This is a genomic window from Nocardia sp. NPDC004711 (assembly GCF_053601595.1).
Genome location: NZ_JBSGCB010000032.1, coordinates 1 through 111,228 on the forward strand (window position 1 = coordinate 1; position 111,228 = coordinate 111,228).

A 111,228-nucleotide genomic window follows, 5' to 3' on the forward strand; every position below is an offset into this window, starting at 1 on the left:
CACCACGATCAACTCGAACCCGACGCCGAACATCACATCGGCAACACCAACGACGACTCAGCCCCCGAAATCGTCATCCCCAATGACGCTCAACAACCCCACGCTCGACACACCGAACCCAGCAACGCCCAGCTGCCCGAATACGCCGCATCCGCCGGCACGGAAGACTGATGTCCTCCGGCTCGGCATCGAACCGACCAACTGGGATCTGCTGATATCCGCTGACAGTTGGCCAGTCCGCACGCGGTCACGCGTATGAGCAACCCGATCCGGACGAACCCACAATGCCCCGAGTTGCACCCCCTCAACCTCGCTCAAAGTGTTTGGCGAGCTGGCCACTACTGCCACCGGTGTGGCTACTGCTTCTGGCCCTACGAGCCCGCACCCGGCGTCCCTGTACGACATGCTGTCTCGCTGACTCAGTTTCGGGGAATCATCTGGAACGCAGGCGGCTTCGCGAATGCGTGAGAATCTCTCGCTCGCGTTCGCTGGATAGACAAACAACGGACGCGACCAACAACCGAGCAAGCCCGCCCCCACTTGGACGGCGCAGCCTTTGCAGCCCAGGCTTATTCACAGGTCGCGCTTGTGGGATATGACCACTGAGGAAGCCCGAGAACCCTGCCAGGCGTTCGTGCGGGCCGGACAGGCCCTCTCCTGGCAGTCCGATGCTCCACCTGGAATCGCGAACTCGCCCCTAGCGCGAGAAGAAGCCACATCAACACTTTTCGGCATACTGCCGGCACAACGAACCGCCGAGTCGCTTCCATGAAGCCATGAGAGCGAGTTCGACCGGCCTGATCCGATACCTCAGCTGCACGTCTACCGAGTGCTCAACCCGACACGGCGCCAACGATCTGTACCGAGCCTTCTCGAGACGGAATGGGTCGATGTGACCTCGCAAGCCTGCCAACCGAGGTCGCCACATGACCTCTGATACACCTGCCGCACACGCCGAGCTGTCGCGCATGAACTCTTTCGGGGATGATCCAAACCACCACGCAGATACCGGGATCGAGCGGTTCTTTCACTCCGATCACAGCGCGGGCGTACTTGCCCCGATACCCTTCGCGTTCCCCCGAACACCGTCACCGAGCCCCATCGGCAGGGTCCACTGGTCGGTCGCAACAGTCAACGACCACGGCCGCTTGTCCGACAGGTCTGCGCTCAAAGCCGTGAAATGGGTCCCCGGCCAGTACATTTCGATAGACGTGATCGACGGTGTCGCCATCGTGGAGCGGGTCGTCCACAGCCGCTGGACCATCCGCTCGACCGGCTACCTTGGCCTGCCGGCGTCCGTCAGGACCCGATGCAGTCTGATGCCGGACGATCGAGTTCTGATGGCGGCGGTCACAGACTCCGAGATGATCCTGGTGTATTCCGCGCATCTGGTGCTGGCCGCACTATGGGACTATTCCGAAGCCCCCTTCAGGGGATCTCGTAAAGTCCGATGATGTCGACGCAGCGCTGCAGATACTCTCGCGGCTGGGGCCCACAGTCGATGATCTGACTTGTCGCAGCCAGGCCGCGGTATCGGTGCCGACCTTTTCTGCGTATATCCGGCATCTGCGTGAGGCTCTGCCGGAAACGACAGTCAGTACCTACGGCTCGTACTGGAGCATCATCGAGAGGGCCTGGCCCGACCGGCCCCCTCAGCTCGCCGACGGCTACCGAGATCGATCAGCTGGTCCGGCACCATCGGTCGAACGCCGTCGTTCGGCGCAATTCCGGGGCGGACCCGGCGCGGCGACGAACATGATCTCCGCGATCCGTTGCATCTACCGCCACGCCGAAGCGGATCGGATCCTTCACCCCCACGACAACCCGGCCTGCAGGTCAAGAAGCCGCGCCGGTTGCCGAGTAACGTGCCGTCACATGAGTGATGACTTGTCGGGTAAGAGCGCGCTGGTCACCGGGGCCAGCCGGGGTATCGGGTTCGCGGTGGCGGCGGAGCTGCTCAGGCGAGGCGCCAATGTGGTGATTTCGGCCCGGAAGCCGGAGCCGCTGGAGGAGGCGGCCGAGCGGCTGCGTGCGTTGGGGTATCCGGGGAAGGTGGTCGCGGTCGCCGGTAATTCGGGCGATGCGGCGGCTCGGGCCGAGCAGGTTGCCACCGCGGTCGAGCAGTTCGGGTCGCTGGATGTGCTGATCAACAACACCGGGATCAATCCGGTGTACGGGGCGCTGATGGATGCCGATCTGGATGCCGTGCGCAAGATCTTCGATGTGAATGTCGTTGCGGCACTGGGGTATGTGCAGGAGGCGTACCGGGCGTGGATGGGTGAGCACGGGGGCGCGGTGGTGAATGTGGCCAGCGTCGCGGGGCTGCGGTCCACCGGCGTGATCGCCGCGTACGGGGCGTCCAAGGCGGCGCTCATCCGGCTCACCGAGGAGCTGTCGTGGCAGCTGGGTCCGAAGATCCGGGTGAACGCGGTGGCGCCGGGCGTGATCAAGACCAAGTTCGCGGACGCGCTGTACTCGGCCGACGAAGAGGCCGCGGCGGGCATCTATCCGATGAAGCGGCTGGGGTCGCCCGAGGATGTGGCGGCGCTGATCGGATTCCTGGCTTCGAACGAGTCGTCGTGGATCACCGGCACGACCGTGCGGGTGGATGGCGGCCTGCTGGCCACCGGCGGCATCTGACACTGGGCGCATCGAAAACTCGCGCCCGGCACCAGGAATGGGTGCCGGGCGCGAGTTGCGCAGCGCTCAGCGGAAGGCGAGTGCGCCCAGGGTGTCGCTGTGGCGGTACTTCACGTACTTTTCGACCGTCGCCTCGTCGACGGCCGGGGTGGCGGTGCCGACGGTGATGACCAGGAACTTGTCCTGGTTACCATCCTTCCATTTGCCGGTTTCGAAGTTCTTGATGTAGCTGCCGTCGGGGAGCACCACGTCCTGGTCATCGAACTGGCCGTCGGCACTGGAGGCCTTGCCGGCGTCGGACATGGTGAGCACCAGCTGAGTCAGCATGAGTGCGCCGTTCTCGGATTTCCACGCCATCTCCGAGGCGCGCGTGCACCCGAGGCCGGTCAGCGCGCCCGACTCCTCGATCGGGGCGCAGGAGTCGTAGTCGCGGCCGGACACGTAGGTGGCCTGCAGCGCGACGTCGCCCAGTTTGAAGTTCCAGTCCTTGCCGAATTCGGTGTAGCTGAAGCGGCTACCGCCGGGCGCGGACTTGGAGGTGGTGGGCGCACTACGGGTGGTGGCCGGGGCGCTGGTGGCCAACGATGTGGTGGTCGTCGTGGTGGCGTCGGCCTGCGAGGAGTCGTCCTTCTTCGAGACCAGGACGATCGCGCCGACGGCGACCGCGAGCACCACGATCGCGCCCAGCACCACACCGATGATCAAGCCGGTGTTCGACTTCGGCGGCTGCGGCGGCGGGAAGCCCGGCTGCTGCGGAAAGCCCGGGTTCTGCTGGAAGCCCGGCTGCTGCGCGTAACCCGCGTCCTGCGGATACCCCGGCTGCTGCGGATATCCCTGCTGCCCAATCCAATTCGTCTGCGTCGGCTGCCAGCCTGCCGGGTCGGCCTGCTGCTGTCCCGGCCAGCCGGGCTGCGACGCCTGCTGCTGGCTGCCGGCCTGCTGAGTGGGGTGGTCCCACCACGCCGGATCCGGATCCTGCGGCGGCTGCCCGTGCACGGTGGGATCGCCGCCGAATCCGGCGGGTGGATACGTCATCTGCTCACCTTTCGCGGCCTGCCCGAGCCCTCCCCGGCCCGGCATCATTCCCGAAGCGTAGGCGGGCGACCCGGCATGATCCAATCACGTGGTGACCGATGATCTCCTCATCTGCGGTGCGGGCCCGGCGGGGCGAGCCCTCGCCCACCGCGCGCTGGCGCACGGACTCTCGGTCACGATCGTCGATCCGCATCCCCGGCGGCGATGGACGGCCACCTATGCGGCCTGGGCGGATGAGCTGCCGCAGTGGATCGCCCCGGAGGCGGTCGGGGCCACGGTCGACCGCCCGATCGTGTGGGCGCAGCACCGCATCGAACTGGATCGCCGCTACATCGTCTTCGATACAGCGCGCCTACAGGATTCGCTGGACCTGCAGGGGGCGCGGCTCCTGCAGGACAGCGTGACCGACATCGCGCCCGCGGCCCGCCACCGGCACGACGGACTGGATCTGCCGTCGGTACGGCTCGCGTCCGGTTCGGTGCTGGCGGCCGGACGCGTCATCGACGCGCGCGGGGTGACCCGCTCCCCCAGGCTCGCCGAGCAGACGGCATTCGGGGTGATCGTGGACCGGGCCCGTCTGCCGGAGCCGGAGACATATTTCATGGACTGGCGTGCGGACAACGGCGCGGAAACCGATGCGCCCCGGTCGTTTCTGTACGCGGTGCCACTGGACGATGAGCGGGTCCTGCTGGAGGAGACCTGCCTGGCCGGGCTCCCGGCGCTGGATCAGCGGACGCTGCACGACCGGCTGACGCACCGATTGCGTTCCCGGGGAATCACTCTCACCGGCACCGAACCGGTCGAGCGGGTCAGGTTCCCCGTGCACGGCGGCCGGCCGAACGCCCGCACGTTCGGGTCCGCGGGCGCTTTCACGCATCCGGCAACGGGATACAGCGTCGCGACCTCCCTGCGGATGGCCGATGCCGTCGTAGCCGGGGACCCCCTCTGGCCGGGTCCGGCGCGCGCTGTGCACCTGCTGCGCCAGGCCGGATTACGCGCTCTGCTGGCGCTGCCGCCCGCCGACCTGCCCCTCTTCTTCGAGGCTTTCTTCGCTCTGCCCGTCGAATCCCAGCGCGCCTACCTCTCCGGCCGCGACGACCCGCGCGGCACCGCCGCCGCCATGATGTCGCTGTTCGCGGCGCTCCCCTGGCGAGTACAGCGCACACTCGCCATTGCCGTGGCCCGGCCGCCCCGCCGCACACCCGACGCCTCCTGAGCCACACCCGTATCCGCCGAGGGCCCCGCGTAGCGCAGTAGGTCGACGGTTATCGGGAGCGCGTTCGGTATTGATCTACACGAATTCTCCCGAATTGCCGGTCAAAAGCAGTCGCTGATGGTCTGCTGGTGGGGTCGCAATCCCGAATAGGGGAGGTTCCAACGATGTTCGACCTTCCACGATCCAGTCACCGTGCACTGCCGAGGATGACCGTTTCTGATGCGCTCGCCGCGCAGAAAGCGCACGCCGAATGCCCGATCACAATCTGCCCGATCAAATTGCAGGCCAGGACATTTCTTTTCGGTGAATCGCACCGCAGAACGAACGGGGTGGGACGTGGACGACCAGAGTGACATCGAGATTCGAACGCTGCAGGATGTGATAGACGCGGTCGAGGATCGGTTGCGGCGTTTCGAGGCGAAGGACGGTGTCGTGCTCGCGGAACGGTCCGAGGTGTATGCCACCGTCATCTACGCGGTCATCGCCAGTGCGCGCGCCTCCGGCCACTACGGCGCGGGAAGCCTGGCGCGAGCGCCACTCCTGGACGAGATCCTCATGGGTGCCGAGCCGGAGCCCTGGGAGACAGCGATGTACGCCGTGGTCATCGATCGGGCGTTGACGCAGTGACGCACGGGAGCCGCCGGCCCCTCATCGGTCAGCGGCTCCCGCGCCATGAAGCGAGGTCAGCCCCACTCGCTCGTGGCCGTCAGTCCCACTCGCTCGTGGCGATGCCGCGTGCGTCCGACGACCGGCAACTGCACGGTGAACCGCTCCACCACCCAGCCGGGCGGCAGCGCCGACGCACAGTGCCCCTGCGGTGTCCACGAGCCCGGACCGCTCAGCACGACGCTCACTCGATCCAGCTCCAATCACGGTCGGGGTCCTGGTATTCCAGCCCGATCCAGCCGTCGTATCCGGCGGCGTCCAGGGCGGCGAAGAGGGCCTCGAAATCGAGGGTTCCGGTGCCGGGCCGGCTGCGCGCGGGCGCATCCGCGATCTGCACGTGCCCGATCCGGGGCGTGTACTCGGCGATCACGCCGAACAGGTCCGCACCCATGCGCGCGAGATGGTACAGGTCGCAGAGGAACCGGAGATTGGGTTCGCCGACCGCATCGATCACCTGTAGGGCGCGCGCCGCCGAGACGATCGGATAGTCCGGCGACTCGATGGAATTCAGTGCCTCGAGCACCACCTGCGCATCGATGCCCGCGGCGGCGCACGCGGCCAGTCGCAGGTTCTCCACAGCCAGCTCGTCCTGCACCGCCGGGTCCACACCGGGAATCCGGTTCCCGTACAGGGCATTCAACGACCGGCATCCCAGCCGCTCGGCGATGCCCACGGTGACATCGATATTGTCCCGGAATTCGGCCTCCCGCCCGGGCACGGACACCAGTCCCCGCCCGGCAGGCACCAGATCGATGAAGTTCAACCCGACCAGCCGCACTCCGGCATCGGACACCGCGGAGACGAACGCGTCGACCTCCTTGTCCCCGGGCACCGGGTTCTCGCCGAAGGGCCACCAGAACTCGACCGCGTCGAACCCGGCCGCCTTCGCCGCCGCCGGACGCTCCAGCAGCGGCAGATCGGTGAACAGGATCGAGCAGTGCACGTCGAATTTCCGCAGAGCACCGTCGGCGGTGTACTTCATCGGGTCGTTTCCTCCCTGTAGGTATGCCAGCTACCGAAATCGGTGATGTCGATGAGCTGCGGGTAGGAAATGATCGGGCGGCGCAACAGCATGGACAGCACCGAGCGGTTGTCGTCCAAGGCAATCACACCCAGTTCCAGCTCCGGCGGCTCGGCCGGGAGCAGGCGGGTGCGCAGCACCTGCATCGGCACCTCGAACAGCTCGCCCGCGATGGGCGCGCCGCCGTAGGCCACCGGATGCAGGCCGGGGAAGCGGTCGCCGACCGAATAGAAGCGGTAGTGCGGCGCGGTCCTGACCTCCCCGGCGCAGGGCGCACCCTCGAGCAGGTGGTTCAGGGGTCCGCCGCGCATGGCACCCCCGTTCAGGAAGATCAAAGGCATTGCCGTGGTTCCCTTTTCGGTCGACAGCAGTCAGGCGGTGAGCCGGAGGGCGTCCGGCGAGTCCGGGACGGTCACCTCCGGTACCGCGATCGCATCGCGATGGATCGGTCCGCCGTAGGTGCCCAGAGGCATTCCGGTGCCCCCACGGCGGACCGCCACGATCTCGGCGGCGATGGAGACGGCTGTCTCCTCCGGAGTCCGCCCGCCGAGATCGAGTCCGATGGGCGACTTCAGCCGCGCCAGTTCGGCATTCGTCATCCCGACCGCACGAAGCCGCTGGAGACGGTCCTCGTGCGTCCGCCGGGATCCCATCGCACCCACGAACGCCACCGGCAGTCGAAGCGCCACCTCCAGTAGCGGCACGTCGAATTTGGCGTCGTGAGTGAGCACACACAGCACGGTCCGGGCATCCACCTGGGTCCGCGCCAAATACTTGTTCGGCCATTCCACGACCACCTCGTCCGCGTCGGGGAAGCGGGCGCGGGTGGCGAAGACCTCCCGGGCATCGCAGACGGTGACGTGATAGCCGAGGAACTTGCCGATTCTGGCGACCGCGGCCGCGAAGTCGATCGCCCCGAAGACGATCATCCGCGGCGGCGGCACATGGGATTCCACGAAAACCGTGACCTCCGCGTCACCGCACCCGACGGTGCGCACCGCGGTCGTGCCGGCGTCGAGCATGGCCTGGGCTTCGGCCACCACCCGTTCGTCGAATTCGGCTCCGGAGGTCCACCAGGTGCCCAGCGCCATGACGGCGCCGCTGTCGAGGTCGCGGACCATGGCCACGGCCTCCCCCTCAGCTCGCAGGACCTTCTCCACCGCATCGCGATTGGACTCGGTCACCGACTGGACGAACACCTGAATCGTTCCGCCACAGGTCAATCCGACCGCGAAAGCGTCGGTATCGCTGTAGCCGAAGGTCTCCCGGAGCGGTTCTCCCGTTCGCAGCGACTCGCGGCACAACTCGTAGACCGCACCCTCGACACAGCCGCCGGAAATGCTCCCGATGACGGTGCCGTCGGCATCCACGGCCAGGGCCGCGCCGATCGGACGGGGCGCGGAGCCGCCGATCCCGATGATGGAGGCCACGGCGTAATCCTTGCCCGCCGCATGCCATTCCAAGAGTTGTGCCGCGATGTCGCGCATGACTAGCCTCCCAGCGCCAATTCGATGCCGTTGATACCGAAGTAGGCGACGAAGACGACGCTCACCACGGCCACCAGCCAATGGATTTCGCGGTACTTACCGCGAGCGAGCTTGATCACCGTGTAGGCGATCAGGCCCGCACCGACACCGTTCGTGATCGAGTAGGTGAACGGCATGAGCACGATCGTGATGAAGGCCGGCACGGCGACCTCGAGATCGTTCCAGTCGATCTTGCGGGCCTGCGTCATCATGAGCGCGCCGACCAGCACCAGGGCGGGAGCGGCGGCCTGAATCGGCACCACGGCCGCGATCGGGGTGAAGAAGATGGCGGCACAGAACAATCCGCCGGAGATGACGCTGGCCAGACCGGTACGGGCGCCCTCACCGACACCCGTCGCGGACTCGACGTACACCGTGGATCCCGCGCCGCCGGACAGGCCGCCGACGATCTGGGCGACACCGTCGGTGGTGAGGATCTTGCCCATGCCGGGCACCTGACCCTTCTCGTCCACCAGGCCCGCCTCGTCACAGACGCCGAAAACCGTTCCCATGGCGTCGAAGAAGCCGGTCAGCACCAGCGTGAACAGCACCACCGTGGCGGTGACCGCACCCGCGGTGGCGAAGCCGCCGAACAGGTCGATGTGACCGATCAGACCGAAATCCGGCGAAGCGAACAGCGATTTCGGCTTCTCGGGGACGACGGTGCCCCACGCCTTGGGGTCGATGGTCGCCATGGCGTTGACGATGATCGCCAGCACGGTCGAGATGGCGATGCTGATCAGGATCGCGCCCGGCACCTTGCGGATGAACAGGGCGAGCATCAGCAACAGGCCGACCGCGAAGATCACCGTGGGCCAACCGGCCAGATGTCCTTCGACTCCCAGTGTTACCGGTGGCCCGCCGGGCGCACCGTGTCCCACCACGCCGGAGGAGACCAGGCCGATCATGGCGATGAACATGCCGATGCCGACGCCGATGGCGTTCTTCATGGCCAGCGGAATGGCATTGATGATCATCGTCCGCAGGCCGGTGGCGGCCAGGATGACGATGACGATGCCCATCAGCACCACCAGGCCCATGGCCTGCGGCCAGGTCATATGGGGTGCGGCCTGATAGGCGACGACGGGGACCAGACCGAGGCCGGCGGCCAATGCGAGGGGCACATTGCCGACCACGCCCATGAGGACGGTGGTCAGGCCGGCGGAGAAGGCGGTCGTGGTGGTCAGCTGAGCGATACTGAGCTTGTCCCCGTGCGCGTCGGTGACGCCGCCGAGAATTAGCGGAACCAGCAATATGACATACGCCATAGCGACGAATGTGGTGATGCCGCCACGGATTTCACGCGATATGGTGGTCTTGCGCTCCGATAGCCTGAAGAACTTTTCGAGCGCAGAACCCCGCGTTTCCGGGGTGGTGATCGGTGACTGAGTCTGGGTCATGGCTGCCCTCCTATGGGCGTAGCCGACCAGCGGCCCGGGGTGCTGGGGTATCCCGGGCCGCGGATTCGGTGATGCTTGTTGTGGGGTCCCTATCGCGCTCCACGATGTCGAGCAGCGCGATCTGCCCCTGTTAATCAACTGTTCCGGATGATGTCTTCCGGACGCACGGGCACGCGGTTGATGTTGCCTGTGCCGCCCCGCTTGCGGCAGGCATCGCGAATCGCTGCGGCGATCGCAGGCGTGGACGAGAGAGTGGGCGGTTCACCCGCGCCGCGCAGGCCGTAGGGGGCGTGCGGGTCCGGGTTCTCCAGGATCTCCAGCTTCTGCGGGGGTGTATCGAGAATGGTGGGAATCAGATAGTCCGTGAAGGACGGGTTCCGCACCTTGCCGTTGGTGACCTGAATTTCCTCCATAACCGCCAGACCCAGGCCCTGAATGGAGCCGCCGTGGATCTGGCCTTCCAGCGAAAGCCGGTTCATGATCTTGCCGACGTCCTGAACGGCGTCCAGGGCAACGACTTTGACCAGTCCGAGTTCGGTGTCGACATCCACCACTGCCCGGTGCACGCAGACCGCGAGCTGGGTGTGGCTGGAGCCCTGACCGGTCACCTTGTCCATACCGGTGGTCGGCTGGTGGTGGTATTCACGGGTCAGATCGATGACGTCGTCGCCGAGCACATCCTCGATGGCCGCGACCACTTCACCGTTGTTCTTGACGACCTTGCCGCCCTCGAGCCGCATGAAGCCGTGCACGTCGAACTTCTTGCGCGCCAGCACGAACAGCTCGTCGGCCACCGCGCGGCAGGCGGTCATCACCGCGCCGCCGGTCATGTACGACTGACGCGACGCGGACGAGGAACCCGAACTGCCGACATTGTTGTCCGAGGGGTGGCTGACCACCCGCTCGATGGCGAGCTCGGTGCGCGCGATCTGCGCCTCGAGGGTGATCAGACCCTGGCCGACCTCCGCGCCGGCGGTGTGCACCAGCGCGACCGGCTCGCCGCCGATCACCTCCAGGCGCACCCGGGCGGTCGAGTAGTCGTCGAAACCCTCGGAGAAGCAGATGTTCTTGATGCCGACGCCGTAGCCGACGCCGCGGTACACGCCCTCGCCGTGGGTGGTCTGCGACGCACCGCCGGGCAGGTTGCGGATGTCCGAGGTGTCCACGGACTCCGGCAGTTCCATGTCGCGCAGGCTGTCGAGCATCTCCTTCAGCGGGGTCGGCGCGTGCACGACCTGGCCGGTGGCGAGCGTGGAGCCCTGCGAGACGGCATTGACCTGACGGACCGTGACCGGATCCATGTCGAGGGCCTCGGCGAGCTTGTCCATCATGGACTCGTGCGCGAAACACGCCTGCACGACACCGAATCCGCGCATGGCGCCGCAGACCGGGTTGTTGGTGTAGACACCGTAGGCGTCGATCTCCAGGTGCGGGACCTCGTAGGGGCCCAGCGCCAGCGAGGCGGCATTGCCGATCACGTTCTGGGTGGCCGAGGTGTACGCGCCGCCGTCGAGAACGATGAGAACCTTGGCGTAGGTGATCTTTCCGGTCGCGGTGGCGCCGAATTCGTAGCGCATCTTCGCCGGGTGGCGATGCACGTGCCCGAAGAACGACTCCTCGCGGTTGTACATCATCTTGATCGGCTTGCCGGTGCGCATGGCCAGCATGCCGGCGTGGATCTGCATGGACAGGTCCTCGCGGCCGCCGAACGCGCCGCCGACGCCGGACATGGTCATGCGGATCTGGTCCTCGTCCAGACCCAGGCACGGGCCGATCTGGGTGAGGTCCCAGTGCAGCCACTGCGTCGCGACATAGAAATCGAGCGAGCCGTCCTCGTTCGGGATGACCATGCCGGACTCCGGGCCCAGGAAGGCCTGGTCCTGCATGCCGACCTCGAACTCCTCGGAGACCACGACGGTGGCGAGGGCCTTGCCGATCTCGATGTCGCCGGAGCGCACCGGCTGGTAGCGGGCGATGCCGCCGCGCGACTGCACGGCCAGCCCGACCGGGTCCTCGACGACGGCCATCGGGTCCGTGATCGGTTCCAGCACTTCGTATTCCACCTCGATGGCGGCGACGGCGCGCCGGGCGATCTCGGGGTGGTCGGCGGCGACCAGGGCGATGGCCTCGCCGTGATGGCGCACCTCGTCGAATGCCAGTACCGGCTGGTCCCAGGTGTGGTCGAGGCCGTAGACCTTGCGGCCCGGCACGTCCTCGTGGGTGAGCACGGCGTGCACGCCGGTCATGGCGAGGGCCTTGCTGGTGTCGACGCTGACGAGTTTGGCGCGGGCGTGCGGGCTGCGCAGGGTCGCGCCCCAGAGCATGCCGTCCATCCACAGGTCCGAGGAGTAGGCGAATTCGCCCTTCACCTTGAGGGTGCCGTCCGGGCGGAGCGGGCTCTCGCCGATCCCGCCCTTGCCCGGGACCGCCACATCCGTGGGGAACCGAGTGGTGCGTGTGATGGTCATCGGTTCTCCTGCTTCATGATTCGCTTGCGCGCGGCGACGCCGGCCTGGCCGACCGCGTCGTGCGGCATGGTCTTCAGCTCGTCGTTCTCCACGACGGTGTTGCCGCCCACCAGCAGGCGCGCCAGCGGCGGCTGCGGGCCGAACACCAGCGAGCACACCGGGTCCTCGATGGCGGCACGGAAGCCGTCCACCTTCCAGACCGCGATATCGGCGAGCTTGCCGACCTCGAGGGAACCGATCTCGTTCTGGCGGCCCAGGTTCCGGGCGCCGCCCAGGGTGCCGACCTCGAGGGCCTGCCGCGCGGTCATGGCGCGGGGGCCGTGCACGGCGCGCTGGAACAGCATGGCCTGCCGCATTTCCCCGGCCATGGAGGTCAGCTCGGAGGAGGCCGCGCCGTCCACGCCGAGACCGACGGGCGCACCGGCGGCGAGCAGATCCATCACTCGCGCGATGCCCGCGCCCAGCCGGGCATTGGAGGTCGGGCAGTGCGCGGAACCGGTGCCGGTCTTCGCGAACGCCGCGATGTCCTTGTCGTGCAGGTGCACCGCGTGGGCGAACCACACGTCGTCGCCGAGCCAGCCCAGCTTCTCCATGTATTCGACCGGGGTGCAACCCATCTGCTCGATGCAGTGCTCTTCCTCGTCGAGGGTCTCGGCGAGGTGGGTGTGCAGGCGCACGCCGTGCTGGCGGGCCAGCGCGGCCGAATCGACCATCAGGCCCTCGGACACCGAGAACGGCGAGCAGGGGGCGACGGCCACGCGCAGCATGGAGTCGAAGGACGGGTCGTGGTACGTGCGGATGATCTCCTCGGTGTTGAGGAGGATCTCTTCGCGGTTCTCGACCACCTCGTCCGGCGGCAGGCCACCGTGCGACTGACCGCGGTCCATGGACCCGCGGCACGGATGGAAGCGGATGCCCAGCTCGCGAGCGGCACGCACCTCGGCCTCGAACAGATCGCCACGGCCCTTGGGGAACACGTAGTGGTGATCGGTGGAGGTGGTGGTGCCGGTCAGCGCGAGCCAGCCCAGGCCCGCCGACGCCGCGCCGTAGACGATCTCGGCGTCCATGGTGGCCCACAGGCGGTACAGGCCGGTCAGCCACTCGAACAGGGTGGCGTCCTGGAACAGGCCCTGGGTGGCCCACTGGTAGAGGTGGTGGTGGGTATTCACCAGGCCCGGGGTCACCAGGCAGCCGGTGCCGGAGAGGCGTTCAGCACCCACCACCATCGGCGCAGGTCCTGCACCGAGAGCTTCGATCCGGCCGTCGTCGCCGACGACCAGATAGCCGTTCGGGATCTCCGCACCGACAACCGGTGCGATATAAGCGTTTTCAATGACCAGCTTGCTCATTTGGCGGCAGCCTTCCGCTCGGCCGCCAGGCGAACGGCATCCAGAATCTTCTCGTAACCCGTACAGCGGCACAGGTTTCCGGCGAGCGCCTCACGGATCTCGACGTCCGACGGGTTCGGCACCCGGTCGATCAGGTCGTGCGCCTGCACGATCAGACCCGGTGTGCAGAAACCACACTGGACCGCGCCGGCCTCCATGAAGGCCTGCTGCATGGGGTCCAGCTTGTCGCCGTCGGCCAGGCCCTCGACGGTGCGGACCGAGCGGCCCTCCACCTGACCGGCGGCCACCAGGCACGAGCAGACCGGGGTGCCGTCCAGATAAACGGTGCAGGAACCACATTCGCCCTGCTCGCAGGCGTTCTTGGAGCCGGGGAGGCCGACCCGCTCACGCAGCAGGTACAGCAGGCTCTCGCCTTCCCAGATGTCGTCGGCGGTTTCCTGGGATCCGTTGACGGTGAAGTTGATACGCATCAGGCCGCCCTCCTCTCCGCGGTGTAGTCGTTCCACGCCCAGCCGAGGGTCCGGCGGGCCATCACCGACAGCGCGTGCCGGCGGTAGTCGGCGGTGCCGCGCACATCGTCGATGGGCTTGGCCGCGGCGCCGACCAGACGGCCGAACTCGCGGGCCAGCTCGTCGTTCAGCGCGCCGCCGTTGTCCCAGTCCAGGTTGGCGGCCAGGAAGTCCTGCGCCTCCACCGGACGGATCGGGGTCGGACCGGCCGAGCCGATGCCCGCGCCGACTGTCCGCGAATCCGCGTGCAGCGCAACGGAGAACGAGCACACCGCGATCACCATGGCGTTGCGGGTGCCGACCTTCGAGAAGTACTGGGGGCCGCTGGCGGGCTTCAGCCACACGGCGCGAATCAGCTCGTCCGGCTCGAGCGCGTTCTTCTTGACCCAGACGTAGAAGTCGTCGATGTCGATCATGCGGGTGCCGCGGGCGGCCGACTCGACCTCGACCACGGCATTGCCGGCCAGCAGGGCCGGGTGGGCGTCACCGGCGGGCGAGGCGCCGCCCAGATTGCCGCCGACGGTGCCGCGATTGCGGATCTGCGGAGAACCCACAGTGCGCGACGCCTGGGCCAGACCGGGCAGGCGGTCCTGATACCGGTTGATGATCTTCACGAACGGGACGCCGGAGCCCAGCCGGATCCGGCCGTCCTCCTGCTCGTCGACGGTGAAGACCTCACGGCACGGGTTCAGGTCCAGAATGGCGGCCGGACGGTGCCGGTCGAAGTTCAGCTCGACCATCACGTCGGTGCCGCCCTGAATCGGAACCGCCTCGGGGCGTTTCCGCTTTCAGCTGGAGCGCTTCGGCCCAGCTTCCCGGTTGTAGGAAATCCATTGCAATCCTCTAGATATCGGTTCGACGCAGGTACGACAGCACTCAGCTGCCCCGGTACGTAGAGAAGGAGTAGGGGCTCAACAGCAGGGGTACGTGGTAGTGCTCATCCGGATCGGTGACCAGGAAATCGATGGTCACCGTGGGATAGAACGGGCTGACACCGGAGGTGCCGAAGATCAGGCGGTGCGCACCGGCGCCCGGGGCGGGCAGATCCTTGATCCGGCCGTCGTCATCGGTGTGGCGCTCGGCGAGGATCTCCCCCGCCGCGCTCTCCAGCCGCACCGCCATGCCCGCGGCCGGGCGTCCGGTCGCAGCATTGAGCACGTGGGTGGACAGACTCATTCGTCCTCCAGGAGCTTCCGGATCCGCAGGCCGGTGATGTCGGCGAGCTCGCGGCGGACCGTCAGCTGCTCATCGGCGACCGAGTTGCCGAGACGGCGCTGGAGCTCCGAGAGCATCTCGGTGGCGCTGCGCCCGGCGGCCCGGATCAGGAAGACATGGCCGAAGTGTTCCTCGTAGGTCACGTTCCAGGAGGCCAGGTCGGCCTTCACCTGATCGTCGGCGGCGGAGGCTCCGGACTGTTCGTCGGCGGACCACTGCGCCTCACGCTCGGACTGGTGGGCGGCGGCCGTGCGCTCCCCGATCCGGGGGTGCGCCGACAGCGCCTCCTCGACATCGGTCCAACTCAGCTCGGTGACCCCGGTCACCGCCGCGGCGATCAGACTCGACTCGTCCGCGTACGGTCTGTTCGCCACCATCTTGCGTGCCCAGGTCCGCGACGCATTGCAGGTCAGCAGGTGCGTCTCGGCCTCTTCCAGGGGCAGCGAACCGAGCCATTCCAGGCGACTCGACATCCGACCTCCATCCGTCTTCGGCGTGTGTCAACCACTTAACCCGGCGGGCGGTCATGCTCGAAAGGACGAGACCTCCGAACCTGTGGCCTGCTTCACAGGGGCGCGTTCGTAGTTACATCCAAGTTCGGTAACCGGGCCGTCACCGACTGTTAGCCTCGGGCATCATGCGGTTACGTTCCCTGCTCACCATGCACGATCTGGGCTTGCGGCTCGTCACCGGAGAGGACGAGCTGGACCGCTTCGTACGCTGGGTGGTAACCACCGACATGCTCGATCCCGGTCGATACCTCTCCGGCGGCGAATTCGTCCTGACCGGACTGCAATGGCGGCATTCCCTCGAGGACAGCGAGACCTTCGTGAGCGCGCTCGCCCGCGCCCGGGTGGCCGCGCTCGCCGCGGGTGACGCGCTGTACGGCGGAGCGCCCGACGATCTCGTCGCGGCTTGCAAGAAACACCGAATCCCGCTGTTCCGGGTCGAGGAGCAGATCGCCTTCGCCACCGTCACCGAGCAGATCAACCGGAAACTGTCGTCCGGACGGGCCGCCGACCTCAGCGCGATCCTGGACCGGCACCGGCAACTCGTGTCCGGCGGCGGGCTGGATTCGGTGCTCGACCTGGTGCATCGCACGCTGGGCACCCGCTGCTGGGTGGTGTCGGCACTCGGCCGCGTGGTGGCCGGGCCGACCCGGGACCTGCCCGAACAGGTGCGGTCGGCGTTCCTGGGCGCGCGGCGGCTGCCGCATGTGCTTTCCCACAATCAGGTGCGGTACTCGCTGTTCGCGGTGGACGCCGACGGAACCTCACGCATCGCGGACTGGTTCCTGGTGTTCGAGAGCGACTACAAGGACTGGCCCGAGGAGCGGCGGGCCCTCATCGGGGAACTGGCCGCGGTGGTGTCCCTCGAACGAGCCCGGCAGGACGATCGGCACAGCGCCGAGGGGCGGCTGGCCCAGGAACTGATCGAGCTGATCATGTCCGACGCCAAATCCGCCGACATCATCTCCCGGCTGGAGTTGACCGGGCTGGGACTGTCCGACCGCTACCTCGCGGTCGCCGCGACCGCGGACTCCGGGGCCGTGCGGCCCGGTGAGTTGCGCGCCGTATTGCGCGAAATCCTTTACGGCAGAAGCCCTGCCGTCGGTGTTGTCGACGGCGAGGTCATCCTGCTGGTCGCCCTCGGCGACGACAAGGCCCTGGACGACCGCATCCACCGGGCCATCGAAGCCCTCGAACCCGGATTGCAACTGAGCCGGCTCTCGGTCGGCATCAGCGGCGCGGTCGACGGCGAGGGGCTGCGCGGCGCGGTCGAGGAGGCCCGCTACGCCCGGCGCATGGCCGCCGAACGGCAGCAGCCCACCAGCGTGGTCCGCCACGACGAACTCGCCACCCACATGCTGCTGCTGGCCAGCGTCCCCGACGAGGTCCGGCGCATGTTCCGGGTGCGGCTGCTGGATCCGCTGCGGGTCTACGACCAGGACAATCGCGCCGATCTGGTGCACACCCTGGAGACCTTCCTGGAGGTGTCGGGCTCCTGGACCAAGTGCGCGGATCTGCTGCACCTGCACGTGAATACGCTGCGCTACCGCATTCAGCGCATCGAGGAACTCACCAACCGCGACCTGTCCCGGCTCGAGGACCGCGTCGACTTCTTCCTCGCCCTCGCCCTGCGGTGAGCGTATGCCCGGATCGACGGGCGCGATCGCCAATCACTGTGCCGGACAACGTAATCGACACACCAGCTCGGCGGGTATGTCTCGGCCGGAGACAGGAGCGGGCAGCAGCGCGTCGAGTATGCGCGGCGGCCACTCATCGAACCAGTCGACCGGGCTCGATCAGCCGCGGTGGCAGAGCGCCGTGCGGCAGGGCCGGGCCGATCGCGACGAGACTGCCCGGCGCGCGGCCCTTCCCCCAGCCGAGTTGCTCGCGGTAGCGACCGATGTGGGATTCGGGGATCGCGCTGCGGTCCGCGAGCGGCGCTGCCTCGGGTGAGACGTAGAGGGCGTCGGCCGGGCAGTACGCCTCGCACATGAAGCAGGTCTGGCAGTCGGATTGCCGTGCGATGAGCGGTATTCCGCTGTCGGTGCGGTCGAAGACATCGGTCGGGCAGACGTCGACGCACTTGTCGCAGGCGATGCAGTCGTCGGCGCGGACCAGTTCGATCACGACGCCACCGCCGAGGTGAGTCCGGTGGCCGCGGCCGTCGAGGTCCATACCCGGTCCAGGCCGCCGGACAGGATGTGGTGGTGCTGCGCCGGATCCAGGTCCGGGTGGTCGGCACGCTTGCTCATGCCGCGAGTTTCCTTGCGCGCCAGCGTGGATCGGTACATCAGCCGGCCGACGGCGGTGATGGCGGCGGCCTGCCGGGCCCGGATCCGCTCGGCACCGGTTCCGCCGCCGAGCCCGCGCTCGGCCCGCTCCCAGAGCTCGTCCAGTTCGGCCAGGGCGGGGCGGATGCGGTCACCATGACGCAGATAGTTCTTCTCGAACGGGATGAGTTCGCGCTGCGCGGCCGAGACGACCTCGTCGGCGGGCACCGATTCCGTTGTCTCCGGCCGCAATCCGACCCGCCCGGCTCCCTGGACCGCGGAGGGATCGACGCGCCCCGATCGCCGGGCGAAGGCCGCCGCGCCCCGGCCCGCCCAGCTTCCGGAGGACATGGCCCACGCCGAGTTGTGGCTGCCACCGCCGGTGAATCCACCGCAGATTCGTTCCCGGGTCGCGGCGTCGCCCGCCGCGTAGAGACCGGGAACCGTTGTCGCGCAGTCGTCGTCGACGATATCGATGCCCCCGGTTCCGCGCACCGTGCCCTCGGCGAGCAGATCCACCTCGAAGCGGTCGGTGAACGGGTCGATCCCGCGCCGGTCGAACTGGAGGAAGAAGTTGGGCTGGCCCAGCCGCATCCGCGCCTGCACCTCGGCGTCGGCGCGGTCCAGCTGCGCGAACACGGGCTGCGACAACAGGGTCCGCGCGATGACCGATCGGCCCTTCGCGGAGCCGGCACCCTCCAGCACCCGGCCGTCGGCGTGGAAGAAGGTGGCGTAGCCGTAGTAGGCGGTCTTGGTGATGGTCGAGCCCTTGGGCACGATGGCATAGGCGTTGGAGAACTCCATGCCCGAGAAGCGCGCGCCGGCCTCGGCCGCCATGAGCGCGCCGTCACCGGTGTCGACATTGGTGCCCAGCGCCCGCGACAGGAAGGCGCATCCGCCCGTGGCCAGCACCACCGCACCGGCGGTGATCCGGTAGCCCTCCTCGGCCTGCCGCCGATAGCCGGCCGCCCCGCGCACCACCCCCTCGGCATCGACGAGGAGTTCCAGCGCGGGTGAATGGTCGAGGATCCGCACGCCGAGCCGTTTCACCCAGGCTCGCATCCGGCGCATGTATTCGGGCCCCTGCACACCGGTGCGCACCGGCTCGCCGGTGCCGGGATCCACCGGGAACGGGTACCGGCCCTCGACGGCCAGCCGGTTCATGTTCGCGTAGGTCTGGTCGAGGACCCGGTCCATCCAATAGTGGTCGGCCAGGTGCCCGCCCAGCGCCTCCCGGGCGGCCTTGGCATTGGCGCGGGCTGCGGCCTCGGGCGCGACGTACCAGACGCCGGTGCCGGAAGGCGCTGTGGCGCCGCTGGTCCCGCAGTAGCCCTTGTCCACCAGCACCACCTCCGCGCCCGCTTCCCGGGCGTGCACCGCCGCCCAGCACGCGGCGGGCCCGCCGCCGATCACCAGCACGTCGGTACTGATCTGCCATGGTTCGCTCATCGGTACGTTCCTCCCGGGAGAGTTGGTGTCCGGAACGGTAAGGCGGCCGGTCGTACTCACCGAAGGGTTCGAATCAGGACGATCCTTTGGCGGCGGAATTTTCCATATCGTGGAAATCCGCTTGCTTCTCGCGGCCGGATCGGCGCGGGTCAGCGGCAGGCTTCGGCCATGCCGCGGAGCCATTCCCGGACCGCGGTGCGCTGCGCGGGGGTGAATCCGGCTTCCAGTTCGGCTTCGCGGCGGCCGACGGCGGCGTGGGCCTCGGTGTAGATGGCGCGGCCCGCGTCGGTCACGTAGATCTGGTGGGTCCGGCGGTCGGTGGGGTGCGGGCGGCGCTCGATCAGGCCCGCCTTCTCCAAGCCGCCGAGCATCTCGTTCGCGGCCTGCCGGGTGCTGCCGACATCGCGGGCGATATCGGTGACCGACTTCCCGGGCTGCTTCTGCGTCATCATCAGCGTCGCGTACTGCGAGGTCGTGAGGCCGAAATCCTTGAGTTCCTCACCGATGGCCGAGCGCATGCTCAACCACACCGTGCGGACCATGAAGGTCAGGGATCCATCCTGCGATCCGGAACAGCTCACCGCGACAACCCTTTCCAAAGATTGACAGGTTCCTGACAATCTTGCACACTGGCGATCGTCAGGTTCCTACCAATCTTATCGAAGGCATCCATGACCGTGCCCGCGACGCTGCCGAAATCCCGGCAGCGGCTCATCCTCGCCGTTCTCCTGCTGTCCTCCCTGCTGATCTGGCTGGACAACACCATCCTCGCCACCGCGCTCGAGACCCTCGCCGATCCGGTGCGCGGGCTGGGCGCGAATCCCGCTCAGCTGCAATGGGCCTCAGGGTCCTACACGCTCGTGTTCGCCGCGCTCATGTTCACCGCCGGGGCGCTCGGCGACCGCTACGGGCACCGGACCGTGCTCGTCACCGGATTGATCGTCTTCGCAGCCGCCTCGGTCTGGGCGGCCTACGCCGGTGATCCCGCCGGGCTCATCGCCGCCCGTGCGGTCATGGGAGTGGGCAGCGCGCTCATCATGCCCGCCACCATGGCGACGGTGACCTGGACGTTCACCGGTCCGGCGCGGGCGTCGGCCATCGGGCTGTTCTCGACCTCCGCCGGGGTCGGACTGGCGGCCGGGCCGCTGCTGGCCGGGGTGCTGCTCGACCACTTCTGGTGGGGCTCGGTGTTTCTCGTGAACGTGCCCGTCGTCGCGGTCGCACTGATCGGGATCGCGGTACTGGTCCCGAATTTCCGCAGCCCGACGCCGCGGCCGCTGGACCTCGGCGGACTGGCGCTGTCGGTGAGCGGATTGGCGGCCCTCGCCTACGGGCTCATCCGGGCGGGCCAGGTCGCCGCGTGGACACCGGTGCAGGTGTGGGCTCCCATCGCCGCCGGGCTGGCTTTGCTGGCCGCGTTCGTGGTGGTCGAATTGCGTTCCGAACAGCCGAGTTTCGATCCACGATTGCTGGCGCAGCGGGTCTTCGGCGGCGGCAACGCGGCCCTGGGCCTGCTGTTCCTGGCCATGACCGCGGCCGGCTTCTACGGCGCGTTCTACCTCCAGGGCGCCCGCGGCTTCTCACCGCTCGCCGCGGGTCTGATCAACTCCCCCGCCGCCGTCGGCGTCATCATCGGCGGTCCGCTCGGCGTCCGCCTGGTCCGTCGTTTCTCCCTGCGCGCGGTGACCGCGACCGCCCTCACCGTCGGCGCGCTCTGCATGGGCAGCGCGGTCTTCTTCGGATTGCACACGCCCATCATCTGGAACGTGGCACTGGCTGCGGCACAGGGCTTTTCGATCGGCATGGTGATCGGTTCGGTCACCAGCGCCCTGATGAGCACGCTCCCACTCGACCGCGCCGGCGCGGGATCGGCCGTCACCAATACCGTCCGGCAAACCGGCAGTGTCCTGGGTATCGCGCTCGGCGGCACCATCATGGCCATCACCTACCGGACCGGCATCCAGGGCGCGCTCACCGGCCTGCCCGACACCGCCCGCGAACCCGCCCAGGTATCCGCCGAACAGGCGCGCCATGTGGCCGCCGCCATCAACCGACCCGACCTGTCCCACGCCGCCGACGACGCCTTCATCCACGCCATGCACGTCGGCGGTGTCTGGACCATGATCTTCGCGCTCGCGGGAGCCGCTGTCCTGGCCTTCACCCTGCGACCCCGCCCCACCCCGGCCACCGCGGAGCCGGAGCCGACCCTCGCTGTCGCCGGTCAGAACTGAGCCGACCGGACCACTCTCACCGAGCGCCACGCCACGCGTCCTGTGCCACCCGACGGCGGTGCAGGGCGCTGCGGTCGTCATCCCGACCCCGATGGGCCTGCATCAGTTTCGAGTGCACGCGCAGTGCTTGCTGCAACGATTTCCGGATCGACATGGCCGGCTTCCTTCCCGTTCCGATGGCACGGTGTTTGCGCCACCTACCTCGTAAGACGGTCCGGGACAGGGAAATTCAGCGCCTCGGGCAACCCGGTTCAACGGATTTCCCTCCACGCGCGAATCGCGCATGCGCGCGGCGGTGGAACGTTTGCTACTCGGATGCCCCTCCCGTTGCGAGGAGCTTCCCGAGCAACGTCGTCAGCTGGACCCGCTCCTCGGGAGTGAGCGCGGCGAAGGCGCCGGCCAGGAAGCCCGGGATCGCGGCCTCGGCGGTCCGCAATCGCTCCCGTCCAGCGGCGGTGATGGTGACCGCGTACGAGCGCCGGTCCTTCGGGTTGCGTTCCCGGCGGATGTAGCGCGATCGCTCCAGGTCGTCACAGACGGTCACCATGACGCTGCGATCGATGCGGAGTTCGGCGGCCAGCGTTTGCTGCGCGCAGTCGCCGACCGCGTCCAGCATCTTCAGCACCAGATGCTGTCCGACCCCCAGTTCCGCTGCGGCGGCATGGGCTTCACCGGCTTTGGCCACCGCGGCGGAGGCGCGGCAGAGGGCGATATCGGGGCGTTCAGCGGCGAGAGCCGGGAAGTAGGACGGTCTGGCGGCAGGCATGGTCTCCTCGTTCGATCACGGCCAGCTTACCAAAACCATCTGTGCACAGATCATTTGACAGCAGATGATTGCCGCGCCTACGGTCCAATCGTCTGGGCGCAGATGATTTTCGCGCAGACGATCTCGGAACCCGTTGGGCCACAGGAGCTGCCATGACGCTTGATCTCTCTCCCGATGAACTGCTGTCGACCACCCGGGCCGTGCGTCGCCGCCTGGACTTCGACCGGCCGGTGCCGCGCGACCTCATCGAGGAGTGCGTCGATCTCGCCACCCAGGCGCCCACCGGGCGCAACCGCCAGCGCTGGCACTTCCTGGTCGTCACCGAAGCCGCGCAGCGCCGGGAGGTGGCCGAGATCTTCCGGCGGGCGCTCGCACTGAGCGAGGCCGCGCCACTGTCGCGGGACGACCTCGCGCGCATGCACGTCCGGCCGGGCAGCATGGCGCGGGTGTTCGACGGCGTGCGCCATCTGGCCGACAACATTCACCGCGTGCCCGCGTTCGTGATCCCCGCCGTCGAGGGCCGCACCGACGCCGCCTCGGTCCAGATCCAGTGCGGCACCTGGGGATCGATCCTTCCCGCGGTCTGGAGCTTCATGCTCGCCGCCCGCGCCCGCGGTCTCGGGACCGTGTGGACCACGGCCCAGGCTCCACTCGAGCGCGAACTGTCGGCAATCCTGGGCGTGCCCTACGACGAGGTCATGCTCGCCGCGTTCCTGCCACTGGCCTTCACCCTCGGCACCGAGTTCAAGCCCGCGGTCCGCGTCCCCCGCGACCGGGTCCTGCACTGGCAGCACTGGTGACGGGCGGGCACCGGGCGAATCCTGGGACACGCGGGCATTCCGAGGTTGTCTGTAACCCTAGTTAGCACTTACCTTGGAGTGTGTTGCACCGCACAGGAGCGGCCTCGGCTTCGGCTCCCGGGCGGCGCGGCACAGAGACGAGGAGGCAATGATGGCTCTGACGACGATGTCGGGCTCCGTTCCGGCGGCACGAGACTACGCGGATGTGCTGCACACCCTGTCGGAGGGATCGGTGTACCGCCGATTCGATCCGTATCTCGATATCGCCTGGGACTCACCCGAATTCGCGATCGACCCCCAGGACCCGCGCTGGGTGCTGCAACCGGACATCGATCCGCTCGGCGCGACGCAGTGGTATCAGAACCTGCCCCTGGAACGGCAGATCGAGATCGGGCGGTGGCGGATCGCCAATGCCATCAAGGTCGGCGCGGCCTTCGAGAGCATTCTGATCCGCGGCATGATGCAGTACATCATGAAGCTGCCCAACGGGTCGCCGGAGTTCCGCTACTGCCTCCACGAGATGACCGAGGAGTGCAACCACATTCAGATGTTCCAGGAGCTGGTCAACCGGATCGGCGTGGACGTCCCGGGGATGCGGCCCATCTTCCGGAGGCTGTCGCCGTTCATCGGCGTGGCCGGCGGTTATGCCTGGCCGATTCTGTTCATCGGCATTCTCGGCGGCGAGGAACCGATCGACCACTATCAGAAGGCGGTCATCCGCAATGGCGCGAAGCTGCCGCCCGCGGTGGTGCGCTGCATGGAGATCCATATCGCCGAGGAGGCCCGGCACATCTCCTTTGCCAATGAGTTCCTGAAAGAGCATGTGCCGGGTTTCAATCCGCTGTATCGCAATGTCTGCGGTATCGCCTTCCCGCTCGCCATGCGGTGGCTGGCCGGTGAGATCATGGCTCCCCCACCGGAATTCGCCCGCACCTTCGACATCCCCCGCGAGGTCATCAAGGAAGCCTTCTGGCGCTCCCCCACCGCGTCGAAAATCCTCTCCGGATACTTCGGTGACATGCGCTCCCTCGCCGGCGACCTGAGCCTGATGAACCCGGTCACCAAGCGGCTGTGGAAGCTCCTGCACATCGACGGCGACCAATCCCGCTACCGCAGCGAGCCCGAACGCCGGGCCGCCTGACCCCACGGATACCCAAGTCCGACGACCCATCCGGACCTACAGGCCGTCCAGGACCGTCGTACGATCAACGCCCCTCGCGGCGGCGCCCGGGCGCTCGAGTGCCGCCGCGGAACAGCCTGCGCGACGCGTGCAACCAACACCGGTATGGGCAGGACTTGCCCGGAATCTCGAACTACCCGCCTGTCGTAGCATCGAGACAGCACCACCCCTGTCTGATAGCCCTGACCGATTCGGAGGGAATCATGACCACACCGAACGAATTCACGTTCGAAAGCGCCTACAAGGGCGAAGCCGGCCTGTTCTCGGATGCCAAGCCCCCCTGGAGTCTGGGCGAGCCGCAGCCGGAACTCAAAGCGCTCATCGAGCTGGGCAAGTTCCACGGCGACGTGCTCGACGTGGGGTGCGGCGAGGCAGCGATCTCGCTGTATCTGGCCGAACACGGCTACACGACGGTGGGGTTGGATTCGGCCCCCACCGCCATCGACCTGGCCCGTGCCGAGGCGGCCCGGCGCGGGCTGACCACCGCTTCGTACGAGGTCGCCGACATCACCTCCTTCACCGGGTACGACGGCCGTTTCGGCACCATCGTCGACAGCACACTGTTCCATTCGATTCCGGTGGACCAGCGCGACGGATACCAGCAATCGATCGTCCGCGCCGCCGCCCCGGCAGCGTCCTACTTCGTGCTCGTGTTCGACCGCAAAGCTCTCCCGACCCCGACCGCAGGGTTCGGCCCCAATCCCGTCACCGAAGACGAACTGCGCGAGGTGGTCTCGAAATACTGGGTGATCGACGACATCCGCCCGGCACGCATCCACGGCAACAATCTTCCGAGAGACAATCGGACACCGATCTGGTTCGAGGATGTCCGTGACGAGCCGGACGGCCGTAGCTCGGTACCAGCCTGGTTACTGCAGGCCCACCTGGGCTGACCGAACGCCACCGGGTCGAACACCATCTGGCGGAGCAAGATCAGCCTCGGTTGGCCGGGCCACGAGGCGGACCCTGTTGCTAGCGAATCTCACTGTACGAAGCGCCTTCTCCGCGAGATCGTGCGTAGATTCCCGCGCGGCATGTCCGAGAGACCGTGCGCGCGTGACCATCAACAGCCTCCTTGTTACGCCGGCATCGAGATGTGCAGCGCTGTCCCGGATTCGGGCGGGCTGACGATCTCCAGATGGCCGCCCAGAGCCTCAACGCGGTCGATCAGGCCCATGAGCCCCGACCCCTTGCGGGGGTCGGCTCCGCCCCTCCCGTCATCACGGACCAGCAGACAAAGGTTCGCATCGTCCGTTTCCGCGTGCACGTTCACGATCGACGCCTGGGCATGCTTCGTAGTATTGGTCAGCGCCTCAGCCACCACGTAATACGCGCCGACCTCTACGGGTTCGGGCAGACGGCGCTCGATGACAAGGTCGAGGTAGACAGGGACCGAACAGCGGCGAGCCAGCGTCTTCAACGCCGGAACCAGCCCGCCTCTCGACAGGGTCGCAGGATGAATCCCACGCGAAATCTCTTGCCCGGCGCGTCGCTCGGAGCTGTCGTAGGCAGGAGGCGGAGTCTGACGGGAGCGCTGGGCGGCGAGGGCCTCGCGGCGCTGGTCCCACGCCTCGGCGATGTGGTTGGCGGTTTTGCCCATGCTGGCCGCCTCACCGGTGGCGCTTTCGACGACGGCGCGGACCTTGTTGAGCAGCGGCTCTGACAGCGGTGCCGACCAGTGCACGCGGGTGCCGGGCCCGTGGGGGCCTGGCAGCGGTGGCGGGGCCGAGTTCGCAGTGTCCGCCGGCGGTTTCGGCGCGGTGGGCGAGGTTGAGCGGCGGTAGTGGATGAACCGTTTCCCCGCCGATACCCAGAGCCTCGCGACTGGTGGCCAGGATCCGCAGGTGTGGGCACGCTCGTATGAACGTTTCGGACAGACTCGCGACCGCGTCGATCATGTGCTCGCAGTTCGACCAACGCGTCGACGGGATCGGTCCTGGCGGGGTCGTAACGAGCAGCGTGATGCAGCGTCTGTTGATGGCCTCTACGGCACTGCACTGCCCGCATAGACGAAGGTGTCCAGGTCGGGAGCGGCACCCGAAGGCAGCAGGAGCCGGACATCGGTTCGGAGGGCGGCGATCTCGGTGTCACGGGTGGCCCGGGCATGGGGTGCGAGGGCGACGGTGCCCAGGGGGCCGCGCAGGAGCCGACTCCAGTAGCGGGCGGCGAATTCGGTCGGAGTTCTGGTGAACAGGAAGACCAGAGCTGCCGGGGCGACGGCGATCCCGCGGCGGCGCAGGGCGAGGAAGCCGCTGCGGGTCGCCCGGACGAAATCGCGCATGACGGCGCGATCGCGGGCGAGTGTCGGCGCATCGTAGTTCGCGCGATCGAGCGCGGCACAGACGGTGGTGACGAACAGGGCATGGGTAGCCAGCCAGTCGGCTATGTGGTCGGTCCCCGCGACGGTGAACCCCGCCCCGGTGAGCAGTTCGGCGGTAGCGTGCTCCGCGCCGCGTCGACGCTCGAGAGTCGTCGGCTGCTGACGGATCTGCAGGTAGGTGACGCTCTCATCGGAGTTGAGATAACCGCCGACACCGGGGAATCCAGCGATCAGTCGTTCGGCCCCGATCCGCTCACGCAGTGTGTCGATGCCGAGAGGGTTGTTACAGAGTGGGACGACGTGGTCGCAGCGCACATGCGTGACGAAATCCAGTGCGGCGTCGATCTGATCGCGTCGCACCGTGACGAAGGCGGTGTCGTAGTACGCGCGTGGTGCCTCGAGCAGCGAAATCTGCTGGGTGGTCGATCGGCCGTTGGTGTGCAACGTCAAGGCACCGCCCGCGAGGTTCGCCAGCGTCCTTCCCCGCGCCAGGAGATCGACGTCGTTGCCGGCGGCGGCAAGTCGCGCGGCGTAGATACGGCCGATCACGCCCGCGCCGACTACCAGTACCTTCGCTCCGGCCATGCCCGAGTATCCCATCGCCGCATGCCGGCATCCTCGCTTTTACCGGCCGGTGCAGCCCCTGGGTTACAGCGGTGCCGACCAGTGCACGCGGGTGCCGGGCCTGCGGGGGCCGGCAGCGGTGGCGGGGCCGATTTCGCAGTGCCCGCCGGCGGTTTCGGCTCGGTGGGTGAGGTTGGTCAGGCCGCTGGGGGTCAGCCCGTCGGGCAGGCCGCATCCGTCGTCCTCGACGACGATCACCAGATCGTCGTTCACGATGAGTTCGACGGTGAGGGTGTCGGCGCCGGAGTGGCGGACCGCGTTGGAGACCGCTTCACGGACGACGGCTTCGGCGTGGTCGGCCAGTGCCGCGTCGACGACGTCGAGGGGACCGGTGACGCGGACGCTGGTGTGCAGGCTGGTGTCGGCGGTGTGCTGGCGGATGATCTCGTCGAGGCGTTGGCGCAGCCGGATGGGTCCGCTGCCGTCGTGCAGGTCGAACACGGAGGTGCGGATCTCGTTGATGACGGTTTGCAGGTCGTCGATGTGGTCGCTGAGACGTTGGCGGATCTCGATGTTGCGGGTGCGGGCGGCGGTGCCCTGGGCGGCCATGCCGATCGCGAACAACCGTTGCAGGACGTGGTCGTGCAGGTTGCGGGCGATGCGGTCGCGGTCGGCGAGCACGTCCAGCTCGCGCATCCGCTGTTGGGCTGCGGCCAGTTGCATGGCCAGTGCGGCTTGGCCGGCGAACGCTTCGGTCAGTTCCGCGGTCTCGCGCGGGTAGGGGCGGGTGTCGCCGCGCTGGACCACGAGCAGCCCGAGGGTGGCCTCGCCGGTGTGCAGCGGCAGCACCAGCGCGGGGCCTGCTCCGATCGGCAGTTGCTCGGCACCGGCGTCTGCGGTGGTGTCCAGGTGAAGTGGTGTCGCCGAGGCCAGTGCTCGGGCCAGGATCGTGCCCGTGATCGGGATCTGCTCGCCGCGGTGGGTGTGGCCGGGCCCGGACCATTCGGCGATGGCCAGTTCGGTGGCCTCGCCGGCGGGCAGGTCCGGGTCGGGCAGGACCGCCAGCCAAGCGTATTGGGAGTCGGACAGGGTACGGACGCGGTCAACGACCTGTCCGAGCACGCTGTCGGGGGTGGTGGTGGCCAGGAAGGCGGTGGTGAGGTCGCGGGTGGCCGCGATCCACGCCTGCCGGGCCTGCGCGGTCTCGTACAGGCGGGCGTTGTCGATCGCGACACCGGCCGCGGCCGCCAGCGCGGCGACGACGACCTCATCGTCCTCGGTGAACGGCATACCGTTGGCCTTCTCGGTCAGATACAGGTTGCCGAAGATCTCCCCGCGGATGCGCACCGGCATGCCGAGGAAGCTGCGCATCGGCGGGTGCCCTGGCGGGAATCCCACCGAGTCCGGGTGATCGGCCAGATTGTCCAGGCGGATCGCCTTGGGTTGGGCGAACAGCAACCCGAGCACGCCTCTGCCTTCGGGCAGGTGCCCGATGGCCTCGGCGGTGTCGGCGTCGATGCCTTCGTGGATGAACCGGGCCAGCTGCCCGTCGGGGCCGCGTACCCCCAGCGCGCCGTAGTGGGCATCCACCAGCGTGATCGCGGTGCGCACGATCCGGCGCAGGGTGTCCTCGAGATCCAGGCCGGCGGTCACGGCGAGCATCGCCTCGACCAGGCCGTCGACCCGGTCGCGGGCGTCGATGATCTGCTCGATGCGGTCACGCACCTCGGCGAGCAATTCCCGCAATCGCAGCTGTGACAACGTCTCCCGAATCGTGCCACCGCCGGCGCCGGTGTAACCGTGGTCATTGCCAGCGTTGGTCGAACCTGACATGACGGCAGCACCCCTTTCCTTCGACCGGACACCTGGTCGGCAGACCAGTCTAGGGTCCAAGGCCCCTTTGCTGCTGGGCCGTACGAATCAATCCTGGGTGAACACCTCGTATCGGGAACCAGCGCCCTGCCGCCGCGCAGCAGTGTCCGGTGGCAATGATCGCGGCGGAGGGGAAGCCGGGCACCGACACCCTCGGCCGCACCGGCATATTCGGCGACGACAACACCCGTCTGCCGTATCCCGTTGGTCCACACCGTCTCCAGGTCACCACCCGTCGGCGTCCGATCAAACCTGGGCTGTCTCTCGGCGGGTGCGCCACAGACACGTCGAGCACGAACCGCTCGGACACACAGCCCAACCGCAAAACCCTACCTACCATCGAATTACGCCATATCGGCTGTCATTCGCGCGTGGTGGCCAAGGCAGGTGGTGTGGAGTCCTTCGACTCTGCTGCGGGGGTGGGTGCGCCCAGCAGCCTCGGAACCGTGATCATGATTGGTGAGCTGGAGCCGACGCGGACGATCGATGCCGGAATGTTCGAGCGGACCGTCGCACGGTTGTGCGTCGAGTTCGAGAGCACCACGCCGCGCCGGCAGGTGGAATCGGTACTGCGATGGAGCCTGTCCGACTTGGCCGGCAGCCCGGTCGGTGCCATGCCCGAACTCGGCGAACGCCTTGCCCGCCAACGCCTATCGGATGGAGCTGTGTGACGTACGGGAGCCCGAGCGCGGACTTTCGGCTCCTGTGGTGCGCCTGCTTGCCGCGCGATCTTGGAACAGCAGCGACAAAGTGGTGGCTGCCCCATCAGAAGCGTCGTCTGCGCCAGGAGGATCCACATGAGTGACACCACTGTCCGGCCCATCAGCAATCAGCGTCAGGAACAGGTCATCTGGCCGGATCCGAGCCCGCTGGCCTCCTGGTGGGACAGCGTCATGGGCGCCGAGCACATCTCGACCCCGCAGTTCCAGCGATCGGTGTCATGACCGAGATGTCGCCTACCGTGACCGGACTGCGTCACTGCTCCTGGCGCGACCTGAGGTTGGAACGCACTCTCGCCGAAGTCGAAGTCCCGGAGAACGACTGATCGTTTTCCGGGCGCGCCCTGTGTAGTAAGAGGACCGCACCTCGCGGTCAGGGATGCACCGTTCGACGACGGCCGATGAGGCCACCCAGTTCGGCACCGGCGAGCGCTGGAACGATCAGCACGAACAGCATTGCGGCACCGGCGAATCCGCCCGGCTGCGGCACGGTCGCCCGCGGGTCCACGATCAGCGCCGACATAACGGCGACCGCCAGGGTCGAACCCAGAACGGCACCTGATAGCCAGGCACGCCGTGGCACCGCGAGCCCGAGCGTGAACGCCGCGACCATCAGCACGAGCACCACCACCTGGGACGAGTCGTCGGAGGTCGCGAAGTAGTTGGTAGCGATCACGATCGCAGCCGCCGCAACGAGCTCGATCGGGTAGAGCATCCTGTGCATGATCACCTCTCGAATAACGAACCGCACCACTCCGGCCCGCCAACGGGTCCGTTCGGTGTCGGGCAGATACTCCGCTGCCGCCAGCAGAGCCTCGGCGAATTCCTTTCGCCGGGGCGGCAAAAGCCGCATCAGCCATCGACTCCACTGAGCCATCACGCCTCCCCCAACGCCGGCCGCCCCAGCGGCCGCCGCACGGCCTCCCTGGTGAACTCGGCTGACTCAGCCGCGATTTCCGCACCCGCGGCGGTCAACCGGTACAGATGCCGAGGTGGGCGCCCCGCCGCCGGACCGTCCTCCCACCGGGTCTCCAGCAACTCAGCGTCGGATAGCCGAGCCAGAATCGGATACAGCGTGCCGGAAGCCAGCCCCGTCCGCCGCGCGACCGCATCTGGTCGGCGATGTCGCCTACCGCGAACGCACCGCCACCGGCCTGCGCCACCCGTCCTGGCGCGGACTCCGCTTCGACCGCTCACCAGCGGAAATATCGGTGCCCGAGCACAACTGACCTTCCGCCGCGGGCGGTCGGCCATCGTTGTCTCAACCCGGCTCGAGGCAGGCCACCACTTCCGCAGCGGCGTGGTGAATGGCCGGATCGGGGCCGTCGCGCCAACGATATTTCTCGGTCACCTCTCCGCGGCGGCCATCTGTGGAGTGCATACCCAGGCACCCCCGCCCGGTTCTTCTCCCGGAGGCCGGGCGGGCCACAGACCGCCTCTGCCGGATCGATGACCGTCCATGCTTGTCGGCACCGTTCGGGATGCGTAGCGGCGACCGGTGTTTCACAATCTTTGCTTACCGACGTTTTCTCCGGCGCCGGTGTCAGCTCGGCTCGTGTGGTGCAGGCCAGGGCTCGGCTGCCGCGCGGAACTGCTGCACCCCTTGTCACCGGCGGCGACACGCATACCCCCGACCGGTGACCGGCACCCACGCGCCCCGGCGCACCTGGGCAGGCACGCCTGCGGGGGGGCTGGGTGGCCTGGATGCACCCGCGCGTCCAGGCCGCACCCCCGAACCGCTGATCGTGTGGGACGAGCCACATGCTCGGTGGCTTGAGATGTGTTGGAGCACAGACCATTCGGGGTAACGCGGGTGCGATATCGGCCGCCGTGTGGCGGCAGACCCTTCTGCGTCGGGAGCAGCTCATGTCGATGACCCTGTTGATGACATAGGAGAGGTGAATCTCCTTGCAACAGTTCATGATACGCGCCACATTGGCTCCCCGGGAGCCCCTTTCGGCGAGGGCGACGCAGTCCTGTCCGTCGTCAAATATGGCGAACCCAACAACTGCTGACAACCGGCGATCGCTCAGGCGAGACGGTCCGGGTGTACCGGATTGGTCGTAGAGCTCGGCGATGAGGAACCCGCTGCGTCCCAGCACTTGTGGGACATCGGTGAGGCGTCGAAACGATTCGGGTCGGATTCCGGAATGGTCGCCGAGGTCGCGGTAGCTGTAGCCGATCGCCTGCAGTGCATGAATTCGACGCCGGACACCCAGGGCTGACACCAGCAGGGCGATCAGCCGGCGGGCAGGGTAGGAGGGTTCGGTGGTGGTCATGCTGCTTCGGCTTTCGGGGAGTAGAGGGCCACGTGGTCTGCACGTCGGCGAAGGGACGGTCGTAGCGGCGGAGGCAGTCGATGAAGTTGTATGCCGGCTCGCGGTACCAGCGGGCTCACGCGGCCATGAGTTCGGCGGCGGTGTAGCGGGCGAGCTCGGGGTGCAGAAACATTAGCCCGCTAAAATATGCCGATTCGTGCCATTCGCAGCATTCCCTATGGACATAGGCGTCCCGATATGAATTCACTTCAATCAGGCGAAGTCAGCTACCCATAAGCAGATTTGCAAGATGCCTTGCCAACGCGCTTCCCCGCGAGTCACCGAGACCATACGACAGCCAATTGCACACGACTCGCTTTCGAGGCGAAATGCGCACACGACACACACGATTCATCGCCTCTCGATTCTCCGGCCGAAGGGCTCGACGCGATCCGGGGCAGATTCGGGGTGAGCGGGGTCGCAGGCCCGAGCAAGGCTGCTGGCCGCCCTCGATAATCCAGGCGTCGGGGTTGATCGCCAGGCTTGGGCCGATGTGAAGGCAAAGGGTGCAACGTGATTCCATACGTGCGAATGCGATCTATGCTGAACGACACCGGCACAAACACAATATTCACCCGAGACGTCGAGACGAGGGGTGCCATGTCCATGTCTCCCACCCTGCAGGATTGCCTGCGTCAGAAATCCTCGCGGTACGAAGTCGTGAACCACCCTCATAGCGATACGAGCCTGCAGACGGCCGCGGCGGCGCACATCCCCGGCGATCGCCTCGCGAAAACCGTGCTGCTCGAAGACGACAACGGCTATGTCGCAGCCGTGCTACCGGCGACGCAAGCGGTGCGCCTGGCCGATCTCTGGGCGCGGACCGGACGGCATCTGGTGCTCGCGAAGGAAGCCGAGCTGCACAAGCTGTTCACGGACTGCGATACAGGCGCGTTGCCGCCGATCTGCATGGCCTACGGCATGCAGACGTTCCTCGAGCAGGATCTGGCGCTGGAGCCGGAGGTCTATTTCGAGGCCGGCGATCACGAGGCGCTCATCCATATGGCGCAGCGCGAATTCCTGTTGCTGATGGAAACGGCCGAAGTCGCGCATTTTTCGTACCGGATGTAGCGCATCGTGTCTCGAGCCGCAACCAGTGCATGACCGCACGCAGTGGACCGGGTTCCGAGCCGTTCTCGAGAGCCTGCGAGCACGCAGGCCGGACGGCACGTTGTAGCGGCACCTGTCATCGGGCCCGCGAGCTCAAGCCGCCTAACGCTCACCAACAACCACCAACGACCAGGGCAAATCCGCAGGTCCCGGTGCGGTGCGGTAGAACGCTGACCTGGGACGACGTACTCTTGCCGAATGCGGTCCATATGGAAGGGCTCCATCGCGTTCGGACTGGTGAATGTCCCCGTGAAGGTCTACACCGCCACGGAGGACCACGACATCAAGTTCCACCAGGTGCACGCCGCCGATGGCGGGCGCATTCGCTACGAGCGGTTGTGCACGGTGGACGGGCAGCCGGTGCAGTATTCCGATATCGACCGGGCCTACGAATCACCCGACGGGGATCGGGTGATTCTCACCGACGAGGATTTCGCCAAACTTCCGGCGGCCGAGAAACACGAAATTCCAGTGTTGCAATTCGTGCCGTCGGAGCAGATCGATCCGATCCTCTTCGACAAGAGCTACTACCTGGAACCCGATTCGACCACGCCGAAAGCCTATGTGCTGCTGGCGAAGACCCTCGAACGAGTGGACCGGGTGGCGCTGGTGCATTTCACCCTGCGCCAGAAGACCCGGCTCGGCGCGCTGCGGGTGCGTGACGGGGTAATGGTGCTGCAGACGCTGCTGTGGCCGGACGAGGTGCGGGCGGTGGCGTTCGACAAGCTCGAGGACGTGACCGAGCCCAAGTCCCAGGAATTGCAGATGGCCGAGACGCTCGTCGACACGCTGTCCGACGATTTCGATCCGAGTCTGTACGTGGACGAATATCAGATCGAATTGAAGAAGCTGCTCGACGAGGCGATCGCCAGCGGTTCCGGCAAGGTCACCCGGGCGCCCGAGGCAGCGGTTCCGGCTATGGATGCCGAGGTCGTGGACCTGGTCGCGGCCCTGCAGCGCAGTCTCGAAGCCTCCGGACGCAAGGCGGGTACCGCACCGGCCGCGCCGGCCAAGGCCACCAAGGCTGCGAAGGCGACCGCGGAGAAGAAGCCCGCCAAGAAAGCCGCGAAGAAGGCTCCGGCCAAACAGACCCGCAAGGGCGCGTGATAGCACGCCACCCGCGCGGCCTCGCTACCCGGCGGGCGCCCGGGTAGCCAGCACCCACCTGGCAAACTGTCGGGCATGGATTCCGACATATCCAGCCATCCGGACATCGCCGTCGTGCCCATGGGACTCGGGCATCTGCGTCAGGTCATCGACCTCGGCTACCAGGTGTTCGACACCCAGGCCAAGCCCTACACCTCGTGGTCGCTGACCTCGGTGGCCGAGCACCTCGACAGTGCCGGCCGGTCCTGCTGGGTGGCGGTGGATTCGGATCGGGTCGTCGGATTCGTGCTGGCCTCCATGGAATTCGAGCTGCGCGAGGACTGGGCATACCTGGAGTGGATCGCCGTGGCGCCCGATATGCAGGGGCGCGGTGTCGCGGGCCGGCTCATGACCGCGTGCTGCGATCTGCTGTTCCGGCACGGCGCGGCCCGCATCGTGACCGACGTGGAGAACCACAACACGGCCTCGGCGTCCATGATGCGCAGGAACGGGTTCACCGAGGGCACCACGGTGACACTGTTCGTGCGGCCCAATCCGGACGAGGCCGTGGCCGGGGCCGGGGCCGACGAGCAGGTCACTCTCGGACCCGGCACCAAGCGCGATCTCATCCGGCGCGGCCGGATCACCGGGGACGGCCGGCACGGGCGGCCCGCCCGCTAGTTGTCGGACCCTGACGCTACGGTCGCGGGCATGACCGCCGTCGACGAGACCATGACCGCCATCAACGACGCCGTAACCCTTGGCCGCCAAGGTGATACGGCGACGGCGCGGAAGCAGCTGACCGCGCTGTGGGACACCATCGGCGCGGGCGGCGACCCGCTGCACCGGGTCTCGCTCGCCCACTTCCTGGCCGACCTCCAGACGCATGCGGCGGACGCGCTCACCTGGGACATCCGGGCCCTCGATGCCGCCGACACGCTGACCGACGAGCGGGCCCAGGCCCACCATGCGGGGTTGAGTGTCCGGGGCTTCTATCCGTCGCTACACCTGAATCTCGCCGACAACTATCGCCGCCTGGGCGCGTTCGACACCGCCCAGCGCCACCTCGACGACGCCCGCGACCGGCTCGACGCCCTCGACGAGGACGGCTACGGGCTCGGAGTGCGGGCCGGCATCGCGAATGTCGAAGCGGCACTGGCGGAACGCTCCACCGAACAGCTACCCACCCACCCCGCCGCGTCGTAACGGCCGCCTGACCTCCGAAAATGTCGGCCCAGAGATCATTGCCGGGCTGGACCAAGCGATATACGCTGGCCGCGACCACCGCCCAGGGAAGGGAACGCCTCGATGCCGGAGCCGCGATCGGAAGTAGCTGCGCCGCAAGCGGATCCCAGGGGACGACGCGCCGGACTGGGCATGGCCCTCGTGCTGGCCATCGCCGCGGGCGGACCCGTCGCGATGGCCGGCCCGGTCGCCGCCGATGTACCCGGCACGGCCACCCCGGTTTCCTGCTCCCCCGCCGAGCTGGCGATGGGCCTGCCGACCCGCACGCCGGTGGGCGACTGGTCGGAGAATCTGGGATTCGACGCGGCCGGAGACGTCTGGGTCGCGCGCACCTACCGCAATGCGGTGGAACGGTACGACCGGGATGGTCACCTCGTCGTCAGCGTGCCGGTGTCGAGCCCGGGCGCGGTCCGGCTCGGCCCGGACGGGCTGATGTACGTGACATACGGCAATTCACCGTTCGCCGGGCTCACCGGGCAGGGCGGCGTGCTCCGATTCGATCCCGCCGCGGCCGTCCCGCGGCCCGAAGTCTTCGTCTCCGGGCTCGGCCAGGCCAATGGGGCCGTCTTCGATGCGGCCGGGCATCTGTTCGTCGCCGACACCACCGCCAATACCGTGGAGCGGATCCGGCCGGACGGGACCCTCGACACCGAGTGGACCGAGCGGGCCCGGAACGCGCTGGCGGCCAAGGGATCCGGCGCCGACGGGATCGCCGCGGCCGGGAACATCCTCTATGTGACGCTGCTGGAGAGCCCCACGGCACGCATCGTCGCATTGCCCATCGACGATCCGGCCCGGGCCGGTGTCGCCGTCGATCTGGCGCCCGCGCCGCTCACCGCACCGCTGCTCCCCGACGATCTGGCGATCGCTGCCGATGGGTTGCTCTACATCGCCACCGGCAGTGGGCAATTCGTGCGGGCCGATCCGGTCACCCACACCAGCTGCACGCTGCTGTCGGGCCAGCCGCTGACCTCCGTGGCCGTCGACCCGTCCGACGACCACACCTTCATCCTCGGTACCGAGGGCGGCGATGTGCTGAAGGCGCACCTGCGCTGACATCAATTGTCCTGCGCGGCGCGGGCTCTGCCCTCCCGGAAGAACTCCAGCAGGCCCTCGACCGTCGCCACCTCGGCGCGCGGGCGCATCGCCCCGAAGGACGTGTTCCAGAACTCGCCCTGGCGCCGGGTCCACGGCCCGACATACGCGTAGGGCTGCGGGTTGTCCCAATCCCCTGGGGAGACACCGTAATTCACCTCGTCGACCGCGGCGGACAGATCGAAGTGCTCGGGCCACAGCACCGGTTGTTCCTCGGCGAAGCGCCGTAATGCAATGTCTCCCACCGCGAACCAGTCGTGCACCGTGGTAGCGGCGTCGACGTCGACGCTGAAGGGTTCGTCCGGATCCATGCGGGTGCCATCGGCATACAGGCCCGCGGGCGGGGCGTCGGCCGCGAACCCGGCGGTCGAAGCGAGGTCACTGTAGGTGCCGTGCAGGCGGATGCGGCCCTGTGGCCACACCAGATCGGTGCCCGTCACCGACACCGGCCACTTGATGCCGGTGAAGCCGCCCAGCACGATACGCATGCGGATACTGCCGAATCGGCGGTACTGCGGGCCGGCGATCAGCAGTTCGGCCGCCGCGTGCATGGCGAACCGGGTGTCCTCGTAGGTGATGTCGTCCACGGGGAAATCATCTCCGTCCGGCCGGGAGTGTTGCTGGAAAATGGGGTCCGGCAAACAAAACAGCGCCACACCGGACGAATCCGGTGTGGCGCCTGGGTGATTCGCGATCGGTCAGCTCGCGTTGTCGGTGCACGCCGACAGGATGACCTTGGCCTGGCGCGGCGAGGACGACCCCGTGTCCGGGAAACCCGGGGCGCTCTTGCCGAGCACGTTGATGGCGGCCGACTCGGCCTCCACCTTGGACGGGGCCCACGCCCAGCCGAAGCGGGTGTCGGCGCCCTGTGCGACCGCGCCGCAGGCATTGGCGAAGTGCACGACGACCGCGCAATCGCCGCCGCCGCACTTGTCCACGGCGGTGCTGTCCGCGCTGTCCCAACTGCCGTAGTTCACGGCATAGGCGACGTTTCCGGTGCTCTTGGACAGCGCAAGCGCGCCGTACAGGTCACCGGAGGTGGCGACGAAGACCGGTTCACTGTCCGCCGCGGAGGCGGTTCCGGCGGCCACGGTGCCGATCGCGGCCATCGACGTAACGGCGAGGCCTACACCGGCCTTGCGCAGCAACGACATTCGATACTCCCCGGGGATGGAAGGTAATAACGGCCGTCATCATGCCAGACGCTCAGACCCTGCGCATGACCGAGACAACCTTACCCAGCACCTGGGCATGGTCGCCATCGATCACCGGGTAGGCCGCATTGCGCGGCTCCAGATACACATGACCATTGGCGCGGCGGTAGACCTTGACCGTGGCCTCGCCGTCGATCATGGCGGCCACGATCTCGCCGGTGTGCGCCTCCTGCTGCTTGCGCACCACCACGATGTCGCCGTCACAGATGGCGGCGTCGACCATGGAGTCACCGCGAACCCGCAGGCCGAAGACGGTGCCGCGGCCCACCAGCTCGCGCGGCAGGGACAACACGTCGTCGGTGTGCTCCTCGGCCAGAATCGGCGTACCGGCCGCGATATCGCCCACCACCGGCACCGGCACCGAATTCTCGTCCTGCTGCCGCTGCGGCCCGGCCGCCCGCAGGAACAGCCGCACATCCATGGGCCGGGTCACCGAGTCACTACGCTTGAGAAACCCCCGCTCCTCCAATTCGCGTAAATGCCGCGAAACCGACGAAGCCGACTTCAGTCCGACCGCATCGCCGATCTCCCGGGTGCTCGGCGAATACCCGTGCCGCTGCACCCAATCGCGAATACTGCACAGAATCCGCTGCTGCCGCTCCGGCAATGTGGAGGTGTCGAGATGCTCGAACCCGTCGAAGTCGTCATAGGTCACCGGAGAATCCTACGGTCCGAACCGGCTGTTCCCGGCCACGACCGGCCGTGTCCCTCCCGGTCACGACAGGCTGCGTCATTCCGGCGACGACCGGTTGCGTCATTCCCGCCAACTACCGGCCGTGTCATTGCCGGCGACTACCGGCAGTGTCACTCCCGGGAACGACCAGCCGCGGCCCGCGCGAGTGCCGCCTCGGCCTCGGCGGCGATGGCGCCGACCAAGTCGGCCGCCGGTTGCACACTGTCGATGAGATCGACCGCCTCGCTCGCCCACACCGGGGTCGGCGGCAGCTCCCCGCTCGCCACCGCCGTGCGGTACGCCCGCCGGGCATCCTCATCACCGATGAGCTCGGATTCGCGCCCGCGCCACTGGTCGAGAATCGGGTGCGGCAGCGTGCGCGCGGTGTATTCCGGCGGCCAGTTCGCATCGCGCACGATGTCCAGCACGCTACTGCGCTCGGTGTTCTCGCCCCGGCCCTCGACAATGGCCTTGCCAACGAAGGGATCCGCCAGCGTCTCGATGCTGGCCTGGAATCGTGTACCGATCAGAGCCCCCGCCGCCCCCAGGGTCAACGCGGCCGCCAGCCCCCGCCCATCCGCAATGCCGCCCGCCGCGAGCACCGGAACCGGCGCAACCTGATCGACCACTGCCGGCACGAAGCTCAACGTCGAACGCCCCCGCCGCGCACCATGACCACCGCCCTCGGTCCCCTGCGCCACAATCACATCCGCCCCCACCGCCACCGCCCGCTCCGCCTCGGCCATATCGGTCACCTGGACAATCAAAACCGCGCCCGCCGCCAGGATCGCCCCGGCGAAGGGCCGCGGATCCCCGAACGACAGCATCACCGCCCGCGGCCGGTAGGTCAGCGCCAGTTCCACCACCGACCGGGACGCACCCCAGGCAAGAAACCCTATCCCCCAAGGCCTTCCGGTCCGCTCACTGACAATCCGCAGCTCCCGCTCGACCCACTCCGCATCGGCACGGCCACCCCCGACCATCCCGAGCCCGCCGCCCTCGGACACCGCTGCGGCGAGAGCCCCACCGGCCGACCCACCCATCGGCGCCGACACGATCGGACACTGCACCCCGAGCAGCTCGGTGAACGCACTGCGTAATGCCATGGGCCCCTCCGCTTCCGCACCAACGCGTGGCCGCGAGCCGCCCACGCCGGTTCCCACGGTAGCGCCACGCCCGCGGCGACACCGGTCAGAACAAGCGCGGCCACGCCTTCGCGCCCAGGATCTGGACGGTGCGGCAGGCGTAGTCGGCACTGCCGTCGGTCAGGACGACCGACGGCCACCGACTCGGAAAGGCTGTCCGGCAGCGGGATACGAGCCAGAGGGACCTGCTTGCCGGGCCGCCGTCGCCAGGTCCTGCCCGCGACGGATGCAACGCATGGTGACAGCTCTGCGGGCGACGCGCATAGGGTGGGTGGCGTGCAAGATCACGAGAGGCTGTTCGACCGGGTGCGCGGGGCGCTGCTGGGTGGGGCGATCGGGGACGCGCTGGGGTGGCCGATCGAGTTTCTGTCGCTGCAGCAGATCCGGGGGCGGTACGGGGCGGCGGGGGTCACCGGATTCCTGCCCGGCCCGGATCCGGCCGCGCCACAGCAGATTACCGACGACACCCAGATGACGCTGTTCACCGCAGAGGGGCTGCTGCGCTGTCCGCGGGGTGCGGACCCCGCGCCGGTGTTGCGACGCGCCTACCTGCGGTGGCGGGATACTCAACAGCAGGAGAAACCTGCGGCCGATGTGGACGGGTGGCTGGCGGGGCATCGATTCCTGTATGCCATGCGGTCTCCGGGCAATGCCTGCCTGACCGGGCTGCGGCGGCAGGCCGAGGGGTTCGTGCCGCCGTTGGAGTTCGGGGAGCCGGGGCCGGTGAATCCGAAGTCGAAGGGGTGCGGGACCGTGATGCGGTCGGCACCGTTCGGGCTGGCCGGATTCGGCGCCGACCGCGCGTTCTATACCGCCATGCGATGCGCCCAGCTCACCCACGGCCACCCGACCGGCTACCTCGCGGCGGGTGCCCTCGCCATCTTGATCGACAGCGTCCTGTCCGGAACCGAACTACCGATCGCGGTGCAGGACACCATCTCCCGGCTCGCCCCGATGCCCGCGAGCGCGGAGACGATCACCGCCCTGGCCGCCGCCCTCACCACCGCGCACCTGGGTGACCCCACCCCGGAGCGGCTGGAGCGAATCGGCGCGGGGTGGTGCGCCGAGGAGTGCCTGGCCATCGCCGTGTACTGCGCACTGCACACCTACCGCACCGGCGACATCCGCGCCGGGCTCCTGCTGTCGGTCAACCACTCCGGCGACTCCGACTCCACCGGCGCGGTGGCAGGCAACCTCATCGGCGCCATCCACGGCCTCGAGGCCCTGCCCATGGAATGGGTGGCCGCCGTCGAGGGTCGCGACGAATTGTTCCGAGTCGCCGACGATCTCGTCCTCAACTTCTTCTACGACGATCGCACGGCCCTCGCCGACCGCTACCCCCTCGACCGAGGCCTCGACCAGTGATCGGGAAGTGCGTCGTCCACGAATTCCGGACCGTACGAACCGAATCGCCGAATCCCTTCCAGGTCAACGACATAGGGGCATGATTCCGTAGGACAAGGCTTCCTCCCCCAGTGAAAACGTCGGCCGACCGTAACACGGTGGGCCGACCATTCTTTCGGTTCAGCGTCATGGCTCGGTAGCCGGACGACTCAGTCGTCCATGATGCCGCAGCGCGGAGGCGGGCGATGATGTGGCGGGCGGATGGCCGGGGCCGACCCGGTAGCGCGACGGGTCGAAGCCGGCGGCGGGAGGCAGGTCGATGGCCTCGTCAGGGATCACTCCCTGCTGGATCCGACTATCACACAGTGGTTCCGGTCAGCCGAATGACTATGGACTCGAGCCGAAAACGACGATGCGGGCCGATCCGTATCGGATCGGCCCGCATCGTCGGCGGATTGCTGGTCCCGCTAGACCGTGAAGCCGAGGGCGCGCAGCTGTTCGCGGCCGTCGTCGGTGATCTTGTCGGGGCCCCACGGGGGCATCCAGACCCAGTTGATCTGGAGGTCTTCGGCGAGGCCGGAGCGCACGAGGGCGTTGCGGGACTGGTCCTCGATGACGTCGGTCAACGGGCAGGCCGGGGAGGTCAGGGTCATGTCGAGTTTGGCGATGCCGTCCTCGAAGGTCATGCCGTAGACCAGGCCGAGGTCGACGACATTGATGCCGAGCTCGGGGTCGACGACGTCGCGCATCGCCTCCTCCATATCCTCGAGGTGCTGGATCTCCTCGGGGGTGAGTTCCTTGGCCTGCTGGTCGGTTTCGCTCATCTCTACTCCCCGTTACCCATCGTCTTCTTGGCTTCCTCGGCCGAGGCTATCCGCACCACGGCATCCTTGAACGCCATCCAGCCCAGCAGCGCGCACTTCACGCGGGCGGGGTACTTGGAGACGCCGACGAACGCGATGCCGTCGCCGATCACCTCTTCGTCGCCCTCGACGGTGCCGCGGCTGGTGACCATCTCGTCGAACGCCTCGACCACCTTCAGCGCCTGCTGCACCGGCAGGCCGATGACCTGGTCGGTGAGCACCGAGGTGGACGCCTGGCTGATCGAGCAACCCTGGCCGTCGTAGGACACGTCCTTGACGTCGCCGTTGCCGTCGATGTGCACACGCAGCGTCACCTCGTCACCGCAGGTGGGGTTGACGTGGTGCACCTCGGCGCCGAAGGGCTCGCGCAGCCCTCGGTGGTGCGGGTGCTTGTAGTGGTCCAGGATGACTTCCTGGTACATCTGCTCCATGCGCATGTTCTATGCAACTCCGAAGAAGCTCTGGGCCTTCCGCACCGCGGCCACCAGCTGATCGACCTCGTCGAGGGTGTTGTACACCGCGAACGAGGCCCGCGCGGTCGCGGCGATACCGAAGTGCCGGTGCAGCGGCCACGCGCAGTGGTGACCCACCCGGACTGCGACACCCTGGTCGTCGAGGATCTGGCCGACGTCGTGGGCGTGAACACCGTCCACCAGGAACGACACCGCACCGCCGCGGTTCACGTTCTCGGTCGGGCCGATGATGCGGACGCCGTCGATCTCGCCCAGGCCCTCCAGTGCCGCGCCGATGAGCGAGTGCTCGTGCGCCGCAACGGCTTCCATGCCCACTTCGCTCAGATACCGGACAGCCGCGCCCAATCCGACGACCTGCGAGATCATCTGCGAGCCCGCCTCGAACCTCAGCGGCGGCGGAGCGAAGGTCGAGTGATCCATGTACACGGTCTCGATCATGGAACCACCGGTGATGAACGGCGGGGTGTCCTCGAGCAGCTCACGGCGGCCGTACAGGATGCCGACACCCGAGGGACCCAGCATCTTGTGGCCGGAGAAGGCGGCGAAGTCGACGCCCAGCGCCTTGAAGTCCACCGGCATGTGCGGCACCGACTGGCAGGCGTCCAGCACCACGATCGCGCCGACTTCCTTTGCGCGGCGCACCAATTCGGCGACATCCGCGACCGCGCCGGTCACGTTCGACTGGTGGGTGAAGGCGACCACCTTGGTGGCCGGCGACAGCTCCAGCGAGTCCAGGTCGATGCGACCCTCGTCGGTGATGCCGTACCACTTCAGCGTCGCACCGGTCCGGCGTGCGAGCTCCTGCCACGGCACGAGATTCGCGTGATGTTCGAGCTCGGTGATGACGATCTCGTCGCCGGGCCCGACGCGGTACGGGAATCGGTCGTCGGAGAAGGCGTAGGCCACCACGTTCAGCGACTCGGTCGCGTTCTTGGTGTACACGATCTCGTCCGCGCCGACGCCGACGAACGCCGCAATCGCCGCGCGCGCCGCCTCGTAGGCCTCATTGGCCTCCTCGGCGAGCTGGTGCGCGCTGCGATGCACGGCCGCGTTGTGTTCGAGCAGGAATTCCCGCTCGGCGTCGAGCACCTGCAGCGGACGTTGCGACGTCGCACCGGAATCCAAGTACGCCAACGGTTTTCCGTCGCGCACGGTCCGGCTCAGGATCGGGAAGTCGGCCCGGATCCTGGCGATGTCGAGAGTCCCCACGGTGCTGGTCATTTAGGCTCCTACGACAGAATCTGATTCGCGGCTCGCCGCGGATGAGGTGAAGCGCACGTAGCCATTCGCATCGAGTTCCTCGGCCAGCTCGGAGCCGCCCTCGGCCACGATGCGGCCGCCCACGAACACGTGAACGAAGTCCGGCTGGATGTAGCGCAGGATGCGGGTGTAGTGGGTGATCAGCAGGATGCCGCCGGTCTCCCGCTCCTTGTAACGGTTCACACCCTCGGAAACAATCCGCAGCGCGTCCACGTCCAGACCCGAGTCGGTCTCGTCGAGGATGGCGATCTTCGGCTTGAGCAGGCTCAGCTGCAGGATCTCCTGGCGCTTCTTCTCACCGCCGGAGAAACCCTCGTTGACCGAGCGATCGCCGAAGGCCGGATCGATGTCCAGCTCGGACATGCCCTCCTTGACTTCCTTCACCCAGGTGCGCAGCTTGGGGGCCTCGCCGCGGACGGCGGTGGCGGCGGTGCGCAGGAAGTTCGAGACCGAGACGCCCGGGACCTCGACGGGGTACTGCATGGCCAGGAACAGGCCCGCCCGCGCCCGCTCGTCGACCGACATCTCCAGCACGTTCTCGCCGTCGAGGGTGATGGTGCCCTGGGTGACGGTGTACTTGGGGTGCCCGGCGATGGCGTAGGACAGGGTCGACTTGCCGGAGCCGTTGGGGCCCATGATCGCGTGGGTCTCACCGGACTTCACGGTCAGGTTGACGCCCTTGAGGATCTTGATGGGCTCGGCGTTCTCGTCCGGGTTGGCGACCTCGACGTGCAGGTCGTTGATTTCCAGGGTGGTCATCGAATTCGAATTCCTTTGCGGGGATGGGAAGTTGGTGTCAGGCGCCGACAGCGGCGAGCTCGGCCTCGATGGCCGCCTCCAGCCGCTCCCGGACCTCGGGGACCGTGATCTTCTGAATGATCTCGAAGAAGAAGCCGCGCACGACCAGACGCCGCGCCGCCTCCTCGGTGATACCGCGCGAGCGCAGGTAGAACAGCTGCTCGTCATCGAAACGCCCAGTGGCCGAAGCATGTCCGGCGCCGACGATCTCGCCGGTCTCGATCTCCAGGTTCGGCACCGAGTCGGCGCGCGCGCCATCGGTGAGGACCAGGTTGCGGTTGGCCTCGTAGGTGTCGGTGCCCTCGGCCGCCGCGCGAATGAGCACGTCGCCCACCCACACGGTGCGCGCGTCCGGCTTGCTGGAGGACGGATCGCCCTGCAGCGCACCCTTGTACAGCACGTTCGACTTGCAGTGGGGCACCCCGTGATCGATCAGCAGGCGCTGTTCGAAGTGCTGGCCGTCATCGGCGAAGTACACGCCGAGCAGCTCGGCGTCGCCGCCCGGACCGTCGTAGCGGACAGTCGCGGTCAGGCGCACCAGATCGCCACCGAGGGTGACATTGGTGTGCCGCAGGGTGGCGTCCCGGCCCAGCTTGCCGTGGTGCGCGGTCGCGTGCACGGCGTCGTCGGCCCAGTCCTGAATGACGATGACATTCAGCTTGGCGCTGTCGCCGAGCACGAATTCCACGTTCTCCGCGTAGGTTCCGCTGCCGCGCTGGTCGAGGACCACGTTCGCGTGCGCGAAGTTGCCCAGTCGGATCTGGGTGTGCCCGTAAGCGGTCTTGCCCTCTCCCGGACCGGTGATGGTGACGACGACCGCTTCGGCCACTTCGGTTTCCGCGCCGATCGACACGATGGTCGCCTGCTCGAAACCCGAGTACGCCTGCGCGGCAACGCGATCGGTGGGGGTACCGGCGACACCCAGGCGAGCGTCGTCACGGCCGACGGTCTCCACCGTCACGCCCTCGACAGCGTTCGCCTCGACGACGGCCCGGCCGTCCGGAACGGCGGTGCCGTCGTGCAGGCCACGCAGGCGACGCAACGGGGTGAAGCGCCACGCCTCGTCATGCGCGGACGGCACCTCGAAGGCGTCCACGTCGAAGGACGCAAAAACCTCACCCTTGTTGACGGCGGGCGCACGGCCCTCGGCGGCAACGGCAACATTCTCGACCGTCATCAGCCGACGGCTCCTTCCATCTGCAGTTCGATCAGGCGGTTCAGCTCCAGGGCGTACTCCATCGGGAGCTCCTTGGCGATCGGCTCGACGAAGCCGCGCACGATCATGGCCATGGCCTCGTCCTCGGTGAGGCCGCGGCTCATCAGGTAGAACAGCTGGTCCTCGGACACCTTCGACACCGTGGCCTCGTGGCCCATCGTCACGTCGTCCTCGCGGATGTCGACGTAAGGGTAGGTGTCGGAGCGAGAGACGTTGTCCACCAGCAGCGCATCGCACTTCACGGTCGACTTCGAGCCGTGCGCACCCTTGTTCACCTGAACCAGGCCGCGGTAGGAGGCACGACCGCCGCCGCGCGCCACCGACTTGGAGATGATGGTCGAGGAGGTGTGCGGCGCCAGGTGCAGCATCTTCGCGCCGGTGTCCTGGTGCTGGTCCGGACCGGCGAACGCGATGGAGAGCACCTCGCCCTTGGCGTACTCACCGGTCATCCACACGGCCGGGTACTTCATCGTCACCTTGGAGCCGATATTGCCGTCGACCCACTCCATGGTCGCGCCCGCCTCGGCCTTGGCGCGCTTGGTCACCAGGTTGTAGACGTTGTTCGACCAGTTCTGGATGGTGGTGTAGCGGCAGCGGCCGCCCTTCTTCACGATGATCTCGACCACCGCGGAGTGCAGCGAATCCGAGGAGTAGATCGGCGCGGTGCAGCCCTCGACGTAGTGGACGTAGGCGTCCTCGTCGACGATGATCAGCGTCCGCTCGAACTGACCCATGTTCTCGGTGTTGATCCGGAAGTACGCCTGCAGCGGGATGTCCACGTGCACGCCCGGCGGCACGTAGATGAACGAACCACCCGACCACACCGCCGAATTCAGCGCGGAGAACTTGTTGTCACCCGACGGGATGACCGAGCCGAAGTACTTCTGGAAGATCTCCGGGTGCTCCTTGAGACCGGTGTCGGTGTCGAGGAAGATGACGCCCTGCTTTTCCAGGTCCTCACGGATGGAGTGGTAGACGACCTCGGACTCGTACTGCGCGGCGACACCCGCGACCAGCCGCTGCTTCTCCGCCTCCGGGATGCCCAGCTTGTCGTAGGTGTTCTTGATGTCCTCGGGCAGCTCTTCCCAGGACGCGGCCTGCTTCTCGCTCGAGCGCACGAAGTATTTGATGTTGTCGAAGTCGATGCCCCCGAGGTTGGAGCCCCAGCTCGGCATGGGCTTCTTGTCGAAGATGCGCAGTGCCTTGAGACGGAAGTCGAGCATCCATTCGGGCTCGTTCTTCTTCGCCGAGATGTCGCGTACGACGTCCTCGGACAGGCCGCGCTTGGCACTGGCACCGGCGACATCCTTGTCGGCCCAGCCGTACTCGTAGGTACCCAGGGACGCGATGGTCTCTTCCTGGGACAGCGGCTGCACCTGGTCGGTGGTCGTCGTCATTCGGCACTCCTTCCGGAGTCATCTGTAGAAGTCGTTGCGGGCTGCGCAACGGGGGTCGATGCGGAATTCTTTTGAGCGGTATTCGATATGGGGGGCACTGCGACGAGCGGTACATGCGTGGTGCAGGCGCAGTCGCCATTGGCGATGGTCGCCAGGCGCTGCACGTGCGTACCGAGAATCTCCCGGAAGGCTTCGAGCTCGGCCGCGCACAGCTCCGGGAACTCCTCGGCGACATGCGAGACCGGGCAGTGGTGCTGGCAGATCTGGACGCCCGCACCGACCTTCCGGGTCGAGGCCGCGAATCCGGCGTCGGTGAACGCGTCCGCGATCTCCTCCGCCTTGGCCTCGGTCTCGGCCGGGGTGTGCCCGGCGAGCTCGTCGACCCCGGACACGATGGTCGCCACCCGCTTGCGCGCGAACTCGGCGATGGCCTTATCCCCGCCGATCTCCCGCAGCTGCCGCATGGCGGCTCCGGCGAGGTCATCGTAGGCGTGCCCGAGGCGGCCACGGCCGGTGGCCGTCAGCTGGAACTGCTTGGCGGGACGACCACGGCCCTTCTGCTGCCAGGGCGCCGACTGCATCGCGCGGGCCTCGCCCGATTCGATGAGCGCGTCCAGGTGCCGGCGCACGCCCGCCGGACTCAGGCCCAGGCGTTCGCCGATAGCGGTCGCGGTGATCGGGCCCTCCTCCAGCAGCAGCTTGATGACGGCTTCCCGGGTATGGCCCTCACCCGCCGGCACGGGCACGACAACGGACCGGGCACCCTCGTGTTGGTGCCCGGCCTGTTCCGCGTTCCGCAAACCCACGGTTTTCACAACATCAGTGTGACGGAATTCCATCCCACGTTCCAGTAAGGGTCACCTGACCTGATCTTCGCGACCTGGGGCGATGGGTTCGGGTGTGATTCGGACCACCATATATATCCGGGCATTTAGGAAATTCGACCCGGTCACGGTGGGTTTCCGAAGACGTGAACAGTGTGCTCGTGGTGGGTGCGACGGGAAACGTCGGCCGGCAGGTAGTTGCCCAACTGGTCGCGGCAGGGGTCCGGACACGAGCGCTGGCTCGCGATCCGGAGACCGCCGGCCTGCCGCCCGGAGTCGAGGTGGTGGCCGGGGATCTGGCCGAGCCGGAATCGCTGGCCGCGGCCGCGGCCGGGGTCGACTCGGTGTTCCTGGTGTGGCCGTTCCATGGGACGGAGGGCGCGGCGCAGGTACTGAAGGTACTCGCCGGGCACGCCCAGCGCGTCGTGTATCTGTCGTCCACGACAGTGAACGACCAAGGGCCGCAATCGGATCTGATTCCACAGTTGCATGCCGAGATGGAGGCGCTCATCGAGGCCTCGGGGCTGCCGTGGACCGTGCTGCGCGCGGACACCCTCGCCTCCAACGCGCTGGGCTGGGCGGGGCAGATTCGCGCCGGTGACGTGGTGCGCGGGACCGAGGTCGCGCCGAGCGCGGTGGTGCACGAGGGCGATATCGCGGCCGTGGCGGCACGACTGCTCACCGATCACTCGCATACCTGGCGGAAATACCTGGTGACCGGGCCGCAGGTGGTCGGGCGGGCGGATCAGGTCGCGGCGATCGGCGAGGTGCTGGGTCGTTCGCTGCGGTTCGAGGCGCTGCCGCTGGAGGCGGCGCGGGAATCGATGACCGGGGCCGGACTGCCGGCGCGGCTGATCGAATCACTGCTGTCGATGGCCGAATTCCGGCCACGCTCGGATCTGGTCACGACGACGGTGGCCGACCTCACCGGGCGGCCGGCGCGGGACGTCCGGGACTGGGCCGCGGAGCATGTGGAGAAATTCCGGTAGCCGACCGGTCGCCCGATGGCGGCTCGGTGCGGCGCGGGCATAAGTTCGATGACAATCGAATTATCACTGGGGTGCGGGTACAACAGCGCCCGCCGTCCAGAACACGACAAACTCGAAAGCCGGTGCCAGCATGCCCATCGCACTGTCCCTCCTCGACCTGGCGGTGATCGCGCCCGGTCAGACCGCGCGTGACAGCTTCCAGAACAGCGTCGCGTTGGCGCAGGCGGCGGAACGCAGCGGGTACCGGCGGGTCTGGTACGCCGAGCACCACAATATGAAGTCGATCGCGTCCAGCGCGACCAGCGTGCTCATCGGCCACGTGGCCGGGCATACCGAGACCATCCGGCTCGGCGCGGGCGGAATCATGCTGCCGAACCACTCGCCGCTGGTGATCGCCGAGCAGTTCGGCACCCTCGAATCGCTGTACCCGGGTCGCATCGACCTCGGGCTGGGTCGCGCGCCGGGCAGCGATCAGGAAACCATGCGGGCGCTGCGGCGTAACCCGTCCTCGGCGGACACCTTCCCGCAGGACGTGCTGGAGTTGCAGGGGTACCTGACCGGGAACTCGCGAATTCCGGGCATTCAGGCGGTGCCGCGCGCCGAAGGCGTTGTGCCGCTCTACATTCTGGGGTCGTCGCTGTTCGGCGCGCAGCTGGCCGCGCACCTGGGCCTGCCCTACGCCTTCGCCTCGCACTTCGCGCCCGACTCCCTGCACGAGGCCGTCCGCGAATACCGCGACCTGTTCCGGCCCTCCGAGCAACTGGCCGAGCCGTATGTCATGGCCGGGGTCAATGTGTTCGCGGCCGAGGATCGCGCGCAGGCCGAGGAGCAGAAGACCATTTCCTACCGGGCGCGCACCCGCGCGTTCATCAAGCGCGGCGCGGCGGGCATGGACTTCTCCGACGAGGAGATCGACGCCTTCCTGGCCTCGCCCAATGGCCGTCACCTGGCCAGGATGACCACGTACACGGCCGTCGGCACGCCCGCCGACGTCGTGGCGTACCTGGAGGATTTCGCGGCCGGCATCCAGGCCGACGAACTCATCACGGCGCATCACGCCCAGAACGTCGACGACCGGGTGCGCTCGATCGAGCTGACCGGTGCTGCGATGGAAGCACGCGAATCCGTCACGCGCTGAAGGACATCAGCCGACCTCTATGCCGGCCCGTCGCTCGCCGCCGGAGTATTTCGCCGGAGAGCGACGGCGGTGACAGCGAACAGGGCCAGGGCGAGCCAGATGAAGGCATTGTGGTCGAAGAGGGCCACAGGGCCCCGGTTCGGGAAGTCGAAGACACTCTCGCGGTGGACGCCGAACAGGATGAACATACCGCCTGAACAGACGAGGAAGACGGCGAGCAGGCCGGCGACGGTGGGAGCGGAGCGGTGGCGATTCGCCAGGTGGGCCAGGTAGATCAGCAGGGGCGCGAGCCAAACCCAGTGATGGATCCAGCTGTACGGGGAGACGACGGTGCTGGTCAGGCCGCACAGGACCACGGCGGGAAGTTCGCGGCCGGTTCCGGAGAGACGGCGGGCCAGCCCAAGGCAGACGGCAGTGATGACGAGAGCTGCTGCGAGCCACAGTAATTGGATGCCCCCACCCGAACCCAGCGAGCGGGCGAGCATGCCGCGCAGCGATTCGTTGTCCGGGTTCTCGGGGGCGCCGACGCGGGAGGGGTCGGCGAACCCGCCGCTCCAGAAGGTCAGTGAATCCTTCGGCAGCACAGCCAGACCGATCACCATCGTGGTCACCAGAGCGCCGGTCGCGGTGGCGGCGGCCCGGAATCGCCGGGTCACCAGCAGGTAGAGAATGAAGAACGCCGGAGTCAGCTTGATACCGGCCGCGATGCCGGTCAGTAGGCCTTTCACGGGTGACGAATCGGGCAAGGCCATATCGGCCAGGACCAGGAGCAGCAGCAACATGTTGACCTGGCCGAACGCCATGGTCTCGCGGATCGGCTCGCACAACAGCAGCAGCCCGGCAGCGGTCGGTCCCACGATCAGCATGCGACGGTCGCGGCGATAGCCCAGCACCGACAGGGCTGCCCACACCGATCCGGTGAGCAGGAGGAAATTCGCGAGCCCGCCGACCAAGGTGAACGCCGCTCCGTGCAATGCCGCCAGGGGCACGAACACCAGTGCCGCGAACGGTGTGTAGACGAACTCCCAGACCCCGCGCGTATGGCCGTGCAGCGGTGTGTCGTACACCGAAACACCGTGCACCACCCGATCCGCCGCAATCCGATAGGCATCGAGGTCGACCAGGTGCAGCGCCATCCGCGGTGCCACGATCGCCAGGTGGAGCCAATACGCCCCGGCCAGCGCGCCCAGCACCGCTACCGGCCACACCACGACCAGGGGAATCGAGTGCCGCTGCGGCGCAGCCTGATTCGCGGCCGCCGCCTGATCGATGGCCGGCAACGGCATGCGCACCCCCCATGGTCCCGGGTTTAGATTGCCCGCCCGACCGTAGTGACAGGATTCCCCGACCGCGAGCCCCTATTTACTCCTGCGGCGCAACAGGGTTCGATTCGGCGCGTCCGAGTGGTCCCTCTCGGTCGTGGCGCCGGACAACGCTGTCTTCGCGGTCGTCGCGGTGCTGAATAGCCTGTGCACGCGGGCGGGCCGGCCCTCCGGGCGGATCCGCGCCACAGACGGCGCGTGGCCATCGCATGATCGGGTTCGTCGCGCCCGGCGGTTCGATCTCGCCAATTTCACCCTGATCGCCTGGGGGTGAGTCGCTACGTCGTCGTCTTCGCTGCCTGGTTCACGCTTCGCCGACCATCCGGCCCCCGCGCTCGGCCGCGCGCGTATTCCCTACTGCCCTGGCCGGATTCGCGCTGTCGGCGATCACCGGGATCGCCCCTGGGTGTCGAGGCCGATGCAAACACCCGGTCGGAGACCAGGATCTAGTCGTGGAACGGGTCGGCGTCCTGGCCGGGCAGCCAGGAGCAGCCCGCTTCGGTCCAGCCGTTGGCCTTGATCATCTTCTTGGCGGCGCGCTGATTACGGCCGATGAGGCGGTCCAGGTACAGATGTCCGAGTAGGTGGTCGGTCTCGTGCTGCAGGCAGCGGGCCAGGTAGCCGGTGCCGGAGACGATGACCGGCTGGTTGTGGATGTCGACGCCCGATACCTCGGCCCAGTCGGCACGCCCGGTCGGGAACCACTCGCCGGGCACCGAGAGGCAGCCCTCGGCGTCGTCGTCGGGGTGGGGCATGGTCTCCGGGATCTCGGAGGTCTCGATGCTCGGATTGATGACGTACCCGCGCCGGCGGCCGTCGGCGGTCATCAGGTCGTACACGAAAACCGCACGGGGATCGCCGATCTGATTGGCGGCCAGGCCCGCGCCCCGGGCCGCGGTGTTCGTCTCGAACAGGTCCTCGACGAAAGCGGCCAGCTCCGCGTCGAATTCGGTGACGGGCACGGCCGGGGTGGACAGTCTGGGGTCACCGGCGATGAGGATCGGTCGAACAGCCATGCCCCTATTTCTTCCAGAAGCAGGCCGACCGGTTTCCGTCGGGGTCCAGCAGCGGGAATTCGCGACCCGCTACGGGCGCGGAATATTGCGCAGGTTGCTGCGGGCCATGTCGAGCATGCGGCCGACGCCGCCGGCCAGCACGATCTTGCCCGCGGCCAGGGCGAAACCCTTGACCTGCGCGGCGTCGATCCGGGGCGGGAGGGACAGAGCATTGGGGTCGGTGACCATGTCCACCAGCATCGGCCCGGGCTCGGCGAACGCCTTGGCCAGCACGGCCCGCGCCTCGGCCGGGTCGGTCACCCGCAGCGACGGAATGCCCACGGCCGCCGCGATATCGGCGTAGTTCACCGGCTCCTGGTCGGTGCCGAAGTCGGGCATGCCGTCGACCATCATCTCCAGCTTGACCATGCCGAGCGTGGAGTTGTTGAAGACCACGATCTTCACCGGCAGCCGGTGCCGCCAGACGGTGAGCAGCTCGCCCATGAGCATGGCCAGACCGCCGTCTCCCGACAACGAGATCACCTGCCGGCCAGGGTAGGCCGTCTGGGCGCCGATGGCGTGCGGGACGGCGTTGGCCATGGTGCCGTGCCGCCACGAGCCGATGATGCGTCGGCGGCCGTTCGGGGTGACGTACCGCGCCGCCCAGACATTGCACATGCCGGTGTCGACGGTGAAAACCGCGTCGTCGTCGGCGATTTCGTCGATGAGCGAGGCGACGTACTCGGGGTGGATGGGCATGTGGTGGTCGATATCGCGGGTGTAGGCGTCCACCACGTTCTCCAGCGCGGAGGCGTGCCGGCGGAGCATGTCGTCGAGGAAGGCGCGGCTCGGATTCTGGTGCAGCAGCGGCAGAACGGCGTCGATGGTGGCGGCCACGTCGCCATTGACGGCGATATCGACCGCGGCGCGGCGCCCGATGCGGGACGGGTCGTGGTCGATCTGGGCGATCCGGCCGTTCTGCGGCAGGAAGGTGTCGTAGGGGAAGTCGGTGCCGAGCAACAGCAGCAGGTCGGCTTCGTGGGTGGCCTCATAGGCGGCGCCGTAGCCGAGCAGGCCGCTCATGCCGACGTCGTACGGGTTGTCGAACTGGATCCATTCCTTGCCGCCGAGCGCGTGGCCGATCGGGGCGTGCAGTCGTTCGGCCAGGCTCATGACCTGGGCGTGTGCGCCGCGCACGCCCGCGCCCGCGAACAGGGCCACGGTGTCGGCGTCGTTGAGGGCCTCCGCGAGGCGGTCCACCTGGGCGGCGGGCGGGACCACGGTCGGCGCTTCGGCCACCAGATCCGACTGCCAGCCGCGGTTCTCGGCGTCCGCGCTGAGCACATCACCGGGGACCACCAGCACCGAGACGCCGTGCCGGCCGAGTGCGGTCTGCATGGCGATGTAAGCGAGCCGCGGCATCTGCTCGGGGGTGCCGACCATCTCACAGAAGTGGCTGCACTCCACGAAGAGTCGCTCGGGGTGGGTTTCCTGGAAGAAGCCGGTGCCGATCTCACGGCTGGGAATGTGCGAGGCAATAGCCAGCACCGAGGCGCCATTGCGATGTGCGTCGTAGAGCCCCTGGATCAGGTGGGTGTTTCCGGGTCCGCAACTGGCCGCGCAGACCGCGAGCCGGCCGGTGAGCACCGATTCCGCGCCGGCCGCGAAGGCGGCGCTCTCCTCGTGGTGGCAGTGCACCCAGTCGATGCCCTCGGTCCGGCGCACCGCGTCGACGAAGGGGTTCAAACTATCCCCCACCAGTCCATACACCCGTTGAACCCCGGCGGCGACGAGGGCGTCGACCAACTGACTGGCGACCGAATTCCGACCCATGATCGCTCCGTTCGCAGTGTCGAGACCGAGCATGACCGGAGGCCACCGACGCACTCTACCGAAATCGGACAGCCAAGGTTGCCGCATCATTGCCACACCGTGAATCGGGCCGGCGGTCACATTTCGGCGATCACCCGGGCCACCTCATCGGCGGCCGGGCCCCGGCGGATCACCAATGGTGTACCGAGCCGGTGGCCGGCCGCGACGGGCCACCGGCGGTCATGGCCTTCACTGTCGAGGGCGATCGCATCGTCCGGATCGACGTGCTCGCCGGCCCGGAAACGCTGGCGCGACTACCACTCTCGATACCCGGCTTCAGCGCGTAGCGACGAGTTTGACCGGCGCCTCGAGCAGCGCGTCGATCGAATCCTCCCAGGCCACGGTGCGGGTGGTCACCACACTCGGATCGAAACGCCCGGCCGCCACCAGATCCAGAATGTGCGGGATCGACGGGCGAGCGTGCGCCCGGCCGGTGTGGAAAGTGCAGCAGCGCGAATACATTTCGAGCATGGGCAGGGCGACATCCTGGGTCTGGACGCTGACACTGGTGCAGAAGCCATCATTGGCCGTGGCACGGATGGCGGCCACCAGGGCTTCGGAGCCGCCCGCGGCTTCGACGGTGACCGGGAACCGGCCGACCCGGTCGGTCGGCCTGCCCTCGACGGGCTCCGCGCCGAGTTCGGCTGCGATGGCGAGCCTTTCGGGGTCGGTGTCGAGGTAGACGGCCCGGGCGGAGCCGAGCGCCACCGCGAGACCGGCCGCATACAGGCCGATGGACGGTGCGGCCGGACCGCTCAGGACCAGGACTTCGGCGCCGGGGCGGGCGGCGAGTTGCGGGGCGACCGATCGGTAGGCGTCGGCGATATTGTCGCTGGCACTGGCGACCGCCGCCGGATCCACTCCGGCGGGCAGCGGGACCAGCATGGCGTCGGCATGCGGGACGGCGACCAGGTCCGACCACAGCCCGCCCCAGCTCAGCCCGCCCATCGGGCCGAGGCCGTAGCTCGACATGAACGGGTGGGTGGTGCAGTTGCCGGTATGGCCGCGGCGGCAGGAATCGCAGACGCCACAGGAGATCTGGAACGGGACCACCACCTTGTCGCCAGGGCGGACGGTGGTGACGTCGTCGCCGACGGCCACCACCTCGGCCACCCCTTCATGGCCGAAGGGGTAGGGGCCCGCCAGCGGGAACCAGCCCTGCAGGATCGCGGGGTCGATATCGCAGGTGGCCACGGCGATGGGGCGGACCAGCGCCTGGTCAGGGGCATCGAGGGTGGGTTCGGCGGCGTCTTCCCAGCGCAGTGCGTGCGGGCCGTCGAGCACGAGTCGCTTCATGCATCGATCGTCGCTAGAACGTTCTTTCCAGTCAACCCCCCTAGGATGAATTCGCCTCGGCAGCAGCGACTTCCGCGAGACTCAGCCGGATCAACCGGGCCATGGCCACCGAAACCGTGTGCAGCGGCTCATCGGTGCGGCGCACCCGGGCCAGGACGGTCGCGCCCTCGTAGGCCGCGACCACCGTGGTGGCCAGATCACGCGCCTCCCCCGGCGCCACGCCCAGCTCGGTGAGCAGTTCGGCGAAACCGTGTGTCATGGCGTCGAAGGCCGACACACACGCGGTGCGGACCGAGTCGACATCACTGCCGCCGTCCAGGGCGGGGGTCCCGACCGGGCAGCCCGCGGCCCAGTCGGTCTCGGCCAGTTTCGTGGCCATGAAGTCGAACAGCGTTGCCGCGGTGCCGAACACATCGCCCGGGGCCTGCCGGATCATGCGCCCCACCAGCACGCCCGTGCCGGTGATGGCCGAGACGGCGATCTCCTCCTTGCCGCCCGGGAAGTGGTGGTAGATCGACCCATACGGCAGCCCCGCCGCCTCGCTCAACTTCTTCAGCCCGAATCCGTGATAGCCGTGCCGGGCGAGTAGCCCGGCCGCAGCCACCTCGATTCGCCGTTTCGAATCGGACACCATTCATCCAGAGTATGAGCGGGGTCCGACAGGGGCAGCGCGAATCGTGTTCGGGCGGTGGATCAACCGAGCGCCGCGATGGCCGCGCTCAGCAGCTCCGTGGCGCAGTCGGCGACTTCTTGCAGCGCCGGATCGCCCGCGACCTGCACCATCACCTCCGGATTCATGGCCTCCACGATCATGGTGCCGGCGTCCGAACGATCCGCGCGCACAACCACATTGCACGGCAGCAGCAGGCCGATCTGACGGTCCACACCGAGGGCGGTGTGCGCCAGCGACGGATTGCACGCGCCCAGGATGAGGTAGTCCTCCATGTCCGCGTCCAGCTTCTGCTTCATGGTCGCGGTCACGTCGATCTCGGTGAGCACGCCGAAGCCCTGCTCGGACAGGGCCTTCCGGGTGCGTTGCACCGCATCGGCGAAATCGGTGCGCAGGGTGGCCGAGAGGGCGAGGGTCATCACGAATTCCTTTCCGTTGCCGGGCTGCCGGTTCGGGGCACGCCCAGGCGTTGCAGGAGCAGGGTCATCGGACACCAGCCGACGACCCCGAAGAGCACCAGGTTGGCCGCCACCAAGGCGGTCAGCAGCAGCCACCAGGGCGAGAACGCGAGCACCAGCGCGAGGCTGAGCAGCACCACGGTGCCGGCCAGGCCCGGCACGATGCGGTCGATGGACCAGTGGCGGATCGCGGTCATCTTGACTTCCTTTCGCTCCCGGCGCTGGGTGATCTACTGGAAAGGATCGCCCGGAAGAAGCTTCAGGCCAGCGCCAGGAAGAGTTTTTCCAGTTCCTCGACTGTCATCGGCTCGGAGTTCTCGGACTGCTCCCCGGTCAGGCAGTCCCGCAGACCGGTGGCGACGATCTTGAATCCGGCGCGGTCGAGAGCGCGAGAGACCGCGGCGAGCTGGGTGACCACGTCCTTGCAGTCGCGGCCCTGCTCGATCATGGAGATGACGCCCGCAAGCTGTCCGTGCGCGCGGCGCAGCCGGTTGAGGACCAGTGCGATGCTGTCTTCGTCGCCGATCATTGGGGTTTCCTTCCCTGAGTCCGATGACTTCAGTATACCCCTAGGGGTATGGAAGGGTCGTGGGAGAGGGCTCACCCTTTCCCACGACCCCACCCGTCAGTGCGCGAAGCTGATGTCCGGCAGCACCTTGCGCAGCCAGCGCGGCGACCACCAGGCGGCGTGCCCGGTCAGGCGCAGCAGCACCGGCAGCAGGATCAGGCGGATCAGCACGGCGTCCAGCAGGACGGCGACACCGAGAATGATGCCCATCTCCTTCGGCGGCAGCGGATCGGCCAGGGCGAAGGTGAAGAACACCGCCACCATGACCGCCGCGGCGGCCGCGATCACCCGGCCCGAGTGGGCGATGCCGTCGATGTGGGCCACCTCCGGATCACCCGAGCGCTCGTAGTGCTCCTTCGCCGTGGCCAGCAGGAAGACCGTGTAGTCCATGGCGATGGCGAAGATCATGGCGAAGAAGAACACCGGACCCCAGCCGTCCAGGAAGCCCTGCGGCGTGAAACCGAGCAGGCCCGCACCGTGGCCGTCCTGGAAGACCAGCTTCGCCACACCGAACGCCGCCGCGGTCGACAGCAGGCTGACGCCCGCTCCGAGCAGGGCGATCAACGGGGCGCGCAAGGCGACCAGCAGGAGCAGGAAGCCCAGCACCAGGATGATGCCGACCACCAGGGGCAGGTAGTCGTTCAAGGCCTGCTGAAGGTCCAGGTTCTCGGCGACCGCCCCGCCGACCAGCGCACCCGCGGGGAGCGCGGCGCGCAGCGAATGGACGATATCGCCCATGGCCGGGTCCGAGGGGTCGACCGTCGGGGTCGCCTGGAGCATGACCAGGCCGCTGTCGTCGGCGGCGGGCTGCGGCGGGGTGACCATCGCAATCCGATTGTCCGAGGCCGCGATTCGCTGCACGTCCGCGCCGTCGGAGGCGGGGGCCACGATTTGCAGCATGCCGGGCGCACCCGGGCCGAATTCGCGCTGGACCAGCTCGTAGCCCTGACGCACGGACGCGTCCGCGGGCACCACCTGGATGGACGGCATGGCCACCTTCAGGCTCGTCACCGGAATCGCGAGCGCGATCAGCACCAGCAGGGAGCCGATGGCGAACGGCCACGGGTGGCGGTGCAGCAGTTGTCCCCACTTCGCGAAGACCGGCGAACGATGCTGCTGCCGGGCCACGTACGGCAGCGAGCCCGCGTTCACGCGCCGGCCCAGCGCGCCGAGCACGGCGGGCAGCAGGGTCAGCGTCGCCAGCAGCACGAACGAGACCGCGAACATGATGCCGACCGCCATGGTCCGCACCGCGGGCGCGGGCACCACGAGCACGGCCGACAGGCTCACCAGCACGGTCAGGCCCGAGAGCAGCACCGCCTTGCCGGCGGTCGCCATGGTGACGGCGACGGCGGTGCGCGGTGGCGTGTCACCGCGAACAGCGTCGCGGAAGCGGGAGACCAGGAACAGCGCGTAGTCGATACCCAGCGCCAGCGCGAACATCATGGCGAAGTTCATGGCCCACACCGAGATCGGCGTCACATGGTTCAGCAACACCAGACCACCCGCCGAGGCGATGAGGCCGGTGAGCGTCAGCAGCAGCGGCAGTCCGGCCGCCACCAGCGAGCCGAAGGCCAGCACCATGATCGCCAATGTGACCGGCCACGAGAACATCTCGGCCTTCATCATGGCCTCGTGATTGGCCTTGTTGAAGTCGCTCCACAGCGCCGAGGCGCCGGTCGGATAGATCTCGAAGCCGTCGGATGAGAGGGCCTGCAGTTTCGGGCCGACGTCGGTGACCGCGGCAACCATCTCGTCGGTGTTCGCATTCGCGCCCGCCAGCAGAATGCCGGTGTGGCCGTCGCGGCTGACCGACTGGCCCGGCACGGGTGCGACGATCGCGCCGAATCGGCTGTCGGCCTGCAGGATTCCGGTGAGATCGGCCACCAGGCGGTGCGCCTGCGGACTGTCCATGGTCGCGGTCTCCGAGTGGATCACCACCTGCACCGCCGCGGCCGAGTTGCCGCCGAAGTGCTCTTGCGCGAGTTCGCGGACACGCACGGACTCGGATCCATTGGCCTGCCAGCCCGCCCCCGCGAGCGAGTCGAACACCGTGGGCGCGGCCGCGCCGAGGGCGACGGACAGGATCAACCAGAAGCCGAACACCCAGCGGGCGTGATCGGCCATGCGGGCCCCGAGGCGGCCCAGCAGACCGCCGGGGGCGGTCGTGATCGGAGAAGCGTCGGCGACGCCGACTGTGGTACTTCGCATCTGACTTCCTTCCATACCCCCTGGGGTATGTCACGACTATACCCCCCGGGGTATCAGATGCAAGTATGGGTGCCGATCGGCAACTCACGAGCACACCGGGCGAACCCCCGCTGCGGCCATGCGATCGGCGTCCGACCCGCGGCTCCGGACTAGGCTTCGCAGCTGTGGCGGTAGTGGAAGGCGCGCGGCGCAGAGTCATCGATATCGGACGCCGGGCCCTGGGCCTGGACGTTCCCGCCGCCGATCACACCGTCGCCGTCCTGCACGGCATCGACGCCGACCGGCCGGGCCTGGACCGGCGCGAAACCCTGCAATTGATGCGGATCCGGCTGCTCGGCGCGACCGGAGCCGTGATCATGGCGGTATCCGCGCTGGGTGTCGGAGCCCAACCGGTGCACCAGAATCCGATCTCCGGCATGCGGGTGCTCGGGTTCTTCGCGCGGGCCGGCACCTCGACGCTGGCCATGTGCATGATCGGCACCATCCTGGTGATCATGGCGTGGCTGCTGCTGGGCCGCTTCGCCGTCGGCGGGTGGGGCGGAGATCCACGCCACCGGCTCAGCCGCTCGCAGATGGATCGGACGCTGCTGCTGTGGATCATTCCGCTCAGCGTCGCGCCACCCATGTTCAGCAACGACGTCTATTCGTACCTGGCACAGAGCGAAATCGCGGCCCGGGGCATGGACCCGTATTCGGTCGGCCCGGTGGCCGGGCTCGGGCTCAACAATGTGCTCACCAACAATGTCCCCACCATCTGGCGGGACACCTCCGCGCCCTACGGGCCGCTGTTCCTGTGGATGGGACGCGGCATCGCGCACATCACCGGCGACAACATCCTTCTCGGGGTGTGGCTGCATCGGTTGCTGGCATTGGCGGGCGTGGCATTGATGGTATGGGCGCTGCCGCGGCTGTCGCGACGCTGCGGAATCGCGGGGGTGAGCGCGCTGTGGCTGGGCGCGGCCAACCCGCTGGTGCTGTTCCATCTGGTGGGCGGGGTGCACAATGACGCGCTCATGCTCGGGCTGATGCTGGCGGGAATGGAATTCTGCCTGCGCGCCATCGACGATTGCCCGCAGTTCAATCAAAGGGCTTGGGCGCTGCTGGTTTTCGGTGCCGTGCTGATCACACTGTCCTCGTCGGTGAAGATCACCTCGCTGGTGAGCCTCGGATTCGTCGGCATGGCGCTGGCGCGGCGATGGGGGCGCGGACTCAAACCGGTACTCGTCGCCGGTGGCGTGCTCGGTGCCATAGCCGTGGTCACGACGCTTTTCGTGAGCTATGCCAGCGGCCTCGGATTCGGGTGGGTCAATACCGTCGGCACCGCCACCACCGTGCGCAGTTACCTCTCACTGCCGACCGCCGTCGGGATCATCACCGGGTTCGGCGGCGTGCTGCTCGGACTCGGCGACCACACCACCGCCCTGCTCGACATCACCCGGCCCATCGCGGAACTCGTCGCGGGCTTCGTGACCCTGCGCATGCTCATCGCCGCCTGGACGGGGCGCTTGAATGCGATCGGCGCGCTGGGGGTTTCGCTGGGCGCGATCGTGCTGCTCTTCCCGGTGGTGCAACCCTGGTACCTGCTGTGGGCGATCGTGCCCCTCGCCGCGTGGGCCAACCGGCCCGCGTTCCGGGTGCCGGCGGTGGTGCTGTCGGTCGTGGTGTCGGTGATGGTCATGCCGCGCGGCGCGGACTTCTACGTCTTCCAGATAGTCGAATCCGCCATCGCCACCGTGATCGTGGGCCTGTCGCTGATCTTCCTCACCCGAAATGTGCTGCCGTGGCGCAATCAGCCGGGGGTGTCGGCTCGGTCACAGCAGCCCACGCCTTACGGTGTCTCATCGTGACCGCAGCTTCCGGACCCGCCGTACGCGTCGACGGCGTCGTGAAACGCTACGGCGAGACCACCGCGGTCGACGGCATCAGCTTCGATATCGAACACGCACAGGTGCTGGCCCTGCTCGGACCCAATGGCGCCGGCAAGACCACCACCACCGAGATGTGCGAAGGCTTCGTGACTCCCGACGCCGGGACCGTGCGGGTGCTGGGCCTGGACCCGATCGCCGACTCCGATCAGCTCCGACCGCGCATCGGCGTGATGCTGCAGGGCGGCGGCGCGTATCCGGGGTCCAAGGCCGGGGAGATGCTCGATCTCGTCGCCTCCTATTCGGCGAATCCGCTGGACCCGGCGTGGCTGCTGGACACGCTCGGACTGAAAGACGCTCGGCGGACGCCGTATCGGCGGCTCTCGGGCGGGCAGCAGCAGCGGCTCGCGCTGGCGTGCGCGCTGGTGGGGCGGCCGGAGATCGTGTTCCTCGACGAGCCGACCGCCGGATTGGACGCGCAGGCACGGCACCTGGTGTGGGAACTCATCGACGCGCTGCGCCGCGACGGGGTCAGCGTACTGCTGACCACGCACATGATGGACGAGGCCGAGCAGCTGGCCGATCAGCTGGTGATCATCGACCACGGGCAGGTCGTCGCGCAGGGCACGCCCGCCGAGGTCACCTCGCACGGGGCCGAAGGGCGGCTGGCGTTCACCGCACCACCCAAACTCGACCTGTCGCTGCTGGAAGCCGCACTGCCGGAAGGGTTCACCCCGCGCGAGACCGCGCCCGGCTCGTACCTGCTGCAGGGCGACATCACCCCGCAGGTGCTGGCCACCATGACCGCGTGGTGCGCGCGAATCGACGTGCTGCCCACCGACATTCGCATCGACCAGCGCCGGCTGGAAGACGTGTTCCTCGAACTGACCGGGCGGGAGCTGCGAGGATGACCGAGACCGTGAACCGATTCGCGGCGGGTACCTTCTCCCCCGCGCCGCAGCCGACCACGCGCGCCAAGATGCTGGCGGCGCAGACGCGCATGGAGCTGATCCTGTTGCTGCGCAACGGGGAACAGCTGCTGCTGACCATGTTCATTCCGATCACGCTGCTGATCGGGCTGACCCTGCTGCCGATGAGCGGGCTCGGCGAGCACCGGGTGGACCGGGTGGTGCCCGCGGTGATGATGGTGGCGATCATGTCGACCGCGTTCACCGGGCAGGCCATCGCCGTCGGCTTCGATCGGCGGTACGGGGCATTGAAGCGGCTCGGGGCGACGCCGCTGCCGAGGTGGGGCATTGTCGCGGGGAAGTGCTCGGCGGTGCTGATCGTGGTGGTGCTGCAGTCGATCCTGCTGGGGGCCATCGGGTTCGCGCTCGGCTGGCGGCCGTCGCTGACCGGACTGCTGCTGGGCGCGGTGGTGATCGCGCTCGGGACCGCGACCTTCGCGGCGCTGGGACTGCTGCTGGGCGGGACGCTCAAGGCCGAGGTGGTGCTGGCGCTCGCCAACATTCTGTGGTTCGTCATGCTGGGGACGGCGAGCCTGGTGTTCATGTCCGACGACCTGCCGCACGCGGTGAGCCTGATCGCGCGGATCATTCCGTCCGGGGCGCTGTCGGAGTGCCTGGAGCAGGCGATGCGCACCAGTATCGACTGGTACGGGCTCGCGGTGCTGGCCGGCTGGGGCGGGCTCGCGGGGTGGTTGGCCACCCGGTTCTTCAAGTTCGATTGAGGCCGTCCGGGCGGCGGTCACCTCGAAAGTTCGCGCCCGCCCGGGTGTTTAACGACACGCTGTAGTAGGGCCGGTGACGGGGCGAAATGCGGCCCCGCTACCATCGGTGCGTGCTGTCTCGCGCCTTCCAGCGACTTGCCGACCTGTTCCCGATGCCTTCCCTGCGGGTGCAGCGACTCCTCGCCTTCCTGGTCATCCTGTCCCAGGCCGGAATCTCGGTGACCGGCGCGGTCGTCCGCGTCACCGCCTCGGGCCTGGGCTGCCCCACCTGGCCGCAGTGCTTCCCCGGCAGCTTCGTGCCGACCGCGGTGGCCGAGGTGCCGGTGCTGCACCAGGTGGTCGAATTCAGCAATCGCATGCTCACCTTCGTGGTGTCGCTGGCCGCGGCGGCCATCGTGCTCGCGGTCACCCGGGCGCGGCGGCGGCGCGAAGTCCAGGTGTACGCGTGGCTGATGCCCGGCGGCACCGTGCTGCAGGCGGTGATCGGCGGTATCACCGTGCGCACCGGGCTGCTGTGGTGGACGGTCGCGGTGCACCTGCTGGCGTCCATGCTGATGGTGTGGCTGGCGACGCTGCTGTGGGCCAAGGTCGGGGAACCCGACGACGGCATCGACACGGTTCAGGTTCCCAAGCCGCTGCGGCTGCTGACGGCCCTGTCCGGTCTGGCCCTCACCGGAACGCTGATCGCGGGCACCCTGGTCACCGGCGCGGGTCCGCACGCGGGTGACAAGAGCGTCGAGAAGCCGGTCGAACGCCTACAGGTCGAGATCGTCACCCTGGTCCACCTGCACGCCGAACTCCTGGTCGCCTACCTGGCCCTGCTCGTCGGCCTCGCCTGCGGCCTGGCCGCGGTCGGCATGAACAAGACCATCCGCAACCGCCTCGTCCTGGTGATCGCCCTGGTCTGCTCCCAGGCCCTGGTCGGCATCGTCCAGTACTTCACCCACGTGCCCGCCGCCCTGGTCGCCGTCCACGTCGGCGGCGCCGCCGCCTGCACCGCCGCCACCGCCGCCCTCTGGGCCGCCATGCGCACCCGCGAAACCCTCCCCACCTCGGCTCCGGCGCCCGTGGACAAGGCCGCTGCCTGAATCGGTCGGCGGCTCCGCACCGCCGTCGACCGCACCGGGCAGGATGTCCTGTGTGCCCGAGCTACTCGACGACGCCCACCTGGAACGGACCGCGGTAGTGGCGAACTCCGCCATGAACCGCGACCGCCGACTGCCCGCCTACCGTCGCGAACTCGGCTTCGACCCCGTTGCCTGGCTGGCGGCCCGTCCCGCACCCCAGCGCTGGCTGGATGTCGGATGCGGCAGCGCTCACGCCCTGTTCGAGGCAGACGAAACGCTGTCCGGTCACGCCCGGATCATCGGACTCGACCTGGTGGACTATTTCCGTGGGCCGCCGCGAGCGGGCATCGACCTCGTCACCGGGTCGGTATTGACCTGGCATCCCGACGAACCCGTGGATCTGATCACCAGCGTCCACGCCCTGCACTATGTGGGCGACAAACTCACTGCTCTCACCCGCATGTCCTCCTGGCTCACCTCGGACGGCCTGTTCGCCGCGAACTTCGACGCCGTCTCGATCCGTGACACCGGCGGCGCTCCACTCGGTAGACGTGTGACAACCGCCTTGCGTCACAACGGATTCACCTACACCGCGCGAAGTCACCGCCTCACCCGCAGCGGCCGGGCCCTACCTCGGTGGGAATTCACCTACGCCGGCGCCGATGCCCACGCCGGCCCGAACTACACCGGCCAGGACGCCGTCGCCTCTCATTACCGGCTCTGACGGTGATCTCGCTCCCCGCAGCACGGGACAGCGGGTTTTCCCTGACCAACGCTACGCCTCAGGGATGATCTCGGGTGAGCGCTGCGGGTGATGCCCGGATCGCAGCTTGGAGCTACCATCCGGTTATTGACCTCCGCGAGGCGCGAACCCGGCTACGCAGCAGCGCATTCCGGCCGAGCGCTCGCGGCCACTACGCCAGAAGGAGACCATATGAGGCTCGTTCGCCGGATCGCCGCTGCGGTCGCGGTCGCCGGAGTGGTCTGCGCGGTGGGGGCCTGCGGTGATGATGCGGCGCGACAGCCGGGAGGGCCGCTGTCGGCCGATGCGCGTACGGAGGTCGGGCGCGCCCTGGACGCTGCCGTGGCGGCGGGAGTTCCCGGGCTGCAGGTGGTCGTGACCGAGCACGACCGCGAGTGGAGTGCGACCTCGGGTGTCGGTGACGTCGCTACCGGCGCCGCCTTTCCGCAGGGCGCGCATGTGCGCGTCGGCAGCAATACCAAGACGTTCGTCGCGACCGTCATGATGCAGCTCGTCACCGAGGGTGCGGTGGATGTGGGCGCACCTGTCGAGCGCTATCTGCCCGGCGTCGTCCAGGGCGCGGGCATCGACGGCAACCGGATCACGGTCCGGAATCTCATGCAGCACACCAGCGGTCTGCCCGAGTATCTGGAACTGCCCGAGCTGCAGGGTGATTCGCCCGATCTGCTGACCATGCACTTCGACTCGGCGGACCTGGTCCGTCGTGCCATGACCCTGCCCGCGCGCTTCGAGCCGGGCGCGAAAGCCGAATACAGCAATACCAACTACCTTATCGTCGGCATGATCGTGGAACGCGTGACCGGGCACCCGGTGGGCGAGGAAGTCACGCACCGCGTCATCGACCGGCTGGGGCTGCGCGACACCTACTTCCCGGCCGCCGGCGACACCGACCTCCGCAGTCCGCATCCGCAGGGCTACGAGGCGGTCGACGGGAAGCCGACCGATGTCACCCGCTTCGATCCGTCCTGGGCGGGCAGTGCCGGCGCGCTGATCTCCACCGGCTCCGACGCGAATCGGTTCTTCAGTGCGCTCCTCACCGGGAACCTGCTGCCCCCGGCCCAGGTGGCCGCCATGCGCAGCGATCCGAAACCGCTGACCAACCGCCCGGGTTACTCGTACGGCCTCGGATTGACCACCACCACCGCACCGTGTGGCATCCAGGTGTGGGGGCACGGCGGTTCCATCCCCGGCTTCCGAACCTTCAATGCCGTCACCCCGGACGGCCGCGCGGTCACCCTCATCGCCAATCTCCGGCCCTCGGATCCCACCGTCACCGCTGCCCTCCAGACGGCGTTCGACACCGCGCTCTGCGCAGCCGACTGAGTTCCGAGCCGATCGGCCCGCGCCGCACAGCGCCAGAGCTGCACTCAGGATTGCAGAGAGTTTGCTATTGCGGGGCGGACTACCGCGGCGAGGGCGAGACCGGGGCCGGGCGGGGCTCAGGCGGGGAGGAACTGCCACAGGGCGTTTCGCACCGACCCCTGCTCATGACCGGCCTGCAATTCCAGCAGGGCGGCTTCGGCGACCAAGCCGACCCACAACCGGGCGCCTGCCTCCGGGTGCGGCCAGCCCAGGACCTTGAAATCGGGTTCGATCAGCGCGGCGTTGTGGGTGTTGCGAGCCGTCACCTCGTCCACGATCAGGGGTTCGGCTCGGGCTTCGAGGAGCAGGGCCTTGACGCCGCGGTCGCGCAGACAGGCGTCGAGGTAGGCGGTGGCTCCGGCCAGGAGACGGTCCCGCCCCGGGGCGAGCCCGGAGGTGGCGGAGTCGATCACGGCCTGCAGGCGCTCGTGGAATTCGCGATGCAGGGCCAGCAGGTAGTTGGCGCGGGTGCCGAAATGATGGAAGAACGTGCCTTTCGAGACGCCGAGCTCGGCCACCAGGACGTTCACGCTGACACCGCCGAGTCCCAGCCGCTCGGCCAGCAGCAGGCCGCTGTCGACGAGCGCGGCGCGAGTGCGCGCGGCGGAATCCTCCCGCAGATTCATCAGATTCAACCCTCACCGGGGGCTGTGCCGGCTCACCCGGTGTTGCGCGACAGGCGATTCGGCGTCCCCCTTGCGTGTGCTTGGGACCGATTGTATGGTCACATCATACTTGACCGACCGACTGGTCAGTGAACGACCGTTCGGTCACCACAATCGAATGAAGGGTTGTTGCGTATGCACATCATGCGCACGTCGGCCGGACGACTGGCCTACGAAGACATCGGCACGGGGCCCACCGTGGTCCTGCTGCACGCCACCCTGCACGACCACCACGACTTCGATCCGATCCTCCCGGCATTGGCCGCGGAGCATCGGGTGATCGCCATCGATTGGCCGGGACACGGTGCGTCCGAACCGAATTCGACCATCACCGCCGCCGCGATCGCCGACACGCTCGCCGAGGTGGTCACAACACTCGAGCTGGAACCCGCGGTGTTCATCGGCAGTTCGGTCGGCGGATTCGCGGCCGCTCGCCTGGCGCTGGAACAACCCACGCGCGTCGCCGGGCTCGTCCTCGTCAATACCGGCGGCTTCGTCCGGCAGACGCCGCTGACCCGGGCCTACTGCAACTTCTACGGCTCTCACCTGATGGCCCGCCGCTGGCTCCCGCACAGCATCCGCAACTACATGAAACCCGTGACCCCGCACGACGACGCCGTCGTAGAGCGCGCGATCCGCGTGGCGGGCACCGATATCGGCCGTGCCACCTACTCCGCCCTGTGGCACAGCTTCAACGATCCCCGCTACGACCTCACGCGCCGCGCAACCGAAATCGCGGCACCGACCCTGATCGTATGGGGCCGCCGCGACCCGGTCCTTCCCCTCCGCTACGGCAGGAAAGCCCACGCCCTGATCCCCGGCTCCGAGCTCCAGGCCCTCCCCACCGGCCACCTGCCCTTCTCCTCCGCCCCCGAGCAGTTCCTGGACGTCGTCCGCCCATTCATCGAATCCGCATACGCGACACCGGGAGCCAGCCCGTCGACGAAGTGAAGCGCGGCACCCATCAAGATCAGGGAGCGCTCAGCGCGGAGTTTTGTCCGGAGCGCCACGGTGGGAGCTCCCTGATCTTGCCGGTGCGCTCTGTCAGTCGCCGATGATGAGAGTCGCGGATACGGCGGGCGGGGAGAGTTCGCGGCGTGCGGAGTGGATCAAGCCTTCGAAGGCTGTGCGCGCCTGGACTCGCGCTGTTGCCCAGTGGAGACAGTGACGTGGCGATTCTGGGCGTCCGCGGCAAGTTCAGTGAGGGCGCTATCGAGTTCGGAGGCTGCTGCGACGGCCTCGGCGGCCCGTAAGAACGCCTGCAAACGCAGCCGAATCGCCGGTGTCATCGATCCCCCCGTTTCGAATCCGTCGTCGGCATACGAGCCGACGGGTGAGCAGCGGAGTCGCACAGTCGAATTCGGGTACGGCGGTCGACTGATCCGCCCGCGAGATCGGGCGCGGACGGCGGAAGTACTGAATACTTCGACGGATGGGTGCGCTCTCGCTGTTCGACACACCGGCACTGCATCGACTGCGGGATTGCGAGCGGGTCCTGGTCGCTGGAGCTGGGGGCGGGTTCGACGTGCTCAGTGGCCTGCCGGTGGCGTTCGCGCTGCAGGAGCAGGGCAAGTCGGTGGTGCTGGCGAATCTCACGTTCACACCGGTCACGCGGACCACGGCCCGGCAGGTCGCGCCCGGGCTGTTCGAAATCGACGCGGAGACCGAGGGTGCGGACGCGTACTTTCCGGAGAAGCACCTCGCGATGTGGTTGCGCGACCACGGATTTCCGGATCGGGTGTTCCTGATTCGCAAGGGTGGGCCCGCCGATGTCCAGACGGCCTACGCGTGGTTGGCTCGCGAGCTTCGACTGGACGGGCTGGTGTTGGTCGATGGGGGTACGGATCTCCTGATGACCGGCGATGAGGCCGGATTGGGTACACCGGTCGAGGATGTGACCAGCCTGTTGGCGGCGCAGGCGCTCGACCTGCCCGTCAAGCTGGCCATATGTGTCGGGTTCGGCGTCGATGCCCACCACGGCATCTGCCACGCGCATTTCCTGGAAAACGTTGCCGCACTTGCCGGACTCGGCGCGTATCACGGCGTCTTCGCTCTCACACCAGGCATCGCGGCCGTCGATGCCTGGCTGGCGGCCGTCGACTGGGTTCAGCAGCACACCCCCGGCAAGGAGAGCATCGTCTGCGCGTCGATCACCGACGCCGCCCGCGGCGAATTCGGTGATCACCACTCCCTGGCCCGCACCCGCGCCCAAAGCGCCGAACTCTTCATCAACCCCCTCATGTCGATGGTCTGGGGATTCGACCTGGACACCGTTGCCGAGCGAGTGCTCTACCGCGACGACATCGCGCACGCCACAACACCATTCGAAGTCGCCGCGGCAATCGAAGCATTCCGCGACCGCACACCCCTCCGGCCCCGCCGAACAATCCCCGTCTGACGATCGACATCCCGGTTCACCAGAACAGCCGATCGGTCGAAGCCGTGGCCGTGCCGTTCGGTGTCACAGAAGTGCAGGATCAGGTTCTGCTGCCACGGTGTGCGGGCCGGCGCGCAGCCGGCCAGCGCCAGCACATCGCAGAACACATCGGTGCCGGCATTGCTCATGTAGACATCCGCGCCCGAGGCCCGCGAACTGAAGGTGTTGCCCACGGTCCAGACCCTGACTCGCGGTGGAATATCGCTGGGCCACGCCGGGGCACGGATGATCTGATGTCGGGATGGCCGGTTCGAGAATCACTGTGGGTACTCCCGCGTGCGATGCCTCCGACGTGGAGGCGGCCCTCGCGGAAGCGCTGGCGCCATTCGAACTCGGGTTCACGCCGGGCGAAGCTGATTTCGCCGCGGGCTGTGACCACGGTGCCGACCATCTGGCGGCGCTGTCGGCTGACACGCTGCTGCTGAGCCTGCCCTGCCATCCAGAACAGTGACGGTGTGCCGATCGTGGAAGCGGGTTGGGCGGAACCTGATTCGCTGCTGGGGATGATCCAGCGTGGGCGGGGTGCAGCGTATGCGGCGGCGCTGGATCAGCGAGAGTTGGCTGCGGAGTATGTGATCGGCTGCATCGTGGATGATCCGCGGTGGGACCATCAGGTCGAGCATCGAGAGTGGCTCTACGCGACGCTGGTCGCCGAATTGGGGATCGATCTGCGGCTCTTGCGCGCCGCGTACGCGCGGCAGATCGATCCGAGCGGCGATTCGGATGCATGGCTCGCGGTCCGGGTGTTCGAGCTGCTTGCGCGCCGCGGGGTGCTGGGCAGCGTGGCCGAGTTGCGGCGCTATCTGCGGACAGGTCGCGACTTCGATGTGGCATTCGGCGCCCTCGTTCCGTTCTTCGAGCATCCGGAGGCCGAGGGGCTACTCGAGGAGGCGCTGGGAGTGGCCGATGACGAGCAGCTTCACTGGGCGATCGAGTGGGATCAGGATTTCTCGGCCGGACCCTGGCCGGTGTGGAAGCGCGCCAGCGCACGGATCGACAGGGTGATTTCCGATGTGGAGCGGAAGCGGGCACGCCTGCCGACAGGGCCGTCCGGGCCGGCGGCGCGCGATGCCGCCGAGCGCGAAAGGATCCTTCGGGTTGCCGCGGAATCCGGTCTCGTTCAAGAGATCTCACCGGCCGGGATCACGGATGAGCTCTGGGAAGGGGTGCTCTGGAACGTCGCACCCACGGTGCTCGCGGAGGGGGCCGCCACGCCGGCTGTGCGGGTCGCGGTGCGCCGGCAGTTGCGGCGGCTGCGGTCACCTCGGGCGTTGGCGTTGGCGTGGGCCCGGGCGCATGCCGACCTGGACGGCTCGATCGGTAGCGCAGCGCTGTCACTGCTCACAGATATCGGCGAAAAGTCAGATGCGCCAAGGTTGTTCGATCATCTGGAGGCCGCCCATGGCGGCGGCAACGACTATATCTATGACCAGTGCAGTCTGGTCGATGCTCTGACCCGGCTCGACCATGTGCCCGCTGTCCCTGTCGTCGAGGCGATCTTCGACTCCACTGTCTACTCCTATCTCAGGATCCGGTGTGCCGAGGCGCTGAGCCGCCTCTCGGCCGAATTCCCGCGCGGCCGGGCCGTCGAATGTCTCACGGATTGTGAAGAACAGATTCGCGCGATCGCGATTGGGCACGTCGATATCTCGGTGCGCGCGGTGCGGGAACGGCTGGGTCTGATCGCTGCGGATCCGATGGAAGGGGACGACAACCGCCTCGCCGCGGCGACAAGGATTTCATAAGAGACCCGCTGGGTGCGGTGGATAACTTCGTCTCACCCAATCAGCCATTCGGGCGGTGGAATTCACACGGAGGTCAGGCATCATGTGGAACGTTCCCAACGGCGGGCGTGGTCTGGTGGCGAAGGCAGCGGCACCGGTGGCCGCGGCCGCGGTCGGGGTGGCGGCCATCGTGCTGGCCGCGGCACCGGCCCAGGCTCAGGCCAATCATCCGAATTCGTGCATCGTGGTGCAGAACCACGCCGGCCGCACCACCACGGTGACCATGAACTACCCGGCGGGCTACAACGGGTCCTGGACGATCTACCCGAACGACCTGAGCTTGCTGCTGTACAACGGTGAGCCGGTGCAGTCGCCGACGGGTGATTTCAACATCCAGAAGGACTCGGACCTGCAGACGGTGTGGAACTACGACCCCAACCGCGACACCAACCGCGGCTGCAACGGCTCCTGGGTCGTCACCCTGAACTGACCAGGGTCAGCGCCGATCGGCGATGACGATATGACCGTCGGCGCGGACCGAGGTGCGTTTGCCCTCGATTCCCGCCTCGACCGCGACCGATTGCAGGTCGCGGTCGGCTGTGACGGAGAAGCCGTGCTCGGCCAGCAATGCGGCCATCGCCGCGGGAGTCCAGCTCGAACGCTGCGGTTCACCGGCCATGGGATTGGTGCGGCCGGAGACGGACAGCAACAGCTCCATGGCCTTGCGGCCGTAGTGGTACACCCGATTGGGGGTCGGGTAGGTGATGATCAAGCGGCTGCCGGGGGCACTGCGCTTCGCCACCTCGGTGACGGTCTCGGCGACCTCGGCGGGCGTCAGGTAGGGGACGACGCCCTCCCAGATCCAGGTGGTGGGGCGTGTCTCGTCGTGGCCGGCGGTGGTGAGGGCGGCGCCGAGGGAGTCCTTACCGAAATCGACCGGGACGAAACGGACGTCAGCCAGCGCTTCCCGCTCCCCGAGCCGTTCCCGCTTCTCGGCCTGCGACGCCGGATGATCCACCTCGAACACGGCGACTCCCGCCAGTTCGGGCATGCGCCAGGCACGCGCGTCCAGCCCCGCGCCGAGAATCACCAGCTGCGGATGCGCACTCTCGCGCACCGCATCATCGATGGCGACCGTGCGGGCCGCCAGCACTTCCGAAGTGGCGGAGAGCAATTCGTACTCCATCCGCGCGCCGAATCCCTTCGGCACCGCGCCCGCGCGCACGAGATCGACCAGCTCACGTTCGCCGTCGACCAATAGTTCGACCGCGACCGGGTCGGAGAACCGCCCGACGCCCATTCGCCCGTCCGCCACGGCGCGGCCCTGGCAGACCAGGACCGCTGTCCGACTCGCTGCACGCTCGGTCACCGGTTCATTATCGGCGCTGCGGCCATGGTTCGCCCGCCGCCGGGTCGATCCGGGATTCGCGCCAGAGCGGGCTGTCGACGAAGTGATTGTCGAAACGCTCCTGGGTGCGCAGGATTTCGAGCGGATCGCCGTCGCCGCGGCGGAGCCGCTCACCCATCCGGAAATATTCGAAGCGTTCGATGCCGGGCGTGAACACGATCAACACGTCGGCCGCCGAATCGGCGGGGGCGGCCCAGGCATGCACCATGGCGGGCGGAACCAGCAGGAAATCCCCCTCGCCCATGGTGAGGATCTCCTCCCCGGCCAGCACCCGCAGCGTGCCACCCAGCAGGAAGAACAGTTCCGCGGATGTGGTGTGGAAGTGCGGCGGCGGGCCGTCGGTACCGGCGGGCAGGACCGCGCGGTTGGCGCTGAGCTTTCCGCCGGTCATATCGTGGTCGGCATACAGGTGCACGCCCAGGCCCGGCAGCTGTTCGGCCTCGCCGGCCCGGATGAACAGGGCGCGGTCCGCGCCGGAGGGTGTGGTGGTCATGGTCGGTCTCCTCGGCCCCGGGGACCCTCCCCGGACGACACAACAGAGGCACGGTGACCGCGAACTGTGACATGGGTGCGGGTTTCGGTGACACGGAACACGATCCGGGCCACCATGTCACAGTTTCCGGGCCGCCCGGCTCTTCGGTGGCGAGAGAAGGGAGACGAATCATGACGGCACAGCCACCGCACGCGGCCTCCGACGAGGTCACCGCGCGCTTTCTCGACTACCGTGAACTGCTGTTCGCGGTCGGATACAACATGCTCGGCAGCGTCGCCGATACCGAAGACGTGCTCCAGGAAGCCTGGCTGGCGTGGGCGGCGCGGCACCGGGACCCCGCCGCGGCACCGGTCGACAATGCCCGCGCCTACCTGGTCCGGGTGGTCGCCAATCACGCCCTGGCGCGGCGCACCGAGATCGGCAAACGACGCGAAACCTATGTCGGCCCTTGGCTTCCCGAACCGCTGGTCACCACCGAGGACGAGGTGTCCGGCGTCGTGGAACGCAAGGAATCGCTGTCCATGGCGGTCCTCGTGGTCCTGGAAACCCTGTCCCCGCTGGAGCGCGCGGTCTTCGTCCTGCACGATGTGTTCGGCTTCGGCCACCCCGAGATCGCGGCCATGCTCGACCGTTCCCCCACCGCGGTCCGCCAGCTCGCCTCCCGCGCCCGCAAGCACATCCACGAGCGCCGGCCTCGCCGGCGAGATCAGCACTTCCCGGCCGGGCTGAGCGAGCGCCTGGCCGAGGCCACCCTGCGCGGTGACCTCGCCACCATGCTCGAGGTCCTCGCCCCCGATGTCACCCTGTGGACCGACAGCGGCGGCGCGGGGCGGGCCCAGAGCCTGGAACCCGTCCACGGCCGCGACCGGGTCGCCGCGGTCTTCATGGCGGTGGCCGCCGACCTCCCCGCCGGGCACCTAGCCATTCGCTACCGCTGGGTGGCCGAAGACCCCTGCGTCCTGGTGTTCTCCGACGAGAGCCCCTTGGCGGCCGTCGTCGTCGACCTGGACCCGGCCGGTACCCGAATCCAGACGATCTACTCGATCACCAACCCGCACAAGCTATCCCGGATCACCTGATGGGCACGCCGGACGGCCACCGCAGCGGGGGCACGCAGACGGGCACGGTGAGCATGGACCCGGCAACGCGGGCACTCCCGGACGCAGGCCGGAGGGTCGCGGGGCACAGCCGAGCACGTGACCGGACTGCGTCGAGCTGCTCGATCACGAACCCGCGCAGGCTTTTCCGAATCAGCTCGGTCCGGCCGGGGCGGATCGGCCGGGTCGCAGTGCGGCTGTCACGACGACCGTGGCGTAGGAGGCGGTGAAGGTGCCGCCGAGAGCGTCGATGGCCGCGCCGATGCCGTCGAGGACAGCGGTGAGGGTGTCGGGTGGGGCCTGGGTGAGGGTGCCGTGGGTGGGGATCTGGTCGAGCCATTCGTCGCGGGTGTAGGTGCGGCGCCAATCGAACTGCCACTGCTCGGGGTCGGTGAAGGCTCCGGATTCGCGGATCCCCTTGGCCACCGTGTCGAGTATCGGCTGGTAGATCTCGAGGGCGGGGCGGTCCGCGACCCGCGCGACGGGTGTGTCCGGCAGCAGGCGGCGATAGACCGCGGCGAAGGCGGCCGCCGCGTCGGGCGGCAGCTGGGCGAGAGGCCAGAAGGCGGCGAGCCGGCCGCCGGGGCGCAGGATCTGCGCCGCCCGGGCCGTGCCCCGCACCGGATCGACCCAGTGCCACGCGGTTCCGGCGATCACCGTGTCGAAGGTGCGGCCGGCCGGATCCCACTCCTCGAAGGTGCCGACCTCCACGTCGACGCCGGTTTCGCGAGCGAAATCGGCCATGCGGGCGTCGGGTTCGACGCCGAGCACCGAGCATCCGGCATCGCGGAACTGTCTGGTCGCAATGCCGGTTCCGCAGCCGACGTCGAGGACGTCCTTGCCGGGGCTTGCCGCGAGGATGCGCTCGATCATGGTGGCCGGATACGCCGGGCGGGTGCGGTCATAGCGGGCGGCGTCGATACCGAACGACTCCGCGATGTGCCGGGCTCGATGGGGGCTCTGGTCTGCGGGTTCGGGGCCAGAGGGCGGTAGAGTGACCATGTGCCCACTCTAAGTGGGCGCTTGCCCACTCCGCAAATGGATTGGGTCCGGCCGACATGAAAGGAGTGCGGGGTGCCCACCGGGGTGGCCATTCGGAATGCACGGGAGCAGTTGTTCGACGCGGCCGAGCGGATTCTGTTGCGAGACGGGCCGAGCGGGCTGACGAGCCGGTCGGTCACCGCCGAGGCCGGGTGCGCGAAAGGCGTACTACACCGGCATTTCGCCGACTTCGACGGGTTCCTCGCCGAGCTGGTCGAGGACCGGATCGTCCGGGTGGAGCGGCTCGGCGCCGCACTGCGCGACCGAGCCGGGGAGGCCACGGTGCCGGGCAACCTCACCGAGGCACTGACCGCGGTGTTCGAGACGGTGGCGGTGGCCATCGTCAGCCTGGTCACCTATCGGGACGAGCTGCGCGCCCGGCTGCGGCAGCGCCGGCCGGTCGGTGTCCCCGTCCTGACCGAGGCCACCGAGCTGATCGCCGGATACCTCGCCGCCGAGGTCGACACCGGCCGCCTCGCGGCCACCTGCGACACCGATCTACTCGCTCGCACGCTGATCGGATCGGGACACCTGCTCTTCGCCGACCGCACCGCGGCCCGGCCCGAGACCGAGGCAGTGCACGCCATGGTGACCGCGATCCTGGGTGGCGCGCTGACGTCCTGAAACACCGAGACACGGACGGGTGAAAGTCTCACTGCGAGAACACCCTTGACACCGTCGGGGCCGCCCGGAAATTTGACCCTGCAGTTCAGGTCACCCGCACGAAAGGTCTCCCACCGCAGTGAGCATCGACCACACGACCCTGTCCCCCGCCGAGGTCGTCGCCGCGCTGTGCGCCGAATGGCGTACCGGCACACCGGAATCCATCGCCGAGTTCTTCACCGAGGACGCCGTCTACCACAACATTCCGATGCAACCGTTCGTCGGCAAGGCCGCGATCCTGGAGTTCCTGCGCGGCTTCATCGGCGCGTTCGGCGGCATCGACTTCACCATCCACCACCAGGCCGTCACCGGCACTGTCGTGCTCAACGAGCGCACCGACCGGTTCACCCTCGGCGACAACCACATCGAGCTGCCGGTGACCGGCGTGTTCGAGGTCCGCGACGGCCGGATCGCCGCGTGGCGCGACTACTTCGACATGGCCCCGTTCACCGCCCTGCAGCAGGGCGCGTAGGGTTCAGAAGCTCTGCCAGGAGGGCTTGTTCGCCACCGCGAACCGGTAGTAGTCGGCGGCCTTCAGGCGCGCCGCCGCGTCCGGGTCCACGATGACCGTGACGTGCGGGTGCATCTGCAGGATCGACGCCGGGCAGAACGCGGAGAGCGGGCCCTCCACCGCGGCGGCGACCGCCTCGGCCTTGCCCGCGCCGGTGGCGATCATGAGCAGATGGCCGGCGTCGCCGATGGTTCCGAGGCCCTGGGTGAGGACGTGGGTGGGCACCTGCGCCAGGTCGTCGTCGAAGAAGCGGGCATTGTCCTCGCGGGTCGTCGGGGTCAGGGTCTTGACCCGGGTGCGCGAGCGCAGCGAGGAGCCCGGCTCGTTGAAGCCGATGTGCCCGTTCGCGCCGATGCCCAGGATCTGCACGGCGATGGGCCCGTTCTCGGCGATGGCGTGTTCGTAGGCGGCCGCGGCCGCCGGGATGTCGGCGGCATTGCCGTCGGGGCTGTGGACGTCGGTGTCGGCGAAGTCGACGTGCGCGGTGAACTCGTCACGGATGAATCGCCGGTAGGACTGCGGATGTCCCGGCGGCAGGCCGATGTACTCGTCGAGCAGGAACGCCTGCACGCCCGCGAAACTCAGGCCCTCCTCGCGATACTGCCGGATGAGCTCCCGGTAGGCGCCCAGCGGTGAGGAGCCCGTGGCCAGCCCGATGGCGCGGGCGCCCCGGCGCACGTGGTCGGCCATGATGCGGCCGGCCAGCACGCCGGCCTCGGCCGCGTTGTCGGTGATCACGAGTTCCATGGCGCTCCATCCTTGTACACGGTCACGGGGTTGAGGTGATGGTCTGCCACCAGGACGTCGGCGCGCATACCCGCAGCCAGCGCGCCGATGTCGTCGGCCATGCCGAGCAGGCGGGCCGGGGTGACACACGCGGCGGTGGCCGCCGCGGTGAGCTCGACGCCCGCGTGGAAGACGGTGCGGCGCAGCACTTCCGCGGCGGTGGCGGTGCCGCCGGCGATGGCGCCCTCCCCATCCGGGTCGTAGATGCGCGAGATGCCTTCCCGTACCACGACGTCCAGGCTGCCGAGCTGGTAGCGCCCGTCGGGTTGCCCGGCGGCGGCCATGGCGTCGGTGATGAGGGCCAGATTGTCGGGACCGATGGTGTCGAAGACCATGCGCACGGTGCCGTCGGCCAGGTGCACGCCGTCGCCGATGACCTCGGCCACCACATCCCCGCGTCCCGCCGCGGCCATGGCGGCGGTGAGGAAGTTGGCGTCGCGGTGCGCCAGCTCGGGCATGGCATTGAACAGGTGGGTGATGGACACCCGGCCGCCGCGGCGCATGGCGTGCACGGACTGCGCGTAGTCGGCGACGGTGTGCCCCAGGGAGAGAATCACATTCGCGTCGGCGAGCACGTCCGCGAGGGCGTCGAAGTTCGCCGTCTCCGGGGCCACGGTCACCGACACGACGCGGCCGCCCGCGTAGTCGAGAAGCCGCTCCAGCAATGCCGGATCACCGGCGATGATCCGATCGGGATCGTGGGCGCCGCGCCGGTGCTCGCTGATGAACGGGCCTTCGAGGTGGATGCCCGCCAGCAGGCCGTCGTCGATGGCCTTGCCGAGCACGTCGATACGGTCGCGCAGTTCGGCCTCGGTGGCGGAGACGAGGGAGGCGACCAGCGTGGTGGTGCCGCGGCGGCGATGGAAGTTCGCGGCAGCGGCCACGCCCTCGGGATCGGTTTCCGGGAAGCCGAATCCGCCGCCGCCGTGACAGTGCACGTCGATCAGCCCCGGCAGGATGATCGGCGGCTCGTCCGGCAGGTCCGGCAGGTCACCGCCGAATCCCGTTGCCGGGCCCACATAGTCGAGGCGCGTCCCGTCGAACGACACCACCCCGTCGGCGAGCTCGCCCGCCTCGGTGAGAGTGACGACCCGGCCGCGCAGGGTGGTCGTCACGTATCTCGCCCCAATGCCCGGCGCGCGGCCTGGTGCGCGTCGTCGGCGGTGCGGGCCGACAGCACCGCCGCCGCCGCCGCTCTGCACTGCTCCAGGGTGACCTCGCCGAGCTGGGCCCGGACGCCCGCGATCGAGCGGGGTGCCATGGACAGCGTCTCGACGCCGAGACCCACCAGCACACAGGCGAATTCGGGATTCGACGCGGATTCGCCGCAGACGCCGACCTTGACGCCGTGCTTGCGCGCCCCGGTCACCGTCGTGGCGACGGTCGCGGCCAGCGCGGGCTGCCACGGATTGTGCAGCGCCGCCAGCGACGACGCCATGCGGTCCGCGCCGAACAGGTACTGCGACAGGTCGTTGGTACCGATGGAGAAGAAGTCCACCTCCGCGCCGAGCTGCTCCGAACACAGTGCGGCGGCGGGGATTTCGATCATGATGCCGCAGGTGCCGATCCCGGCGTCGCGGGCGCGGCCGGCGAAGTACCCCGCCTCCTCCGCGGTGGCGACCATCGGCGCCATCACCTGTACCGGCGTGCCGGCCTGCCTGGCCGCGGTGTCGATGGCCGTGAGCTGGTCGAGCAGCGCCCCCTCATCGACGCTGCTCAACCGCAGACCGCGCACGCCCAGTGCCGGGTTCTCCTCATCGGGCAGGTCGAGGAACGGCAGCGGTTTGTCGGATCCGGCATCGAGGGTGCGGACCGTGACGGGCCGGTCGCCCATGACTCGGAAGATCTCGGCGTACTGATCGGTCTGCTCGGCCACCGTCGGTGCCGACTTGCGGTCCAGGAACAGGAATTCGGTCCGGAACAGGCCGACCCCCTCGGCGCCGAGTTCGACCGCCAGCCGCGCATCGGCCACGGAGCCGACATTGGCCAGCAGCGGTACGGCGTGCCCGTCCGCGGTCCGGCCCGGACCGGTCGGCGCGGCCGCCTGCCGGGCGCGCAGCGCGAGCACTTCCTCGCGACGCGCCGCAGGCGGCTCGACCTCGACCACGCCGGCCGTGCCGTCCAGCACGACTTCGGTGTCGTCGGCGATCCCGGCCGCGTCCGGTGCGGCGACCACGGCCGGAATACCCAGCGCCTTGGCCAGAATGGCGGTGTGCGAGGTCGGCCCGCCCGCCACCGTGAGCAGCCCGATGACCCGCTCCGGGTCCAGCGTCGCGGTATCGGCGGGCGCCAGATCCTGCGCGGCGAGCACGAAAGGCGTTGCACTGTCCGGGATCCCGGGCGGATCCACCCCGAGCAGCTCGGCCACCACCCGCTGGCCCACATCGCGCAGATCCGAGGCCCGTTCGGCCATCATGCCGCCGAGCGCGGCCAGCTGCGCCCCGAAATGCGCCACCGCCTCGGTCACCGAGTGCGCGGTCGGCGTCCCGCCCCGGATCTCGGCGCGCACCTGATCCAGCAGTGCCGGATCCGCGGCCAGCGCCGAGGTCATGAACAGGATGTCCGCCGCCGGGCCCTGCGCGTCGAGGGCCTGCGCGGAATACCGGCCGGCGACCGTCTCGAAAGCGGCCTCCGCGCGGGCGATTTCGGCCTCGACGTCACTCCCGGGCGCGTCGTCCCGGCTGGTGACCGGCGCGGGCGCCAGCCACTTCACCGATCCGACGGCGATTCCGGGAGCGGCGGCGACACCGCGCACCTCACGCGTCAAGATCTGTCTCCAGCATCGCGACCAGCGTATCGAGGGCCGCGTCGGCGCCGTCCTCGGCGTGCAGGGTGACGGTGTCGCCCTGCTTCACGCCCAGGGTCATCACCTGCAGCAGGCTGTTGGCGGCGACGGGGTCCTTGTCGCCGACCGAGATCTGGACGGGGACACCGGCTTCCCCGGCGGCCTTGGCGAACAGGGCAGCAGGACGGGCGTGCAGTCCGGTCTCGGACGCGACTACGGCGGTGCGGGTGATCATGCTGCGATGTTCTCCTTCTCGAACTCGGTCTCGTCCGGTTCCCGGCCGGGTGTCGGCAGGTTCCAGCGCTTGATGATGAAGCTGAAGGTGACGTAGTACAGGGCCGCGTAGCCGAGTCCGATCGGGATCAGCAGCAGCGGATGGGTGGCCTTGCCGAAGTTCAGCAGATAGTCGATGGCACCGGCCGAGAAGGTGAACCCGTCGTGGATCCCGAGCGCATTGGTGAGCGCCAGCGAGGTACCGGTGAAGAACGCGTGGATCACCAGCAGCGGCCAGGCCACGAAGATGAACGAGAACTCCAGCGGCTCGGTGATGCCGGTCAGGAACGCGGTCAGACCGGTGGACAGCATGATGCCGCCGATCATCTTGCGGTGCTCGGGGCGGGCGTGGCGCCAGATGGCGATGGCCGCGGCGGGCAGGCCGAACATCATGATCGGGAAGAAGCCGGTCATGAAGGTGCCGGCCGAGGGGTCGCCGGCCAGGAAGCGCGGGATGTCGCCGTGCGCGCCGTGGTAGTCGCCGATGACGAACCAGACCACCGAGTTGATGATGTGGTGCAGGCCCAGCGGCAGCAGCATGCGGTTGGCGAAGCCGAAGATGCCGCCGCCCGCGACCGAGTTGTCGGCGACGGTGGTGCCCAGCCAGGTCAGCGCGGAATTGAAGGCGGGGTAGATGAACGACATGAGCACCCCGATCACGACGGCCGCGCACGCGGTCAGGATCGGCACCAGCCGGCGCCCGGAGAAGAAGCCCAGGTAGTCGGGTAGCTGGGTGCGGTGGAAGCGCTGCCACAGCGCGGCCGTGGTCAGGCCCATCACGATGCCGCCGAGGACGCCGAAGTTGACGAGCTGTGCGGCCGGGGCCTTTGCGACGTCGACGACCGGACAGTTCCAGTGCGCCGCCCGGAACAGCCAGCCCAGGACCGGGCCGCAGCTGCCGTCCAGCACCACCGGTGACATGGCCTTGAGGACACCGGTGAAGGCGAGGTAGCCGACCACCGCCGCGAGCGCGGTGGAACCGTCGGCCTTTTTCGCCCAGCCGATGGCGATGCCGACCGCGAACAGCAGCGGCAGGTTGTCGATGAGGGTGCCGCCCGCCCCGGCGAGCACGGCGGCGGCGGACCGCAGCGGCGAGAACCGGCCGAGCATGTCGTCCTGTCCTAGTCGGAGCAACAGTCCGGCAGCGGGTAGCGTGGCGATCGGCAGCATCAAGCTGCGGCCGAGCTTCTGCAGTCCGGATAAATCGAGCTTCTTGCGGGAGCTCTCGACGGCATCGGCCATGGATGGTCCTCAGTCTGTGAATGGAGTCACGCGTACTGTTCACGATCAGCTAGCGTCACTGGTTATAACCAGACATATACTGGTTATAACCAGCTTTGTCTACTCGACACGCACGGAGGAAAAATGTCGAAAGTGGATCAGATCATCGCCGGACTGGGTGGGGCTGACAACATTGTCGAGGTGGAAGGCTGCATCACCCGCCTGCGCTGCGAGGTGAAGGATGCGAACCTGGTCGACGAGAAGGCACTGAAGGCCGCCGGCGCCCACGGCGTTGTCAAGATGGGTGACGCGGTTCAGGTCGTGGTCGGGCCGAGCGCCGATGCCCTGGCCGAAGACATCAACGACATTATCTGACCGCCATGAGCACCGAGATTCTCGCACCGCTCGACGGCCGTGCCATGCCCCTGTCCGAAGTTCCCGATCCGGTCTTCTCGGCCGAGATGGTGGGCGCGGGCGTGGCCATCGAACCCCTCGACACCGATGCCGCCACCACCGTGGTCGCCCCGGTCACCGGATCGCTGGTGAAGCTGCACCCGCACGCCGCGGTCATCGTCACCGACGACGGCACCGGCGTGCTGCTGCACGTCGGCATCGACACCGTCGGCAAGCCGGATCTCTTCGAGGTGAAGGCCACCGAGGGCGATCGGATCGCCGCGGGTGATCCGCTGATCGTCTTCTCCCCCAACGCCGTTCGCCGCCTCGGCCTGAGCGCGGCCGTGCCGGTGGTGGTCATGGACAGCAGCCCGGGATCGGCGCGGGACGCACTTACCGGCGCGGTCACCACGGGCTCGGTGCTGTTCTCGATGTGAGACGGGAAAGACTCCGCACCAGACCGGAAAAGAATTGAGCCGCTGCCCGATCGGGCGGCGGCTCGTTCATTGTCGGCAGGCCGGTCAGCTGTCCTCGGCCGAGACGGTCATGTAGACCTGGTACCGATCGGCCCGGTACCAGGACTGCGCGTGCTCCACGGCCCGGTCGCGCGAATACGAGATCCGGTCGAAAGCCAGTAGCGGCGAACCGGTTTCGGTGCCCAGCCAGCCCGCGTGCCGCTCGTCGGCGGCCACCGCGCGCACGCTCTGCTCAGCCCGGTCGATCGGGCAGTCGTACTCGCGGGAGAACAGCGCGTAGAGCGACTGCGTCAGTTCGTGATCCAGCAGTTCCGGCAGCAGATCGGCGCGGTACCAGCCGTCGTCGATGGACATGGGCAGCCCGTCGGCCAGCCGCAGCCGAACCAGGTGGTACGCCTTGGTATTCGCGGTCAGCCCCAGCGCCGTCGCCGAGGCCGGGGGCGGCACCGCATGATCGGTGTGCAGCACCACCGTGCTCGGGGTGCGGCCCAGCCGGCGCATGTCGTCGGTGAACGAGGCCATGTGCAGCCGGGAACGGGCCACCCGCTCGGCCACGAAGGTGCCCTTGCCGGGGACGCGGGTGATGACGCCTTCGGATTCGAGCTGGCCCAGGACTTCGCGCACGGTCATGCGGCTGACCCGGTAGTCGTCGCACAACTGGCGTTCGCTGGGCAGCATCTCACCGGGACGCAGATTCGCGCACAGGGTGGTGAGCGCCGAACGCAGTTGCGCTTGCTTGGTCACGCGCCCTGACACGTCGATCCGGTCCTTTCCGCCCCCGCCGGCTGCGGGCGCGGTCACTTCTCGTTGCGCGCCTTGGGGAATCGCTTCTGGTGTGCGACCCAGCCTGCCATCTTGGCCCAGTGGCCCTTCGCCGGGGTGACCTTGGAGATGAGCTCGCGGTCCCACTCCTCGGTCTCGGACAGGCCGTTCACGGTCTCCACGAGGGACTTGGCGGCCGCCATGGACCCGACGACACGGTCGCCCAGGACGCCGTCGGCGCCGACCAGTGTGATGCGGACGCCGACGCGGCCGATGGGCTGCAGCACCGCGGTCGCGGAACCGCCGTGCTCGGCGACGAATCCCTTCACGGAATCCACGACGGACGGCGACAGCTTCTCGGATGCCGGGGCGGTGGTAGCGCTCATGCGCTGCAGTTTACCCACGGGTAATTCAGCGTCCATGAACCGCCGCACATCTCACACTCCGCGAGCCGCCGCGCACCGCGTAGCCGCGGCGATGTCAGACTGATTCCATGCGCGCCATCCAGGTTTCCGAGCACGGCGGTCCCGAAGTCCTGCGGTACGTGGAGGTGCCGGACCCGCAGGCCGGGCCCGGGCAGTTGCTGGTGCGGACGCAGGCGAGCGGAATCAACTTCATCGACACCTACATTCGGACCGGGCGGTACCCGCAGGCGGTGCCCTACATTCCGGGAGCCGAGGGCAGCGGTGTGGTCACCGCGGTCGGGCCCGACGTCACCGAGTTCCGGGTCGGGGACCGGGTGGCGTGGGCGGCCGCGCCGGCCAGTTACGCCGAGCAGGTGGTCGTGCCTGCGGCCGTGGCGATTCCGGTGCCGGACGGGGTGGACGCGCCGGTGGCGGCGTCGGCGCTGTTGCAGGGCATGACGGCGCACTATCTGATCGAGTCGATCTACCGGCCCGAGCCCGGCGAGAGCGTGCTGGTGCACGCCGGGGCCGGTGGTGTCGGGCTGATCCTGACGCAGCTGCTGGCGGCGCGCGGGGTCCGGGTGATCACCACGGTGTCGACCGACGACAAGGAGAAATTGTCGCGGGACGCCGGGGCGGCCGAGGTGCTGCGCTATGACGAGGACGTCGCGGCGCGGGCACGGGAGCTGACCGACGGGGCGGGCGTCGCCGCGACCTATGACGGCGTCGGCGCCTCCACCTTCGAGTCCAGCCTGGCGGCCACCCGGATTCGCGGCATGGTGGCGCTGTTCGGCGCGGCCAGCGGGCCGGTGCCGCCGTTCGATCTGCAGCGGCTCAATCCGCTGGGCTCGCTGTTCGTGACCCGTCCGACGCTGGCGCACTACACCCGGGATCGGGCCGAATTGCTGTGGCGCGCAGGCGACATCATGAACGCCATCGCCGACGGCACGCTGCACATCCGGGTCGGCGGCAGCTATCCGCTGGCGCAGGCCGAGCAGGCGCACCGGGATCTGGAGGGACGCCGGACCACCGGTTCGATCGTGTTGGTGCCCTGAGGTTTTCGTCAGTCGAGATCGCGGCCGGTGAGGCCGCGGTAGACGAATCGGGTGAGGGCGTCCACGGCCTGCTCGTCGGTGAGCGCCAGACCGCCCTCCTCCACCGCCTGCAACAGGCCGGTGGCCGAGACGAACATCATCGCCAGGCTGGCGTCGGCGGAGCCGGGTAGGCGCAGGCCGGCGGGGACGAAACGGTCGAGGTGGTCGGCCACCTCGTCGCGCTGCTCGGTGGCGAAACGCGCTGCGATGCGGGCGAAGTCGTCATTGACCAGGGCCGCCTGCTGGACGGCGCGCAGCACCGGCCAGTTCGTGCGGGCGAAGGACCAGTAGCTCGCGATGTGATAGCGCACCGACTCCGGGTCGGTGAAGTCGGCGGTGTGCGCCGGGTCCTCGGCGGAGGTATCGCTCTCGTCGGCAAGGTCTTTCAGCAGCGACTGGAGCAGCTCCTCCTTGCTCGCGAAGTGGTTGTAGAACGAGCCCGCGGCCCGGCCGGCGGCCGCGGTGATGTCGGTGATCTTGGTGTTGAGGTAGCCGCGGTCGGCGAACAGCTGCCGGGCGGCGTGCTTGAGCGCCTGTTCGGTCTCGGCCGACTTCTCACTGCGGCGGGCTGCCACCATCCACCTCCTTGACAGCGGAAGGTACCACCCACAATACTGAATCCACATTCAGTGAATTTCGATTCAGTATTGGAGTTGCCATGAATCCGCAGGTCCTCGTCGCGGGAGCCGGGCCGACCGGGCTCGCCCTCGCCATCGATCTGGCGCGTCGCGGCATCGGGGTCCGCATTGTCGACAAGGCCGGGGAGTTCTTCGCCGGGTCGCGCGGGGACGGGCTGCAGCCGCGCACCCTCGAGGTGTTCGACGATCTCGGGGTGCTCGACGCGGTGCTCGCACAGGGCGCGCCGCAGGCGCCGCTACTGGTGCACCTGGACGGGCAGTTCGTGATGGAGCGGCGGATGAGCGCCTGGCGGGAGCCCACATCCGCGGTGCCGCACCCGAATCCGTGGGTACTGGCCCAGGCCGACACCGAGCGGGTGCTGCGCGAGCGGCTGGCCGAGTTCGGGGTCCGCGTCGAAACAGCCACGGCCGTGGCCGATTTCAGCGCCGACGGCGACGGGGTGACCGTGCTCCTCGAGCACGCGGGTGCGACCGAGACCGTGCGGGCCCGCTATCTGGTCGGTGCGGACGGCGGGCGCAGCATCGTCCGCAAGACGCTCGGGATTCCCTTCGAGGGCACCACCGACGAGTCGATCCGCATGCTGCTCGGGGACGTGTGCGCGGAGGCGCTCGATCACTCGGTCGGGTACTGGTTCGCCGACTCCTCATCCCCCATGGACGGCATCGCACTGATGCCGCTGCCGGGTGGGCGGAAGTTCCAGTTCGCGACCGGCCTGAACACCGAGTCCGGTACCGAGCTGGCGGACCTGCAGGACCATCTCACGCGGCGTTCCCGCCGTGACGACATCATCCTCAGCGACCTGACCTGGTCGACGGTGTGGCGGCCGAATGTCCGTCTCGCACAGCGGTATCGGGCCGGGCGGGTGTTGCTGGCCGGGGACGCCGCGCACGTGCATCCGCCGACCGGCGGGCAGGGGCTCAACACCGGCGTGCAGGACGCCTACAACCTCGGCTGGAAACTCGAAGCCGCGCTGCGTCATCCGGGACCCGCGAGCGAGGCGCTGCTGGACAGCTACGAGTCCGAGCGCCGCACCGTGGCCGCACGGATCCTCGGGTTGAGCAGCGAGCTGCTCGACAAGACCGTGAAGGGCGATCCGGATGCCATGGATCGCGAGGGCACCCATCAACTCGACATCAGCTACCGGGAGACCGGCGACGACGCGGCGGGGCTCCGGGGAGGCGATCGCGCCCCCGACGCACCCCTGGTCGATGCCAACGGAAAGACCGTGCGGCTGTTCGACCTGTTCCGCGGTCCGCACGCCACGCTGTTGCTGTTCGGCGCGGACACGACGGCCGATCAGGCCGGATCCCTCGCGACGGACCTGCGGACCGTGCGCGTGGTGCGGCCGGAATCCGCCTCCGGCAATGGTGAATTCACCGACGCCGCGGGGGACGCGCAGCGGGCCTACGACGCGGCCGACGACAGCTGGGTGCTCGTCCGTCCCGACGGATATGTCGGATCTCGTAGCACGCCTACCGAGCGGTAACTGCCGGAGTTCACATCCCGGGCGTATCGGGGCGAAAGCCCCTGGGATCCCGAGTCCCGGGCCGACCGTGCAGAATGATCATGCTGCCGCGCAAGACGATTCGCTGAGACCGTACATTTTCGGCCACACGAGGGTGCCGCGACCCCGTAAGGTGGTCGCGGCGAGGGTTCGGGCGGCCGGCAGGTAGAGGCGCATCGGTCAGAGGTGGTTCTGGGATGTTGGTGAAGGTCCGTAACGACGACCCGTCGCGGCTGTCGAGCACCGAACGCACCGTGGTGAACTGGCTCAAATCCTGGAGCGGGCCGCACGCCGTGCCCGGTATCGCGATCGTGCAGTGCCAGGACGCCGATGTGGTGGTGTGGACGCCGCAGACCTGCGTGGTGGTCGGCGTGCACGGGTTCACCGAGCGGGTGACCGGGACCCTGGCGTGCGCACAGGATCAGCCGTGGACCGTGGACGGCAAGCCCGCACCCATCGACGGGGACGCCGATCCGCTGGAGCGGGTGCGCCGCCAGACCGTGGACCTCGCCGGGCAATTGCGCTCCGCACCGGGACGCGAGCATGTACCGGTCAGCGGGCTGGTGCTGCTGGTGCCGCAGCTGGGCAGTCGCGTGAAACTGGAGAAGGGCGCGCTGCCCACCGGTATCGACGTGCTGATCGGCGACGGGCCGTCCTCGCTGCGCGCCTATTTCACCACGCTGGCCGAGGGCGCCCCGGCGTCGTGGGATGCGGGACAGGTCGGGCAGGCGCTGGGGGCGCTCGGCTTCGCCGCCGCCGCAACCTATTCCGATCTGGTGTCGGAGGGATTCCCGGTACCGGACTCGGCACGCGACGCTCCCCTGCCGTTCGCGAACCGGCCGACCGAGGTGATGGTGCCGTCGGTCCCGTCGGTGCCCGTCCATTCCGGCGAGGGCACGGGCGGGAGCGGCCCGGCCGAGCCGGGACCCGCTGCCGAATCCGCGAGCGGCGGTGATCGTGCTGTCGTACAGCAGGATCCGGCGCGCCGTAGCGTGGGCAGTGCCGCCGCGGCCGCGATCGCGGGTGCTACCTCGGCGACCGCGGCCGAGCGGGCCTACCGCGCGCTGGCGGGCAGGTCCGAGCCGAAGGCGCCGAGCCGGGGCACGCCACCGCCTCCGACACCGATCCCGGGCGCGGCGCCGGCCGGGCGGCCGACGCCGCCCACCCAGCCCCTGCCCGCACCGCCCGGTGCGCCGCAGTTCGGGCAACCGCCGCAGCCGCGTCAACCCGCGCCGCCCGGTTTCGGGCCGGGCCCCCAATCCTGGCCGCAGCCAGGTCCTTCCGGTCCGTCGCAGGAGCGTGAGAGGTTCCCGCTGTGGAACGATCGGCAGGCCACGAGCGGGAACGGGCAGAAGCGTCGCAAGGATCTGCCGATCATCGGCGGCCTGGTGCTGGCGGTGATCATCCTGGTGATCGCCATCGCCTGCACGGGCCGGACCACGCCCACACCCAGCAAACAGCAGCCGCCGCACTCCACGGTCGTCCAGGCGACCACCACGACGCACTCGGTGGACCCGACGCTGCCGTCGACGACCATCGCGCCCGCCTGTTTCCCGTTGCAGCCCTGCAACTGACCGCTCCCCCGCGCCGGAATCCGGTGCGGGGCTGGGGGGAAGCCGGAAGGTCTCCACCCCGGCCGTGGTGCCGAGGATCAGCACGCCGTTCCCGACCGCGGGGGTGGCGGAGGGCGGAATCGGCCCGGTTCCGTGCTGTACTCCGCCATCGTGACACACCGCCGCGGAGCCACCGATGAATTCCGCCGCGCGGTACCGTCCCTACCGATATGACCGCACACATCCTCGAAACACCCGAAGCCGATCTCGCCTACGACCTGCTGGGGCCCGCGCCGTCCGCGAGCGCGCACCGGCCGCTCATGATGATCGGCCAGCCCATGACCGCCGACGGATTCGCCACGCTGGCTTCGTATTTCCCGGAGCGGACCGTGATCACCTACGACCCGCGCGGGCTCGGCCGCAGCGTCCGCAAGGACGGGCGCACCGACAATTCGCCGACCGTCCAGGCCGAGGATGTGCACGCGCTGATCACCGCGCTCGGCGTGGGCCCGGTGGACCTGTTCGCCAGCAGTGGCGGCGCGGTCACCGCGCTGGCCCTGGTCGCCGCGCATCCGGACGATGTGGCCACACTGGTGGCGCACGAGCCGCCCATGATCCCGGTGCTGCCCGACGCGGCGGCCGCCGAGCGCGCCCGCGCCGCGGTCCGCGACGCCTACCAGGCCAAGGGATCCTTCGCGGGCATGGCGGCGTTCATCGCCTGGACCTCGTGGCAGGGCGAGCTCACCGACGCCTACTTCGCCCAGCCGCCGGCCGATCCGGCCATGTTCGGCATGCCCACCATCGACGACGGCACCCGCGGCGACCCGCTGCTGTCGGAAGCCTCCTGGGCGGTGACCGACTATGCCCCCGATGTCGCGGCGCTGCAGGCGGCGAGCACGCGGGTGCTGATCGCCGTGGGCGAGGAGTCCAAGGGCGTCTTCACCGGCCGCACCGCCGAGGCCACCGCGGCCATCCTGGGCAGCAGCCCGGTCGTGTTCCCCAGTCACCACGGCGGATTCACCGGTCCCGACGGCGGCTACCCGGGGCAGCCGGAGGCCTTCGCCGACCGACTGCGCGAGGTCCTCGACGAGAGCTGACGGGCTCAGGCATAGTCCGGCAGCGGATATTCGCCCTGTTTGCCGATCAGATGGGTGAGCAGGGCGCGCGCCGGGTGCAACGGTCGCGACACCAGCACCCTCATCAGGATCTGCATGATCGCTACGCCGCGGCGGGTTTCGGGATGGCGGAGCCGCACCGATTTCTCGGTGCCCTTCTGCACCTCGGTCACCAGCGGCCGCAGTATCTGCTCGTATCGATCGAAGGCCCGCTCGAAATCCGCAGGCGCGCTGCAGAGTTCACCCGCGAGCAGGTACGCGCCGATCAGCGCGAGCGCGGTGCCCATACCGGTCATCGGCGATCCGCAGTAGGCGGCGTCGCCGAGCAGCACCACCCGGCCCTGCGACCAGCGCGGCATCCGGACCCGGGTCACCTCGTCGAAGTAGAAGTCGGGCGCCGCGGGCATGGCGTCCAGAATCGCCGGAATCACCCAGCCGTAGCCGGTCAGCCGTTCGCGAATCAGGTGCTGCTGCACCGTGATATCTCCGCGCAGGGCGGGATCGGCGGGTACCCGGGTGGAGAAGATGGCCATCGAGGTCGCCGGATCCGGATCGGGCCGCAGTGCGACCATGCTGCCCGGCACGGGCAGCACCCCGACCCAGCCGGTTTCCAGACCGGTGCCCGGCGGCGTCGGAATGGTGAAGAAGGCGATGTAGGCCCCGAGATACTCGGCGTACCGTTCCTCCGGGCCGAACACCCGTTCCCGCAGAGCCGAATGCAGTCCGTCCGCGCCGATCACCACATCGAACTCGTCCGTCGCGCCGGAGGCGAACCCGACCTTCACCCCGTCGCCGTCCTGCTCCAGCTCCTCGACCCATTCCCCGTACCGATAGTCGAGTACCCCGGATTCCGCAGGCAGATCGGCGATCTCGTCGAGCAGCACCTGATTGAGCTCGCCGCGGGCGATCTCGATATCGGCGACGATCCCCTCGCCGCCGAACATCTCCGCCAGCATCCGGGACCGCTGCCGGCCCGCCTCGTCGACGAACACCATCCCCCGCTCGTCGAGCTGCCGCTTGCGGATCCCCGGCATCAGCCCCATCCGCTCGGCCACCTTGCGGCTGGGCCCGCGCAGGTCGACGGCCTGCCCACCCGGCCGCGGGACCGGCGCCCGCTCCACGACGGTGACGGCCGCCCCGCCCCGCAACAGCTGCAACGCGACCGCGTTCCCCGCGATCCCGCCGCCACACACCAGAATTCGAACCGGCCGAGACATGCCGAACCCTCCCTCGCAGTGCTTTCGGTGAAGACGACGTTCCAGGAGTCGAGCCACGTCAGTGTTCCAGCGAATTCCCAATCGGATCAATCGATTATCCGCCGCTCCCCACGCCACACCGGCACCGGCCACCTCTCGGGCGTGCCTGTCTCCGTAGAGCTACCACCGGTCTTCGGGCGACTCCCAAAGCCCGGGGCCGGGTAGGTTGATCGGCTCGAAAGACGCAGGGCTGCTATCGGTTACGTGCCCAGCGTCGCCATCCGTACGGGTCGCCCGTCGCTCCGATCGGCGGGCGACCCCGGGGGGTCAGCGGCTGGGCCGCGGGCCGATGATGGAGGCGCGCTCCATGATCCGCACCTGCGGCCAGTAGTCGCTGGCGGCGTAGTGCTGGACCGCACGGTTGTCCCAGAAGGCGACCGTGTCGGGTTCCCAGTGCAGACGGACCTGGTGTTCGGGGGCGTCGGCGGTGCGGCACAGGCGATCGATGAGACTGCGGCTCTCGTCGAGGTCGAGGCCGTGGATGTGGTCGGCGAAAACGCGGTTGACGTAGAGGTGTTTGCGACCGGTGACCGCGTGTGTGCAGACCACGGCGTGGCGGACCGCCGGATGCTCCGCGCGCATCCTCTCCCGCTGTTCGTCGTTGAGCGTGTGGCCGAAGGCGCGCGTGAAATCGTGGACGGCGTCGAGGGTTTCGATGCGTGCGCGGGTCTCGGCGTCGAGTGCGTCGTAGGCAGCGTACATGTCGGCGAACAGGGTGTCGCCGCCGATCGCCGGAACCGAGATCGCGTGCAGGACAGCGCCCATCGAAGGCTGCTCGCGCCAGGTGACGTCGTGATGCCAGGCGTTCTCGAATCCGCTGACCTGAGCGCTCTTCTCGAACCGGACCAGCTCGGGGCAGTCGGTGTTGGAGGGGATGAAGGGGTGGACCTCGAGCTCGCCGAAGCGGCGCGCGAAGGCCACGTGCCGCTGCGGGGTGAGCGGCTGGTCACGGAAGAACAGCACCTTGTACTCGTGCAGCGCCCGCCGCACCTCGGCGATCACCGCGTCCGGCTGCTCTCGGGTCAGATCGATGCCGGAGATCTCGGCGCCCAGCGTGGCACCCACCGGGCGGGCGTCGAAACTCTGCCAGCGCAGCCCGGCCAGCCGGTCGCGTTCGGCGGCGAGGTGGGTGAACGGGCCCGACCACACCGGATATCCAGGGAGCTGAACGGTTCGGGGCGCGATACCGGTGGCGGGGTCTTTGTCGGCGATCACAGTCATGACGGTCTTCCTTCGCTGATCGAATGGACTGTAGTCAATTGACTACACCTGATGTGCGCTACTGTAGTCGCATGACTACACCCGCCGCAAGGACTTCGCCGGACGAAGGCGGACCGCTCGGACGCGACGCCGTCGTCTCGGCCGTGCTCACCCACGCTGCCGACCTGTTCGCCGAGCGCGGCCCGGCCGCGACCTCCATCCGCGATATCGCCGACCGGGCCGGGGTCAACCACGGATTGGTCTTCCGCCACCTCGGGGCCAAGGACAAGGTGGTGACGGCCGTGCTCGATCACCTGGCCGCCGAAACCGCGGCACTCGCCGCGGCGGGCGTGCTCTCACCGGACGACCCGCGCCTGCGCCGGCACTGGAGTGTGCTGGCCCGTGCGATCCTCGACGGCTACCCGGTCGGGCAGATGCAGAGCCGGTTCCCGGTCATCGAATCCCTGATCGATCAGGCTCGGACGCAGCACGCCGACGACCGGGACGCCGCCCTGGCCGTCGCGAATGTGGCCGCGTTCATGCTCGGCTGGCAGCTGTTCGAACCGTTCCTGCGCAATGCGGCCGGACTCGACGACATGCCGACCGAGCAACTGCGGCGAGCTGTCGGTACCGAGGCGGCGGCGATCCTGCGCGGTCCGCTCCCCCGCCCCGGCACCGCGAGTGAATGAGCCGGTGCGCGAACAGGTGCTGCGCGCCCGGGCTTATTGCCTGGTGAACCAGAGGTGGGTGACGGCCCTGGTGCTCATCAGGTCCGACAGGCGGTAGCCGGGCAGGGTGCCGAGGTCCTGGAACAGCCGTTCGCCGGATCCGAGCAGGATCGGGACCTGCACCACGTGCAGTTCGTCGATCAGGCCCGCCGCCAGGAACTGGCGGATGGTGCCCGCGCCACCGCCCAGGCGGACATCCTGACCCCCGGCCGCCTCGCATGCCTGCTTCAGGACGGCTTCGGGGGTGTCGGAGACGAAGTGGAAGGTGGTGCCGCCCCGCATCGCAAGCGCAGGGCGGGGGTGATGGGTCATGACGAAGGTGTCGTGGTGATACGGCGGGTTGTCGCCCCACCAGCCGGTCCAGGAGTGGTCGGGCCAGTCACCGCGGATCGGGCCGAACATATTGCGGCCCATGATGGTGGCCCCGATACCGTGGTCGCCCGCGCCGAGGAGATCGTTGTCGGCGCCGGGGTCGCCGCCGCTCTCGCCGATCATCTCGCGGCCGTATCGGGTCCGGAAGACCCAGTCGTGCAGGCGTTCTCCGCCGATCCCCAGCGGGGCGTCGGGGCCCTGATCGGGTCCGGCGGCGAAACCGTCCAGGGAGACGGCGAAATTGTGGACGCGAAGTTTCGGCATGACGCGGTCCTCTCGGGTGAGTGGGCGGCGGTTCCGCCCCTACCCTGTCATCGAACGGCCGGAAGCCGAATCGACACGCGCGGCCGGGATCAGCCGAAGAGGGTGTGGCCGATGGTGTGCCAGCCGAGCACCGAGTCGACGGCCAGGCCGCAGAACACGACGGCCAGATAGTTGTTGGACTGCAGGAACAGTCGCAGGGGCTTGACCGATTCGCCCTTGCGCACACCCGAGTACAGCTGGTGGGCCATGAGCAGGAACCAGGCGCCGGCCACCAGTGCGACGGCGGCGTAGATCACACCGGCGGCGGGGACCAGGGCGAAGGTGGCCAGGACGGTCAGCCACGTGTAGATGACGATCTGCTTGGTGACCGTCTGCTCGGTGGCGACGACCGGGAGCATCGGCACGCCCGCGGCCTTGTAGTCCTCCTTGTACCGCATGGCGAGCGCCCAGGTGTGCGGCGGCGTCCAGAAGAAGATCACCAGGAACAGCACGATGGCGGGCCAGCCGATGTTTCCGGTCACCGCGGACCAGCCGACCAGGGCGGGCATGCAGCCGGCGGCCCCGCCCCACACCACGTTCTGCGGGGTCCGGCGCTTGAGGCCGAGGGTGTAGACGAAGACGTAGAACAGGATGGTCGCCACGACCAGCGCGCCCGAGAGCAGATTGGCCTGCCACCACAGCCAGGCGAAGGAGGCCAGGCCGAGGGTGACGCCGAAGACGAAGGCATTGCGGGTGGGCACGGCCTCGCGGGCCAGCGGACGCTTGGAGGTCCGCTTCATCACCTTGTCGATGTCGGCGTCGGCGACGCAGTTGAGGGTGTTGGCGCTGGCCGCGCCCATCCAGCCGCCGAACAGGGTGACCAGGATGAGCCGGATGTCGACGTGGCCGCGGTCGGCCAGCAGCATGGTGGGAATCGTTGCGACGAGCAGCAATTCGATGACCCGGGGCTTGGTCAGCGCGATGTAGGCGAGCACCCGCCTGGCCGCCGCCGACAGCGGGCCGCTGCCCGTGACACGGTCGGCGAGCACCGCCCCGGAGGAGCCGTGAGCGCCACCCGGCTGTTGCCCAATCCCCACTGTTTCTCCTCGCACGCCGTGCATTATCCGATCCGGTCTGGAACTAGCAGCGCGCTCTGCCGATCTCCAGACACAGCCCAGTGCGGCGCGGCCACTACTACAGAGCATGGTAGACCCACGGCGACCATGCTCCCGACCAGGTCCACCCCGGCGCGGCCCGAGACCGGTTCGCGATGCGTACACCGGGTAGTCACGAACAGGTCCGGGAAACGCCACGAACCAGAGACGCGGCGGGCAGTGATTGCGGGTTCCCGTATGACCACGAAACGCCGCCCTTTAGGGTGGTTGTAGATCGGTGCGGCCGCGTCGCACCCGGATCGAACGCAGCGAATCCCCCGCCGCCCACAACCGCATCGTTGACGAGAAGGTCAGGAGAACCTCGGTCGTGTCAGTCACAGACGACATCCGCGCGCTCACTCAGCCGAACCACCCCACCGACTGGACCGATCTGGATACCAGAGCCGTCGATACGGCACGGGTCCTCGCCGCCGATGCGGTCCAGAACACCGGCAACGGCCATCCGGGCACCGCGATGAGCCTTGCCCCGCTGGCTTACACGCTGTTCCAGCGTGTGATGCGGCTGGATCCGAGTGATCCGGCCTGGGCGGGCCGCGACCGTTTCGTGCTCTCCTGCGGTCACTCCAGCCTCACCCTCTACATCCAGCTGTACCTGGCGGGCATGGGTCTCGAGCTGACCGACCTCGAGCACCTGCGCAAGTGGGGTTCGCTGACCCCGGGTCACCCGGAGTACCGCCACACCGACCACGTCGAGATCACCACCGGCCCGCTGGGCCAGGGCCTGGCGTCGGCGGTCGGCATGGCGATGGCGGCGCGGCGCGAGCGCGGGCTGTTCGATCCCGAAGCGGCACAGGGCAAGTCGCCGTTCGACCACTTCATCTACGTGGTGGCCTCCGACGGTGACATGGAGGAGGGCGTCACCTCCGAGGCGTCCTCGCTGGCGGGCACCCAGCAGCTGGGCAACCTGATCGTCTTCTACGACGACAACAAGATCTCCATCGAGGACGACACCCGCATCGCCTTCACCGAGGACACCGCCGCGCGCTACCGCGCCTACGGCTGGCACGTGCAGACCGTCGAGGGCGGCGAGGACGTGACCGGCATCGAGGCGGCCGTCGCCGCGGCGCAGGCCGTGACCGACAAGCCGTCGATCGTTCTGCTGCGCACGATCATCGGCTACCCGGCCCCGAACAAGATGAACACCGGCTCCTCGCACGGCGCCGCGCTGGGCGCCGACGAGGTCGCGGCCACCAAGAAGATCCTGGGCTTCGACCCGGAGAAGAACTTCGACGTGGACGGCGCGGTCATCGCGCACTCGCGCGGCAATGTCGCCGACCGCGCCAAGGCCGTGCGTGCCGTCTGGCAGGAGCAGTTCGACGCCTGGGCCGTCGCCAACCCGGAGCACAAGGCGCTGTTCGATCGTCTGCAGGAGCGCCGCCTGCCCGAGGGCTGGGCCGAGACCCTGCCGACCTACGAGGCGGACCCGAAGGGCATGGCCACCCGCAAGGCGTCGGGCAAGGTGCTCGCCGCGCTGGCGCCGGTGCTGCCCGAGCTGTGGGGCGGTTCGGCGGATCTGGCCGAGTCCAACAACACCACCATGCCGGGCGTGCCGTCGTTCGGCCCGGAGTCCATCTCCACCGGTGCGTGGAAGGCCAACCCGTACGGCCGCACCCTGCACTTCGGTGTGCGTGAGCACGCGATGGGCTCGATCCTGAACGGCATCGCGCTGCACGGACCGACCCGTCCGTACGGTGGCACCTTCCTGGTGTTCTCCGACTACATGCGCCCGGCCGTGCGCCTGGGCGCGCTCATGCGCACCCCGGTCACCTACGTGTGGACCCACGACTCCATCGGCCTCGGCGAGGACGGCCCGACCCACCAGCCGATCGAGCACCTCGCCGCGCTGCGCGCCATCCCGGGCCTGAACGTGGTCCGCCCCGGCGACGCCAACGAGACCACCTACGCCTGGCGCACCATCCTGGAACGCGATAGCGCCGAACGGCATTCGCACTTCCTGGTCTCCGAGCCGCCGCACCAGGACGGCCCGTCCGCGCTGGCCCTGACCCGCCAGGACCTGCCGATCCAGGAGGGCACCAGCTACGAGGGCGTCCGCAAGGGCGGCTACATCCTGGCCGAATCCTCCACCGCCGCACCGCAGGTAATCCTGATCGCCACCGGTTCGGAACTGCAGCTCGCCGTCGAGGCGCGCGCTACGCTCGAGGCACAGGGCGTCGGCACCCGCGTGGTGTCCATGCCGTGTGTGGAGTGGTTCGACGCGCAGGAGCAGTCATACCGCGACGAGGTCCTCCCGCCGTCGGTGCGGGCCCGCGTCTCGGTGGAGGCCGGTATCGCGATGCCGTGGCACCGTTTCACCGGTGACGCCGGTGAGAACGTGTCCATCGAGCACTTCGGTGCCTCGGCCGACTACAAGACGTTGTTCCGCGAGTTCGGCATCACCGCCGATGCCGTCGTCGCCGCTGCCACCCGCTCGCTTGCCAAGGTGAAGGGATAGTCCTCATGACCCAGAACGCGAACACCGCGGCCCTGTCGGCCGCCGGGGTTTCGGTGTGGCTGGACGACCTGTCGCGTGATCGCATCAAGTCCGGAAATCTCCAGGGCCTGATCGACTCTCGCAATGTCGTCGGTGTCACCACCAACCCGACCATTTTCCAGGGCGCGCTCTCCAAGGGCCACGCCTACGACGAGCAGGTCACCGAGCTCGCCGCCCGCGGGGCCGATGTGGATTCGGCCATCCGCACCATCACCACCGATGATGTGCGGGCCGCCTGCGACGTGTTCGCCGAGGTCTTCGCCGCGAGCAACGGCGTCGACGGCCGGGTTTCGATCGAGGTCGACCCGCGCCTGGCCTTCGACACGGACGGCACGGTGGCCCAGGCCATCGAGCTGTGGAAGATCGTGGACCGGCCCAACCTGTTCATCAAGATTCCTGCCACCGAGGCCGGTCTGCCGGCCATCACCCGGGTGATCTCCGAGGGCATCAGCGTGAACGTGACGCTGATCTTCTCGGTGCAGCGCTACATCTCGGTGATGGGCGCCTACCTCGACGGTCTGCGCAATGCCGCGACCGCCGGGCACGACATCGCCAAGATCCAGTCCGTCGCCTCGTTCTTCGTCTCCCGCGTGGACACCGAGATCGACAAGCGTCTGGAAGCCATCGGCACCCCGGAGGCGCTGGCGTTGCGCGGCAAGGCCGGAATCGCCAACGCGCAGTTGGCCTATGCGGCCTACCAGGATGTGTTCGACGGCGGCAAGCACACCGACGTCTACGCCAAGCTGGCGTCGGCGGGCGGCAACAAGCAGCGCGCGCTGTGGGCGTCGACCGGTGTGAAGAACCCGGAATACCCGGACACCATGTACGTCACCGACCTGGTCGCCCCCAACACGGTGAACACGCTCCCGGAGAAGACCCTCGAGGCGGTCGCCGACCACGCCGAGATCGTGCCGAACGCGGCCGTCGGCAAGGCGGCCGAGGCGCAGGCGATCTTCGATCAGCTGGTCGCGGCCGGTGTCGACCTGGACGACGTGTTCGGTGTTCTCGAGACCGAGGGCGTCGACAAGTTCGTCGCCTCCTGGCAGGAACTGCTCGCGGCCACCACCGAAAAACTGCAGGTCGCGGGAGGAAACTGACGGTGGCAGGCGCGGCGACGACGGTCGCGACGCCGAATCCGCTGCGCGATTCACGCGACAGCCGGGTTCCGCGCATCGCTGGACCGTGCAACGTGGTGATATTCGGCGCAACCGGCGATCTGTCGCGCCGCAAAGTGCTGCCGGCCATCTACGACCTGGCGAACCGGGGGCTGCTGCCCCCGGGCTTCTCGCTGGTCGGCTTCGCGCGCCGGGACTGGACCGATGAGGACTTCGCGAACCTGGTTCACGAGTCGGTGTCCTCCTCGGCCCGCACTCCCTTCCGGGAGGAGGTGTGGCAGCAGCTGAAGGCGGGTCTGCGTTTCGTTCGCGGCACCTTCGAGGACGACGCGGCCTTTCACAAGCTGGCCACCACCCTCAAGGATCTGGATCGGGATCGCGGGACCGGCGGCAATACCGCCTTCTACCTGTCGATCCCGCCCAGTGACTTCCCGATCGTGCTCGAACAGCTGTCGAAGAACGGACTGGCCAAGCCCTCGGATTCGCCTGCGGGACAGCCCGATCCGTGGCGGCGGGTGGTGATCGAGAAGCCCTTCGGGCACGACCTGAAGAGCGCCCAGGAGCTCAATGCCCTGGTGAACACGGTGTTCCCGGAGCGTTCGGTGTTCCGCATCGACCACTACCTGGGCAAGGAGACGGTGCAGAACATTCTGGCGCTGCGCTTCGCCAACCAGCTGTGGGATCCCATCTGGAACGCCAACTATGTGGACCATGTGCAGATCACCATGGCCGAGGACATCGGCCTGGGTGGTCGCGCCGGCTACTACGACGGCATCGGCGCGGCCCGCGACGTCATCCAGAACCACCTGCTGCAGCTGCTGGCGCTGACGGCCATGGAAGAGCCGGTGAGCTTCCAGCCCAAGCAGCTGCAGATCGAGAAGATCAAGGTGCTCTCGGCGACGAAACTCGTCGAGCCGCTGGACGAGACGACGGCGCGCGGCCAGTACACCGCGGGCTGGCAGGGCAGTGAGCCGGTGGTGGGCCTGCTGCAGGAGGAGGGTTTCGACCCCAACTCCCGCACCGAGACCTACGCGGCCATCACCCTGGCCGTGGAGACCCGCCGCTGGGCGGGCGTGCCGTTCTATCTGCGCACCGGAAAACGGCTGGGCCGCCGCGTCACCGAGATCGCGGTGGTGTTCAAGCGGGCCCCGCACCTGCCCTTCGACCAGACCATGACCGAGGAGCTCGGTCAGAACGCGCTGGTCATCCGGGTGCAGCCGGATGAGGGCATCACCATGCGATTCGGGTCCAAGGTGCCCGGGTCGTCGATGGAGGTGCGCGACGTGAACATGGACTTCAGCTACGGCGAGGCCTTCACCGAGGACTCCCCCGAGGCCTACGAGCGGCTCATCCTGGACGTGCTGCTCGGGGTGCCGTCGCTGTTCCCGGTCAACGAGGAGGTCGAATTGTCCTGGCGCATCCTCGATCCCGCGCTCGCGCACTGGGCCGAGATCGGCAAGCCCGACCCGTACGAGGCGGGCGGCTGGGGCCCGGAATCCGCCGACGAGATGCTCGCGCGCAGCGGGCGGGAATGGCGGCGGCCGTGATCATCGACATGCCCGACACCGACACCCGCGAGGTGTCGAAACGTCTTGTGCAGCTGCGGGAATCCAATGGCGTGGTGACCATGGGGCGAGTGCTCACCCTGGTGGTGTGCACGCTGGACAGCTCCGAGGCCGAGGACGCCATCGACGCCGCCAACGACGCCAGCCGGGAGCACCCGTGCCGGGTGATCGTGCTGGCGCGCGGTGACCGCATGGCTCCGACCCGGCTGGATGCGCAGATCCGCGTCGGCGGTGACGCCGGGGCGGCCGAGGTGATAGTGCTTCGGCTGCAAGGGGATCTGGTGCCGCACGAGTCGAGTGTGGTGATCCCGTTCCTGCTGCCCGACACCCCCGTGGTGGCGTGGTGGCCGCGGGGCGCGCCGGAGTTCCCGTCCAAGGATTCGGTGGGCCGCCTGGCGACCCGCCGCATCACCGACGCGACCTTCGCCTCGGATCCGCAGGAGACCATCAAGGGCCGGCGGCAGTCCTACGCACCCGGCGACACCGATCTGGCGTGGAGCCGGGTCACCTACTGGCGGGCGCTGCTGGCGGCGGCGCTGGACGAGGCTCCGTTCGAACCCGTTGAGTCCGTGACGATTTCGGGCCTGCAGGAAGAGCCGGCGCTCGACATGCTGGCGGGCTGGCTGGCCGCGCGGCTGGACTGCCCGGTATTGCGGCGCACCGGCGAACTCAAGGTGGAGATGCACCGGCCCACGGTGTCGATCTCCATTGCGCGTCCACAGCACGGCCGCACCGCGACGCTCACCCGGACCGGGGAACCCGAACAGCATTTCGCGCTGGCCCGTCGCGAGACCAAGGACTGCCTGGCCGAGGAACTGCGCCACCTCGACGCGGACGACATCTACGCCGAGGCCCTCACCGGAATCGAAAGGGTGACCTATGTCTGAGCCCGCCGTCGAAACCTTCCCCACCACCGACGAACTCGTGCAGGCCGCGGCCGCGAAGTTCGTCGCCCAGGTGGTGGAGGCGCAGCGTCTGCGCGGCTCCGCCTCGGTGGTCCTGACCGGTGGCGGCACCGGTATCGCCCTGCTGGAATGGGTCCGCAAGGCCCCCGGCGACATCGACTGGTCCAAACTCGACGTCTTCTGGGGCGACGAGCGTTTCGTCCCCACCGGCGACGCCGAACGCAACGAACTCCAGGCCCGCCAGGCCCTGCTGGACCATGTCCCGGTCGACCCGGCCCGCGTGCATCCCACCGAGACCTCCAGCGGCGACTACCCCGACCCGCTCGAGGCCGCCGGCGAGTACTCGGCCACCGTCCACGCCCACCTGGCCGAACACGGCGCCTTCGACCTGCACCTGCTGGGCATGGGCGGTGAGGGCCACATCAATTCGCTGTTCCCCCACACCGCCGCCACCCGCGAGGAACACGAACTGGTTGTGGCCGAAACCAATTCGCCCAAGCCACCCGCGGTCCGCATCACCCTGACCCTCCCCGCCATCCGCAAGTCCCGTCACGTGATGCTCATCGTCTCCGGCGAGGCCAAGGCCGCCGCGGTAGCCGCCGCGCTGAGCGGAGCGTCCCCCCTGGACATACCGGCCGCCGGCGCGATCGGCACCGAATCCACCACGTGGCTCCTCGACGAGACCGCCGCCACCGACCTTTCCCACTGAACTCGGCCCTGCACAGGGCAAACCGCATTGCCAACTGACCACCAGGTTTCTCGTGTCCTCGAGTCGTGACGACCGGGTCGGCTGACCCCTCAGGGAACGTGGGCGGTGCTGTCCGCATGCTCCGACAGTGCCGGTTCGGCGGGCGGGCGGTCCGCGTCGGCGAGCCGCAGGACCGTCTCGAAACCCGTTGCAAGGCAGTCGGTCAGCAGGGCGGGGTCGGGAACGGCAGCGGTGTCGGTGTTGATACCGACGCAGCAGATGCCGGCATGGGTGGTGAGGGTGATGTTGAAGGCGGTGCCGATGGTGGGGCCGAAGGCGTACATGCGGTCTATGCGGGCGCCGGCGAAGTAGAGGGGAACCGGAGAGCCGGGCACATCGGAGGCGACGAAATCGATGTGCTTGAGCATGCCGGTGACGAACGTGACGGGGAGGCGGTTCAGAGCAGCCGCGATCGCGCCGGAGAGCGGGATGGCGGGTTCCCGGCGCTCACCGGCGATGGCGGTGTCGAGGGTGCGCATCAGGTCGGCGGTTTCGGGGATACCGAGCGGGAGTGCGAAGCGGAGCAGCGTGATTCGGTTACCGCCGAGCGGGTCGTCGGGGCGGCGCAGGCTGACGGGCATGGTCAGGCGCAGATGATCGACGCCGGTGCCCAGACGGCCGTGATAGGTACGCAGGCCGATCAGCACCGCGGCGAGGAAGGCATCATTCATGGTGCAGTCGGCGGCGTGGGCGGCACGGTGCAGGTCATCGGCTGGGACGTCCAGCACCATGAGGTGGCGGCCGAGGCCGCGCCCGGTCATCACCGGGGACAGGGTCGCGGTCACCGGGCTGACCAACCGGGCCACCGAGGCCGCCAGGTTCACACCGTCGCGCACGGCGCGCACCGGGTTCGACAGCGCGCGCCGGGCGAGAGCCGGCACGCCGGACAGCCCCGCACGGGCCAGCGCGACGCCGACGCTCCAGTTCCAGGCCGCGATATCACGGAGCCCGCCGCCGGGTCCGGCCGGAATCTCGGGCAGCGCCCCGCGGTCGGAGCCGGCCCGGTCGAAGTCGAGGATCTCGGTGGCCAAGCGGATTCCGCCGATGCCGTCGGTGAGGCTGTGATGCAGGGTCAGCACCACCGCGCTTCCCCCGCCGGACATGCCGTTCAGCACGGTCATCCGCCACAGCGGGCGGATCGGATCGAAGGCTGTCATCGCCTCGGTGCCCGCGAACTCGAGCACGGTGGCCAGATCCGCCGGCCGAACCAGCGCCGCCCGGCGCAGGTGCCAGTGCACGTCGAAGTGCGGGTCGTCGGCCCAGCGCGGCGGTGCCAGCCCGAACGGCACCGGCACCGGCCGCTGCCGCAGTTTGGGCACCACCCGGGTGGTGCGATCGACGATGCGCACCAGGCGATCCCACTCGGGCTCGGTGTCCAGCAGCAGCACCGTGACGATTGTCGAGCGGAGCACCGGGTCCTGTTCCATGCTCCATGTGAACAGATCCGACTGCGACATGTGAGTTTCCCGTGGCCCCATCGCCGATCACCTCGAACGCCTTGCCTCGCGTACCGCGCGGCATCCGGTTCCCATCTGAGGACGCTATCGCGGGTCCCGGCGAGCAAATAGGGTCCATCGCCGACGACCGCATGGGCTAAAGACACCTGACCCACGGACCACGACACCACCCGGCTGCCGGGGCCGGCCACCGGCTCGAGCCGTGCGTGAGCCGACGCCCCGGGTTCGGAATCGGGTAGTTCACTACTCGCGAACTCGGGGCCGGATCAGCCTAGCGTCGGGCGCAGGCGTCGAAAGGTTCGGCGTGTGAAGGGGAAGCGATGATCGACATCATCACTCTGCGGGGTACCGGGGAGCAGCGGAACAGCGACGGGACGCCGGCGGGCATGCTGCACGATGTCGCCAAGCTGCTGGATACGGGGAAGTTCCAGTGTTTCGAGCCGGATTGGCCGGCTTCGATCGGGCCGGATCCGGATACGTGGGGACCGTCGCTGGACACCTCGGTGCGGTTGGGGGTGGCGGCGGGGGTCAAGGCGTTGCAGGATTCGCCGAATCTGTGTGGGCTGATGAGTTATTCGCTGGGCGGGATCGTGGCGAGCACGATTCTGCAGGGGGTGCGCGCCGGTATCTACACCAATGTCGACGGGTCGCCGTTGGAGATCGCGTTCGTGGTGAATATCGCCAATCCGATGCGGCGGGCGGGGCAGTCGGTCGGGAATCTGTGCCCGGCAACGACGTACGGGCTGCACGGGCAGCGGGGGGCATGGCCGCTGGGGATGGATGTGCGGGAGTACGCGAATCCCGGCGACATCATCACCGCCTCCCCCGCCGATTCGCCGCTGCGGGCCATCGATACCGCGATTTCGCCGTTCTCGCTGGTCGAGGGGGCACGGATCGGGAATCTGACACCGGTGATCTTCCACGAACTGCTGGAGTTCCTGATGCAGAATCCGGTGGCGAACCTGAATCGGTACGAGGCGGCGGTACGGGGGCTGATCGGGTATCTGACGCCGTGGCCGGACGGGCAGCACGTGCGGTATTCCGGGCACAATATGCCGGGCACGGGCATGCTGTGGACGACCCATGCGGCGGAGTACCTCAACGCGAACTTCTGAGACGTCGCAGCCGGGAGTTGGCGTCGAACTGCCGTGCGCCGGTGACAGATTGCCGGTTCTCAGTGCGAATTATCCTGTGCCGGTGCAGTTTCCCGCCAGACATCGGGCGGCACCACGACACGGGAGCGGCCGTGGCGGTCGAGGATGCGGCCGAGCAGTTTCTCGTGCCGCAGGGTGATGGTGCGTTGGGTGACCATGAGCTCGGGATGCAGTGTGGCGATCTGGTTTTCGAAGCGAGTGACCTCGGCGACCGAGTGCAGTCCGGCCTGCAGCACCAGATTGTGGGTGCCGCTGACGGCGGCGCAGTTGCGGGTCTGCGGGAGCCGGATGAGCCCGTAACCGATCTCGGGCAGCGCGGCGGTGGGCGCGGTCGCCCAGAAGGTGACCGCGACCGGCCAGCCGCCCAGCGGGCGCGCGAAATCGCAGCGGAAGCTGAGCAGTCCGAGCCGGGTGAGCTCGTCGATACGGCGTTTGACGGTGGAGGCACTGGTGTCGAGGGCGGCGGCGAGGACGCTGTGCGCGGCGCGGCCGTCGCGGGCCAGTGCGCCGATGAGGGCCCGGTCCAGCGGGGTGACGCGGCGGCCGCGGTCGGACCCGGCCGGGGCCGGCGGGGTGCGCAGCTGGTCGCGCTGGCCTGGGGCGAGGGCGTCGATGCGCCAGGTACCGCCCTCGGCGAACCAGTGGGTCACGATGCGGGTGCGCACCGCCGCGATGTGCGGGACGGCGGGCAGCACGTCGAGGGTGTAGCGCGACATCTGCCCGAAATCGCCGGTGGCCACGGTGGCGAGAATGCGATTGCTGCCGCCCGCGCGTTCCAGGGTGAGCATGTGCGGATGCGCGGCCAGGGTGGCGACCACCGCATCGGTCTGCCCTGCGGCGCAATCGATGTCGACGAAAGCGGCGCACAGCAGATCGAACACCGCCGGGCCGGGTGAGACACTGATCCAGGCCTCGCCGCGGTCACTGAGCCGTTGCCAGCGGCGGGCCACGGTCACCGGATCCACGCCGAGCACCCGCCCCAGGTCGGTCCACGACGCCCGGGGCCGCAACTGCAGGGCGTGGATGAGCGCGAGCTCCTCCTCGGTCAGCAGCCTGACGTCATCCTGCACGGTCCGAAACTCCCTGCTCGTATCCTGCGATTCACCGGTGTCCGATGCCCAGTCTCGCACAATCGCAGTGTCGCTTTCGGCAGAGACGGAACTGGAGAGTGCGTCGTGGCATTCGGTGATTTTCAGAACGAGATCTACTTCAACGGGTTGCGCGGGGTGGTGCCCGCGCTGCCGGTGAGCTTCGCGGAGCTGGCCGAGCGGGCGCAGGCCGCGCTGCCGCCGTCGGTGTGGTCGTATGTGGCGGGCGGCGCGGGCGACGAGCGCACCCAGCGGGCCAATGTGGCGGCGTTCGATCGGTGGGGCGTGATTCCGCGCATGTTCGTGGGCGCCAAGCAGCGTGACCTGTCGGTGGAATTGTTCGGAAGCACCTGGCCCGCACCGGTTTTCATGGCGCCGGTGGGTGTGATCGGCCTGTGCGCGCAGGACGGGCACGGTGATCTGGCGACCGCGCGGGCCGCGGCGCGCACCAGCGTCCCCATGGTGGCGTCCACGCTGAGCGTGGATCCGATGGAGGACGTGGCGGCCGAATTCGGTGACACCCCCGGCTTTTTCCAGCTCTACACGCCCACCGACCGGGATCTGGCCGCCAGCCTGGTGGAGCGGGCCGAGCGGGCGGGGTTCAAGGGCATCGTGGTCACCCTCGACACCTGGGTGACCGGCTGGCGGCCGCGCGATCTGTCCACCGGTAATTTCCCGCAGCTGCGCGGGCACTGCCTGGCCAACTATTTCACCGATCCGGTGTTTCGGGCGAGCCTGGCGCAGTCGCCGGAGCAGGATCCGCAGTCGGCCATCCTGCGCTGGATCCAGGTCTTCGGCAATCCACTGACCTGGGCGGATCTGCCGTGGCTGCGCTCGCTGACCACGCTGCCGCTGATCGTGAAGGGCATCTGCCACCCCGAGGACGCGCGTCGCGCCCGGGATCTGGGCGTGGACGGCATCTACTGCTCCAATCACGGTGGCCGCCAGGCCAATGGCGGGCTCCCGGCACTGGACATGCTGCCCGAGGTGGTGGCCGCCGCCGAGGGGCTGCCGGTGCTGTTCGATTCCGGGGTGCGCTCGGGCGCGGACATCATCAAGGCGCTGGCGCTGGGCGCGTCCGCGGTCGGCATCGGCCGCCCCTACGCCTACGGGCTGACGCTGGGCGGCGCGGACGGCATCGTGCACGTGCTGCGCACGCTGCTCGCGGAGGCGGATCTGATCATGGCGGTGGACGGGTATCCGGCGCTGAAGGATCTGACGCCCGACGCACTGCGCGCGGTCTCGGTCTAGCTCGTCAGTGCTCGATGCGGGGGAAGGGGCGGACGGATTCGAGGGCGTAGGCGAGTTCGAGCAGGGTGCGTTCGTCGCCGTGGAGCGCGGAGAACATTATCCCGATGGGGAGATCGGACTCGGACGCTCCCATCGGGAGCGAAAGGGCCGGGGCCCCGGTCACGTTCGCGAACGGCGTGTAGGTGACATAGTCCAGCAGGCGGCCGAACACCTCGTCGAAGGGCTGATCGGGGCTCAGGTAGCCCAGGCGGGGTGTGAGGCTCGCCAGCACCGGGGACACCACGAGTTCGACGTCGTGGAAGGAGGCCGCGTAGGCGCGGCGGAGGCGCGAAAGCCGGTACAGCACAGCGGGTGAGCGCAGGGCGGAGCCGTGGAAGCGGGCGGCCAGGCCACGGGTGAAGGGATCGAGGCGGGCGGGGTCGAAGGACCGGCCGAAGCTCAGTTTGCCGGTGTGGCTGCCCAGGAAGGCCAGCATCGCCCAGTAGGTGGCGAAATCCTCGGCGAAGCCCCGGTCCACCGGGTAAGGGATGGGCCGCACCTCGTGGCCGAAGCCCTCCAGCAGCGTGACGGTCTCTTCGAGAACCGTGCGAATCTGCGGGTCCAGGGTTGCCCCGGTGATGGGATCGCTGAGGAGGCCGATACGCAGCCGCCGCTGGGCGGGCCCCTCGACGAGCCCGATCGGCGGCAGCGCGGGATTGCGCCAGAAGCGTTCGGCCGCCGCGAAATAGGTGGCGGTATCGCGGACCGTGCGGGTGAGCACGCCCTCGGAGACCAGGTTGATCGGCATGGAACGAGCCTGCGGGCCGTCGATGTGACGGCCACGCGTCGGTTTCAGGCCGACCAGCCCGCAGCAGGCGGCCGGAATACGAATCGAACCGCCACCGTCGTTACCGTGCGCGATCGGCACCGCACCCGCCGCGACGAGGGCGGCCGAACCACCCGACGAGGCGCCCGAGGAGAACCCCGTGTCCCACGGATTGGGGGTCGGTTCGGCATCGACGAATTCGGTGGTGGCGTTCAACCCGAACTCGGGCAGGGTGCTCTTCCCGAGCACGGTCACACCGGTGCCCAGAAACTGTTTCGCGAAGGGTCCGTGCGCCTTCGCCGGCCGGGCCCGCCAGGCCGCACTGCCGTGCTGGGTCGGCAGCCCGGCCACGTCGGTGTTGTCCTTCACGAAGGCCGGCACGCCGTACAGCAGCGCCTCCCGATCCCCCGAGACCAGCGGCGTATCCGCCTCCACCACAACCGCGTGCAACACCGGATCCACCTGCGCCACCCGCTCCCGGGCCGCCTTGGCGACCTCGGCCGCGCTCAACTCACCGCTGCGGATCAGCGCGGCAATGGCCACCCCGTCATGCTCGCCGAGCGCGTCATCGCCGAAAGCGTGAACTCGAACTGCCATGAACCGGGCCTCCTGGTCGACAACACCCGATATCTGCCCGACGGTACGCCTCTCACTGGACACACGAACAGCAGGATCCTCGAATCGACCGGTGACCGGGCCCGGTGTCCCGGGCCACCGGTCCGGTCGGGTTACGCCGGGAGGCCGAGGCTCTTCAGGGCGTCGGTGAGGAAGGTGTTGACCGCCTCGGGGCGCTCGAGCTGGACCAGGTGGCCCGCGGCCGGGACTTCGACGACCTCGCGGAGATCGGGGACGTTGGCGCGCAGGGTGGCCAGGGGGTCGCGGCCGCTGAAGCCCTCCATGTCGGGGTCGTTCTGGCCGTAGAGGAAGAAGGTGGGGACTTCGACCTTGGCGTCGGCGTAGGCGGCGGTGAGTTCCCAGTTGCGGTCGAGGTTTCGGTACCAGTTGAGGCCGCCGGTGAAGCCGGTGCGCTCGAAATCCTGGACCAGGGTGTCGAATTCGGCTTCCGAGAGCCACGGCCAGGGCAGGGCCGGCGCCTGCGGGAGGACGTCGAGGTAGCCGAGGCCGGGCGGGTTCTTCCAGGTGTCGAGGTAGTGGTAGTCGCCGGAGAGCGAGTAGTAGACGCGGGCCAGGAAGCCGCGCGGGTCCGCGGCGAGTTCGGCGTCGGCGATGCCTGGGGTCTGGAAGTAGGACAGGTGCAGGAAGTGGCGTTCGGCCGCCTTCGTCCAGAAGGCCGACGGGGCGCGCGGCGGGCGCGGGGCGAACGGGTTGTTCAGGACCATGGCGGCGGCCACGCGCTCGGGGGCGCGCAGGCTCAGCTCCCACACCAGCTGGGCGCCGAAGTCGAGGCCGACGAAGACCGCCTGCTCCGCGCCGATGTCGTCGAGCAGAGCCATGAGGTCGCCGACGACGGCGGCGTTGGTGTAGGCCTCCGGGTCGGCGGGCGCCTCGGTGCGGCCGTATCCGCGCAGGTCGGGGGCGAGGGCACGGTAGCCGGCCGCGGCGACGGCGTCGAGCTGGTGGTGCCACATGAACCAGGTGTGCGGAAACCCGTGACAGAAGACGACCGGGAAGCCCTCGCCCTGATCCGCGACGTGCATGCGGACCTCTCCGGTGTCGATCGTCCGATGCGTCAGTTCCACTCCGCCTCCAATTTCTAGAACACGTTCCTATTTCAAGGTAATGTCCAGAGGTCGTGAGCGAAATACCCAAGATTCTCGCCGGAAAGGTCGCGGTGGTGACCGGCGCCAGCCGCGGCATCGGCAAGGGCATCGCCCTGGAGCTGGGCGCGGCCGGGGCGACCGTGTACGTCACCGGGCGCACCGTCACGGCCGGGCACCTGCCGGGCACCGTGACCGGGACCGCCGCCGAGATCGACGCCCTGGGCGGGATCGGGGTGCCGGTGGTCTGTGATCACCGTGACGACGCGGCCGTGGAGAAGCTGTTCGCGCAGGTGCGCGACGAGCGGGGCCGGCTCGACGTGCTGGTCAACAATGTCTACAACTCCCCCGCGTCGGCGCGCTGGATCGGCCGCAAGTTCTGGGAGGTGCCGCCGAAGGCATGGGACGAGGGCTTCGATATCGGCGTCCGCTCCCATTACGTGGCAAGCGTTTTCGCCGCGCCGCTGCTCATCGAATCGCAGGGCCTGATCGTGAGCGTGTCCTCCCCCGGCGCGATCCGCCAGATGCACAACGCGGTCTACGGCGTCGGCAAGGCCGCCGTGGACCGGCTCACCGCCGACATGGCGCACGACCTCGACGGCACCGGCGCGACCGCGGTCTCGATCTGGCCGGGCATCGTGAACACCGAACTGCTGCAGATGGTTCCGGCCGACGCGCAGGGCCGCCGCCTGGTCACCCTGCCCGGCGAGGGCACCTTCGATCTCGACCAGGCCGAGACCCCGCACTTCGCCGGCCGCGCCGTGGTCGCGCTGGCCGCGGATCCGGATCGCCTGGCGCGCACCGGAAAAGCCTGGAAGGTCGCCGACCTGGCCACGGCCTACGGCTTCACCGACCTCGACGGCCGCGTCCCGCGCGCCGACTAGACATCACGAATTACGTTCCCGAAGAACAGGAGTGGACAACCCTATGCGACGCGTTTTCGTCGTCGGCGTGAACATGACGCCGTTCGTCAAGATCGGTTCCCGCGAGTGGACCTACCCGGAGATGGTCGCCGAGGCCGTGAACGGCGCGCTGAAGGACGCGGGCGTCACCTACGACCAGGTGCAGCGCGCCGCGGTCGGCTACGTCTTCCAGCCCTCGGCCGCCGGCCAGCGCGCCCTCTACGACATCGGCCTGACCGGCATCCCGATCGTCAATGTGAACAACAACTGCGCCACCGGTTCCACCGCGCTCATGTTCGCCCGCGAGTGGGTGGCCGCCGGCATCACCGAGGTGGCCCTGGCCGTCGGCTTCGAGCAGATGACCAAGGAGGCCATGGCCGGCCCGGCCACCAAGCCCAAGGTCACCACCGTCGACGCGCACCTGAAGGTGAACCAGGAGCACTTCGAGTTCTCCGCCGCGCCGATCACCACCCAGTTCTTCGGCAACGCCGCCATCGAGCATATGAAGCGCTACGGCACCACGCCCGAGCAGCTGGCGGCGGTCGCGGTCAAGAACCACGAGCACTCGACCCGGAACCCGCTGGCGCAGTTCCAGGATGCCTACACCCTCGAGCAGGTCCTCGGCGACAAGCCGGTGCACGGCCCGCTGACCCGCTCGCAGTGCTCGCCCATGTCCGACGGCGCGGCCGCCGCGGTCGTGGTGAGCGAGGAGTTCGTCAAGGCCAACGGCCTCGAGGGGCAGGCCATCGAGATCCTGGCCCAGGAGCTGGCCACCGACGACGGCACCTCCTTCTCCACCGGTTCCATGATCGACGTGGTGGGCGCGCCCATGACCCGGGCAGCGGCCTCGAAGGTGTTCTCCCGCGCGGGAATCGGCGTCGCCGACGTCGACGTGATCGAGCTGCACGACTGCTTCTCCATCAACGAGCTCATCACCTACGAGGCGCTGGGCCTGTGCGGCGAGGGCGAGTCGGGCGCGCTGATCGAGTCCGGCGCCACCACCTACGGCGGCACCTGGGTGGTCAACCCGTCGGGCGGCCTGATCTCCAAGGGCCACCCGCTCGGCGCGACCGGCCTGGCCCAGTGCACCGAATTGAGCTGGCAGCTGCGCGGACTCGCGGGCGAGCGGCAGGTCGCGGGCGCGCGCACCGCGCTGGCGCACAATCTTGGCCTGGGCGGCGCGGTGGTAGTCACCCTGTACGCGGCCCACACGGCGTGACCATCGGACGGAGTTGAGAATCCCATGACCACACTCGATCCCGACACCCTGCTGCGGCTGCCGGTGCACAACGGCCACGCCCTGGTGGCCGGGCTGAAGCGGCACCGCAACCGCCCGGTGCTCACCCTCGGCGACCACATCCTCACCGGCGGTGAGGTGCTCGACGCCATGAGCCGCTACATCGACGCCTTCGCCGAGCACGGCGTCACCACCGGCACCCCGGTCGGCGTGCTCGCGCTGAACCGGCCCGAGGTGCTGTTCACCATCGGCGCGGGCCAGATCGTGGGCTCGCGGCGCACCGCCCTGCACCCCATCGGCGGCCTGGACGATCACGCGTATGTGCTTGCCGACGCGGGCATTTCGACGCTCATCCTGGATCCGGTGCCCGCGTTCGTGCAGCGCGCCCGGGAACTGGTCGACATGGTGCCGACGCTGACCAAGATCCTGGTGCTGGGCCCGGTGCCCGAACTGCTCGCCGATGTCGGCGTGGATCTGCTGGCGACCGCCGACAAGTACGCGCCGCATCCGGTGGAGGCGGTGGAGCTGCTGCCCTCCGATGTCATCTCCATCAGCTACACCGGCGGCACCACCGGCAAGCCCAAGGGCGTGATCGGCACCGCGCTGACGATGAACACCATGACGCAGATCCAGCTCTCGGAGTGGGAGTGGCCCAAGCGGCCCAAGTTCCTGATCTGCACGCCGCTCTCGCACGCGGGCGCGGCCTTCTTCCTGCCGGTCGT

At 68.5% G+C, this 111,228-nt stretch carries 110 protein-coding genes and 1 pseudogene (1 of these 111 only partly in view); 50 read left to right on the plus strand and 61 right to left on the minus strand.

The window, feature by feature from the left end; genetic code table 11:
- Positions 1–926: 926 nt before the first annotated feature.
- The gene (locus ACWEKS_RS29340) at positions 927–1,454 is read left to right on the plus strand and encodes a hypothetical protein (RefSeq protein ID WP_452343071.1); all 528 of its coding nucleotides are present in this window, start codon (positions 927–929) and stop codon (positions 1,452–1,454) included.
- A 421-nt stretch (positions 1,455–1,875) separates the two neighbouring features.
- Positions 1,876–2,640 (plus strand): SDR family oxidoreductase, encoded by a 765-nt coding sequence (locus ACWEKS_RS29345; RefSeq protein ID WP_452343072.1) that lies wholly within the window; start codon positions 1,876–1,878, stop codon positions 2,638–2,640.
- Positions 2,641–2,706: 66 nt separating this feature from the next.
- Here the strand turns inward: ACWEKS_RS29345 and ACWEKS_RS29350 are convergent, their stop codons facing one another.
- The gene (locus ACWEKS_RS29350) at positions 2,707–3,675 is read right to left on the minus strand and encodes a hypothetical protein (protein WP_452343073.1); all 969 of its coding nucleotides are present in this window, start codon (positions 3,673–3,675) and stop codon (positions 2,707–2,709) included.
- Positions 3,676–3,763: 88 nt separating this feature from the next.
- Here ACWEKS_RS29350 and ACWEKS_RS29355 point away from each other — a divergent pair, with 88 nt between their 5' ends.
- Together ACWEKS_RS29355 and ACWEKS_RS29360 are read left to right on the plus strand one after the other, a co-directional pair.
- Complete coding sequence (locus ACWEKS_RS29355) at positions 3,764–4,891, plus strand: lycopene cyclase family protein (protein ID WP_452343074.1); 1,128 nt, start codon at positions 3,764–3,766, stop codon at positions 4,889–4,891.
- A gap of 336 nt (positions 4,892–5,227) precedes the next feature.
- Entirely contained in the window at positions 5,228–5,518 is a 291-nt protein-coding gene (locus ACWEKS_RS29360) for a hypothetical protein (protein ID WP_452343075.1), read from the plus strand.
- 56 nt (positions 5,519–5,574) lie between these two features.
- Here the strand turns inward: ACWEKS_RS29360 and ACWEKS_RS29365 are convergent, their stop codons facing one another.
- The 11 genes from ACWEKS_RS29365 to uraD all read right to left on the minus strand — a co-directional run bounded on the left by ACWEKS_RS29365 (position 5,575) and on the right by uraD (position 15,518).
- Positions 5,575–5,745, minus strand: a complete 171-nt coding sequence (locus ACWEKS_RS29365) for a hypothetical protein (protein ID WP_452343076.1) — start codon at positions 5,743–5,745, stop codon at positions 5,575–5,577.
- Complete coding sequence (locus tag ACWEKS_RS29370; RefSeq protein ID WP_452343077.1) at positions 5,742–6,539, minus strand: hydroxypyruvate isomerase family protein; 798 nt, start codon at positions 6,537–6,539, stop codon at positions 5,742–5,744. The genes ACWEKS_RS29365 and ACWEKS_RS29370 overlap by 4 nt, the downstream gene beginning before the upstream one ends.
- Positions 6,536–6,919, minus strand: a complete 384-nt coding sequence (locus ACWEKS_RS29375; RefSeq protein WP_452343078.1) for an allophanate hydrolase-related protein — start codon at positions 6,917–6,919, stop codon at positions 6,536–6,538. The genes ACWEKS_RS29370 and ACWEKS_RS29375 overlap by 4 nt, the downstream gene beginning before the upstream one ends.
- Before the next feature lie 30 nt (positions 6,920–6,949).
- On the minus strand, positions 6,950–8,065 hold the full coding sequence (locus ACWEKS_RS29380; RefSeq protein WP_452343079.1) for an XdhC family protein: 1,116 nt from the start codon (positions 8,063–8,065) through the stop codon (positions 6,950–6,952).
- A 2-nt stretch (positions 8,066–8,067) separates the two neighbouring features.
- The gene (locus ACWEKS_RS29385) at positions 8,068–9,504 is read right to left on the minus strand and encodes an NCS2 family permease (protein WP_379390497.1); all 1,437 of its coding nucleotides are present in this window, start codon (positions 9,502–9,504) and stop codon (positions 8,068–8,070) included.
- Between the two features lie 134 nt (positions 9,505–9,638).
- A complete protein-coding gene (locus ACWEKS_RS29390; RefSeq protein WP_452343080.1) occupies positions 9,639–11,972 on the minus strand; it encodes a xanthine dehydrogenase family protein molybdopterin-binding subunit in 2,334 nt (777 codons plus the stop codon).
- Positions 11,969–13,321, minus strand: a complete 1,353-nt coding sequence (locus ACWEKS_RS29395; protein WP_452343081.1) for an 8-oxoguanine deaminase — start codon at positions 13,319–13,321, stop codon at positions 11,969–11,971. The genes ACWEKS_RS29390 and ACWEKS_RS29395 overlap by 4 nt, the downstream gene beginning before the upstream one ends.
- Entirely contained in the window at positions 13,318–13,791 is a 474-nt protein-coding gene (locus ACWEKS_RS29400; RefSeq protein WP_452343082.1) for a (2Fe-2S)-binding protein, read from the minus strand. The genes ACWEKS_RS29395 and ACWEKS_RS29400 overlap by 4 nt, the downstream gene beginning before the upstream one ends.
- The gene (locus ACWEKS_RS29405; RefSeq protein WP_452343173.1) at positions 13,791–14,570 is read right to left on the minus strand and encodes an FAD binding domain-containing protein; all 780 of its coding nucleotides are present in this window, start codon (positions 14,568–14,570) and stop codon (positions 13,791–13,793) included. The genes ACWEKS_RS29400 and ACWEKS_RS29405 overlap by 1 nt, the downstream gene beginning before the upstream one ends.
- Before the next feature lie 136 nt (positions 14,571–14,706).
- On the minus strand, positions 14,707–15,006 hold the full coding sequence (uraH, locus tag ACWEKS_RS29410) for a hydroxyisourate hydrolase (protein WP_452343083.1): 300 nt from the start codon (positions 15,004–15,006) through the stop codon (positions 14,707–14,709).
- Complete coding sequence (gene uraD / locus ACWEKS_RS29415; protein WP_452343084.1) at positions 15,003–15,518, minus strand: 2-oxo-4-hydroxy-4-carboxy-5-ureidoimidazoline decarboxylase; 516 nt, start codon at positions 15,516–15,518, stop codon at positions 15,003–15,005. The genes uraH and uraD overlap by 4 nt, the downstream gene beginning before the upstream one ends.
- 164 nt (positions 15,519–15,682) lie before the next feature.
- Here uraD and ACWEKS_RS29420 point away from each other — a divergent pair, with 164 nt between their 5' ends.
- Complete coding sequence (locus ACWEKS_RS29420; RefSeq protein WP_452343085.1) at positions 15,683–17,191, plus strand: PucR family transcriptional regulator; 1,509 nt, start codon at positions 15,683–15,685, stop codon at positions 17,189–17,191.
- 133 nt (positions 17,192–17,324) lie between these two features.
- Here ACWEKS_RS29420 and ACWEKS_RS29425 read toward each other — a convergent pair whose 3' ends face one another.
- The 3 genes from ACWEKS_RS29425 to ACWEKS_RS29435 form a co-directional block, all read right to left on the minus strand.
- On the minus strand, positions 17,325–17,729 hold the full coding sequence (locus ACWEKS_RS29425; RefSeq protein WP_452343086.1) for a 4Fe-4S dicluster domain-containing protein: 405 nt from the start codon (positions 17,727–17,729) through the stop codon (positions 17,325–17,327).
- Positions 17,678–19,273, minus strand: coding sequence for an FAD-binding protein (locus ACWEKS_RS29430; protein WP_452343087.1), 1,596 nt, complete (start codon positions 19,271–19,273; stop codon positions 17,678–17,680). The genes ACWEKS_RS29425 and ACWEKS_RS29430 overlap by 52 nt, the downstream gene beginning before the upstream one ends.
- Before the next feature lie 149 nt (positions 19,274–19,422).
- On the minus strand, positions 19,423–19,854 hold the full coding sequence (locus ACWEKS_RS29435; RefSeq protein WP_452343088.1) for a MarR family winged helix-turn-helix transcriptional regulator: 432 nt from the start codon (positions 19,852–19,854) through the stop codon (positions 19,423–19,425).
- Positions 19,855–19,944: 90 nt separating this feature from the next.
- Between ACWEKS_RS29435 and ACWEKS_RS29440 the strand changes: the two genes are divergently transcribed.
- Positions 19,945–21,504 (plus strand): MFS transporter, encoded by a 1,560-nt coding sequence (locus tag ACWEKS_RS29440; protein WP_452343089.1) that lies wholly within the window; start codon positions 19,945–19,947, stop codon positions 21,502–21,504.
- A gap of 307 nt (positions 21,505–21,811) precedes the next feature.
- On the opposite strand, the gene ACWEKS_RS29445 is transcribed toward ACWEKS_RS29440, so the two are convergent.
- Positions 21,812–22,270, minus strand: coding sequence for a MarR family winged helix-turn-helix transcriptional regulator (locus tag ACWEKS_RS29445; protein ID WP_452343090.1), 459 nt, complete (start codon positions 22,268–22,270; stop codon positions 21,812–21,814).
- A gap of 152 nt (positions 22,271–22,422) precedes the next feature.
- Here ACWEKS_RS29445 and ACWEKS_RS29450 point away from each other — a divergent pair, with 152 nt between their 5' ends.
- The 3 genes from ACWEKS_RS29450 to ACWEKS_RS29460 all read left to right on the plus strand — a co-directional run bounded on the left by ACWEKS_RS29450 (position 22,423) and on the right by ACWEKS_RS29460 (position 25,143).
- Positions 22,423–23,070 carry a nitroreductase family protein gene (locus ACWEKS_RS29450; RefSeq protein WP_452343091.1) on the plus strand — a complete coding sequence of 216 codons (648 nt, stop codon included), beginning with the start codon at positions 22,423–22,425 and terminating at the stop codon, positions 23,068–23,070.
- A 151-nt stretch (positions 23,071–23,221) separates the two neighbouring features.
- Positions 23,222–24,211 (plus strand): AurF N-oxygenase family protein, encoded by a 990-nt coding sequence (locus ACWEKS_RS29455; RefSeq protein ID WP_452343174.1) that lies wholly within the window; start codon positions 23,222–23,224, stop codon positions 24,209–24,211.
- Between the two features lie 242 nt (positions 24,212–24,453).
- Positions 24,454–25,143, plus strand: a complete 690-nt coding sequence (locus tag ACWEKS_RS29460) for a class I SAM-dependent methyltransferase (protein ID WP_452343092.1) — start codon at positions 24,454–24,456, stop codon at positions 25,141–25,143.
- 185 nt (positions 25,144–25,328) lie between these two features.
- Here the strand turns inward: ACWEKS_RS29460 and ACWEKS_RS29465 are convergent.
- From ACWEKS_RS29465 to ACWEKS_RS29475, 3 genes and pseudogenes are all read right to left on the minus strand, one after another.
- A pseudogene (locus ACWEKS_RS29465) lies at positions 25,329–25,730 on the minus strand (sensor histidine kinase); the annotation flags it as partial.
- A 504-nt stretch (positions 25,731–26,234) separates the two neighbouring features.
- The gene (locus ACWEKS_RS29470) at positions 26,235–27,155 is read right to left on the minus strand and encodes a ketopantoate reductase family protein (RefSeq protein ID WP_452343093.1); all 921 of its coding nucleotides are present in this window, start codon (positions 27,153–27,155) and stop codon (positions 26,235–26,237) included.
- 63 nt (positions 27,156–27,218) lie between these two features.
- Complete coding sequence (locus ACWEKS_RS29475) at positions 27,219–28,967, minus strand: GAF domain-containing protein (RefSeq protein WP_452343094.1); 1,749 nt, start codon at positions 28,965–28,967, stop codon at positions 27,219–27,221.
- A 155-nt stretch (positions 28,968–29,122) separates the two neighbouring features.
- Here ACWEKS_RS29475 and ACWEKS_RS29480 point away from each other — a divergent pair, with 155 nt between their 5' ends.
- The gene (locus tag ACWEKS_RS29480; protein WP_452343095.1) at positions 29,123–29,677 is read left to right on the plus strand and encodes a hypothetical protein; all 555 of its coding nucleotides are present in this window, start codon (positions 29,123–29,125) and stop codon (positions 29,675–29,677) included.
- A 126-nt stretch (positions 29,678–29,803) separates the two neighbouring features.
- Positions 29,804–29,950, plus strand: coding sequence for a hypothetical protein (locus ACWEKS_RS29485; RefSeq protein ID WP_452343096.1), 147 nt, complete (start codon positions 29,804–29,806; stop codon positions 29,948–29,950).
- 148 nt (positions 29,951–30,098) lie between these two features.
- Here the strand turns inward: ACWEKS_RS29485 and ACWEKS_RS29490 are convergent, their stop codons facing one another.
- Positions 30,099–30,602 carry a hypothetical protein gene (locus ACWEKS_RS29490; protein ID WP_452343097.1) on the minus strand — a complete coding sequence of 168 codons (504 nt, stop codon included), beginning with the start codon at positions 30,600–30,602 and terminating at the stop codon, positions 30,099–30,101.
- Positions 30,602–30,979, minus strand: coding sequence for a PadR family transcriptional regulator (locus ACWEKS_RS29495; protein ID WP_452343098.1), 378 nt, complete (start codon positions 30,977–30,979; stop codon positions 30,602–30,604). Before ACWEKS_RS29495 ends, ACWEKS_RS29490 begins: the two co-directional genes overlap by 1 nt.
- Positions 30,980–32,649: 1,670 nt before the next feature.
- Between ACWEKS_RS29495 and ACWEKS_RS29500 the strand changes: the two genes are divergently transcribed.
- The 5 genes from ACWEKS_RS29500 (at position 32,650) to ACWEKS_RS29520 (ending at position 36,540) form a co-directional block, all read left to right on the plus strand.
- Entirely contained in the window at positions 32,650–33,114 is a 465-nt protein-coding gene (locus tag ACWEKS_RS29500) for an aminoacyl-tRNA deacylase (protein WP_452343099.1), read from the plus strand.
- Positions 33,115–33,351: 237 nt separating this feature from the next.
- Complete coding sequence (ku, locus tag ACWEKS_RS29505; protein WP_452343100.1) at positions 33,352–34,260, plus strand: non-homologous end joining protein Ku; 909 nt, start codon at positions 33,352–33,354, stop codon at positions 34,258–34,260.
- 75 nt (positions 34,261–34,335) lie between these two features.
- The gene (locus tag ACWEKS_RS29510; RefSeq protein WP_452343101.1) at positions 34,336–34,920 is read left to right on the plus strand and encodes a GNAT family N-acetyltransferase; all 585 of its coding nucleotides are present in this window, start codon (positions 34,336–34,338) and stop codon (positions 34,918–34,920) included.
- 30 nt (positions 34,921–34,950) lie between these two features.
- Positions 34,951–35,445, plus strand: a complete 495-nt coding sequence (locus ACWEKS_RS29515; protein WP_452343102.1) for a hypothetical protein — start codon at positions 34,951–34,953, stop codon at positions 35,443–35,445.
- A gap of 102 nt (positions 35,446–35,547) precedes the next feature.
- Entirely contained in the window at positions 35,548–36,540 is a 993-nt protein-coding gene (locus ACWEKS_RS29520) for an SMP-30/gluconolactonase/LRE family protein (protein WP_452343103.1), read from the plus strand.
- Between the two features lie 2 nt (positions 36,541–36,542).
- Here the strand turns inward: ACWEKS_RS29520 and ACWEKS_RS29525 are convergent, their stop codons facing one another.
- The 4 genes from ACWEKS_RS29525 to ACWEKS_RS29540 form a co-directional block, all read right to left on the minus strand.
- Positions 36,543–37,166 carry a hypothetical protein gene (locus ACWEKS_RS29525; RefSeq protein ID WP_452343104.1) on the minus strand — a complete coding sequence of 208 codons (624 nt, stop codon included), beginning with the start codon at positions 37,164–37,166 and terminating at the stop codon, positions 36,543–36,545.
- Between the two features lie 111 nt (positions 37,167–37,277).
- Positions 37,278–37,733 (minus strand): DUF4189 domain-containing protein, encoded by a 456-nt coding sequence (locus ACWEKS_RS29530; RefSeq protein WP_354846753.1) that lies wholly within the window; start codon positions 37,731–37,733, stop codon positions 37,278–37,280.
- A gap of 52 nt (positions 37,734–37,785) precedes the next feature.
- On the minus strand, positions 37,786–38,448 hold the full coding sequence (lexA, locus tag ACWEKS_RS29535; RefSeq protein WP_452343105.1) for a transcriptional repressor LexA: 663 nt from the start codon (positions 38,446–38,448) through the stop codon (positions 37,786–37,788).
- Between the two features lie 149 nt (positions 38,449–38,597).
- Positions 38,598–39,572 carry an NAD(P)H-dependent flavin oxidoreductase gene (locus tag ACWEKS_RS29540; RefSeq protein WP_452343106.1) on the minus strand — a complete coding sequence of 325 codons (975 nt, stop codon included), beginning with the start codon at positions 39,570–39,572 and terminating at the stop codon, positions 38,598–38,600.
- Positions 39,573–39,887: 315 nt separating this feature from the next.
- Here ACWEKS_RS29540 and ACWEKS_RS29545 point away from each other — a divergent pair, with 315 nt between their 5' ends.
- A complete protein-coding gene (locus tag ACWEKS_RS29545; protein WP_452343107.1) occupies positions 39,888–40,976 on the plus strand; it encodes an ADP-ribosylglycohydrolase family protein in 1,089 nt (362 codons plus the stop codon).
- A gap of 446 nt (positions 40,977–41,422) precedes the next feature.
- Here ACWEKS_RS29545 and ACWEKS_RS29550 read toward each other — a convergent pair whose 3' ends face one another.
- The 7 genes from ACWEKS_RS29550 to ACWEKS_RS29580 are packed head-to-tail and all read right to left on the minus strand — an operon-like array spanning position 41,423 to position 47,801.
- On the minus strand, positions 41,423–41,779 hold the full coding sequence (locus tag ACWEKS_RS29550) for a metal-sulfur cluster assembly factor (RefSeq protein WP_354846745.1): 357 nt from the start codon (positions 41,777–41,779) through the stop codon (positions 41,423–41,425).
- 2 nt (positions 41,780–41,781) lie between these two features.
- Complete coding sequence (gene sufU / locus ACWEKS_RS29555) at positions 41,782–42,255, minus strand: Fe-S cluster assembly sulfur transfer protein SufU (RefSeq protein ID WP_452343108.1); 474 nt, start codon at positions 42,253–42,255, stop codon at positions 41,782–41,784.
- 3 nt (positions 42,256–42,258) lie between these two features.
- The gene (locus tag ACWEKS_RS29560) at positions 42,259–43,512 is read right to left on the minus strand and encodes a cysteine desulfurase (RefSeq protein WP_452343109.1); all 1,254 of its coding nucleotides are present in this window, start codon (positions 43,510–43,512) and stop codon (positions 42,259–42,261) included.
- Positions 43,513–44,310, minus strand: a complete 798-nt coding sequence (gene sufC, locus ACWEKS_RS29565) for a Fe-S cluster assembly ATPase SufC (RefSeq protein WP_452343110.1) — start codon at positions 44,308–44,310, stop codon at positions 43,513–43,515.
- 37 nt (positions 44,311–44,347) lie between these two features.
- Positions 44,348–45,526, minus strand: coding sequence for a Fe-S cluster assembly protein SufD (gene sufD, locus ACWEKS_RS29570; protein WP_452343111.1), 1,179 nt, complete (start codon positions 45,524–45,526; stop codon positions 44,348–44,350).
- On the minus strand, positions 45,526–46,962 hold the full coding sequence (gene sufB / locus ACWEKS_RS29575) for a Fe-S cluster assembly protein SufB (protein WP_452343112.1): 1,437 nt from the start codon (positions 46,960–46,962) through the stop codon (positions 45,526–45,528). Before sufB ends, sufD begins: the two co-directional genes overlap by 1 nt.
- Positions 46,959–47,801 carry a helix-turn-helix transcriptional regulator gene (locus ACWEKS_RS29580; protein WP_452343113.1) on the minus strand — a complete coding sequence of 281 codons (843 nt, stop codon included), beginning with the start codon at positions 47,799–47,801 and terminating at the stop codon, positions 46,959–46,961. Before ACWEKS_RS29580 ends, sufB begins: the two co-directional genes overlap by 4 nt.
- Before the next feature lie 131 nt (positions 47,802–47,932).
- Between ACWEKS_RS29580 and ACWEKS_RS29585 the strand changes: the two genes are divergently transcribed.
- Complete coding sequence (locus ACWEKS_RS29585) at positions 47,933–48,775, plus strand: NAD(P)H-binding protein (protein WP_452343114.1); 843 nt, start codon at positions 47,933–47,935, stop codon at positions 48,773–48,775.
- A gap of 130 nt (positions 48,776–48,905) precedes the next feature.
- Positions 48,906–49,913: an LLM class flavin-dependent oxidoreductase gene (locus ACWEKS_RS29590; RefSeq protein ID WP_452343115.1), complete on the plus strand. Its 1,008-nt coding sequence runs from the start codon at positions 48,906–48,908 to the stop codon at positions 49,911–49,913.
- A 17-nt stretch (positions 49,914–49,930) separates the two neighbouring features.
- On the opposite strand, the gene ACWEKS_RS29595 is transcribed toward ACWEKS_RS29590, so the two are convergent.
- The 9 genes from ACWEKS_RS29595 to ACWEKS_RS29635 form a co-directional block, all read right to left on the minus strand.
- Positions 49,931–51,199: a glycosyltransferase 87 family protein gene (locus ACWEKS_RS29595; RefSeq protein WP_452343116.1), complete on the minus strand. Its 1,269-nt coding sequence runs from the start codon at positions 51,197–51,199 to the stop codon at positions 49,931–49,933.
- Positions 51,200–51,681: 482 nt separating this feature from the next.
- Positions 51,682–52,251 (minus strand): peptide deformylase, encoded by a 570-nt coding sequence (locus ACWEKS_RS29600; RefSeq protein ID WP_452343117.1) that lies wholly within the window; start codon positions 52,249–52,251, stop codon positions 51,682–51,684.
- Between the two features lie 69 nt (positions 52,252–52,320).
- The gene (locus ACWEKS_RS29605; protein ID WP_452343118.1) at positions 52,321–54,063 is read right to left on the minus strand and encodes a pyruvate dehydrogenase; all 1,743 of its coding nucleotides are present in this window, start codon (positions 54,061–54,063) and stop codon (positions 52,321–52,323) included.
- Positions 54,064–54,378: 315 nt separating this feature from the next.
- Positions 54,379–55,398: a zinc-dependent alcohol dehydrogenase gene (locus tag ACWEKS_RS29610; protein ID WP_452343119.1), complete on the minus strand. Its 1,020-nt coding sequence runs from the start codon at positions 55,396–55,398 to the stop codon at positions 54,379–54,381.
- A 40-nt stretch (positions 55,399–55,438) separates the two neighbouring features.
- Positions 55,439–56,032, minus strand: a complete 594-nt coding sequence (locus tag ACWEKS_RS29615; protein ID WP_452343120.1) for a TetR/AcrR family transcriptional regulator — start codon at positions 56,030–56,032, stop codon at positions 55,439–55,441.
- Positions 56,033–56,091: 59 nt separating this feature from the next.
- Positions 56,092–56,487, minus strand: a complete 396-nt coding sequence (locus ACWEKS_RS29620; protein WP_452343121.1) for a DUF302 domain-containing protein — start codon at positions 56,485–56,487, stop codon at positions 56,092–56,094.
- A complete protein-coding gene (locus ACWEKS_RS29625; protein WP_452343122.1) occupies positions 56,487–56,723 on the minus strand; it encodes a YgaP family membrane protein in 237 nt (78 codons plus the stop codon). Before ACWEKS_RS29625 ends, ACWEKS_RS29620 begins: the two co-directional genes overlap by 1 nt.
- 62 nt (positions 56,724–56,785) lie before the next feature.
- Positions 56,786–57,055, minus strand: coding sequence for a metal-sensitive transcriptional regulator (locus tag ACWEKS_RS29630; RefSeq protein ID WP_452343123.1), 270 nt, complete (start codon positions 57,053–57,055; stop codon positions 56,786–56,788).
- Positions 57,056–57,151: 96 nt separating this feature from the next.
- The gene (locus ACWEKS_RS29635) at positions 57,152–59,305 is read right to left on the minus strand and encodes an MMPL family transporter (protein WP_452343124.1); all 2,154 of its coding nucleotides are present in this window, start codon (positions 59,303–59,305) and stop codon (positions 57,152–57,154) included.
- A 164-nt stretch (positions 59,306–59,469) separates the two neighbouring features.
- Here ACWEKS_RS29635 and mptB point away from each other — a divergent pair, with 164 nt between their 5' ends.
- From mptB to ACWEKS_RS29665, 6 genes are all read left to right on the plus strand, one after another.
- Positions 59,470–61,152 carry a polyprenol phosphomannose-dependent alpha 1,6 mannosyltransferase MptB gene (mptB, locus tag ACWEKS_RS29640; RefSeq protein WP_452343125.1) on the plus strand — a complete coding sequence of 561 codons (1,683 nt, stop codon included), beginning with the start codon at positions 59,470–59,472 and terminating at the stop codon, positions 61,150–61,152.
- Positions 61,149–62,081, plus strand: a complete 933-nt coding sequence (locus ACWEKS_RS29645; RefSeq protein WP_452343126.1) for an ABC transporter ATP-binding protein — start codon at positions 61,149–61,151, stop codon at positions 62,079–62,081. The genes mptB and ACWEKS_RS29645 overlap by 4 nt, the downstream gene beginning before the upstream one ends.
- Positions 62,078–62,860, plus strand: coding sequence for an ABC transporter permease (locus tag ACWEKS_RS29650; protein WP_379387230.1), 783 nt, complete (start codon positions 62,078–62,080; stop codon positions 62,858–62,860). Before ACWEKS_RS29645 ends, ACWEKS_RS29650 begins: the two co-directional genes overlap by 4 nt.
- A 110-nt stretch (positions 62,861–62,970) precedes the next feature.
- Positions 62,971–63,948, plus strand: coding sequence for a COX15/CtaA family protein (locus ACWEKS_RS29655; protein WP_452343127.1), 978 nt, complete (start codon positions 62,971–62,973; stop codon positions 63,946–63,948).
- Positions 63,949–64,000: 52 nt separating this feature from the next.
- Positions 64,001–64,651 carry a class I SAM-dependent methyltransferase gene (locus tag ACWEKS_RS29660; protein WP_452343128.1) on the plus strand — a complete coding sequence of 217 codons (651 nt, stop codon included), beginning with the start codon at positions 64,001–64,003 and terminating at the stop codon, positions 64,649–64,651.
- Between the two features lie 210 nt (positions 64,652–64,861).
- Positions 64,862–66,013: a serine hydrolase domain-containing protein gene (locus ACWEKS_RS29665; protein ID WP_452343129.1), complete on the plus strand. Its 1,152-nt coding sequence runs from the start codon at positions 64,862–64,864 to the stop codon at positions 66,011–66,013.
- 116 nt (positions 66,014–66,129) lie between these two features.
- On the opposite strand, the gene ACWEKS_RS29670 is transcribed toward ACWEKS_RS29665, so the two are convergent.
- On the minus strand, positions 66,130–66,678 hold the full coding sequence (locus ACWEKS_RS29670; RefSeq protein ID WP_452343130.1) for a TetR/AcrR family transcriptional regulator: 549 nt from the start codon (positions 66,676–66,678) through the stop codon (positions 66,130–66,132).
- A 174-nt stretch (positions 66,679–66,852) separates the two neighbouring features.
- On the opposite strand from ACWEKS_RS29670, the gene ACWEKS_RS29675 reads away from it, so the two are divergent.
- From ACWEKS_RS29675 to ACWEKS_RS29695, 5 genes are all read left to right on the plus strand, one after another.
- On the plus strand, positions 66,853–67,668 hold the full coding sequence (locus ACWEKS_RS29675; RefSeq protein WP_452343131.1) for an alpha/beta fold hydrolase: 816 nt from the start codon (positions 66,853–66,855) through the stop codon (positions 67,666–67,668).
- Between the two features lie 481 nt (positions 67,669–68,149).
- A complete protein-coding gene (locus ACWEKS_RS29680; RefSeq protein ID WP_452343132.1) occupies positions 68,150–69,115 on the plus strand; it encodes a DUF1152 domain-containing protein in 966 nt (321 codons plus the stop codon).
- 331 nt (positions 69,116–69,446) lie between these two features.
- On the plus strand, positions 69,447–69,605 hold the full coding sequence (locus ACWEKS_RS29685; RefSeq protein WP_452343133.1) for a hypothetical protein: 159 nt from the start codon (positions 69,447–69,449) through the stop codon (positions 69,603–69,605).
- A 4-nt stretch (positions 69,606–69,609) separates the two neighbouring features.
- On the plus strand, positions 69,610–70,899 hold the full coding sequence (locus ACWEKS_RS29690) for a hypothetical protein (protein ID WP_452343134.1): 1,290 nt from the start codon (positions 69,610–69,612) through the stop codon (positions 70,897–70,899).
- An 82-nt stretch (positions 70,900–70,981) separates the two neighbouring features.
- The gene (locus ACWEKS_RS29695; RefSeq protein WP_452343135.1) at positions 70,982–71,368 is read left to right on the plus strand and encodes a hypothetical protein; all 387 of its coding nucleotides are present in this window, start codon (positions 70,982–70,984) and stop codon (positions 71,366–71,368) included.
- A gap of 6 nt (positions 71,369–71,374) precedes the next feature.
- On the opposite strand, the gene ACWEKS_RS29700 is transcribed toward ACWEKS_RS29695, so the two are convergent.
- On the minus strand, positions 71,375–72,247 hold the full coding sequence (locus ACWEKS_RS29700) for a class I SAM-dependent methyltransferase (protein WP_452343136.1): 873 nt from the start codon (positions 72,245–72,247) through the stop codon (positions 71,375–71,377).
- A gap of 7 nt (positions 72,248–72,254) precedes the next feature.
- A complete protein-coding gene (locus ACWEKS_RS29705) occupies positions 72,255–72,779 on the minus strand; it encodes a cupin domain-containing protein (protein ID WP_452343137.1) in 525 nt (174 codons plus the stop codon).
- A gap of 170 nt (positions 72,780–72,949) precedes the next feature.
- Here ACWEKS_RS29705 and ACWEKS_RS29710 point away from each other — a divergent pair, with 170 nt between their 5' ends.
- Complete coding sequence (locus tag ACWEKS_RS29710; protein WP_452343138.1) at positions 72,950–73,858, plus strand: sigma-70 family RNA polymerase sigma factor; 909 nt, start codon at positions 72,950–72,952, stop codon at positions 73,856–73,858.
- A 171-nt stretch (positions 73,859–74,029) separates the two neighbouring features.
- Here the strand turns inward: ACWEKS_RS29710 and ACWEKS_RS29715 are convergent, their stop codons facing one another.
- Positions 74,030–74,878 carry a class I SAM-dependent methyltransferase gene (locus tag ACWEKS_RS29715; protein ID WP_452343139.1) on the minus strand — a complete coding sequence of 283 codons (849 nt, stop codon included), beginning with the start codon at positions 74,876–74,878 and terminating at the stop codon, positions 74,030–74,032.
- A 72-nt stretch (positions 74,879–74,950) separates the two neighbouring features.
- Between ACWEKS_RS29715 and ACWEKS_RS29720 the strand changes: the two genes are divergently transcribed.
- On the plus strand, positions 74,951–75,541 hold the full coding sequence (locus tag ACWEKS_RS29720; protein ID WP_452343140.1) for a TetR/AcrR family transcriptional regulator: 591 nt from the start codon (positions 74,951–74,953) through the stop codon (positions 75,539–75,541).
- A gap of 139 nt (positions 75,542–75,680) precedes the next feature.
- Positions 75,681–76,052: a limonene-1,2-epoxide hydrolase family protein gene (locus ACWEKS_RS29725; RefSeq protein ID WP_452343175.1), complete on the plus strand. Its 372-nt coding sequence runs from the start codon at positions 75,681–75,683 to the stop codon at positions 76,050–76,052.
- Between the two features lie 3 nt (positions 76,053–76,055).
- Here the strand turns inward: ACWEKS_RS29725 and nagB are convergent, their stop codons facing one another.
- From nagB to ACWEKS_RS29750, 5 genes are read right to left on the minus strand one after another with little or no spacing between them, the layout of a single operon-like run.
- Positions 76,056–76,838 carry a glucosamine-6-phosphate deaminase gene (nagB, locus tag ACWEKS_RS29730; RefSeq protein ID WP_452343141.1) on the minus strand — a complete coding sequence of 261 codons (783 nt, stop codon included), beginning with the start codon at positions 76,836–76,838 and terminating at the stop codon, positions 76,056–76,058.
- A complete protein-coding gene (locus ACWEKS_RS29735; RefSeq protein ID WP_452343142.1) occupies positions 76,826–77,992 on the minus strand; it encodes an N-acetylglucosamine-6-phosphate deacetylase in 1,167 nt (388 codons plus the stop codon). Before ACWEKS_RS29735 ends, nagB begins: the two co-directional genes overlap by 13 nt.
- Positions 77,989–79,644: a phosphoenolpyruvate--protein phosphotransferase gene (ptsP, locus tag ACWEKS_RS29740; RefSeq protein ID WP_452343143.1), complete on the minus strand. Its 1,656-nt coding sequence runs from the start codon at positions 79,642–79,644 to the stop codon at positions 77,989–77,991. The genes ACWEKS_RS29735 and ptsP overlap by 4 nt, the downstream gene beginning before the upstream one ends.
- Positions 79,634–79,897, minus strand: a complete 264-nt coding sequence (locus tag ACWEKS_RS29745) for an HPr family phosphocarrier protein (RefSeq protein WP_364612775.1) — start codon at positions 79,895–79,897, stop codon at positions 79,634–79,636. Before ACWEKS_RS29745 ends, ptsP begins: the two co-directional genes overlap by 11 nt.
- Positions 79,894–81,177, minus strand: coding sequence for a PTS transporter subunit EIIC (locus tag ACWEKS_RS29750; RefSeq protein WP_452343144.1), 1,284 nt, complete (start codon positions 81,175–81,177; stop codon positions 79,894–79,896). Before ACWEKS_RS29750 ends, ACWEKS_RS29745 begins: the two co-directional genes overlap by 4 nt.
- 123 nt (positions 81,178–81,300) lie before the next feature.
- On the opposite strand from ACWEKS_RS29750, the gene ACWEKS_RS29755 reads away from it, so the two are divergent.
- The gene (locus ACWEKS_RS29755) at positions 81,301–81,531 is read left to right on the plus strand and encodes a glucose PTS transporter subunit EIIB (protein WP_452343145.1); all 231 of its coding nucleotides are present in this window, start codon (positions 81,301–81,303) and stop codon (positions 81,529–81,531) included.
- Between the two features lie 5 nt (positions 81,532–81,536).
- Positions 81,537–81,986: a PTS sugar transporter subunit IIA gene (locus tag ACWEKS_RS29760; protein ID WP_452343146.1), complete on the plus strand. Its 450-nt coding sequence runs from the start codon at positions 81,537–81,539 to the stop codon at positions 81,984–81,986.
- Between the two features lie 84 nt (positions 81,987–82,070).
- Here ACWEKS_RS29760 and ACWEKS_RS29765 read toward each other — a convergent pair whose 3' ends face one another.
- Both ACWEKS_RS29765 and ACWEKS_RS29770 read right to left on the minus strand, forming a co-directional pair.
- Positions 82,071–82,826 (minus strand): GntR family transcriptional regulator, encoded by a 756-nt coding sequence (locus ACWEKS_RS29765; RefSeq protein WP_379401876.1) that lies wholly within the window; start codon positions 82,824–82,826, stop codon positions 82,071–82,073.
- On the minus strand, positions 82,823–83,173 hold the full coding sequence (locus tag ACWEKS_RS29770; protein WP_379387206.1) for a hypothetical protein: 351 nt from the start codon (positions 83,171–83,173) through the stop codon (positions 82,823–82,825). Before ACWEKS_RS29770 ends, ACWEKS_RS29765 begins: the two co-directional genes overlap by 4 nt.
- A 107-nt stretch (positions 83,174–83,280) precedes the next feature.
- On the opposite strand from ACWEKS_RS29770, the gene ACWEKS_RS29775 reads away from it, so the two are divergent.
- Positions 83,281–84,246: a quinone oxidoreductase family protein gene (locus ACWEKS_RS29775; RefSeq protein WP_452343147.1), complete on the plus strand. Its 966-nt coding sequence runs from the start codon at positions 83,281–83,283 to the stop codon at positions 84,244–84,246.
- 8 nt (positions 84,247–84,254) lie between these two features.
- Here ACWEKS_RS29775 and ACWEKS_RS29780 read toward each other — a convergent pair whose 3' ends face one another.
- Positions 84,255–84,863 (minus strand): TetR/AcrR family transcriptional regulator, encoded by a 609-nt coding sequence (locus ACWEKS_RS29780; RefSeq protein WP_452343148.1) that lies wholly within the window; start codon positions 84,861–84,863, stop codon positions 84,255–84,257.
- 80 nt (positions 84,864–84,943) lie between these two features.
- Between ACWEKS_RS29780 and ACWEKS_RS29785 the strand changes: the two genes are divergently transcribed.
- From ACWEKS_RS29785 to ACWEKS_RS29795, 3 genes are all read left to right on the plus strand, one after another.
- Entirely contained in the window at positions 84,944–86,410 is a 1,467-nt protein-coding gene (locus ACWEKS_RS29785; RefSeq protein ID WP_452343149.1) for an FAD-dependent monooxygenase, read from the plus strand.
- Positions 86,411–86,625: 215 nt separating this feature from the next.
- Complete coding sequence (locus ACWEKS_RS29790) at positions 86,626–88,002, plus strand: hypothetical protein (protein WP_452343150.1); 1,377 nt, start codon at positions 86,626–86,628, stop codon at positions 88,000–88,002.
- 209 nt (positions 88,003–88,211) lie between these two features.
- Positions 88,212–89,078: an alpha/beta fold hydrolase gene (locus ACWEKS_RS29795; RefSeq protein WP_452343151.1), complete on the plus strand. Its 867-nt coding sequence runs from the start codon at positions 88,212–88,214 to the stop codon at positions 89,076–89,078.
- Between the two features lie 5 nt (positions 89,079–89,083).
- On the opposite strand, the gene ACWEKS_RS29800 is transcribed toward ACWEKS_RS29795, so the two are convergent.
- The gene (locus tag ACWEKS_RS29800; protein ID WP_452343152.1) at positions 89,084–90,313 is read right to left on the minus strand and encodes an FAD-dependent monooxygenase; all 1,230 of its coding nucleotides are present in this window, start codon (positions 90,311–90,313) and stop codon (positions 89,084–89,086) included.
- 306 nt (positions 90,314–90,619) lie between these two features.
- Entirely contained in the window at positions 90,620–91,573 is a 954-nt protein-coding gene (locus tag ACWEKS_RS29805; protein WP_452343153.1) for a TauD/TfdA dioxygenase family protein, read from the minus strand.
- A gap of 71 nt (positions 91,574–91,644) precedes the next feature.
- On the opposite strand from ACWEKS_RS29805, the gene ACWEKS_RS29810 reads away from it, so the two are divergent.
- Positions 91,645–92,241: a TetR/AcrR family transcriptional regulator gene (locus ACWEKS_RS29810; RefSeq protein ID WP_452343154.1), complete on the plus strand. Its 597-nt coding sequence runs from the start codon at positions 91,645–91,647 to the stop codon at positions 92,239–92,241.
- Positions 92,242–92,274: 33 nt separating this feature from the next.
- On the opposite strand, the gene ACWEKS_RS29815 is transcribed toward ACWEKS_RS29810, so the two are convergent.
- On the minus strand, positions 92,275–92,916 hold the full coding sequence (locus ACWEKS_RS29815) for a dihydrofolate reductase family protein (protein WP_452343155.1): 642 nt from the start codon (positions 92,914–92,916) through the stop codon (positions 92,275–92,277).
- A gap of 89 nt (positions 92,917–93,005) precedes the next feature.
- Positions 93,006–93,944: a heme o synthase gene (locus tag ACWEKS_RS29820; RefSeq protein WP_452343176.1), complete on the minus strand. Its 939-nt coding sequence runs from the start codon at positions 93,942–93,944 to the stop codon at positions 93,006–93,008.
- A gap of 433 nt (positions 93,945–94,377) precedes the next feature.
- Here ACWEKS_RS29820 and tkt point away from each other — a divergent pair, with 433 nt between their 5' ends.
- Genes tkt through pgl form a run of 5 tightly spaced genes read left to right on the plus strand, consistent with a single transcriptional unit; the run spans position 94,378 to position 100,855 of the window.
- On the plus strand, positions 94,378–96,522 hold the full coding sequence (gene tkt / locus ACWEKS_RS29825) for a transketolase (RefSeq protein WP_452343156.1): 2,145 nt from the start codon (positions 94,378–94,380) through the stop codon (positions 96,520–96,522).
- A gap of 5 nt (positions 96,523–96,527) precedes the next feature.
- Positions 96,528–97,658, plus strand: a complete 1,131-nt coding sequence (gene tal, locus ACWEKS_RS29830; protein WP_452343157.1) for a transaldolase — start codon at positions 96,528–96,530, stop codon at positions 97,656–97,658.
- 2 nt (positions 97,659–97,660) lie between these two features.
- Complete coding sequence (gene zwf, locus ACWEKS_RS29835; RefSeq protein WP_452343158.1) at positions 97,661–99,223, plus strand: glucose-6-phosphate dehydrogenase; 1,563 nt, start codon at positions 97,661–97,663, stop codon at positions 99,221–99,223.
- A complete protein-coding gene (opcA, locus tag ACWEKS_RS29840; RefSeq protein ID WP_452343159.1) occupies positions 99,220–100,128 on the plus strand; it encodes a glucose-6-phosphate dehydrogenase assembly protein OpcA in 909 nt (302 codons plus the stop codon). Before zwf ends, opcA begins: the two co-directional genes overlap by 4 nt.
- Positions 100,121–100,855, plus strand: coding sequence for a 6-phosphogluconolactonase (gene pgl / locus ACWEKS_RS29845; RefSeq protein ID WP_452343160.1), 735 nt, complete (start codon positions 100,121–100,123; stop codon positions 100,853–100,855). The genes opcA and pgl overlap by 8 nt, the downstream gene beginning before the upstream one ends.
- 89 nt (positions 100,856–100,944) lie before the next feature.
- Here pgl and ACWEKS_RS29850 read toward each other — a convergent pair whose 3' ends face one another.
- Positions 100,945–102,351, minus strand: a complete 1,407-nt coding sequence (locus ACWEKS_RS29850) for a wax ester/triacylglycerol synthase domain-containing protein (protein ID WP_452343161.1) — start codon at positions 102,349–102,351, stop codon at positions 100,945–100,947.
- Between the two features lie 320 nt (positions 102,352–102,671).
- Here ACWEKS_RS29850 and ACWEKS_RS29855 point away from each other — a divergent pair, with 320 nt between their 5' ends.
- Positions 102,672–103,466: a hypothetical protein gene (locus ACWEKS_RS29855; RefSeq protein WP_452343162.1), complete on the plus strand. Its 795-nt coding sequence runs from the start codon at positions 102,672–102,674 to the stop codon at positions 103,464–103,466.
- A 59-nt stretch (positions 103,467–103,525) separates the two neighbouring features.
- Here ACWEKS_RS29855 and ACWEKS_RS29860 read toward each other — a convergent pair whose 3' ends face one another.
- Positions 103,526–104,575 (minus strand): Lrp/AsnC family transcriptional regulator, encoded by a 1,050-nt coding sequence (locus ACWEKS_RS29860; protein ID WP_452343163.1) that lies wholly within the window; start codon positions 104,573–104,575, stop codon positions 103,526–103,528.
- Positions 104,576–104,680: 105 nt separating this feature from the next.
- Between ACWEKS_RS29860 and ACWEKS_RS29865 the strand changes: the two genes are divergently transcribed.
- The gene (locus tag ACWEKS_RS29865) at positions 104,681–105,844 is read left to right on the plus strand and encodes a lactate 2-monooxygenase (protein ID WP_452343164.1); all 1,164 of its coding nucleotides are present in this window, start codon (positions 104,681–104,683) and stop codon (positions 105,842–105,844) included.
- Between the two features lie 4 nt (positions 105,845–105,848).
- Here ACWEKS_RS29865 and ACWEKS_RS29870 read toward each other — a convergent pair whose 3' ends face one another.
- Both ACWEKS_RS29870 and ACWEKS_RS29875 read right to left on the minus strand, forming a co-directional pair.
- On the minus strand, positions 105,849–107,246 hold the full coding sequence (locus ACWEKS_RS29870; RefSeq protein WP_452343165.1) for an amidase: 1,398 nt from the start codon (positions 107,244–107,246) through the stop codon (positions 105,849–105,851).
- 131 nt (positions 107,247–107,377) lie between these two features.
- Entirely contained in the window at positions 107,378–108,349 is a 972-nt protein-coding gene (locus ACWEKS_RS29875; RefSeq protein ID WP_452343166.1) for an alpha/beta fold hydrolase, read from the minus strand.
- Positions 108,350–108,402: 53 nt separating this feature from the next.
- Between ACWEKS_RS29875 and ACWEKS_RS29880 the strand changes: the two genes are divergently transcribed.
- The 3 genes in view from ACWEKS_RS29880 to fadD8 are tightly spaced (at most 43 nt apart) and all read left to right on the plus strand, a layout consistent with a single transcriptional unit that may run on beyond the window.
- Positions 108,403–109,251: an SDR family NAD(P)-dependent oxidoreductase gene (locus ACWEKS_RS29880; RefSeq protein ID WP_452343167.1), complete on the plus strand. Its 849-nt coding sequence runs from the start codon at positions 108,403–108,405 to the stop codon at positions 109,249–109,251.
- A gap of 43 nt (positions 109,252–109,294) precedes the next feature.
- Positions 109,295–110,488 (plus strand): thiolase C-terminal domain-containing protein, encoded by a 1,194-nt coding sequence (locus ACWEKS_RS29885; protein WP_452343168.1) that lies wholly within the window; start codon positions 109,295–109,297, stop codon positions 110,486–110,488.
- A gap of 24 nt (positions 110,489–110,512) precedes the next feature.
- Positions 110,513–111,228, plus strand: partial view of a fatty-acid--CoA ligase FadD8 gene (gene fadD8, locus ACWEKS_RS29890; RefSeq protein ID WP_452343169.1) — the 5' end (the start) only. 892 nt of this gene lie beyond the right edge of the window; only the first 716 of its 1,608 coding nucleotides appear in the window; its start codon is at positions 110,513–110,515; its stop codon lies beyond the right edge, outside the window.

What these genes read in the sequence shown, in the direction of transcription:
- ACWEKS_RS29340 (WP_452343071.1), top strand. Translation starts at nt 927, where the DNA reads ATGACCTCTGATACACCTGCCGCACACGCCGAGCTGTCGCGCATGAAC.
- ACWEKS_RS29345 (WP_452343072.1), top strand. Translation starts at nt 1,876, where the DNA reads ATGAGTGATGACTTGTCGGGTAAGAGCGCGCTGGTCACCGGGGCCAGC.
- ACWEKS_RS29350 (WP_452343073.1), bottom strand. Translation starts at nt 3,675, where the DNA reads ATGACGTATCCACCCGCCGGATTCGGCGGCGATCCCACCGTGCACGGG.
- ACWEKS_RS29370 (WP_452343077.1), bottom strand. Translation starts at nt 6,539, where the DNA reads ATGAAGTACACCGCCGACGGTGCTCTGCGGAAATTCGACGTGCACTGC.
- ACWEKS_RS29375 (WP_452343078.1), bottom strand. Translation starts at nt 6,919, where the DNA reads ATGCCTTTGATCTTCCTGAACGGGGGTGCCATGCGCGGCGGACCCCTG.
- ACWEKS_RS29380 (WP_452343079.1), bottom strand. Translation starts at nt 8,065, where the DNA reads ATGCGCGACATCGCGGCACAACTCTTGGAATGGCATGCGGCGGGCAAG.
- ACWEKS_RS29385 (WP_379390497.1), bottom strand. Translation starts at nt 9,504, where the DNA reads ATGACCCAGACTCAGTCACCGATCACCACCCCGGAAACGCGGGGTTCT.
- ACWEKS_RS29390 (WP_452343080.1), bottom strand. Translation starts at nt 11,972, where the DNA reads ATGACCATCACACGCACCACTCGGTTCCCCACGGATGTGGCGGTCCCG.
- ACWEKS_RS29395 (WP_452343081.1), bottom strand. Translation starts at nt 13,321, where the DNA reads ATGAGCAAGCTGGTCATTGAAAACGCTTATATCGCACCGGTTGTCGGT.
- ACWEKS_RS29400 (WP_452343082.1), bottom strand. Translation starts at nt 13,791, where the DNA reads ATGCGTATCAACTTCACCGTCAACGGATCCCAGGAAACCGCCGACGAC.
- ACWEKS_RS29405 (WP_452343173.1), bottom strand. Translation starts at nt 14,570, where the DNA reads ATGGTCGAGCTGAACTTCGACCGGCACCGTCCGGCCGCCATTCTGGAC.
- uraH (WP_452343083.1), bottom strand. Translation starts at nt 15,006, where the DNA reads ATGAGTCTGTCCACCCACGTGCTCAATGCTGCGACCGGACGCCCGGCC.
- uraD (WP_452343084.1), bottom strand. Translation starts at nt 15,518, where the DNA reads ATGTCGAGTCGCCTGGAATGGCTCGGTTCGCTGCCCCTGGAAGAGGCC.
- ACWEKS_RS29420 (WP_452343085.1), top strand. Translation starts at nt 15,683, where the DNA reads ATGCGGTTACGTTCCCTGCTCACCATGCACGATCTGGGCTTGCGGCTC.
- ACWEKS_RS29425 (WP_452343086.1), bottom strand. Translation starts at nt 17,729, where the DNA reads ATGGACCTCGACGGCCGCGGCCACCGGACTCACCTCGGCGGTGGCGTC.
- ACWEKS_RS29430 (WP_452343087.1), bottom strand. Translation starts at nt 19,273, where the DNA reads ATGAGCGAACCATGGCAGATCAGTACCGACGTGCTGGTGATCGGCGGC.
- ACWEKS_RS29440 (WP_452343089.1), top strand. Translation starts at nt 19,945, where the DNA reads ATGACCGTGCCCGCGACGCTGCCGAAATCCCGGCAGCGGCTCATCCTC.
- ACWEKS_RS29445 (WP_452343090.1), bottom strand. Translation starts at nt 22,270, where the DNA reads ATGCCTGCCGCCAGACCGTCCTACTTCCCGGCTCTCGCCGCTGAACGC.
- ACWEKS_RS29450 (WP_452343091.1), top strand. Translation starts at nt 22,423, where the DNA reads ATGACGCTTGATCTCTCTCCCGATGAACTGCTGTCGACCACCCGGGCC.
- ACWEKS_RS29455 (WP_452343174.1), top strand. Translation starts at nt 23,222, where the DNA reads ATGGCTCTGACGACGATGTCGGGCTCCGTTCCGGCGGCACGAGACTAC.
- ACWEKS_RS29460 (WP_452343092.1), top strand. Translation starts at nt 24,454, where the DNA reads ATGACCACACCGAACGAATTCACGTTCGAAAGCGCCTACAAGGGCGAA.
- ACWEKS_RS29470 (WP_452343093.1), bottom strand. Translation starts at nt 27,155, where the DNA reads ATGGCCGGAGCGAAGGTACTGGTAGTCGGCGCGGGCGTGATCGGCCGT.
- ACWEKS_RS29475 (WP_452343094.1), bottom strand. Translation starts at nt 28,967, where the DNA reads ATGTCAGGTTCGACCAACGCTGGCAATGACCACGGTTACACCGGCGCC.
- ACWEKS_RS29480 (WP_452343095.1), top strand. Translation starts at nt 29,123, where the DNA reads ATGATCGCGGCGGAGGGGAAGCCGGGCACCGACACCCTCGGCCGCACC.
- ACWEKS_RS29485 (WP_452343096.1), top strand. Translation starts at nt 29,804, where the DNA reads ATGAGTGACACCACTGTCCGGCCCATCAGCAATCAGCGTCAGGAACAG.
- ACWEKS_RS29490 (WP_452343097.1), bottom strand. Translation starts at nt 30,602, where the DNA reads ATGGCTCAGTGGAGTCGATGGCTGATGCGGCTTTTGCCGCCCCGGCGA.
- ACWEKS_RS29495 (WP_452343098.1), bottom strand. Translation starts at nt 30,979, where the DNA reads ATGGCCGACCGCCCGCGGCGGAAGGTCAGTTGTGCTCGGGCACCGATA.
- ACWEKS_RS29500 (WP_452343099.1), top strand. Translation starts at nt 32,650, where the DNA reads ATGTCTCCCACCCTGCAGGATTGCCTGCGTCAGAAATCCTCGCGGTAC.
- ku (WP_452343100.1), top strand. Translation starts at nt 33,352, where the DNA reads ATGCGGTCCATATGGAAGGGCTCCATCGCGTTCGGACTGGTGAATGTC.
- ACWEKS_RS29510 (WP_452343101.1), top strand. Translation starts at nt 34,336, where the DNA reads ATGGATTCCGACATATCCAGCCATCCGGACATCGCCGTCGTGCCCATG.
- ACWEKS_RS29515 (WP_452343102.1), top strand. Translation starts at nt 34,951, where the DNA reads ATGACCGCCGTCGACGAGACCATGACCGCCATCAACGACGCCGTAACC.
- ACWEKS_RS29520 (WP_452343103.1), top strand. Translation starts at nt 35,548, where the DNA reads ATGCCGGAGCCGCGATCGGAAGTAGCTGCGCCGCAAGCGGATCCCAGG.
- ACWEKS_RS29530 (WP_354846753.1), bottom strand. Translation starts at nt 37,733, where the DNA reads ATGTCGTTGCTGCGCAAGGCCGGTGTAGGCCTCGCCGTTACGTCGATG.
- ACWEKS_RS29540 (WP_452343106.1), bottom strand. Translation starts at nt 39,572, where the DNA reads ATGGCATTACGCAGTGCGTTCACCGAGCTGCTCGGGGTGCAGTGTCCG.
- ACWEKS_RS29550 (WP_354846745.1), bottom strand. Translation starts at nt 41,779, where the DNA reads ATGAGCGAAACCGACCAGCAGGCCAAGGAACTCACCCCCGAGGAGATC.
- sufU (WP_452343108.1), bottom strand. Translation starts at nt 42,255, where the DNA reads ATGCGCATGGAGCAGATGTACCAGGAAGTCATCCTGGACCACTACAAG.
- ACWEKS_RS29560 (WP_452343109.1), bottom strand. Translation starts at nt 43,512, where the DNA reads ATGACCAGCACCGTGGGGACTCTCGACATCGCCAGGATCCGGGCCGAC.
- sufC (WP_452343110.1), bottom strand. Translation starts at nt 44,310, where the DNA reads ATGACCACCCTGGAAATCAACGACCTGCACGTCGAGGTCGCCAACCCG.
- sufD (WP_452343111.1), bottom strand. Translation starts at nt 45,526, where the DNA reads ATGACGGTCGAGAATGTTGCCGTTGCCGCCGAGGGCCGTGCGCCCGCC.
- sufB (WP_452343112.1), bottom strand. Translation starts at nt 46,962, where the DNA reads ATGACGACGACCACCGACCAGGTGCAGCCGCTGTCCCAGGAAGAGACC.
- ACWEKS_RS29580 (WP_452343113.1), bottom strand. Translation starts at nt 47,801, where the DNA reads ATGGAATTCCGTCACACTGATGTTGTGAAAACCGTGGGTTTGCGGAAC.
- ACWEKS_RS29590 (WP_452343115.1), top strand. Translation starts at nt 48,906, where the DNA reads ATGCCCATCGCACTGTCCCTCCTCGACCTGGCGGTGATCGCGCCCGGT.
- ACWEKS_RS29595 (WP_452343116.1), bottom strand. Translation starts at nt 51,199, where the DNA reads ATGCCGTTGCCGGCCATCGATCAGGCGGCGGCCGCGAATCAGGCTGCG.
- ACWEKS_RS29600 (WP_452343117.1), bottom strand. Translation starts at nt 52,251, where the DNA reads ATGGCTGTTCGACCGATCCTCATCGCCGGTGACCCCAGACTGTCCACC.
- ACWEKS_RS29605 (WP_452343118.1), bottom strand. Translation starts at nt 54,063, where the DNA reads ATGGGTCGGAATTCGGTCGCCAGTCAGTTGGTCGACGCCCTCGTCGCC.
- ACWEKS_RS29610 (WP_452343119.1), bottom strand. Translation starts at nt 55,398, where the DNA reads ATGAAGCGACTCGTGCTCGACGGCCCGCACGCACTGCGCTGGGAAGAC.
- ACWEKS_RS29615 (WP_452343120.1), bottom strand. Translation starts at nt 56,032, where the DNA reads ATGGTGTCCGATTCGAAACGGCGAATCGAGGTGGCTGCGGCCGGGCTA.
- ACWEKS_RS29620 (WP_452343121.1), bottom strand. Translation starts at nt 56,487, where the DNA reads ATGACCCTCGCCCTCTCGGCCACCCTGCGCACCGATTTCGCCGATGCG.
- ACWEKS_RS29625 (WP_452343122.1), bottom strand. Translation starts at nt 56,723, where the DNA reads ATGACCGCGATCCGCCACTGGTCCATCGACCGCATCGTGCCGGGCCTG.
- ACWEKS_RS29630 (WP_452343123.1), bottom strand. Translation starts at nt 57,055, where the DNA reads ATGATCGGCGACGAAGACAGCATCGCACTGGTCCTCAACCGGCTGCGC.
- ACWEKS_RS29635 (WP_452343124.1), bottom strand. Translation starts at nt 59,305, where the DNA reads ATGCGAAGTACCACAGTCGGCGTCGCCGACGCTTCTCCGATCACGACC.
- ACWEKS_RS29650 (WP_379387230.1), top strand. Translation starts at nt 62,078, where the DNA reads ATGACCGAGACCGTGAACCGATTCGCGGCGGGTACCTTCTCCCCCGCG.
- ACWEKS_RS29665 (WP_452343129.1), top strand. Translation starts at nt 64,862, where the DNA reads ATGAGGCTCGTTCGCCGGATCGCCGCTGCGGTCGCGGTCGCCGGAGTG.
- ACWEKS_RS29670 (WP_452343130.1), bottom strand. Translation starts at nt 66,678, where the DNA reads ATGAATCTGCGGGAGGATTCCGCCGCGCGCACTCGCGCCGCGCTCGTC.
- ACWEKS_RS29675 (WP_452343131.1), top strand. Translation starts at nt 66,853, where the DNA reads ATGCACATCATGCGCACGTCGGCCGGACGACTGGCCTACGAAGACATC.
- ACWEKS_RS29680 (WP_452343132.1), top strand. Translation starts at nt 68,150, where the DNA reads ATGGGTGCGCTCTCGCTGTTCGACACACCGGCACTGCATCGACTGCGG.
- ACWEKS_RS29695 (WP_452343135.1), top strand. Translation starts at nt 70,982, where the DNA reads ATGTGGAACGTTCCCAACGGCGGGCGTGGTCTGGTGGCGAAGGCAGCG.
- ACWEKS_RS29705 (WP_452343137.1), bottom strand. Translation starts at nt 72,779, where the DNA reads ATGACCACCACACCCTCCGGCGCGGACCGCGCCCTGTTCATCCGGGCC.
- ACWEKS_RS29710 (WP_452343138.1), top strand. Translation starts at nt 72,950, where the DNA reads ATGACGGCACAGCCACCGCACGCGGCCTCCGACGAGGTCACCGCGCGC.
- ACWEKS_RS29715 (WP_452343139.1), bottom strand. Translation starts at nt 74,878, where the DNA reads ATGGTCACTCTACCGCCCTCTGGCCCCGAACCCGCAGACCAGAGCCCC.
- nagB (WP_452343141.1), bottom strand. Translation starts at nt 76,838, where the DNA reads ATGGAACTCGTGATCACCGACAACGCGGCCGAGGCCGGCGTGCTGGCC.
- ACWEKS_RS29745 (WP_364612775.1), bottom strand. Translation starts at nt 79,897, where the DNA reads ATGATCACCCGCACCGCCGTAGTCGCGTCCGAGACCGGACTGCACGCC.
- ACWEKS_RS29750 (WP_452343144.1), bottom strand. Translation starts at nt 81,177, where the DNA reads ATGGCCGATGCCGTCGAGAGCTCCCGCAAGAAGCTCGATTTATCCGGA.
- ACWEKS_RS29755 (WP_452343145.1), top strand. Translation starts at nt 81,301, where the DNA reads ATGTCGAAAGTGGATCAGATCATCGCCGGACTGGGTGGGGCTGACAAC.
- ACWEKS_RS29760 (WP_452343146.1), top strand. Translation starts at nt 81,537, where the DNA reads ATGAGCACCGAGATTCTCGCACCGCTCGACGGCCGTGCCATGCCCCTG.
- ACWEKS_RS29770 (WP_379387206.1), bottom strand. Translation starts at nt 83,173, where the DNA reads ATGAGCGCTACCACCGCCCCGGCATCCGAGAAGCTGTCGCCGTCCGTC.
- ACWEKS_RS29775 (WP_452343147.1), top strand. Translation starts at nt 83,281, where the DNA reads ATGCGCGCCATCCAGGTTTCCGAGCACGGCGGTCCCGAAGTCCTGCGG.
- ACWEKS_RS29780 (WP_452343148.1), bottom strand. Translation starts at nt 84,863, where the DNA reads ATGGTGGCAGCCCGCCGCAGTGAGAAGTCGGCCGAGACCGAACAGGCG.
- ACWEKS_RS29785 (WP_452343149.1), top strand. Translation starts at nt 84,944, where the DNA reads ATGAATCCGCAGGTCCTCGTCGCGGGAGCCGGGCCGACCGGGCTCGCC.
- ACWEKS_RS29790 (WP_452343150.1), top strand. Translation starts at nt 86,626, where the DNA reads ATGTTGGTGAAGGTCCGTAACGACGACCCGTCGCGGCTGTCGAGCACC.
- ACWEKS_RS29795 (WP_452343151.1), top strand. Translation starts at nt 88,212, where the DNA reads ATGACCGCACACATCCTCGAAACACCCGAAGCCGATCTCGCCTACGAC.
- ACWEKS_RS29800 (WP_452343152.1), bottom strand. Translation starts at nt 90,313, where the DNA reads ATGTCTCGGCCGGTTCGAATTCTGGTGTGTGGCGGCGGGATCGCGGGG.
- ACWEKS_RS29805 (WP_452343153.1), bottom strand. Translation starts at nt 91,573, where the DNA reads ATGACTGTGATCGCCGACAAAGACCCCGCCACCGGTATCGCGCCCCGA.
- ACWEKS_RS29810 (WP_452343154.1), top strand. Translation starts at nt 91,645, where the DNA reads ATGACTACACCCGCCGCAAGGACTTCGCCGGACGAAGGCGGACCGCTC.
- ACWEKS_RS29815 (WP_452343155.1), bottom strand. Translation starts at nt 92,916, where the DNA reads ATGCCGAAACTTCGCGTCCACAATTTCGCCGTCTCCCTGGACGGTTTC.
- tal (WP_452343157.1), top strand. Translation starts at nt 96,528, where the DNA reads ATGACCCAGAACGCGAACACCGCGGCCCTGTCGGCCGCCGGGGTTTCG.
- pgl (WP_452343160.1), top strand. Translation starts at nt 100,121, where the DNA reads ATGTCTGAGCCCGCCGTCGAAACCTTCCCCACCACCGACGAACTCGTG.
- ACWEKS_RS29850 (WP_452343161.1), bottom strand. Translation starts at nt 102,351, where the DNA reads ATGTCGCAGTCGGATCTGTTCACATGGAGCATGGAACAGGACCCGGTG.
- ACWEKS_RS29855 (WP_452343162.1), top strand. Translation starts at nt 102,672, where the DNA reads ATGATCGACATCATCACTCTGCGGGGTACCGGGGAGCAGCGGAACAGC.
- ACWEKS_RS29870 (WP_452343165.1), bottom strand. Translation starts at nt 107,246, where the DNA reads ATGGCAGTTCGAGTTCACGCTTTCGGCGATGACGCGCTCGGCGAGCAT.
- ACWEKS_RS29885 (WP_452343168.1), top strand. Translation starts at nt 109,295, where the DNA reads ATGCGACGCGTTTTCGTCGTCGGCGTGAACATGACGCCGTTCGTCAAG.